Below are 114,741 nucleotides of genomic sequence, written 5' to 3'. Positions count from 1 at the left end.
GATGAACCGATAGAGCACCGCATGATCGTTGTAGATGAGGACTGGGTTGAAGATCCCGATATACAGATCGCAAGCGGCCTGATCGAACCCCCGGATATCCCCCAACAGCGGCGCGACCTGTTTGCCATCTTCGCTGCCGGTATCCGTCCCCTCGTAAAGCGAATGACGGCTGACCGTGTAGTCAACCGATCCCGGCGGACACAAAGGACCAACCCGATCCACTGTATCCGTCGGAATACCCAAGGCTTCCGATCGCGGGATCATCGCCTCGTTCAGCGGTTCCATCCGGTCGAAATCCATATGCGTGGGATGCGCGCGCGCAAATTCCGGATGGGCCGGCGCGCAATGGTAGCATTCGTTGTAATTCTCGACGAGCAGCTTCCAGTTCGCCTTGACCGGATAACTTTCCCGATGCGCGATCCGTGTCTTATCAAGCTGGAAAGGAGCAAGGATATGATCCAGCTCGTTCCGGGCCGCTTCGAAACTGGCAGGATCTTCGGCAAAGGACACAAAGATCAGACCGTGAAAGATCTCGAAGGGAACCGGCTTCAGCCCAAGCGCAGACCGGTCTAGCCCCGCGTCCATCAGCCGGGCAGAGAACAGGCTGCCATCCAGGTTATAAGTCCAGGCGTGATACGGACAGGAGAACCGCCGCGCGTTGCCACGTTGCTCAAGACAGACGCGTGATCCCCGATGACGGCAGACATTCGCCAGCGCGTGGATCTCCCCATCTCCGTCCCTCGCGATGATGACGGACTCCTCCATCATCTCGAAAAGCAGGAAATCCCCCGGCTCGCGCAGCTCGCTGACGTGACCGGCGAAATGCCAGTCTGACATGAAAACCAGTTCCATATCCTTGCGAAAGATTTCGGGAGAGGTATAGAACCCCTGCTCAAGCGCATATCCATCGCGATAACGCGAAAGCATCTCGGGCAGACTTACCTCGGTTTTGCTCTTGGTATGGGCGGTCATGGCCTCACTCAAACAGAACGATGGATTCAGCACCCCATCCCACACGCACCTCGCTCCCGGCCGGAAGAACAGAGCGACCGGCGGTATTGCGCATCGACAGGGTCACCGGCGCCTTCGTCTCGTTCAGCGCCACGCTGTAATAGGTCATATCCCCGTAATACGACGTCGAGGTCACGACCCCCTTGGCCACAGCCTCGGCCGTTTCCCGTTCGTCGAACAGGATGGTAAGCATTTCTGGCCTGACCCCCACGGATTCAACCGAATTCGCATCCAGCCCGTCCGGTACATGGCTTGCAGGTACCGTGACCTTGCCCAGCGCCGGAATATCCAGACTGACGCCCGCATCGCTCTGACCCGTGGTCCGCGCATCAAGGAAATTCATGACCCCGATAAACGACGCCACCCGCTTGCTGACCGGGTGCCGGTAAAGTCCCTCGGGGCTATCGATCTGCGCGATATCGCCTTCGAACATCACCGCGATCCGGTCCGACATGATCAGCGCTTCCTCCTGATCGTGGGTCACGAGGATGAACGTAATTCCGATGGATTGCTGCAACTGGCGCAGTTCGACCTGCATCTGCTCGCGCAGCTTCTTGTCCAGTGCCGACAGCGGTTCGTCCAATAGAACCACCTTGGGCCGCATCACCAGCGCCCGCGCCAGCGCCACCCGCTGGCGCTGCCCGCCGGAAAGCTCATGCGCCGCGCGGCCGCCGTATCCGGACAGATCGACCATCGACAGCGCCTTGTTGACCTCGTCGGTCACCTCAGTTTTCGGCAGTTTTTTCCGCTTCAGCCCATAAGCCACGTTTTCAGCCACGCTCAGATGCGGAAAGATCGCATAGGACTGGAACACCATGTTGGTGGGCCGCCGGTTTGCGGGAATGCCCCGCATCGACTTGCCGTCAATCACGATTTCCCCGCCACTCGGGTCTTCGAACCCGGCGATCATCCGCAGCAGCGTGGTCTTGCCGCACCCCGACGGCCCAAGCAGCGAAAAGAACTCGCCTTCGCGGATATTCGCATTGATGCCGTTCAGCGCTTTGACGGTGCCGAATGACTTGGCCACGTCCCTGAGTTCGATGATCGGCTTTTCTGACATATTATATGAAACCTCCGGCGGCAGCTTCGACGCCCTGTCGTTTGGCCGAACGCTGGCGGAACCACTCGGCAAGAATAAGAAGGATGATGGACAGAACCAGAAGGATTGTACCTAGTGCCATGATCGATGGCAGTTTGCTCGGGAAACGCAGCTGGCTCCAGATATAGACGGGCAGGGTCGCATCGGTGCCCGTCAGGAAGAACGCGATGATGAACTCATCGAGCGAGATCGTGAAGGTGATGAGAAGGCTCGAAATCACCCCCGGCAGGACCAGCGGAAAGATCACGCGCTTGAACGTGCCCCAGTTGGTTTCGCCCAGATCGAAAGACGCTTCTTCAAGGTTTCGGTCCAGACCCTGAAAGGCCGAACTCAGGATCGCGATGGAATAGGGCATGCAGATCAGGATATGGCCCGCGATCACCGTCCAGAGCGACAGACTGAACCCAAGCTGCATCAACACGACCAGCAGCGCGACGGCGACGATGATTTCCGGCAGGACCAGCGGCAACATGATGAAACCGATCACGCCCTTCTGTCCCGGGAACCTGTAGCGCGCGGCCGCCCGCGCCGCACAAGCGCCCAACAATGTAGAGACCACCGCCGTGGTGACGGCGACGAAAAGGCTGTTCTCAACCGAACGTGCCAAGGCATCGTTGTTGACCAGCACAGTGAACCATTCGGTCGTGAACCCGCTCAGCGGAAAAGCGATGATGGTCGATTCATTGAAGGCGAACAGCGGCAGCAGGATCACCGGCGCATAGAGGAACACCATGTAGAGAAAGGCATAAACCGCTAGCCAGTTCCAAAGCTTCTTGGCGCGTCCCGGTCTCATTGCACGCGCCCTCCGAATTTTTTGCCGACAAGGAAGATGACAAGGCTGATCGAGGATACGATCACCATAGAAGACACGGCCAGCGCGGCCCCCAGCGGCGCGTTATTTGCCTTGCCGAACTGGATCTGGATCATGTTCGAAATCATGAGACCGTCCGTTCCCCCGACAAGGCGCGGCGTCACAAAATCGCCGACAGTCGGGATCAGGACAATCAGGGTAGAGGCAATCACACCCGGCATCGCCAGCGGCAGCGTCACGCGAAAGAACCGGCGCACGGCCCCATCGCCTAGATCTTCTGCCGCTTCCAGCAGCGACCGATCGATCTTTTCCAGCGCCACGAAAATCGGAAGGATCGCAAAAGGCGCCCAGGCATGGGCCAGCGTAATCACCACCGCATTGACGTTATAAAGCAGAAAGGTCAGCGGCTCATCAATGATCCCCAGCCCGGTCAGCGCCGAATTCAGCACGCCGTTATAGCCGAGGATTACTTTCCAAAGGAACACCCGCAGCAGATAGCTGGTCCAGAACGGAATGGTGATCAGGAACAGCCACAGCGCCTTGCGCCGCGTGACATGGAAGCTGAGGTAGTAGGCAATGGGAAAGGCAAGAATTACCGTTACCAGCGTGACAATCAGCGACACCCAGAGTGAGCGAAAGATCAGGGTCCGATAGATCGGCTGCGTCCACGCCTCGCGATAGTTGTTCAGCGTGATCGTGGTGTCGATATCCAGATAGTCCTGCGTCCAGAAGCTGAACGTGACCACCGTCAACAGCGGCGCCGCCAGCAGCAACAGTGCGTAGACCAGTGTGGGACTTATAAGCGTCAGCCCCTGTCGCGCTTCCCGGTTCAAAATCATGCGCGAAACCGACGGTCGCGCAGGTCTAAAGTCACAGCCATTCTCAGCTTTCCGCCTCGACCAATGCCGCGTTCTGTTCGGCCAGAGTTCCCGGTGCGGGCTCCTCCTCGTTCAGAACAGGATACAGCTTGCGCAACTGATCGTGATAGCTTTTCACCCCGGCCTCCAGATCCGACAGGATCACGCCATCATAAGCACTCGACTTGGCCGCTTCCCAGCTCCATTCGATCAGCTGCTCGTCTTCCTTGCTGGTAATCCTGTCGATCCGACCGCTGAGGTACCGGGCGATCCGCATGCGCCGGTCCTCGTCAGGTCGACGATAGCAGGCGGCGCGCTGAACCGTCTTGCCGAAATCGACCGGAAATTCATGATAGAAGATCACTGAATCCGGGTAGATTCCAAAGACCAGATTGGGGAACACCCCCACGTAAAGCCATGCGCGCTGATGGTCGGCATCCAGCGTGTTCACCTGCGGCAGGATATTCTTGTAGTGTCGCACGCTCCAAAGCTTGCTGTCCGCCTCGCGAAAGGACGAAAACGATCTGCTTGTGCCATCCTGAAACGGTTCATCGAAATAATTCTTTCCAAACAGGTCATCCAAGCCGGGATGGGCCATCGGCACGTGATAGCCTTCGTTGTCCACGTCACGCACGCATTTCCAGTTTGCGCGCATTTCCTCGTGCGAGACACCGTTCCCGTCGGGCACGAGGCTCACCAGATCATATTGGGCCAGTTCATCGTCGAACCGCGCCATGATCTTGCTCATCGGTTCCTGTGGGCCGGGTTTGAAACGGACAAAGACAAACCCGTTCCAGATGTCCATCTCAAGCGGTTTCAACCCCCATTTCACCGGGTCCAGCTTGGGCAGCGTGTCTGGGCGGGAGGCCCCGCGCAGCGTTCCATCGAGGTTAAAGACCCAGCCGTGAAAAGGACAGATAATTGCGGACCGGCAATGGCCTTTGTCATCCCCGACCACGCGCGAGCCCCTGTGGCGGCAGAGGTTGTGAAAGGCACGGACTTCGCCATCCTTGCCTCGGACGACCAGCGCGCGTTCACCGACGAAATCCATCGCCATGTAGTCGCCGCTTTCCGGGATATCGTTGACGTGACAGACCAGTTGCCAATGCCGCCGGAAAAGAAGCTCCTTTTCCTCCTCCAGCATTTCCTCGCTGAAGTAGCTCCATGCGGGCAAACCGGATCGGTCTCCGATGATTTTTGCGTCTCCCGTCGTCCTCGTGGCCATTTCCGGCTCCTTTTCCCTGAGGTCCCGGCGACCCTAGCAAGGATTATTTGAGCGCTCAATAAAAATTAAGGATTTTGTAGCGACCCCACTGATCCAGCCATTATCTTGTGCAAAATGGCAGTCGAAGGGCGTGCCTTGCACCGCTGCAGGACAGAATTCTTTCTGATCACAAAGAAAAAGCCCCGCCCAAAGGGCAAGGCTCTGCTTTCTCGACATGGACCCGAACCGGTTAAACTGCAGGTTTGGGTTCTTTCTCGTCCGCTTCCTCGAACTCGGTCTCGGGCCCTTCCGGGTCCGGCGCACTTGCCGGTTCCTGCGGGGTGGCGATCAGCTCCGCCTCTGCCATGCCCGATGCGCCGTCCGGTGCCTCGCCCTCGGTGTCACCGACGATCAACGGCAACATATGCGCCCCGGTGGCTCCGACGTATTCGGCACGCGGCGGTGATTTCCAGCTCAACGTGTCTAGCCCTTCGCAATTGCTGCACACCGGCATCCACTCTGTGTGCACCTGATGGCAATTCTCGCAGACCCATTGCGGGCCGCGCGGCGCATTAAGCGCTTTCGCCAGCCAGCCATGAACCACAGCGTTCGAGGCACCTTCGCCCCGCTCGACCGCAGCCATAAGCGTCAGCGCCCGTGCATCCGCTGTATCCGAAGCAGCCAGTTCGCCCAGCGCGCGGCGCGCTTCAGGAAAATCCTCGGCCACGATGTTCAATTCAGCCAGAAGCAGACGGGTTTCCGGATGGTCTGGATGAATCCGCGTCAGAACCGTAAATCGCTTCAGGCGCTCTGTCGGTGTCTCGTCAGGCTCCAGCGCCGCAAACGCCGCTGCGAGATCGGGATGGGGCTGTGCATCCCAAGCCTTTCGCAGGATACGCACCGCTTTCTTAGGCTGGCCCTTGGAAAGATAGGATTTCGCTGCCAGCGCCGCCGCAGGCACAAGATCTGGCGACAGTCGATTGGCCTCGATCACCTGTTCTCGCGCTTCGATGCTGCTGGTATCGTCCAAAAGCTCCTTCGCTTCGGAAAGCGCCAGCACAGCTTCGCGTCGCGTGTAGATGTCACGCGGCAGGGCACCGGATTTCAACTTGGCCGTCAGGGTGCTTCGGGCACCTGCCCAGTCATGCGCCTGCGCCTGAAGCCGCAGCAGAACGTCCTGCGTTTCCTCGTGCTTTGGCTTCAGCTCGAACGCTTTCTCTGCCAGCTTGCGCGCGGTTTCAGTATCGCCCTCAGCCAGCTTCTGTTTCATGATGCCACGTACACCGACAAACCGTGTCGCGTCATGCGTGATCAGCTTCTTGTAGGTCTCGGTCGCCTTGCGCGTATCGCCCGTCATTTCGGCGGCCTGCGCCGTAATAAGGTTGGTCAGCTCCGGCTTCTGCAAATAACGCTCGGCCTTTGCCGCCTTTGACATGGCAAGCCGACCCTCGCCCGAGGCCAGCGCCATCAGCCCGTCGGCCAGAGCCTGATACCCCTTGCGCTCGCGACCCTTGTCGAAATAGCGCGAAATCGCGGTTTCATCGCCGTTCAGGAACCGCAGCGTCGCCACCAAGAGAGACAGAATCTTCAGCAAAACCCACACTGCGACGATAAGCACGAGGGCCGCGATCACCGATTGAAGTGGCCCCAGCGTATATTCCATCCCGGCAACCGTGATCTGAAGACCGCCACTGGTCTCCAACAACATCGCCGCGCCCCAGGCAAGAACGGCAACCAGGGCAACAAAAAACAGGATCTTGATCAATGACCAAATCATAACGGGTCCTTCAATTCGATGTTGCGCTGACAGTAAGCCCGTCTGCGGCGGTCATGGCGTCTGCACGAGCGCGCGCATCGGCGGTCCACTGGGACATGGCGCCTTTGGCCTCTTCGGGCAGCGTTTCAATTTCTTCGATTGCGGTTTGCAGGTTGCCGTCCATCACAGCGGCCTCGGCCCGCGACAGGATCGCATCCGGATCACTGCCCTCACGCGGCTCCACCGACCTTGCACCAAGCTGTCTTTGCAGGAATGCACCCAGCCCCGTTTCCGTACCGACCTGACTTGAACGCACATCGGCAAGCGCGTTGCGGGCAGCGCCCGGGAATGCGGCCTGCAACTCAGAGAGCGTCGGTACACCGGTCTCAGCCGATGAGGTTAGTGCCTCAGGCAGCTCCACACCAGCATCGGAAACCTCCTGCGCCACATCCGCATAAGGCAGCCCGTTGCTCACCGCCGATTGAAGCCGCGCAATCGCTGCCAGCGCATTGGCCTGACGTGCTTGCTCGGCGGATTGAGCATCCATTTCGCGCGCCTCGGCAACGAGAGCCTCGACTTCTTCGCGCTGTGCGGCCATCGCCTGCTGAAGGCGGTTCAGCTCGTCTTCGTAGGCGGCAATCGCGCTTTCAGATACAGCGTCATTGATCGGCGCTTTTTCAATTTCGGTCACACGCGACTGCAACCCGTCAATCGTTGAACTCAACTCGTCGATACGACTAGATATCGCGCCCAGCTCATCGCCAATACCCGCAACCTGCGCGTCCACTGCCGACGTATCCGGCGGCGGCAGATTGTTTACGTTTTGGCGCAAGGCTTCGATGTCGCTCTGCTGCCCATCGACACGGGCGCTAAGATCTTCGACCATCCCGGCGTTACGGCTGTTCTGCAGAGATGGCGGAAGGATCGGGTCAAGCAGGTCGGCACGCGCCGCCAGGAAACCAAGAATGGCCGCCACGATCCCACCAAGCAACGCCGGGAAAAATCCTCCACGCCGTTCCACAACCGTCTGTGTCGGTGCGGGAGCAACAGGATCACGAGTCGGTTCGCTTTGAGTCGGCTCTTCGGTTTCCGGAACGACAGGATCCGGCTCCGCTTCGGTTTCATCCGGCGCGAACTCGGTATCCGCAGCCGGAGCTTCCTCCTGCTCGGTATCCTGTTCGCCGGTATCGATAGGGTCGTCGTCGCCAAGCGGCACAGGTTCCGCATCCGCATCGGACTCTGGATCAAATGCGGTATCAGCCACCGGTGCGTCAGGTTTTCCTGGCTCGGTATCCACCTTTTCCCTGGGTTCAGGCATATCGACCGGAGACCCTTCATCCGAAGTCAGGGCATCAACGTCCTGATCCTTGGCGCCCTGTTTGTCTTCATCCGAAATTTTCTTGTCGACCAACGTGCCCCACCCTTTCGAATCTTACCCAATGTCGCAAAGCGCAGAAAAACCCTACTGCGCAAGCATCTAACCCTCAACCCGCATCAAGCGTTCCACCAAACCCACCACGGACTTGGCAACTTCTTCGGCGTTAGGCCTCTCAACTACGTCCATTGACCCAAAAGCCAAGCCCTTAAAGGGTTCCGCCACGGCCGCGCTCATCGCAACAAGGTGCAGGTTGACCGAAAAACAGGCGGTTTCGACAAATTGTCGCGCAACACGTGGCGAAAAGACAGGTGCGATAACCGGCCGCTCCCCTTTCAACAACCTTATGGCTTCGTCGCCAAGGGGCAACAACTTTTGATTGTATACGGTTACTTCCCGCGTGGGGAGGGAACATTGGCTCAAACGCTCGGCTATGTTGCCCCGGGTATGCCGCCCTCTCAGATGCAACAACGGCGACTCAGGCTGCGAACGGCATAGGTCGGCAACAAGCGAGGCGGCATCCTGCCCGGCCTGGTGCGCGTTCCACCCGGCCATCGCGGCCTTTTTCGTTGTTGCCTCGCCAACGCAGAACGCGGGCAGATCATGTGCCTCGACACTGTCGACCGCATTTGAAGAGGTGAATATCACGCCCTTCACTCCATCAAGATTGAGCGAAATTGGCTGGCTTTCGATCTCAATCAGCGGCGCATGGCAGATATCGATACGGCCACGCACCTCCGACGGCAACATCGCTGCAAAGCGCTCGGCGCCCTCCCTCGGGCGCGTCATCAGCAAGACAGGGTTCGGCATGATGATCCGAGGCCTCGGGATTGTGAGCGGCGTGGTTGAGTGTTACCTCCGGTCAGGCAATCATGCAACGGAACCTGCGGCATGTCTCAAGACCTCACCGTTCTCGGACTGGAAAGCAGCTGTGACGATACGGCCGCCGCCATCGTGCGCCACTCGGCCGATAAAGGAGCCGAAATCCTCGCGTCTGTCGTCTATGGTCAAACCGACCTTCACTCGGCCTTTGGCGGGGTCGTCCCCGAAATCGCCGCCCGCGCGCATACTGAAAAGCTGGATATTTCCGTTAGCGAAGCGATGCGGCAGGCCGGCCTCGGCTTTGATGACCTCGACGCGATAGCCGTAACAGCCGGTCCCGGTCTGATCGGCGGTGTTCTGTCCGGTGTCATGTGCGCCAAAGGCCTCAGCGTCTCAACAGGGCTTCCGCTGATCGGAGTCAACCACCTCGTCGGCCACGCGCTTACCCCCCGGATGACAGATGGAGTCGCTTATCCCTACCTGATGCTGCTGGTCTCCGGCGGCCACTGCCAGTTCCTCATCGCTCATAGCGCGACCGAATTCTCTCGCCTCGGCGGCACGATCGACGATGCACCGGGCGAAGCTTTCGACAAGGTCGCGCGGCTTCTTGGCCTGCCCCAGCCCGGCGGTCCGTCGGTCGAGGCCGAGGCCGAAAAGGGCGACCCCAAGCGTTTCAGAATGCCGCGTCCCCTGCTGGACCGCGACGACTGCAACCTGTCTTTCTCCGGCCTGAAGACAGCTCTCCTGCGCGCCCGCGACCAGATCGTCGCGGAAAAAGGCGGGCTGACAAGACAGGACCGCGCCGATCTCTGCGCCGGCTTCCAGCAGGCGGTGGTCGATGTTCTTTCCGCCAAGCTGGAGCGCGCGCTGGGTGAGTACATTTCCCGCACGGGGACCAAGTCACCGACAGTGGCCGTCGCCGGAGGTGTTGCTGCGAACAAGCAGATCCGGGAAGGATTAGAGACTGTTTGCGCCAGATTAGAGACTGTTTTCCTCGCGCCCCCCCTCAAATATTGCACCGACAATGCCGCGATGATCGCGTATGCTGGTATCGAACTCTTCAACTCCGGACAGCGCGACGACATGACCCTCGCCGCCCGACCCCGCTGGCCATTGGACAATAGCAGCCCCGCCCTTCTGGGAAGCGGCCGCAAAGGAGCCAAGGCATGACTCTTGCCGTGATGGGATCGGGTGCATTCGGTACCGCCCTTGCCATCGCGCAATCGCATGAAGGCCCTGTCCTCCTGTGGTCACGCTCCGCAGAACAGACAGCGGACATGCGCAAGAAGCGTGAAAACGCCGTCCGCTTGCCGGGACACCCGCTGCCCGAGACGATTGCACCGACATCAGAGATTTCCGACCTGTCCTCGGCAGATCCCGTTCTGATCGCCGTTCCCATGCAGAAACTGCGGGACGTTTTGTCCGAACACCGCTCAGTGCTGGACGGAAAGAACCTCGTTATCTGCTGCAAAGGCATCGAACTATCCACCGGACTTGGTCCCATCGCCGTCACGCAGGAGGTCATGGAAAAAGGGTCTCCTGCCCTTCTGACCGGGCCAAGCTTTGCCGCAGATATCGCCCGCGGCCTGCCTACGGCCCTTACACTCGCCTGCGAAGACTCCACGCTCTGCAAAAACCTCCAGACCAGGCTGTCGACCGGAAACCTCAGACTGTATCGCACGACAGACACGATGGGCGCGGAAATTGGCGGCGCCCTCAAGAACGTCATGGCAATCGCCTGCGGCGCCGTCATTGGCGCACAGCTTGGCGACAGCGCCCGCGCCGCCCTGATGACCCGCGGCTATGCCGAGATGGTCCGTTTCGCAGTGGCGCGCGGCGGGCAGGCGGATACCCTGGCCGGTCTCTCGGGCTTTGGCGATCTTGCCCTCACCTGCAGTTCCGATCTGTCGCGGAATTATCGGCTTGGCCTCTCAATCGGTCGCGGTGAAGAGTTCGACCCCTCGATCACGGTCGAAGGCGCGGCTACCGCCCGCGCCATCCTTGCCAACGTGCCCGATATCGACATGCCGATTACGCGCGCAGTGGTGACACTGATCGACCAGAAACAGACCCTAAACCAAGTGATTTCAGAACTTTTGTCCCGCTCGCTCAAGGAAGAATAGACGGAGGTCTCATGGCATACTGGCTTTTCAAATCGGAACCCTCGACATGGAGCTGGCAAAACCAGCAGGACAAGGGCGAGGAAGGCGAGGAGTGGGATGGCGTGCGCAACTACCAGGCCCGCAATTTCATGCGAGAGATGAAACTTGGCGACAGGGGGTTCTTTTACCACTCTCAAACGGAGAAGGCAGTTGTCGGCATTGTCGAAGTCTGCGCCGAAAGCCACCCGGACAGCACGACGGATGACGAGCGCTGGGAATGCGTGGACATCAAGGCTGTCCGATCCTTTAAAGAACCGGTCACGCTGGATCAGATCAAGGCCGAAGAGTCGCTCGCCGAGATGATCCTCGTGAAAAACTCACGCCTCTCGGTTCAGCCGGTGACCGATACGGAATGGAAACGGGTCTGCGAAATGGGCAAAACCGATCCGTGAACCAGAATTGAAAAGAGGGCCCGGACACAGCCGGAACCCTCTGTCACCCACGTGCTCCCTACGCACCACACGTGTAACTTGAAACTGGTTCCGACCGTCCTGGTCTGTAACCGTGGTACCCCAACCGGTTCCACATGGCAAAACAATTGCCCGTAGGATAAGACGCAAATTGTACCGGTTAGGGCGGTAATTCGCTCAGGCGTAGACGGACTCTTTTCCGAAATGCTTGGTCAGCATGTAATAAACCACGGCCCGATACTTGTTGCGTTCGGATTGGCCATAAGTTTCAATCACCGAATTCATGGCTGCATCCAATTCCGGCCCGTCGGAAAGTCCGAGCTTCTTGATCAGGAAATTGTTCTTTACCGTTTCCAATTCGCCCGGCTGGCTTGCTGCAACGGTCGAGGAATCGTCATTGTAAATTGCCGGACCGCAGCCGATCACAACCTTGGTCAAAAGATCCATATCCGGGTCCATGCCACATTTTTCTTTGAGATCAGCGGCGTATTTTTCAATCAGCTCGTCTCTTTTTCCCATCGGTCTTGGCCTTTCCAAATTGTTAATACGCGCGAAATCCGGGAAGAGCTCCCGGTTTCGTTAACAGACTAACCGGCGAATTCCCGCATAAGAAGCTAAAACTTTAACGTCTACTCCGGCGGGTATTAACTTTTTGTAAATATGTCATGACAGACCGGGTATCAGAGTCCATCCTTAACAAATGCGGGTCTAACCGCTGAATTCGTGCTCCGTCATTGAATTCCAACATCGACGGCGTACGCAACCGGAGGGATGAAATGACATCGGAAACCTATGTCGTCGCCTATGAATGCGTCGAAGATGACGATAGCGTGCTGGATTACGCTATCGCCAGCGCCAAGAAAACAGGGGCCGGACTTCACATTGTGCATATCCTTGAATGGTCGCCCTATACTTTCCTGACTCCCCAAGAGATCGAAGAACGTCACGGACGGCGAAAGGAAGAACTGACCCGCGCCAAAGAAGCCCTGCTTGACCCGGCCATGGCGCGCGTCAAGGCGGCGGGTGTGCCCGTTGACGGCGAAATCCGGTACGGGTCGATTGCCGAACTGGTCGTCGCCATCACCAAGGAAGTCAACGGTACCATGATCTACGTGGGCCGCTCGGGTATGCATTCGATCAGTGCCCGCGTGTTCGGCTCTGTCCCGCTGGGGCTGGCCCAGATCGCCCACGTCCCCACCGTCATTGTCCCCTGACCACAGGAGCAGTCTTTCATGCGTTTCAACAAATTATTCCCCGCTCTTGTCGCATCGCTGACGCCCGCGCCGCTGATGGCTCAGAGCCTGGACGAAACCATTAACACGATATTCGCCGATTATACCGGCTGGTACGTATCGTTCATCTTTGCGCCGCTTCCCGGCACCACCTTTTCATGGATCGCCCTCTGGCTCGTCGTCGGCGCATTGATCTTCACAGGCTACTTCGGGTTCATCCAGCTTCGCGGCTTTACTCATTCCATCCAGCTCGTAAAGGGCGACTACTCTGATCCCCATGACGCTGGGGAAGTCAGCCATTTTCAAGCCCTTGCCACTGCTCTCTCTGGGACCGTCGGCCTCGGTAATATCGCCGGCGTGGCGGTCGCCGTTGGTATCGGCGGGCCGGGCGCAACATTCTGGATGGTCATCGCCGGCATCTTCGGCATGGCGACGAAATTCACCGAATGTACGCTGGGCGTGAAATACCGCAACGAATACCCGGACGGACGGGTTTCAGGCGGCCCGATGTACTATATCACCAAAGGTTTCGCGGAACGCGGGCTTCCCGGCGGCAAGATCCTCGCGATCATTTTCTGCATCTTCACCATCCTCGGTGCCCTCGGCGGCGGCAACATGTTCCAGGCCAACCAGGCACACGCGCAGCTATCGGGCGTCCTCGGGGACTACCCCGGCTGGATCACCGGCATCGTCATCGCCATTGTGACTTTCATGGTCATCGTCGGCGGCATCAAATCCATTGCCAGCGTCACCGAAAAAGTCGTGCCTTTCATGGGGATCTTTTATGTTGCCGTGTCGCTCATCATCCTGTTGATGAATTTCGACATGATCGGCTGGGCCTTTGGCCAGATCTTCATGGGTGCCTTCACCGGGCTTGGCGTTGTCGGCGGCTTTACAGGTGCGCTGATCCAGGGCTTCCGCCGTGCGGCATTCTCGAACGAGGCCGGTATCGGTTCGGCGGCCATCGCCCACTCTGCGGTGAAAACCAAGGAACCGATCACCGAAGGTTATGTCGCCCTGCTTGAACCCTTTATCGATACGGTTGTGATCTGCACCATGACCGCGCTGGTTATCGTGATCACCGGTGTCCTTAACGTAGACCCGGAAACCGGCCTCTACGTTTGGAACGCGGAAGCGGGTCGCATCTCAACCCAAGGCGAAGTCGCAGGGGTCGAACTCACCTCGGCCGCCTTTGCATCGGTCTTCTCATGGTTCCCGGCATTGCTGGCCATCGCGGTGGTCCTCTTTGCTTTCTCCACCATGATCTCGTGGAGCTATTACGGCCTCAAGGCATGGACCTACCTGTTCGGCGAAGGCGCGGCGAAAGAGATCGTGTTCAAGGTGATCTTCTGCATCTTCATAGTGATCGGCTCGGCCGCCAATCTAGGGCCGGTGATCGACTTCTCCGATGCGATGCTGTTCTCCATGGCGATCGTGAACATCATCGCTCTCTACCTGCTGATGCCGATCGTGAAACGCGAGCTCAGCAGCTATATCGCCCGACTGCATTCGGGCGAGATCAAGCGCTTCAAGGGCTGATCCAGACCCTGCAAAAGAAAAAGCCCCGCCGAGATTTCGGCGGGGCTTGTCATTTCAGCACTCAGGCCGAAATCAGTAACGATAATGTTCCGGCTTGAACGGACCTTCCGGCGTAACGCCGATATACGCGGCCTGCTCCGAGCTCAGCTCGCTCAAGCGGACACCAATCCGTTCCAGATGCAGACGGGCAACTTTCTCGTCCAGATGCTTGGGCAGGATGTAGACCTCGTTCTTGTATTCCTCACCACGGGTCCACAGCTCGATCTGAGCCAGAACCTGGTTGGTAAAGGATGCAGACATCACGAAGGATGGGTGACCGGTCGCGTTACCAAGGTTCAGCAGACGACCTTCGGACAAGAGGATGATCTTGTTGCCCGAGGGCATTTCGATCATGTCCACCTGTTCCTTGATGTTGGTCCATTTGTGGTTCTTGAGGCTGGCAACCTGGATTTCATTGTCAAAGTGGCCGATGTTGCCGACGATGGCCATGTTCTTCATCTCGCGCATATGCTCGATGCGGATCACGTCCTTGTTGCCGGTCGTGGTGATAAAGATGTCAGCGCTGTCGATAACGTCCTCAAGACGGACAACTTCGAAACCATCCATCGCGGCCTGAAGCGCGCAGATCGGATCGATCTCGGTCACTTTCACGCGGGCACCGGCACCGGCCAGCGACGCCGCCGACCCTTTGCCCACATCGCCGTAACCGCAGACGACGGCAACCTTGCCGGCCATCATCACGTCGGTCGCGCGGCGGATACCGTCAACCAGCGATTCCTTGCAGCCGTACTTGTTGTCGAACTTCGACTTGGTCACGCTATCGTTCACGTTGATCGCCGGGAAAGGCAGCTGGCCTTTCTTGTGCAGATCGTAAAGACGGTGAACGCCGGTGGTGGTTTCCTCGGAAACGCCTTTGATCGCATCGCGCGTCTTGGTGAACCAGCCGGGGCTTTCCTTCATGCGCGTCTTGATCTGCGCAAAGATCGCCTCTTCCTCTTCCGAGGTCGGCACTTCGATCAGGTTGGTTTCACCCGCTTCGACACGTGCGCCAAGCAGAACGTAAAGCGTTGCGTCACCGCCATCGTCGAGGATCATGTTCGCACCTTCCGGGAACTGGAAGGATTTGTCGAGGTAATCCCAGTGCTCGACCAGACTCTGCCCCTTGACCGCAAAGACCGGCGTACCACCGGCAGCGATTGCCGCGGCCGCGTGGTCCTGCGTCGAAAAGATGTTGCACGACGCCCAGCGCACATCGGCGCCCAGCGCGGTCAGGGTTTCGATCAGAACCGCCGTCTGAATGGTCATGTGCAGCGAACCGACGATCCGCGCACCTTTCAGCGGCTTGCTCTCGCCGTATTCTTCACGCAGCGCCATCAGGCCCGGCATTTCGGTTTCGGCGATATCAAGCTCTTTGCGCCCGTAATCGGCGAGGTTGATGTCCTTGACGGCATAATCTTGGGTCACGATGGGAAACTCCTATGATTTTGAGCGCATTTACCATCACCTCCCCAAAGGCGCAACGTGACAGGGTGATCACCTTTAACGAAGACCTAATCAATCCGGGTTTCACGCGCTTCGGGCTGGACGAGCGCATTGGATTTGGGCAGTAAACCGGGACTCCCCTTGTCTGACCGAGAGCCATGATGAAACCTCCCCGCGCCTGGCAACGCATGCTGTCCGGCCGTCGCCTTGATCTGCTTGATCCGACGCCCGTGGACATCGAAATCGAAGACATCGCCCATGGTCTGGCCTTTGTCGCGCGCTGGAACGGACAGACAAATGGCGATTTCGCCTATTCCGTTGCGGAACATTCGCTTCTGGTCGAAGTGCTGTTTCGCCGCATTGCACCCAAGGCGCCTCCGAAATGGCAACTGGCCGCGCTTTTGCACGACGCGCCCGAATACGTGATCGGCGACATGATTTCCCCGGTGAAAGCAGCTGTCGGGCCCGGTTACAAGGATCTCGATATCCGTCTGACCTCGGCCATCCACATCCGTTTCGGCCTGCCCGCCACAATCCCCGCCAGCGTGAAACGCCAGATCAAGAAGGCCGACAACATCAGCGCATGGATGGAAGCGACGAGCATCGCGGGCTTTACCGAGGCCGAGGCGAACAAGTTCTTTGGCAAGCCGGACCAGGCTCTAATAGGGGATTTGACTATCGTCTTGCGCGCCCCCGTTGAAACACGCCGGGATTTTACGCAGAGATACGAGCACCTCTCGCGACAGCTTGGCTAGGTCGCTTTCCTCGCCCGGCGCGCCGCGCGTATCCGGTTACGCTTGTACTTCGGCAATTCCTCAGGCGCGTTCTTCCCGGTCAGCTTCTTGGCGGCGAAAAGCGCCTGCCGCTCCTCGTCGCTCAGCGCCTCCCATGCCGCCGCATCGCGGATAAAACCGCCCTCGGCCAGCATGGCGCCGATCCTCTGCAAATCCAGCTCACCAAAGGACAGCCGATTGGATTTCTTCTTGTCGGTCGCCTTGACCCATTCGCTGCGCAGCGCCTCGATCATCAGCGGTTCGCGCCCGCAAAAATGCGTGACATTCGATTGCAGCAGGTTATTGGCCGAGGATTTGCGCCGCAAGACAATGGCCAAAGACTGATCCGCGCGCCCGACCATCGCAAACAGGTGAATGGCCGAACCATCCGCCGCCACGATCTGCTTTGCCGCCTTGTAGCGCGCGATCTGTGTTGCCATGTCATGCCGTTGCGGATGAAAGATCTCGTAGCCTTCGCTTGCCAAAAGCTCTTCCATACGCTCTTCGCCCAGCAAACCGCCCTTGCCGACGCCCAGCGCCGAGCGTGAAATATAGATCTTTTCCGGCCCCTCCGCCGCGACATCCGCAGCAAACCGGTTATGAACCGCCTGCCTGAAAGACTCCGTCCCCGCCGTGATCCGGCCAAGGCCAAACCCCTGCCCCGGCACCACCAATTCTTCGACGCTGGCCGGGTCAGTCACAACCCGGATTGGCATCTCCGGAGCCATCAACTGGATGAAATCCTTGTGAAATCCCCGGACCGCATCACCCGCCCGTGGGCGTCGTGGCATGAACAGGATGCCGTCAACAGGCTGTTCCAACTGATCGAGTGCCCACAATCGAGCGCTGCTTTCTACGAGGAAATGTCCGAAATGCGCCCAGAGAACTCCGCCCCATAGCCAGCGCCCGGGCAGCGGCTCAGCCCGCTCCGGCATTTCCGGCGCAATGGTCAGGGCGCGAAATTTCCGCCACAGCGCCCCATGGGCGCAATAGGCACCATCCTCGGACAAAACGCCCGCCGGTTGGATAAAGTCGCCCTTGAGCGGCGGCACCACAACGGCACGTTTCAAAGTCACGATCTCTTCGGACCAGCCGCCTGTCGGATCAGGCTGGCTGCCCTGCGCGCCCAAAGGCAGATCGCCCCCGGACACAGGCTCTAACGTGGACTTCTTTTCGCAAGGATGCGTTGCAGGGTCCGGCGGTGCATGTTCAGCCGCCGCGCCGTTTCGCTCACATTGCGATCGCAAAGCTCATAGACGCGCTGGATATGTTCCCAGCGCACCCGGTCAGCGCTCATCGGATTTTCTGGCGGCGGCGGCAGTTCGTCCGTCTTCGCCAGAAGCGCATTGGTGATGTCGGTCGCATCCGCCGGTTTCGACAGGTAGTCTGTCGCTCCGATCTTGACCGCCGCCACGGCAGTGGCAATGGCGCCGTATCCGGTCAGCACCACGACCCGGCTGTCGGGCCGCTTGTCCCGCAGAACCTCAACCACATCCAGCCCGTTGCCATCCTCAAGCCTCAAATCAACGACCGCATAGGCCGGTGGACGGGCTGTCGCGATGGCACGCCCGGCAGCAACAGAACCTGCCATTTCGACTTCAAAGCCACGCTTTTCCATCGCCTTGGCCAGCCTGCGCAGGAAAGGCTCGTCATCGTCGAGCAAAAGCAAAGACCGGTCAGGACCAAGCTCATGCGGATCAACGGTTGCCATGCGGGTTCCTCCGGCATTTGTTCTTTATTTTACATACTATGAAGACCGGCATCGAAAAGGTCAAACCAGCGATTCGCCTAGAGGTTGTCTATGATGCAGGCGGTCTTTTCGGCCATATCCTCGGCGCTCAGATCCCGGCGAAAGAATTCGATGAACCCGTTCTCTGGAGTCATAAGGTAGGTAAAGGTCGAATGATCGACGAGGTAGAATTCGCCCTCGTCCTTGTGCGCGTTGTAATAGGCCTTGTAGGTCTGGCTGACATTCTTGATCTGCTCCGCCGAACCAGTCAGGCCAATCATCCGCTCATGCAGGTTGTCGGCAAAGTCACCAACGACCTCGGGCGTATCCCGATCCGGATCGACGGTGATGAAAACCGGCGTTACGCCATAACCGGCGTCCTGTAGCAGATCGACCGCATCTGCGTTGCGCGCCATATCCATCGGGCAGACATCCGGACAGAAGGTGTAGCCGAAATAGACCAGCGACGGTTCGGTGATCACCTCCGTATCGGTCACCGTCTCACCCGATGCATTCACCAGCTCGAAAGGACCGCCAATCTGGGCCGAGCCGCCCGCGACTTGACCAACCCCGCAAGAGGCCAGCGGATTGTCGTTGCGCGCATATACGGTGTAAAGCCAGGTACCGCCCAAAAGGGCCACCAGAACGGCCGCTCCGAGAAATGCAAAATAGCGGCGCATCGTGATTATCCTCTGGCTCATGATTGTTGATCGTTCCGGCGTGGACACCTATCAACATATTTAGCCGCCGCAACAGACGTAAGGTCACGCATGTTCAATTCTTCCGGCGCCATTCTCCACGGGCAGGAACGCAGCAACTGGATCCGTCTGCGCACGCTGATCTTTCTGCGCTGGGTCGCCATCGTCGGGCAGCTTGCCGCGATCACCGTGTCGCAGCAGATGTACAACCTGCAACTCGAATTCGGTCTTTGCTACCTCGCCATCGGGGTCTCGGTCGTCGGCAACCTGATTGCGATTTTCGTCTTTCCGGAAAACAAGCGTCTGAATGAGACAGAGAACTTCATGATGGTTCTCTTCGACCTGCTCCAGCTTTCCTTCCTGCTTTACCTGACCGGTGGGCTGAACAACCCCTTTGCCATGCTGATGCTGGGCCCGGTCACAATTTCCGCCAGCGTTCTGGGCCTGCGCTCGACGATATTGATCGGCGGTTGCGCGATCATGCTGGTGACGATGCTAGCGGTCAATCACCTCCCCCTCGTCACCGAAAGCGGCGAGGTACTGCGCCTGCCGGACATGTTCGTCTTTGGCAACTGGGCCGCGATCACCATCGCAACACTCTTCATGGGCGCCTATTCCCGTCGCGTCAGTTCAGAGATGCACTCCATGTCCGACGCGCTTGCCGCAACGCAAATGGCCCTCGCCCGTGAACAAAAGCTGACTGACCTTGGCGGTGTGGTTGCGGCCGCGGCGCATGAACTGGGCACACCACTTGCCACGATAAAACTCACCAGTGCCGAACTCTTCGAGGAACTGGACGACCGCCCCGACCTGCGCGAGGATGCCCAGCTTATCCGCGAACAGGCCGACCGGTGTCGCGACATCCTGCGCAACATGGGCCGGGCCGGTAAGGATGACCTGCACCTGCGTCAGGCACCTCTCAGCGCCGTGCTCAATGAAGCCGCCGAACCGCATATGGATCGCGGCAAGGAAATCATCTTCGAAGAACACCCCGGCTCGGGCACCGCTTTTCAGCAGCCTTCGATCCTGCGCAAACCAGAGGTCATCCACGGCTTGCGCAACCTCGTCCAGAACGCCGTCGATTTCGCCCGAACCACCGTCTGGCTGGAATCGAGCTGGAACGAGAACTTCATTTCGATCCGCATCATGGACGACGGCCGTGGTTTTCCACCGCAGACTATCGGCCGCATTGGCGATCCCTTCATGCGCCGCAGACGTCAGGAAACCGACCGGCCCTCCCGCCCAGGGTACGAAGGCATGGGCCTTGGGCTCTTCATCGCAAAGACGCTTCTGGAACGTTCCGGCGCCGAACTTCGCTTTGCAAACGGGCCGGAATGGACGGGCGACGTTCCCGTAATGGCAAACCGCACAGGTGCCATTGTCGAAGTCCGCTGGCCCCGCCGCAGCATCGACGCCCGCGCCGGCGACAATATCGTTCCCCTCGGGAAGAACCGGCCTATCGAAACGTGACGGTGAGATAATCTCCTCCGGTTAAGGTCGTGTTAACCATTTCTCGGAACTGTAGCTAAGGTCCTTGGCTGGAGAAACGGTAATACTTTTCCCATGAGTGAGTGGATAGCCCTTGTAATCGTTTCCTTGCTTTCGGCAATTCTGACGGTAGCAACCCTTTCTCCCGGTTCCCGGTCCTCCCGATCATGGAGAAGCAAGTACGTCGCGGAAACGAACGATGACGCGGTCTGGATATTCGATGGCAACCGTTTGCTCGATGCCTCCTCTGCAGCAAGCGGATATATCGAGGCCAGCGAGGAAAATTTTGACTGGAATACTCTGTGTGAGGCGTTGAAAACGCGCTTTCGCGATCTGCCGTCCTCGCAAAGCGAGCTGCGGCTCGCAGGGCGCGTGCGGCGTCGCGCCATAGGGAAGGAAGACCCCGCAATTCTCACGATGGAATGGCTCGACGGCATTACCCGGGTCCGCATCGGCGAAAACAGTGCTGTTCAGAATGACCCGTCTCTTCTGCTCGGCCCCTCGGCACGGGATGAGCTCTTGCAGCTTCGGCTTGCGGTCAACAAAACCCCGTACCCGATCTGGCAACTCTCTGAATCGGGCGACGTAGTATGGAGCAATGCCGCCTATCAGTCTCTGGCCGAAAAGATCAGTTCGAAACCCGAATCCGAAACCTCCTGCTTGTTCCCGATCCTGCCCAGCGACGTGGAACAGTCCCGCTCCCGCCGGGTGCCAGTCACCATGCTCGGCACTGGTGACCGGATCTGGTACGATGTTTCTGTTATCGCCAATGACGAAGGTCCGCTTTGCTGCGCCGTAAACGTGAACGCAGTGGTCGAAGCGGAAAACGCACAGCGGAAATTCGTGCAGACGCTGGCCAAGACCTTCGCGCAGCTTTCCATCGGGCTGGCGATTTTCGACCGCAACCGGCAGCTCGCGCTTTTCAATCCAGCGCTGATCGACCTGACCGCCCTGCCCGCCGAATTCCTCTCGGCCCGCCCCAACCTGCTCACCTTTTTCGACCGGTTGCGTGACCAGCGCATTATGCCGGAGCCCAAGAATTACAGTGGCTGGCGCCACCAGATGGCCGAGCTTGTCGCCGCCGCCTCCGATGGCCGCTATCAGGAAACATGGTCGCTGCCGTCGGGTTCGGTCTATTCGGTCAACGGACGCCCGCATCCGGATGGCGCTATCGCCTTTCTGTTTGAGGATATCACAGCCGAGATCACCCTTACCCGCCGTTTCCGGTCGGATCTGGAACTGGGTCAGGCTGTGCTTGACGAAATCGGCGATGCCTTTGTCGTCTTTGTTCCCGATGGCACGCTGGCCCTGTGCAACAAGGCCTATCGCGATCTCTGGAATGTCGATCCAGACAGCAGCTTTACCCAAAGCACCGTCATCGACGCGACCCGGATCTGGCAACAGAATTGCAAGGCAACGCCGATCTGGGGAGAAATCCGCGATTTCGTCAGCGCCAGCGAAAATCGTACCAACTGGGAAGCTGAAATCACGCTCCAGAATGGTGAACGCATGCTGTGTCGCGTCCGCCCCATCCTGAACGGCACCAGTCTCATCACCTTTTCGAACCTGTCGCCCGCCAACATGGTTCAGATCAACGGGAAACCGCAGCTCGAAGTGCATAACTGACCGCTTGCGGCTGCCGGTCCGGCTCGCCATTGTGCGGCTCATGACCGCCGAACGCACTTTCACCCTGACCTCGCCCGAAGACAGCGCAGCCTTCGCCACCCGGCTGGGCAAAACGCTCGCGCCGGGCGATACGGTGCTGTTCTTTGGCCCCGTCGGCGCGGGCAAGACCCATATCTGCCGACATCTGGTGCAGTCACTTCAGGATATCCCCGAAGACGTGCCCTCTCCAACATTCACCCTCGTTCAGATCTACGACGGCTCCACAGGCACGATCTGGCACGCCGATCTCTACCGGCTGTCCGGCCCCGACGAGATCGAGGAACTTGGCCTGACGGATGCCTTCACCGACGCCATCTGCCTGATCGAATGGCCTGAACGCCTGGTCGATTTGACCCCGCTCGATGCCCTTACCCTTGAACTCTTGCCCGACAAGGTGAACGAAGACAGCCGCCAACTGAACCTCAGCTGGACCGACCCGAAATGGGAAAAGAAACTGGAAATGCTCACATGACCGACCGCGCCGAACTCGCAAAAGCATTCATCGCCGGAACCGAGTGGAAGAATGCCGACCGCAGCCTCTTGGCCGGTGATGCGTCGAACCGCAGGTATGATCGGCTGACCAAAACGGAGACCGGCGGAACCGCTGTTTTCATGGACGCGCCGCCGGAAAAGGGCGAAGACATCCGCCCCTTCGTCAAGATAGCCCGGCACCTGAAAGAAACCGGACTGAGCGCGCCCGAAATCATCGCCGCGGACGAGGAAAACGGATTTCTCATCCTCGAGGATCTGGGCGACGATCTTTTTTCCCGCGTCATTGCTAATGACCCCGCCCTCGAAGAGGAACTCTACAGCGCGGCGGTCGATGTCCTGATCGAACTGCACAAGGCGCCGCTCCCACCTCTTGGCGCTTACGACGCGGCGCTGATGACCGATCTGGCCGGTCTGGCGTTTTCTGAATATGCCGACCGCGTCAATGGCGCGCCCGATCCGCAGGTGGCCGAGCGTTTCGCGGGGCAGTTCAATACGATCCTGCGCGATATCGAACCCGAAAACCCCGTCCTGGTTCAGCGCGACTACCACGCCGATAACCTGCTCTGGCTACCTGACAGAACCGGCGTCGCGCGTGTCGGCCTGCTGGATTTTCAGGATGCCATGTCGGGTCACCCGGCCTATGATCTCGTCTCCCTGCTTCAGGACATTCGCCGCGATGTCTCTCCTGGGGTCGAAGCGAAGATGATCGCCCATTACATCGACGAAACCGGCGTCCAGGATCACGCTTTCCGCAAGGCCTACGCCGTGCTCGGCGCCCAGCGCAACCTGCGGATTCTCGGTGTATTCGCACGGCTCGGAACGACCTATGGCAAACCCCGCTATGTCGAAATGATCCCGAAGGTCTGGGAGGTTCTCACCCGCGATCTCGAACACCCGGCGCTGGCCCTGGTTGCGGATCTTCTGCTTACCAACCTGCCCCAACCGACGCCTGAAAATCTCGCGCTTCTTCGGGCCGAATAATGAATGCTCCAAAAGCCATCATGCTCTTTGCCGCCGGGTTCGGCACGCGTATGGGCGAACTGACCGCCGACAGGCCCAAACCTCTTGTCAACGTGCTGAACAGGCCACTGATCGACCACACGCTTGAAATCGTGGATAATTTCGGCCCGCTGCGCAAAGTGGTGAACACCCATTACAAGGCCCCAATGCTGGCAGATTACCTCGCCGGTCGCGATATCCTCATCTCGGACGAACAGCCGGATATCCTCGATACCGGCGGCGGGTTGAAAGCTGCCCTGCCCCTGCTGGCGGCCGATCCTGTCTTTACCATGAACACGGATGCGATCTGGGCCGGTCCCAACCCGCTGTCCTGCCTTGCCAAGGCCTGGGATCCCAATCGCATGGACGCGCTGCTGATCTGTGTGCCGGTCGGAAACACCGTCGGTCGCGTGGGCGGCGGTGATTTCTCGCTTGACCCCGATGGCAGGCTCGCGCGCCAGGGCGATTATGTTTATGGCGGCGTTCAGATCCTCAAAACCGGCGCGGTCGAGCACACAGATCAAAAGGTCTTCTCCCTGAACCGCGTCTGGGATGACCTAAGCCAGTCCGGGCGGATCTTTGGATGTGCCTATCCCGGCCGGTGGTGCGACGTCGGCCATCCTCAAGGTATCGGGCTCGCTGAACAGTTGCTAAAGAATGCATGATGTTCGAACCCAGTGACAAACCCCGCCTCTTTGCCTTGCCCCCCGGCGTCGATTTCCCGGCCGAGCTGATCAAGGGGCTGGATGCCCGTCTCGCCGGCCAATCGCCCGAAGCGCTGGCCCGCGTCCAATTGATCGTGAACACCCGCCGAATGGAACGCCGCATACGGGATATTTACGATGCGGGACCCGCCCGGCTGTTGCCCCGGCTCTCGCTTGTCACCGATACGGTGTACAGGGGGTGTACAGATGCTGCACGGCTTGTGACCCCTGTTTTGCGCCGTCGTCTCGAACTCGCGCAGCTCATTTCTGTCCTGCTCAAGGCCCAGCCGGATCTTGCCGCGCAGTCGTCTCTCTACCATCTCGCCGATAGCCTCGCCGCGCTCATGGACGAGATGCAGGGCGAAGGTGTAAGCACCCAGACCATCCGCGATCTGGACGTTTCGGACATGTCCGGTCATTGGGCGCGCGCGCAGCAATTCATTGGAATCGTTGACAGTTATCTGGGTGAAGGTGAGGACAGGATCGATCCGCAGGCACAGCAGCGGGCGCAGGTTGAAGCGCTTGTAAAGGAATGGGCCGTAAACCCACCGTCGCACCCGGTGATCCTTGCCGGGTCGACCGGATCGCGTGGCACCACGCTGATGCTGATCGACGCGGTTGCCCGGCTGCCGCAGGGGGCGGTGATCCTGCCGGGCTTCGATTTCGATCAACCGCAATCGGTCTGGGACGACATGGCCGACGCGCTGGTTTCCGAAGACCATCCGCAGTTCCGTTTCTACCGGATGATGGAAACGCTGGGACTGAACCACGAGGATGTCCAGTCTTGGACCGAGGGCGAACCGCCGTCAAAGGCGCGCAATAGGCTGGTCTCGCTTGCACTAAGACCGGCACCGTACACACACGCCTGGCTTGAGGAAGGCCCGCATCTTCAGGACATAGCGGGCGCGACGGAAAACCTGACACTTGTCGAGGCCCCCGGCCCCCGCGCCGAAGCGCTGGCCATCGCGATGCGGTTGCGGCAGGCCGTCGACGATGGTCAGACGGCGGCATTGATCACGCCCGACCGGATGCTGACCCGGCGGGTCAGCGCGGCAATCGATCAATGGCGTATCCTGCCCGATGACAGCGCGGGCTTGCCTTTGCAACTCTCCCCGCCGGGCCGGTTCCTGCGCCATGTGGCGCAGCTTTTCACGCAGCGGCTGAACAACGAAAAGCTGATGGCCCTGCTGAAGCACCCGCTTTGTCACAGCGGCGCGGAACGTGGGGAACATCTGCTTCTGACGCGGGATCTTGAACTGTTTCTGCGGAAAAACGGTCCGCCGTTTCCCGATGCGGAAAGCCTTGGCGCCTACCAGACACGGGATACCGGCGATGTCCCCCCACACTGGATCGACTGGCTCGTCGAGACGGTCACGGATCGCTGCGTCGAAAATTCCCTGCCGCTTGGCGAATGGATCGAGACACTTGTAACTCTCGCGGAAAAACTGGCCGCAGGCAGCCGGGCCGAGGGTAGCGGCGGGCTTTGGGAGAAGAACGCAGGCCAAAAGGCGCTCTCTGTCATCGCCGCCCTTCGGGACGAAGCGGAATACGGGGGCGAGATGACCGCCCGCGAATTCACCGACCTGCTGGGCGCGGTTCTCAGTGGTGAAGAGGTCCGCGACCGGGACGCCCCGCATCCTCAGGTGCTCATCTGGGGCACGCTGGAGGCGCGGGTTCAGGGGGCGGATCTGCTCATCCTCGGCGGTCTGAACGAAGGCACATGGCCCGAAGCACCGTCCCCCGACCCGTGGCTGAACCGCAAGCTCAGGCATCAGGCCGGATTGTTGCTGCCCGAACGGCGGATCGGGCTTTCTGCTCATGACTTCCAGCTTGCCGTGGCGGCACCGGAAGTCTGGCTGACGCGGTCGGAACGATCCGAGGATTCCGAAACGATCCCCTCGCGCTGGCTGAACCGCATCACCAACCTGTTGCAGGGTTTGCCGGAACAAGGCCGCCCAGCGCTCGAAGCCATGCGAAACAGGGGCCGCAAATGGGTCGACTGGGCCGAAACGATGGAAGAGGCGGAACCGATTGAACCCGCCAAACGGCCCTCTCCGCGGCCGCCGGTCGCCGCGCGTCCCCGCAAGCTGTCAGTGACGGAAATCAAGCGGCTGATCCGGGACCCTTACGCGGTCTATGCCAAGCATGTCCTGCGACTGCGGCCGTTGGATCCGCTGGTACGCGAACCAGATGCACTGCTGCGCGGCATCGTCGTGCACGAGATTCTCGAGCATTTCGTCAAGGAAACACGGGACGACCCCTCCAAGCTCAGCCTCAATGCCTTCTTGGAAAAATGCAGCGCGATCCTCGAAGAAAAAGTGTCATGGCCCGTCGCCAAACGCCTGTGGCAGGCCCGGATGAAAAAGGTGGCCGAGCCATTCGTTGAAAGCGAAGTTCAGCGCCAGTCCCGGGCGATACCTTTGAAGTTCGAGGTCAGCGGCGGCATTTACCTTGCACCGCTCGATTTCCGACTGAGCGGACAGGCGGACAGGATCGACCAGAACGAAGTGGGTGAACTGATCATCTACGACTACAAGACAGGCACGCCGCCCAGCGCGTCGGTTCAGGCCAAGTTCGACAAGCAACTTCTGATCGAAGCCGCGATGGCCGAGCAGGGTGCCTTTGACAACGTGCCGATGGGCAAGGTGATCGCGGCGACCTTTATCGGGCTCGGCAGCAAGTATAACGAAGTCGAAGCCCCCCTTGTCGAGGAGCCGCCGGAAAAGGTGCTGGCCGAATTGCGTGAATTGATCGGCGCCTATTTCGAGCAGGATCAGGGGTTTACCTCGCGACGGGCACAGCAAAAGGACACGGATGCCGGAGATTACGACCAACTGGCGCGGTTTGGCGAATGGGACCGCAGCGCCCCTTCCAGTCCCGAGGATCTCACATGACCCCGCGCGATGAAGCGACGGAACGTCAGGTTCAAGCAGCACGGCCCGATGCCTCCACATGGCTTGCCGCAAATGCGGGTTCTGGTAAGACCCGCGTTCTGACCGACCGCGTGGCGCGGCTCTTGATGGCTGGGGTTCAGCCGCAGAATATTCTTTGCCTGACCTATACCAAGGCCGCCGCCAGCGAGATGCAGAACCGGCTGTTCAAGCGGCTGGGTGAATGGGCGATGCTGGACGACACCCGACTGGCTTCCGCTCTTACGGTTCTGGGCGTCGACGGAGTGATCACCCCGGAGCGGATGCGCCATGCGCGCACCCTGTTTGCACGGGCAATCGAAGCGCCGGGCGGACTCAAGATCCAGACGATCCATTCCTTCTGTTCATCGCTTTTGCGCCGCTTCCCGCTGGAAGCTGGCGTCAGCCCACAATTCACCGAGGTCGAAGACCGCGGAGCGCGGCTCTTGCAGCAGGAAATCGTTGAGGATTTCGCAAACGGAGACCAAGCCGCGCTGTTGGACGGAGTCGCGCAATACATCAGCGACAACGGTTTCGACGGGCTGACCGCGATGGTCCTCGGCAAGCGCGCTGCATTTTCGGGGCAACCGGACCGGGGCGCGATTATGCAACTGTTCGGTTTGCCCGAAGACCTTGACGAAAGCGCCATTCTCGGGCGCGTGTTTCTTGGTGATGAAATGGCTCTGCTGGCGCGCTTGATAGCCGCGCTGCAAGGTGGCGGCAAAACGGATCAATCGAACGCAGACAAGCTGGCCTCGATCAAGGAGTTCGACCTTAAGGCCTTGCCAATACTCGAAAATGTGTTTTTGACGGGGGCAGGGGCCAAAGAACCCTTTACAGCCAAAATCGGTTCTTTCCCCACGAAGTCGGTGCAAAAGGACAACCCTGCACTGATGGATGAGGTCGAGGATTTCATGCGCCGGGTGGAAGATACCCGCACGGCCCGGCTGGGTCTTGTCACGGTTGAGAAGTCGCTCGCGCTGCATCGTTTCGCAGCCGCTTTCCTACCGGAATACGAGCGGCGCAAGCAGGTCAGAGGCTGGCTGGACTTCGACGATCTGATCCTAAAGGCACGCCAATTGCTGAACGATCCCGCCGTCGCGGCCTGGGTTCTTTACAGGTTAGACGGGGGGATCGATCACATCCTTGTCGACGAGGCGCAGGATACCAGCCCAGAACAATGGGACGTGGTGGAAAAGCTGGCGCAGGAATTCACCAGCGGTATCGGTGCGCGCGAGGATGTCGATCGCACCATTTTTGTGGTCGGTGACAAAAAGCAATCGATCTATTCCTTTCAGGGTGCCGACCCGGACGCCTTTGACCGCATGCAGGCAGAGTTCGGCGCCCGGCTAAAGGCCAAGGGGTCGCGGCTTTTCGATCTTGAACTGGAATTCTCGTTCCGTTCGGCCGAGACCATTCTTAGGCTTGTCGATCTTGTCTTTGACGGGCGTGGCGAGGCGGGCTTTTCCCCGGATTCCAAGCACCGTGCGTTCAAATCCGATCTGCCCGGACGTGTCGATCTTTGGCCCTGCGTCGAAAAGGTCTCTGATGACGAGGACCAGCCTTGGACCGATCCGCTGGACCGGCCAAGCCCGCGTCACCACACGGTCATTCTCGCCGAACAGATCGCCGCCGAAATCAAACGGCAAATCGACACCGGCGAGACGATTCCGGACGAGGATGCAGAAGGGCTGCATCGACGGCCGGTGAAAGCAGGCGACTTCCTGATCCTCGTACAACGCCGGTCCGATCTTTTTGCCGAGATCATCCGGGCCTGCAAATCTGCAGGGCTTCCCATTGCCGGGGCCGACCGGCTGAAGGTCGGGGCGGAGCTTGCTGTCAAGGACCTTGGCGCGCTCCTGAGGTTTCTCGCGACACCCGAGGACAATCTGTCGCTTGCCACGGTACTGAAATCGCCCATCTTCGGGTGGACTGAACAACAGCTGTTCGATCTCGCGCATCGCCGGAAAAGCAATTTTCTCTGGCAGAGCCTGCGAGATCGGGCAGGGGAGTTCCCTGAGACACTGTCGGTTCTCTATGACCTTCGCAATCAGGCGGATTTCCTCCGGCCCTTCGATCTGATCGAGCGGATTTTGACACGCCACGACGGCCGTCAAACCCTGCTCGGGCGGTTGGGGGCCGAGGCCGAGGACGGGATAAATGCGCTGCTGTCTCAGGCACTGGCTTATGAGCGGGTCGAGATACCCAATCTCACCGGGTTCCTCGCATGGATGGAAACCGACGATCTCGAGATCAAGCGCCAGATGGGCAACGCCGGCAACATGATCCGGGTAATGACCGTGCATGGCTCAAAAGGGTTGGAATCGCCTATCGTCATCCTTCCGGACACGGCGAAGCGACAGGTCGGCGGGCGCGGAGATCTCTCCATTCTTGAAGGACAGCCCGTTTGGCGTCCGGCCGCTGCCGATCTGCCGCGCGTGTTGCAGCCCTCCATCGACAGAGCGAAGCAGGGGGAGATCAACGAAAGACAGCGCCTACTTTACGTAGCGCTGACCCGAGCGGAAAAACGGCTTATCGTCGCTTCTGCCGGGGATTTGGACAAGAATGGCGACAGCTGGTACCAGATTATCGAGCCCGCAATGCGCCGCGCGGGGGCGACCGAACGCGATTTTCCGGGCGGCACCGGTCTGGAACTTGTGGATGACGCATGGACCGATTTGCCGATCCGCAGTCCGGATACGATCGTATTCGAAAAGCAGCGCGTTCCCGACGTGTTTTCCAAAGCCATCCCGGATGTTGTCGTGGCACCGGAAACCCTGAGCCCGTCCGACCTTGGCGGGGCGAAGGCACTTGCCGGTGCGGAAGGAGAAACCGAAGATATCGCAAAGCTTCGCGGGACACGTATTCATACCTTGCTTGAACACCTGCCTGCCGCGATGCCCGAAGACCATGAGCTTTTCGCCGATCGTCTTGTTTCCGGCCTGACCGCAGAAGAGCGCGCGGATATCCTGAGCGAAGCGCAGGCCGTCATGGCCAACCCGGAATTGACGCACCTGCTTGGTCCGGACGTGCTTGCCGAAGTGCCGATCACCGCAAATATCGGATCGCGTCGCATTCACGGTGTCATTGACCGGCTGGTAGTGACGGAAACGGATGTGCTGGCGGTGGATTTCAAGACAAACGCGACTGTTCCCGCCACGCCGGAACTCTGCCCTGAGGGATTGCTGCGCCAGATGGGCGCGTATCTGTGGGCGTTGAAACAGATCTACCCTGACCGAAGCTGCCGCGTCGCGATCCTCTGGACGCGAACCGGGGCTCTCATGGAACTATCCCACGATCTCGTGACCGATGCGCTTGCGCGAACCCCGGAGCTTGACCTTGGCGCCGGCCGTTCATAGGTTCCCTAACCTGACGCATCTCTTTAGGAGTACCCCCATGTCCACCGTCGCCGTAACAGACGCCACGTTTGACGCCGAAGTGAAAAATTCCGATGTCCCCGTTGTGGTGGATTTCTGGGCCGAATGGTGCGGTCCGTGCAAACAGATCGGGCCCGCGCTTGAAGAACTGTCCGAAGAATACGGTGATCGGATTAAGGTTGCCAAGGTCGACGTAGACAGCAACCCGAATTCTGCCGCCGCCATGGGTGTGCGAGGCATTCCGGCCCTGTTCATCTTCAAGAATGGCGAAGTCGTATCCAACCGTGCCGGCGCCGCGCCCAAAGCCGCGCTTCAGAGCTGGATCGACGACGCGCTCTGATCGCAGCGACATAATCGCGATCCAGAGGCGTTCCCATGGGAGCGCCTTTGTTTTTACTGGGAAAATTCCTGCCCCTTGTCACTCATGGACGCGGGTTACATATAGGGCGCATGAACCAGGAGGCAGTATGAGCAAAGAAGATTTCCCCGGCTGGCATGGCACGACAATCATCGGCGTGAAAAAAGGCGGCGAGGTTGTCATTGCAGGTGATGGTCAGGTTTCGCTTGGTCAGACAGTGATCAAGGGGACCGCCCGCAAGGTGCGCCGTCTATCGCCCGGAGGTTATGATATTGTTGCCGGGTTCGCCGGATCGACAGCCGATGCCTTTGCGCTGCTGGAGCGCCTGGAAGCCAAGCTCGAAGGACTGCCGGGCCAACTTGCGCGAGCTAGCGTGGAACTGGCCAAGGATTGGCGCACGGACAAGTATCTGCAGAAACTCGAAGCCATGCTGATCGTCTCGGACGGGGCGGATATTTTTGTCATCACGGGTGCCGGTGATGTTCTGGAACCCGAGCATGACGTGACTGCAATCGGGTCCGGCGGAAACTATGCGTTGGCCGCGGCCCGCGGCATGATGGACAGCGAACGCGACGCCGAGCAGATCGCGCGCGATGCGATGAAGATCGCTGCCGACATATGTGTCTATACGAATGGCAACCTGACCGTTGAAAAAATCACCAAGTAAGAAAATTGGAATTTTCTTGGCAAATTTCTTTCAGAAATTTGGGTGAAGAAGGAAAAGAGATGACAGACCTCACTCCCCGGGAAATCGTCAGCGAGTTGGATCGCTATATCATTGGCCAGAAGGACGCCAAGCGCGCAGTCGCCGTCGCGCTGCGCAACCGGTGGCGCCGCAAATTGCTGTCGGATGATCTCCGCGACGAAGTCTATCCGAAGAATATCCTGATGATCGGACCCACCGGGGTGGGCAAGACTGAAATCAGCCGCCGTCTGGCCAAGCTTGCCCGCGCGCCTTTCATCAAGGTCGAGGCGACGAAATTCACCGAGGTCGGATATGTCGGACGGGACGTGGAGCAGATCATTCGCGATCTCATCGACAGTTCGATCGCAATGACGCGCGAGTACATGCGCGAAGACGTCAAGGCCAACGCCCAGAAATCTGCCGAAGAGCGCGTGATCACCGCAATTGCTGGCGAAGACGCGCGTGAAGGCACCCGCGAGATGTTCCGCAAAAAACTGAAAGCCGGGGAACTCGACGATACGGAAATCGAGCTGGAACTGGCGGACAATTCAAACCCGATGGCAATGTTCGATGTTCCCGGCCAGCCCGGCGCGAACATGGGGATGATGAATATCGGTGACCTCTTTGGAAAGGCCCTTGGCGGACGTACCCAGAAACGAAAGATGACCGTAGCGGATAGCTACGATGTTCTGATCGGTGAAGAAGCTGACAAGTTGCTGGATGATGAAACCGTCAACCGTGCGGCTGTCGAGGCGGTGGAACAGAACGGCATCGTTTTTTTGGATGAAATCGACAAGGTGTGCGCACGCTCCGACGCACGGGGAGGGGATGTAAGCCGCGAGGGCGTTCAGCGCGATCTCTTGCCCTTGATCGAGGGCACGACCATCAGCACGAAATACGGCCCGGTCAAGACCGATCATATCCTGTTCATCGCCTCAGGGGCGTTCCATATTGCGAAACCTTCGGATCTGCTGCCGGAACTTCAGGGTCGTCTGCCCATCCGGGTCGAGCTGCGCGCACTCACCGAAGAAGATTTCGTGCGGATCCTGACGGAAACCGACAATGCGCTTACCCTGCAATATACCGCGCTCATGGGGACCGAGAGCGTAAAGGTATCCTTTACGCCGGAAGGCATCGCTGCGCTGGCCAAGATCGCAGCCGACGTGAACAAGTCGGTTGAAAACATCGGGGCCCGGCGGCTTTATACGGTGATGGAGCGGGTCTTCGAGGAGCTGTCCTTTACCGCGCCCGACAGGGCGGGTGAGGAAATCACGGTCGACGCTGATTTCGTAGAGAAAAACCTCGGCGAACTTACCCGTTCGGCTGATATAAGTCGCTACGTCCTTTAACAGACAGGGCAGGCGGTGTCCGCCTGTCCAAGAATTCGCTTGCCTGACGGCGACACCTCGGTCACTTCATCCGGATGGTGTTTTCGGCGTTCTTTCGACAAAATTTGCTCTGGCTCGGGGCAGGGGGGCTTCTGACCTTCCTGTCCAGCTTCGGGCAGACCTTTTTCATCTCGGTTTTCTCCGGTGAAATCCGCGGTGAATTCGGGTTGAGCCACGGGCAGTGGGGCGGGATCTATACGCTCGGGACGTCAATTTCCGCGATAGTCATGATCTGGGCAGGCGGACTAACGGACCTGTTCAGAGTTCGCGTTCTTGGTCCGCTCATCCTCTCGGGTCTTGCCTCGGCTTGTCTGCTAATGTCATTCAACCCGTTTGCCGCTTTCCTGCCAATTGTAATTTTCGGCCTGCGTTTTTTCGGGCAAGGCATGACCAGCCATCTGGCCGTCGTCGCCATGAGCCGTTGGTTCCTCGCTCGGCGTGGCCGCGCGCTCTCCATCGCTTCGCTTGGGTTTTCCATTGGCGAAGCCTGTTTGCCGGTGATCTTCGTGAGCTTGATGAGCGTGATGAACTGGCATTATCTCTGGATCATCGCCGCCCTGATCTGTCTGATATCGATCCCGGTGCTGATGGCGGCCCTGCAGAATGAGCGAACGCCGCAAAGTATGCTTCAATCTGAATCCTCGCTCGGCATGGATGGACGTCACTGGACCCGCAATCAGGCGCTCAGGCATTCCCTGTTCTGGTTCATGGTACCGGCCTTGCTGGGTCCGTCCGCCTTCAATACGGCGTTCTTTTTTCATCAGGTCCATTTCGCCGAGATCAATGGATGGGACCACGTGGAGCTTGTTGCTCTCTTTCCGTTCTACACAGCCTTCGGTGTCGGCTCGATGATCATATCGGGCTGGCTGCTGGACCGTTTGGGGACGGCCCGTATCATTCCGTTCTTTCAATTGCCGATGGTGGTTGCATTTGCCGTTTTCGGTGTTTCTGAAAGTCTTCCCGTCGTACTCCTCGGGTTGTTCTTCATGGCGATGACAACAGGCGCGAACACGACAGTTCCAAATGCTTTCTGGGCAGAGTTCTACGGCACGGCCAATATTGGATCGATCAAGGCAATGGCCGCTGCCGTCATGGTGCTTGGATCTGCTATTGGACCCGGCATTACAGGGGTCATGATCGATCAGGGTATCGGGTTAGAGACACAATTCCTCGGCGTATCGGCCTATTTCCTGCTTACGACATTGTGCATGAACATCGGCGTCCGAAGAAACAAAGCCAGGCTAAGCAGCGCTTAGCGTTGCCTGCGCAGATAGACGTACAGTGCGCCGTCGCCGCCGTGGCGAATATGCGCCGGGCTGACCTGTTGCACTGCCTGAGACAGGGGTGACATCTGGAGCCAGTGGGGAACCTGTCGTTTCAGAACGCCTCTCTGCCGGGAAACAAGAAAGTTATCTTCTCCCATCTTGCCCTTGCCGGTGATGACCAGAACAAGACGCTTGCCAGAGGACTGAGCGCCAAGAATGAAACGCGTAAGAGCCGGATGGGCCTGATCGAGCGTCATGCCATGCAGATCGATCCGCGCCTCGGGGACCAGTTTGCCTCGTTTCATGCGCCCGAAAGCCTTTCGGTCCATGTTCATCGGCGCGACAGGGGGCGGGGAAAGTGGTTTTGGCTGGGCTGCTGGACGCGGCGGAGCAGGCCGCGAGGGTGATTGGTTCGATGACGCTTTCGTCACCACAGGCTTCGTTTCGGCGGGTTTGAAAACCGTCTGCTCGGGATGCATTTTTTGAGCCTTTGAAACCACCTTGTTCCATAGCTCGATTTCTTCCTGGCTGAGCCGACGGCGTTTCATCAGACGCCATCCGTAGCCAGCGCATAGGCGCGTTGAATGGGAAGCAAAACGAGCATGCGGCCTGGGTCGCGGAGCCTGCCGGCGGCTTCTCCCGCCGCATCGCCGGTGCCAAAGAAAACATCTGCGCGCTGGGCGCCCTTTATCGCTGAGCCGGTGTCTTGCGCCACCATCAAGCGCCGGATCGGATTTTCCCCATCCTTTTCAAGCCATACCGGCGCGCCGAGCGGCGTGAACTGTGGATCTACCGCGAGACTGCGCATGGCTGTAACCGATCTGTTCATCGCGCCAAGCGGCCCGAGGTGGGCGGCTACCTTGCTGATCTCCCGAAAGAAAACATAAGACGGGTTATGGTAGAGCAGATCTCGTCCAGCCTCGGGATTCCGTTTCACCCAGTTCTTGATGACCTGGGCGCTGACTTGGTGGGCATCATAGATACCGCGACGGACCAATTCGACACCGATGGACCGATATGGGTGACCATTGGCGCCGCCATATCCGACGCGCAGGGATTCTCCGTTCTGGAGGCGGATACGGCCCGACCCCTGAATCTGGAGAAAGAAGAGTTCGACCGGGTCATCGACCCACGCAATCTCAAGCCCACGATTGTCGAGCACGCCGGACGAAAAAATCTCTTCCCGTGACAACCAAGGGTTCGCGTTTTTCGCTTCGGGCGGCATTTTGTAGAGCGGATACCGGAACCGTGGTGTCGGGTGGCGCGACCCTTCGAGTTCGGGTTCGAAGTACCCGGTGAACAGCGAATTGCCGCCGTCTTCGATCAGGACAGGACGAAAGAAGAGTTCGAAGAAAGATTTCGGATTGCCGTCCGTGTTGCTCTGGGCGACGGCGCAAATAGACAGCCAGTCCGGATCTTTTAGATCGGTACAGGTGGTCAGGAAAGCGGCGAACGCATCCCTGTGATTATCCTCAGACCACCCATCAAGTTCTTCGAAGGGAACGACTTTATGGGTGATCTCAGCCTGCGCGCCGGGGGCGGCCATCATCGCGCCCGCCATGCATATCGCGCGCAGGACCGCAATCATGCGTCCGTGGCGACCAGCAACCAGTTCGGATCGTCTTCACCCATGGTGCGGGCGAAGGTCCAACTGTCTTTCTGACGCTTGGCGGTGGTTTCGCTGCCCTCGATGATATCGCCACCCTCGTCGCGCACGACGGAGGTCAGTTCGCCAACAAAACGCATGGTGATTTCTGCCCGATTGGTGGCGCGGTCAAAGTTGACCTCCTGAACCCGGGTTTCGCGGATCCCGATGAATTCAGCGGTGATCTTGAGACCCTTGTCTTCACGGTCGGACACGACACTGACGAAGGTTTCAAACACGTCTTCGGCCAGATAGGGCTGAATTTCATCAAGGTTGCCGCGTTCGAAACCCATCACGATCATTTCATAAGCGCCACGAGCGCCCTGAATGAAATCGGTCAGTGAAAAGGCCGGCTCAACCCGTTTCATCGCCGCCAACTCCTTGGCCGCGTCGCTATCGGGATCCACATGATCGGTAATGTCGTGGTCAGGACCACCTTCGATTACCTCGAAATCCGGCCGCGACGATTTGGCCGACTGGTTGGTTACGGGAGGTTTTTCAAAGCCCTCACGTGTCCCGAGAACGCTTTTGAGGCGCAAAATCAGGAATATGGCAATGCCGGCCAGGACCAGAAGCTGGATCAGGGGCGAATTCATTTGTACCTCGTTTCAGGCGTCGGGCTTTGTAAGCTGCGGTCAAAGCCCTATGTAGGGGTTGGCTAGGTCCAAGTCCACCGCCGAGCATAATAAGGAACGAGCCTATGTATCTGTTTTTGGCCTTCTTGATGGTCCCGATTATTGAAATTGCCCTGTTTATTCAGGTTGGCGGTCTGATCGGGCTGTGGCCAACTCTTGGGATCGTGATCATAACAGCTATTCTGGGTACATGGCTGGTCAAGACCCAGGGACGGATGGCGCTTGCGCAGCTGAGCCGTTCTTTTTCAGAACTGAATGACCCGACTGAGCCCTTAGCGCATGGCGCGATGATCCTGTTTTCGGGCGCGCTGCTACTGACCCCCGGCTTTTTCACCGACGCGGTTGGATTTGCCCTGCTCGTCCCTTCGGTGCGGGTCGCCGTTTTCCGCTTTCTTCGAAAACGCATTAATGTTCAGACGTTTCAGATGGGATCGCAGACTAGGAACGCGCACCAGCGCGAGTATCCCGGCAGGGGCGACGTCATTGACGGGGAATACGAAGAGGTTTCTCCGACCAGCAACAAGCCTAAAGGTAACTCGGGATGGGTCGAGCACGGCAGCGACAGACATTCGGAGCAGCATTGAGATAAGAGTCTCAAGCTGGTAAGCAGCGGCAAAGTTTTGTTTCAGGAGCTCGCAATATGGCCGAGAACGGTGCAGCCGATACCGCGCAACAACCCGCAGTACAGATGAATATTCTTGGGCAGTTCGTCCGCGATCTGTCCTTTGAAAACGTCATGGCCCAGAAAGGCGCAACGGGTCAGGTCAATCCGGACATCAGCGTTCAGGTCAATCTGGATGCGAAAAAGCGTCCGACCGATAATCAGTACGAAGTCATGATCAAGCTGAATATCGAATCCAAGGCCAAGGACGGCGGCGAGCAGCTGTTTCTGCTGGAAATCGATTATGTTGGCGTATTCCGCATTCAGGGCGTTCCGGAGGAACAGCTTCACCCGTTCCTGCTGATCGAATGCCCCCGTATGCTGTTCCCGTTCTTGCGCCGCATCGTCAGTGATGTGACCCGTGACGGTGGCTACCCGCCGCTGAACCTCGAAAATATCGACTTCGTTCAGATCTATCGTTCCGAGCTGGCCCGTCGCCAGGCTGCTCAGGGCGAAGGCGCAGCGCCAGCCGCTGACGCATAAGGTCTTATCCGCGTAACCAAAGCGGGTTTTCGCCCAGTTGGGCAATGAATTCATTATGAGCTGCCTTTTCCGCCTCGGTCAGCCGGGGTGGAAGAGGCTCGGGGCGTGGAACCGGGCGCCAGTTTTCGGACACCTGCGTTGCAGAACCGGTTTGTGCCGTTGAGAGTGCAAAATCAGGCTGCCGGCCACCAATCAGTTCAAGATAAACTTCGGCAAGGATTTCGGAGTCGAGCAAAGCGCCGTGCAGGGTACGGGCGTCGTTGTTGATACCGAAACGGCGACAAAGGGCATCGAGAGAGGCGGGCGAGCCGGGAAACTTCTTGCGCGCTATGGCCAGCGTATCAATAGCCTGATCGAGTGGCAACAAAGGCAAGTTCATCCACTTCAACTCGGCATTCAGAAACTTCATGTCGAAGGAGGCATTGTGGATGATAAGCTTGGCATCGCCGACAAAATCAAGAAATGCCTGACCGATTTCGGCGAATTTCGGTTTGTCCGCAAGGAACTCATTGCCAAGTCCGTGAACCTTGAAGGCGTCTTCGGGCATGTCGCGTTCAGGGTTGATGTACTGGTGATAGGTACGGCCCGTCGCCACGTGGTTATAAAGTTCGACGCCCCCGATTTCGACAATCCGGTCGCCGCCTTCGGGGTCAAATCCCGTGGTTTCGGTATCGAGCACGATTTCACGCATGGCTCACCTTGCTTCTGATGTCGTTTATGATGGCTTGAACCTGCGCAAGAGCATGTTCGGGCGTGTCCGTTTCGATCAAGTAATCTGCAAGCTTTCGCTTCTCCGCATCCGGCATTTGCTTTTCTCGGATCATCAGGAACTGATCGCGCGTCATCGTGCCGCGTTCCAGAACCCGTTTTTCCTGAGTCTCCGCATCTACGGACACACAGGCAACTGCATCTAGCTTGCTTTGCCCTCCGGTTTCGAAAATCAGGGGAATATCGAATACCACAATATCGGACGTCGCCGTTTTCTTGAACTCTTCGCGGTCTTTTGCAACCAGCGGATGGACGATTTTCTCGATCTCTTTGATGGCTGACGGATCCTTTGCAATGATCGCCTTTAGCTGTCCGCGGTCGACAGCACCATCGATTATCGCCGCGGGAAACACGCGGGACATCGGTTCAACAGCCGCACCGTCACGCGCATATAAACGGTGAACAGCCGCATCCGCGTCCCAGACATCGCAGCCCAACTGGCGAAACAGCTTGGCAGTTGATGTTTTGCCCATACCGATAGAGCCAGTCAGACCAAGCAGAAAACTCATGCCAGAATGGCCGCCCTGGTCGTTTCATCTATGACCGGTCTTTGGCCGAACCAGCGTTCAAACCCTGGAAGACCTTGGTAAATCAACATTCCGAGCCCATCGACCGTGGTACAGCCGATCTGTTTCGCCCGCTGGAGCAAGGCTGTTTCCAGAGGATTATAGACGATATCCGTCACGACCGTATCCGCGCTCAACCGATCGAGGGAAATGCGCAGCTCCGGTTTGCCGGTCATCCCAAGCACAGTTGTATTAACCAGCAGGTTCGGCTCATCCATGTAATTGCCGACCTGAACCCAATCGACTACCCTGATCCGCTGGCCGAAATCATCACGCAGCTTTTCGGCACGGACGCGGGTTCGGTTGGCAAGAATGATTTCCGGAACGCCTGCATCGGCCAAAGCCGCAACAATGGCACGCGCTGCGCCACCAGCGCCAAGAACCAGCGTTGGAGCTTCCCTAGGCGCCCAATCAGGTGCGCCATGCTTCAGGTTTTCGATGAACCCATAGCCATCGGTGTTATCTGCGTGGATGATGCCATCCTTGCGGAAGATAAGAGTGTTGGCGGCACCTATTACCGTGGCCCTGTCGGTGATCTGGTCGGCGATGCGCATCACCGTTTCCTTGTGAGGCAGGGTAATGTTCACGCCGACAAACCCCATCTTCGGCAGGGCGCGTACCACGGTTTCGAGATCTGCTTGAGCCACGTCCATAGGGATATAGTGACCCTTGATACCAAGCGACCTGAGCCAGTGGTGGTGGAGCAGCGGAGAACGCGAATGGGCAATCGGCGAACCGATCACGCCCGCCAGCGGTATCTTTTCCTGCGTCATGTTTCCAACATTCCCCTCACTGTCAGAAAATTCAGGAGTTCCAGCAACGGCAACCCAAGCACATTGAAGTAATCTCCCTCAATCGACCTGAACAACCTAACACCTTCTTCTTCCAGCTTATAGGACCCTACAGAAAACCGAATGCTTTCCCAGTTTCGTTCGACATAGCCTGTCATATAATCCGGTGAAAGCTCGCGCATGAAAAGCCGGACCTGTCCCACATGCCGCCAGATCGGTTTGCCGTCTTCAACGATTACGGCTGCAGAAAGAAGGCTATGCCTTTTACCGCTTAGGGATTCGAGCTGGCTATATGCCTGCTCTGGGGTTTCAGGTTTGGACAGGATCCTTCCGTCCAGATCCAGCACCTGATCGCAGCCCAGCACAAAACGTCCAGGCATCTTACCACTGATCTTCCTTGCCTTCAGTTCTGCGAGAGCATCGGCAATGTCTCGCGGTTTGGCCTGCTCCGCCTCTAGCGCCATTTTTACCGATTCTTCATCGATCCGGGCCACCATGACTTCAAATGGGACCCGTGCATTCTGCAGCAGTTCTGAGCGGATTTTTGATCCCGAAGCCAGAACGATGGGGACATACATGTGCATAACCTGCTGGAGAAATTTTGTTTCAGTCGGGACCGTTTTTATGTTTCTCGGCGATTTTCGCAACCTGGGCGTTTTCATCCATTTTCCCCAAGTCTCTCACCCCGAGTCTTACAGGGTGGAGAGGGATAAAATCTAAACGTGGACGAAACTATCCGTCAGAACCCAATACAGTTTTTATCCACATACACCGGGGCATGATTTTCAGTCTAAGTCCATGATTTACAGAGTAAAATTTTCACATTGTCGGTTTGTGTAAGACTCGGATAAATTTTGATCCCCCATGGGATAACCTAGGGCACATCTGAATAATCCACTGGCATGGGCCCTCCCTACCAAACCATAAACCTTTCTTCTTATACTTATTATATTTAAGAGAGACCGAGCATGAACCCGAGGCCGAGATGACTGACTTTCTGATTTCGATCTATCCTTGGACAAAAGCCCTTCATATCATCTCGGTCATTGCCTGGATGGCAGGCTTGTTCTACCTTCCTCGTCTTTTCGTCTATCACGTTGAAAAGAGAGAGTTATCTGGGCTTCCTAAAGTATTCGAAGTGATGGAATACAGGCTGTTGAAGGCCATCATGAACCCGGCAATGGTCGCCACTTGGGTTTTTGGGCTGTGTCTTGTCTTTACACCCGGCATTGTGGACTGGGGTATGGTCTGGCCTTGGACAAAGGCCATTTCAGTGCTCGGGATGACCTGGTTTCATCACTGGCTGGCGCTGCGGCGCAAGGATTTCATGAAGGGTCGCAACTCGGTGACCAGTCGTCAGTACCGGATGATGAACGAGGTACCTACGGTTTTAATGGTCGTCATCGTGATCTCTGTGGTCGTTCGGTTTTGAACTTGTTTGACATAAGCGCAAACCGAACATAGATACGGCTGAACTGTCCCGTCCGGGACACGTGTTTCCCCATGACGAATTCTTGACGTAGGCGGCTTGCGCTCTCGTTTCCAAAGGCTTGAACCATGACATTAGAATCCCTTAACCTCGCTGATCTTAAGGCAAAAAGTCCCAAAGACCTTCTTGCCATGGCCGAAGAGCTGGAGATTGAAAACGCGTCTACGATGCGTAAGGGCGAGATGATGTTCCAGATTCTGCGCGAGCGTGCGGATGAGGGTTGGGAAATCTCTGGTGACGGCGTGCTGGAAGTGCTTCAGGATGGTTTTGGATTCCTGAGGTCGCCGGAGGCGAATTACTTGCCGGGTCCGGACGATATCTATGTATCGCCCGACATGATCCGTCAGTACTCCCTGAGAACGGGCGACACGATTGATGGGGTCATAAAGGCGCCTGACGATAACGAACGTTATTTCGCCCTTACGAACGTGACCCAGATCAACTTTGAAGATCCGGAGCGGGCAAAACACAAGATTGCCTTCGATAACCTGACACCGCTGTATCCGGATGAGCGGCTGAACATGGAACTTGATGACCCGACCGTCAAAGACCGGACGGCGCGGATCATCGATCTCGTGGCGCCGATCGGGAAAGGTCAGCGTTCGCTGATCGTTGCGCCGCCGCGGACTGGTAAAACGGTTATCCTGCAGAACATCGCGAACTCGATCGAAAAGAACCACCCGGAGTGCTACCTAATTGTTCTGCTGATTGATGAACGTCCCGAAGAGGTGACGGACATGCAGCGATCGGTCAAAGGAGAAGTCGTTTCGTCGACCTTCGATGAACCCGCTACTCGTCACGTTGCGGTCAGCGAAATGGTGATCGAAAAGGCTAAGCGTCTCGTAGAACATAAACGAGATGTTGTTATTCTACTCGACTCAATAACAAGACTTGGTAGGGCGTTTAACACGGTTGTCCCATCTTCGGGGAAGGTTCTGACAGGTGGCGTGGACGCAAATGCCCTACAACGTCCTAAGCGGTTTTTTGGCGCGGCTCGGAATATCGAAGAGGGTGGCTCGCTGACGATTATTGCCACCGCCCTGATAGATACGGGTAGCCGCATGGACGAAGTCATCTTTGAAGAATTTAAGGGTACGGGTAACTCTGAACTGGTGCTGGATCGTAAGATTGCAGACAAGCGTGTATTCCCGGCGATCGACATCCTTAAGTCCGGGACCCGTAAAGAAGATCTGCTGGTCGATAAAATTGATCTTCAGAAGACCTTTGTGCTTCGCCGTATTCTCAATCCTATGGGTACGACCGATGCTATCGAATTTCTGATTTCGAAGCTGAAGCAAACAAAGACGAACAGTGATTTCTTTGATTCAATGAATACCTGACGCTGGTCGGGACATTCGGAGATCGTCATGGATACTATTTTTGCCCTGGCCTCTGCGCCGGGTAAAGCAGGCGTGGCTGTTATACGTGTTTCCGGTCCTCTGGCCAGAAATGCCGCGGAAATCCTGTGCGACGGTCAATTGCCCCCCCGTGGAATGACATTCCGGTCTTTGAAGACGGCAGAGGGCGATATTCTTGACCAGGGGCTGATACTTACTTTCGAAGCGCCGAAGAGTTTCACCGGCGAAAATGTTGCGGAATTGCAGGTCCACGGGAGTAACGCAGTCGTTTCCACGGTCTTGGAATCGCTGGGACGACTTGATGGGTTGCGCCTTGCCGAACCCGGGGAATTCACGCGCCGTGCCTTGATGAATGGTCGGATGGACCTTGCGCAGGTAGAGGGGCTTGCTGATCTCATCGACGCGGAAACAGAGGCGCAACGTACACAAGCCGTAAAAGTTATGTCCGGTGTCTTTAGTAAACGGGCTGAAGATTGGCGGAAGGATCTGATCCGTGCGGGTGCCTTGCTTGAAGCGACGATTGATTTTGCTGACGAAGATGTACCGGTGGATGTGACACCGGAGGTCAATGAACTGCTCTGCAAGGTTTACGATGATCTCAAGGTTGTAAGTTCGGGGATTTCGACGGCCGAGCGGATTCGTGAGGGTTTCGAGGTTGCCATCGTGGGGCGCCCGAACGTCGGAAAATCTACGCTTTTAAACGCTCTGGCGGGAAGAGAAGCCGCGATAACCTCTGAGTTTGAGGGCACTACGCGCGATGTTATCGAAGTTCGTATGGATTTCGACGGCTTACCTGTGACTTTAATGGACACCGCAGGCTTGCGAACAACTGATGACGTGGTCGAAAACATCGGGATCTCGAGAGCGAAGGACCGCGCGAGATCGGCAGACGTCAGGGTTTTTCTTGTGGAATCTGACGAAGATATCGACATTGAGATTATGCCTGACGACATTGTGTTGAAGTCGAAGGTTGATTTGTCGTCGTATAAGGAAAACGGAATATCTGGACTATCCGGTGAAGGTGTCGACTCCCTAGTAGTTCGCTTGACAACAACGCTTAAAAGCCGCGCCCTTAAGGCGGAACTTGCGAGTCGGGAGAGACATCGGGTCGCGATATCCAGAGCAATGAACTCGCTGTCATCTGCGTTGAATTTGCTGAATAGCGGTCCGGACGCTTATGATATAGTTGCCGAAGAATTGCGCGATGCTTCCCAGGCCTTGGGTATGCTGGTCGGAAGAATCGGTGTAGAAGACCTGCTTGATGAGATTTTCGCGAGTTTTTGTCTGGGAAAATAGGAGTGTTTCACGTGAAACATTTTAATGCAGATGTGGTTGTGGTAGGCGGCGGTCATGCTGGAACCGAAGCCGCATCGGCCGCTGCCAGGATGGGTGCGAATACGGTTCTGGTCACGCTGAAAATTGATAAAATCGGCGTTATGTCTTGCAACCCTGCAATTGGGGGGCTGGGCAAAGGACATTTAGTTCGAGAAATTGACGCTCTTGATGGCGTCATGGGACGAGCAGCGGATGCGGCGGGAATTCAATTTCGTCTGTTAAATCGCAGAAAAGGTCCCGCCGTTCAGGGACCGCGAGCGCAGGCTGATCGTGAACTGTACCGGCAAGCCGTTCTGGGTAATCTCGAAAATCAAGAAAATCTTTCGATATTCGAAGGAGAAGTTGCGCAATTCTTGTTGAGTGGCAAAAAAGTTGAAGGCGTCAAGTTGGCCGATGGCCGGGAGATATTCGCAAAGTCAGTTATCCTTACCACGGGAACCTTTTTGCGAGGTGTTATCCATATCGGAGAGACTTCAACTCCAGGGGGTCGGATGGGTGATTCCCCATCAGTTAAACTGGCTGAACAAATCGACGGTTTTGATTTACCCATGGGTCGGTTAAAGACTGGCACACCGCCAAGATTGGATGGATCCACTATTGATTGGTCGATACTCGATCAGCAACCCGGTGATGATGAACCGACGATGTTCTCCTTTCTGTCCAAACATCCAGTTGCGCGTCAGATTTCTTGTGGGATCACACATACGAACGTCCGTACCCACGAGATTATTTCCAAAAACCTCAATAAATCAGCAATGTACGGCGGTCGGATTGACGGGGTAGGACCGAGGTATTGCCCGTCGATAGAAGATAAAATAGTGCGGTTTGCAGATAAAGAATCGCACCAAGTGTTTCTGGAACCAGAAAGCCTTTCCAATAACACTGTTTACCCCAACGGTGTTTCTACCTCGCTGCCTGAAGATGTGCAGTGGGCTTACATCCATTCTATGGTGGGGCTTGAAGATGCGGTTATTCTTCAGCCTGGATATGCCATCGAATACGATTACGTGGATCCTAGAGCGCTTAATGCAAACTTAAGTTTGAAGTCTGTGCAGAGCTTGTACTTGGCTGGTCAGATTAACGGAACCACTGGCTATGAAGAGGCCGGTGCTCAGGGTTTGGTTGCTGGTTTGAATGCAGCGTTGGAGGCGAGGGGATCGTCTCCTCTCTATTTCAGCCGAGCTGAAAGTTATATCGGCGTTATGATAGATGATCTTGTTACGAGAGGTGTCAGTGAGCCCTACCGAATGTTCACCTCGAGGGCAGAGTTCAGGCTTTCGCTTCGTGCGGACAACGCAGACCAAAGGCTTACGCCGCTTGGTTTGGAGCTTGGTTGCGTTAGTTCTAATCGGAAAATTGTTTTCTTAGATAAGCGTGAGCGTTTGACCTTTGGTATGAATTTATTGAAGGGTTCAACGTTTACACCTAAAGAAATAGAGAGCTCTGGCATCTCGATAAAGCAGGACGGGAAAAAGCGGTCGGGATTGGACATCCTAGCTTTCCCGGATGTTGAATTTAACCACCTTAGTACTCTAATTCCTGGGTCTGAGAAGTTGGATTACGACGTTAAGCTTCAACTGTCTCGCGATGCGCTATACGCCAACTACATCACTCGCCAGCAGCGTGACATCGATGCAATTCAAAAAGAAGAACGCGTTGAATTCCCAAAGGATTTCAATTTTCGAGACATTGCCGGGTTGTCGAATGAACTTCGAATGAAATTGGAGCGTTTCAAGCCAGACAACATGGCTCAGGCCGCTAAAATCGATGGTATGACACCTTCCGCATTGACGCTTTTGCTTTATCACGTCAAAAAACGAGCATCGGAACTCAGGGCGACTGCAACGTGACTGAACTTAATGTTTCACGTGAAACACTTGAACGGCTAGAGATATATGCAACCTTGCTCCGAAAATGGAACCGAAAGATAAACCTAGTTTCCCCTAGGAGCTTAGATGATCTTTGGACGCGTCATATCGTCGATTCAGTTCAAATTTTTGAACAAGCCGACTGTTTCTCAACATGGTCCGATATCGGGAGTGGGGGAGGTTTCCCGGGTTTGGTTTGCGCTATCCTTGATCACGAGAGCAAAAAGAGTGGCAAATTCATATTAGTAGAAAGCGACACCCGAAAATGTATTTTCATGAAAGAGGTTATCCGTAACACGGGTATTCAATGCGCAGTGATCAATGATAGGATTGAAGGTGTTACACCTTTGGAAACAGATGTTCTTTCAGCGAGGGCCCTTACAGGCTTGAAAGGACTACTGTCTTACGCAGATCTTCATCTTTCGAAGCAAGGTGTTGCTCTTTTCCCGAAAGGAAAAAATTGGAAAGAAGAGGTCCGTGAAGCTCGCGAACAATGGCAGTTCGATATGAATGTGATAAAAAGCGTTACCGACAGCCAAGCTGTCATCTTGCGAGTAGAAGGAATTCAGCGTGTCTGACATATCCAGATCAACCGAACCCAAGATAATAGCAATCGCTAATCAGAAAGGTGGCGTCGGGAAAACGACTACGGCAATCAATCTCGCGGCAGCCTTGGTTGAGCAGGGTCATCGAGTTCTGGTCATCGATCTCGACCCTCAGGGTAACGCGTCTACTGGCTTTGGGATCGAGGCGACGGAGCGGACCTACACAACTTATGATCTCCTGCTCGACGAAGCGCCTCTTTCGGACGTGATTCAAGCAACGAGTATGGATGGTCTTGGCATCGTACCGGCAACAGTGGACTTGAGTTCCGCCGATATCGAGCTGATCTCAAATGAAAAGCGCAGCTTCCTTCTGCACGATGCGCTACGACAGGTTGCGATGGATCAGTATGTCTGGGACTATATATTGATCGACTGTCCCCCGTCTTTGAACATCTTGACGGTAAATGCAATGGTCGCGGCTCATTCCGTTCTCGTGCCGTTGCAGAGTGAGTTCTTTGCACTTGAAGGCCTTTCCCAGCTAATGCTGACGATCCGGGAAATTAGGCAGTCCGCCAATCCCGGCCTTCGCATCGAGGGAATTGTACTGACGATGTATGATCGTCGGAACAATCTGTCGCAGCAGGTCGAGCAGGATGCCCGTGATAATCTCGGCGATCTCGTATTCCAAACAGTCATTCCGCGTAATGTTCGCGTGAGTGAGGCACCTTCATTCGCGATGCCAGTGCTCAGTTACGATCCCAAATCACTGGGTGCCGAGGCTTATCGGGCATTGGCAGCGGAATTGGTCAGAAATAACAGCGCGGTTGCAGCGTAGAGCAGGAGAAGCAAGTGACTGATAAAAAAGCAAAACCAAGGGGTCTTGGTCGCGGGCTTTCTGCTTTGATGGCGGATGTTTCTGCTCCGGAAGGCCAGGATGCTGGAACTGACAGTCCCGTGCGGCACGCGGATCAGATGCTTCCGATTGAAAAGTTGGTCGCGAATCCCGACCAGCCGCGCCGCGTTTTCACCGAAGAAGCGCTTGATGACCTTACGAATTCAATTCGTGAAAAGGGAATTATCCAGCCTCTTATTGTTCGAGAGATAGCTGGCGGCAAATTTGAGATTGTGGCTGGTGAACGTCGGTGGCGAGCCGCGCAGAGGGCGCAGCTCCACGAAGTTCCGGTTCTTGTCCGCGAATTCTCGGATACTGAAGTTCTGGAAGTCGCGATCATCGAAAACGTCCAGCGCTCGGACCTGAATGCCGTAGAAGAAGCTGCGGGTTATCGGCAATTGATGGATCGCTTCGGCCATACTCAAGAGAAGATCGCCGAGGCGCTTGGTAAAAGCCGGAGCCATATTGCCAACCTGCTGCGATTGCTGTCTCTTCCGAAGGATGTTCAGGATCTTTTGCAGGGGGGAGAGCTGTCAGCAGGTCATGCCCGGGCACTTATTCCGGCCGAAAACCCTTCGGATCTGGCGCGTAAGGTCGTAAAAGGCGGCTTGTCAGTGCGAGCGACAGAAGCGCTTGTTAAGAAATCACTGGATGGAAAAAACGACAACAAAAGGTCCAAGGCGGCCAAGGCGGTAACTGAAAAAGATGCAGATACCCGCGCACTGGAAGGGGATCTTGCCGCAAACCTCGGTATGAGGGTGTCCCTTGATCATTCCCCAGATAGCGAAAAAGGCAAGATTACTATCGAATACGATACACTGGATCAGCTGGACTCATTGTGCCGTATGCTAAGCGGTGAATAGGTGATCTAAACAAAGTTCGGGTTTAAAAAAGATCAGTACGCGAGTTCGGAAATTATCGCGTTCAGCACATTAAACCCTTGTTTCGTAACGACTAATCTGGATCCGATCTCTTCAATCATCCCAAGTTCCTTCAGATGATTTCTGGCCGGAACGGATAAAGTTTCACCTCCTAGGGCTTCGATGCGATCAAGATCTATGCCTTCTTTTACGCGTAACCCCATCATGAGGTACTCGTTGGCCTGATCCTTACTTGGAAGACTCTCCCGGGGCTTTTCCCCGGATCCGCCTTTGACTTTCGAAAGCCATTCCGCCGGATTTCGATATGTTTCAGTTGCGTATTTCTGACCGTCGAGCGTTACCCGACCGTGGGCGCCCGGACCTAAACCGATATAGTCGCCGTAGTTCCAATAGATCAGGTTGTGTCGGGACTCCAATCCCGGACGCGCATGGTTGGAAACCTCGTACCGGGGCAGCCCGTGCGCATTACAGACCTCTTGGGTTAGGTCGTACATATCGGCCGAAAGATCGTCCTTGGGCAGACCTTTCAGCTTACCCGCCATGTAACGATCTCCGAATGCTGTGCCGGATTCGATTGTTAGCTGGTAGAGAGAAAGATGATCGGTTCCAAAGGTTAGAGCCAGATTTAGCTCGTCTTCCCAGTCGGACAGGGACTGGTTCTGCCGCGCGTAAATGAGATCAAAACTGACCCTATCAAAGTTCTTCTGTGCAATTGCCAAGGCTGCTTCGGCCTCGGCGACTGTATGAATCCTGCCAAGACGTCGGAGATCGACGTCATTCATAGCCTGCATTCCCATAGAAACGCGGTTCACGCCCGCACTGCGAAAATCTGAAAACTTTTGCGCTTCGATCGAACCGGGGTTTGCTTCAAGCGTGATTTCGATGTCGTTTGCCGGCGTCCAGTAGCCTACTGCTTCTGCGATTATGGCTCCGACAGTGCTTGGCAGCATCAAACTGGGCGTGCCGCCGCCGAAGTAGATTGAATTCAGAATGCGTCCGGGTGTTTCCCGTGCGACACGAGCAAGTTCACGACGATAGCACGCCAGCCAGTCTTGATGAACGATGTTTCGGGAAACATGGCTGTTAAAGTCGCAATAGGGGCATTTCGCCTCGCAAAATGGCCAGTGAATGTAAAGGCCAAAGCCTCCGTTGCGCCAATCCTCAGACAAAACAGCCCTTCACGAGTTTCGAAACAGCATCTGCGCGGTGGCTGATGCTGTTTTTCAGGTCTGTCGGCATTTCAGCAAAGGTCACGTCGTGACCGTCCGGAACGAATATTGGATCGTAACCATGGCCGTTGTTACCACGCATGGGCCACACGACTTGCCCGGGCATGACGCCTTCAAAGATCTCATCATGCCCATCCGGCCACGCCAGAACCAGCGTACAACAAAACCGCGCAGTGCGCGGATGCGGTTCGTTCTTGGCTTCGAGTTCGCGATTAACACGCTCCATTGCCATAACGAAATCTCGGCCATTTCCGGTTTCCGCCCAATCGGCTGTGTAAACACCGGGGGCTCCGCCGAGGCCATCAACTTGAATGCCGGAATCATCCGACAACGCAGGAAGACCGGTCGCTTCAACGGCGGCCCGTGCCTTGATACGTGCGTTTCCAATGAACGTGCTTTCGTTTTCTTCCGGTTCGTCGAGGTTCAGTTCAGCCGCCCCTCGGACGGTGATTCCGAACGGCCCGAGCAGATCCACCATCTCGGCCAGCTTGCCCGAGTTGTGCGTCGCAACGATGAGCTCTTTCTCGACGAACTTGCGGGTCATTTCGCGGCCTGCAGTTGCTTTTCTACAAGCTCGGATACGCCTTTTTCTGCGAGATCCAGCAAGTTGTTCATCTGGTCACGCGAGAAAACAGAGCCTTCCGCAGACATCTGGACCTCGATGAGTTTACCTGAACCTGTCATGATGAAGTTACCGTCAACGCCTGCTTCGCTGTCCTCGGGATAGTCGAGATCGACGACAGGCTGTCCGGCGTAAATCCCGCAGCTGACCGCAGCAACCGGATCCACCAATGGATCGCTGACCACATCTCCAATCTTCATCAGCTTGTTCACCGCTAGGCGCAGGGCCACCCAGCCACCGGTGATGGACGCACAGCGCGTACCGCCATCGGCTTGCAATACGTCGCAATCGACGGTGATCTGTCGTTCGCCAAGGGCGGAACGATCAACACCTGCGCGGAGAGCGCGGCCGATCAACCGTTGAATTTCTACAGTTCTTCCACCTTGTTTGCCCGAAGCTGCTTCGCGACGCATGCGCGTGTTCGTTGCGCGGGGCAGCATGCCATATTCGGCAGTCACCCAGCCCAGTCCAGAACCCTTGATAAACGGCGGCACCCGGTCTTCGATGGTCGCCGTGCAGAGAACATGCGTGTCGCCCATCTTCATTAGACAGGAACCTTCCGCGTGCTTCGTAAATCCCGTTTCGATTGAAACAGGCCGCATTTCGTTCAACTCTCGTCCTGACGGTCGCATTGCAAATCCCTCTCTATCAGGGCTACGGGATAACGCTCGCTCGATACCCGATGCAACCCCGATTGACCTTTCGCGGGAGAGCACTTTTATTACAGTCTGGTAAGGGATCAGCGATGAATAACGCTTCGAAGATACTAGAAGAACTGAACGATCGCTCGCGGGAAGTTTTCCGATCGGTCGTAGAGTCGTATCTGACAACGGGCGAGCCTGTTGGCAGCCGGACGCTTACTCGGACCCTTAGTGAGAAAGTCAGCGCTGCGACAGTTCGTAACGTGATGCAGGACTTGGAATTTCTTGGTTTGCTGGACAGTCCGCATGTATCTGCCGGGCGGATTCCCACCCAGATGGGTCTGCGAATGTTCGTGGATGGTTTGCTGGAAATCGGCGACCTTGATGAATCCGATCGCCAGAAAATCGACGCGACCATGAGCGGCACAAGCCAGGATGTCGAAACGGCGCTGGATCGCATCGGTGCAGCCCTGTCTGGGGTCACACAAGGTGCCTCGCTCGTGCTTACACCGAAACGTGAAGCGGCGATCAAGCATATCGAATTCGTTTCGTTGAACCAGAGCAAAGCGCTGGTTGTGCTGGTTTTCTCGGACGGGCATGTCGAGAACCGATTGTTCACGCCGCCTCCGGGTCAGACGCCAAGCTCGATGAGAGAAGCGACCAATTTTCTGAACTCGCTGATCGAAGGGAAGACGCTGGCCGAAGCACGTAAGTTGATACAGACCGAGATCGTCGGACGTCGGCAGGAAATCGATCAGCTTGCTCGGGATCTGGTCGATAGCGGTCTGGCGATCTGGGAGGGGAATTCCGAGGAAACAACACGATTGATCGTTCGCGGCCGCTCAAACCTATTGGCGGGAGACGACCCCGATCAGGAACTCGAACGGATTCGAACCTTGTTTGACGATCTCGAGCGGAAACGGGACATCGCTGAATTCCTCGAATTAGCCGAAGACGGGGACGGTGTGCGCATTTTTATTGGCTCGGAGAACAAACTTTTCTCACTTTCGGGTTCCTCTCTGGTCGTGTCTCCTTATATGAACGCTGACCGAAAGATCATTGGAGCGGTTGGGGTCATTGGACCGACTCGCCTGAATTATGGCCGAATCGTTCCTATTGTGGACTATACCGCCCAGTTGCTTGGGCGGGTGGTCTCCGATCGCAGTTAGAGGTGAAGAATGGCTGAGCCAAAGAACGAAGATTTCCTTGATAGCCTGGCGAACGCCGAGGCCGAAGAACTTGCGGACGAGATGAACGAGATCAGCAGCGAAGATGCTGAACTGGATTCACTTCGCGCCGAACGTGATATGTTGAAAGACCGTTTCATGCGGGCCTTGGCGGATGCCGAGAACGCCCGGAAACGCTCGGAAAAGGATCGCCGCGAGGCTGAGAATTACGGCGGCTCAAAGCTCGCCCGCGATTTGTTGCCCGTGTTCGACAACATGAAACGTGCGCTTGAGGCCGCGACCGAAGAGCAGAGAACGGTATCTGCCGCGCTGATCGAAGGCGTCGAGCTGACGATGCGCGAGATGCAGAACGTATTTGCCAAGCACGGTATCGAGATCATCGCACCGCAGGTTGGCGACAAGTTTGACCCGCAACTTCATCAGGCGATGTTCGAAGCGCCGGTGCCCGGTACGAAATCGGGCGAAATCATTCAGGTTGCGGCAGAAGGTTTCCTGCTGCATGACCGGCTTTTGCGTCCTGCGCAGGTTGGCGTTTCGTCGATGCCGGCGAGCTGACTGACAGCCGCTTCGATTGAAAGAACGCGGTCAGGTCTTGGCCGCTTCTTTCAATTTATAGAGAACGTCCAACGCCGCTTTTGGCGTGAGCTCGTCCGGGTGAATCTCTTCCAGAAGATCCGTAACCGGCGATTTCGCGGGCTTGGCTTCGTGAGGAGCAGGGACGGCTGCAAACAGTGGCAGGTCGTCGATCAATGTCTTCTGCTTCCCGCCACCTTCACGTTCACCTTTCTCGAGAGCTTCCAGAACGACCCGCGCACGTGCGACGACTGATTTTGGAAGGCCGGCGAGCTGCGCAACCTGCACACCATAAGACCGGTCGGCGGCGCCTTTTCGAACCTCATGAAGGAAGATGACCTCGCCTTCCCATTCCTTGACTGAAACGGTGGCGTTATCAACGCCTTCGAGCTTACCGGCGAGCGCAGTCAGTTCATGGTAATGGGTGGCGAACAGCGCGCGTGACCGGTTGGTCTGGTGCAGGTGTTCCAGCGTAGCCCAAGCGATGGACAAGCCGTCATATGTTGCGGTTCCACGGCCGATTTCGTCAAGAATGACGAGAGCACGATCGTCGGCTTGATTGAGGATCGTCGCGGTTTCGACCATTTCCACCATGAAGGTCGAACGGCCCCGGGCCAGATCATCCGACGCACCAACCCGGCTGAACAACTGGCTGATGATTCCGATATGGGCGGATTCCGCCGGAACGTAGCTTCCCATCTGCGCCAGAAGGCCGATCAGCGCGTTCTGGCGCAGGAAGGTCGACTTACCAGCCATGTTGGGGCCGGTCAGGAGCCATATCGCAGCGCCAGTCTCTGCCGAAAGATCGCAGTCATTCGCGATAAAGTTTCCGCCAGCCTTTCTGAGCGCACGTTCGACCACCGGATGACGTCCACCGGCAATTTCAAACGCGCGGGAATTGTCGACAGCGGGGCGGCACCAGTTCTCGGAAACAGCGAGATCCGACAAGGCGGTCATCAGGTCGATTTCCGAGAGTGCACGCGCCGCAGAACTTATCTGTGCCGCATTGGACAAAACAGACTCTTTCAGACTCTCATAGAGCCGCTTTTCCGTCTCTAACGCATTGTTACCAGCGTTAAGGATCTTGGTTTCCATCTCCGACAGTTCGACGGTCGTAAAGCGCACCTGATTGGCGGTGGTCTGGCGATGAATGAAGGATTCCGAAAGCGGCGCAGAGAGCATTTTCTCTGCATGGGTCGCGGTGGTTTCAATAAAATAGCCAAGCACGTTGTTGTGCTTGATCTTAAGGGAGGAAATCTTTGTCTGCTCTGCGTATCTTTGCTGCATCGCTGCGATGACCGAACGGCCTTCGTCCCTTAAAGCGCGAGATTCATCGAGGGTCTCATCGTAGCCACTGGCGATGAATCCACCATCCCGGACCAAAAGCGGCGGGTCGGCGACCAATGCGTCATCTAGAAGCTGGGTCAGATCATCGAAACCTGACAACTGCTCGACAGTTTCGTTTATCAAGTTCGGCAGACCTGAGACTGACAAAATATCGGAGATGGTTTTTGCCTGTTCGAGCGCGTTCCTTATCGAAGCCAAGTCACGAGGGCCACCCCGGTCTAGCGAAAGCCTCGATAAAGCCCGGTCGAGGTCAGGCGTCTTGCGCAGACAGGCCCGTAGATCACTCGATATTGCAGAATTCTCGATACAGTACTGCACCGCATCCAGCCGATCTTGGATAACGTCGAGCCGTCTGGACGGGTTGGAGACCCGTTGATCCAGCAAACGGGCTCCGCCCGGTGTCACAGTGCGGTCAATGGAACCGAGCAGCGATCCCTCGCGCCCTCCGTTCAAGGATCTAGTCAGCTCAAGGTTTCGCCGGGTTGCAGAGTCGATCTGTACGACATGTGCCTCTGAGTTTTGAACCGGAGGGGACAACAGAGGGAGTTTGCCCTTTTGAGTGATCTCGAGATAGTCGATCAAGGCACCCATCGCCGAGGTCTCGGCCCGGTCGAAATTGCCGAAGGGTTCGAGGGTGGCAACGCCAAACAGATCGCAGAGGCGTTTCTCGGCGGCAGTGCTGTCGAAACTTGATCGTCCCAGCGGGGTCAGAGAAATTCCCATTTCATCGGCCAGATCATAGGGCGCGTCGTCATCTTCCTGAACGACAAGCTCTGAAGGGCTTAGCCGAGCAAGTTCAGGTCCAAGCCGGACGCTGCTCAGCTTCATGACGTGAAACGAACCAGTCGAAATATCGGCCCATGCAAGTGCGGATTCGTCTCTAACGCGAGCGAATGCGGCAAGAAAGTTATGCCTGCGCGCTTCAAGCAACGCGTCCTCGGTGAGGGTGCCCGGGGTCACCAGCCGGACGACCTCACGTTTTACGACTGCCTTGTAGCCGCGTTTCTTGGCTTCGGCGGGGCTTTCCATCTGTTCGCAAACGGCGACGCGGAACCCTTTCCTGATCAAGGTCAGAAGATATCCTTCGGCCGCGTGGATCGGAACGCCGCACATGGGGATTTCTTTCCCGTCATGCTTTCCGCGTTTGGTCAGCGCAATATCCAACGCTTCGGCGGCCGCAACCGCGTCCTCGAAGAACATCTCGTAGAAATCGCCCATTCGATAAAACAGCAAGGCACCGTCATATGCTGCTTTGATCTCGAGATATTGCGCCATCATTGGCGTGACGTTGGACACCTGTTTCCCCTGCGAACCACCCGGATTGAAGCGGACCTTACAAATCGTGTCCGGGCGGTTAAAGGCGAAAACGTAATGCCCGTTGAGACCTCCCTTCAGCTCCTGTAAGACCACTGCGACCTGCGAGGAGGGGCCGTCATGTCCAACACAAAAATAACCGACGAAGAGGCACTGGCCTTTCATCTGGAACCGTCGCCCGGAAAGTTTGAAATTCGCGCAACCGTGCCGATGACCACACAGCGCGATCTCAGCCTAGCGTATTCTCCCGGTGTCGCGGTGCCGTGCGAGGCCATCGCCGAAAATCCGGAGCTCGCCTATGATTATACGAACAAAGGCAATCTCGTCGCAGTGGTGACAAACGGCACGGCCGTTCTTGGGTTGGGCAATCTTGGGGCGCTGGGGTCCAAACCGGTCATGGAAGGTAAGTCGGTCCTGTTCAAACGTTTTGCCGACGTAAACAGCATCGATATCGAACTGGATACAGAAGATCCAGACGCCTTCTGCAACGCGGTAAAACTGATGGCTCCGACTTTTGGCGGCATCAACCTTGAAGATATCAAGGCGCCTGAGTGCTTTATTATCGAGCAAAGGCTCAAGGAAGAGCTGGATATCCCGGTCTTTCACGACGACCAGCATGGCACAGCGGTGATATGCGCGGCTGGCCTGATCAACGCGCTGCATATCTCGGAGAAAAAGATCGAGGACGTGCGTATCGTGCTGAACGGGGCAGGGGCGGCGGGAATTGCCTGCCTTGAATTGCTTAAGTCGATGGGTGCCCGCCAAGAAAACTGCATCATGTGCGATACCAAAGGCGTCATCTATCAGGGCCGAACCGAGGGGATGAACCAGTGGAAGTCCGCTCATGCCGTGAAAACGGATCTTCGGACGCTCGAAGAAGCGATGAAGGGCGCGGATGTGTTCCTTGGAGTGTCGGTCAGGGGCGCGGTGACATCTGCCATGGTCGAAAGTATGGCGGAAAATCCGGTCATCTTCGCAATGGCCAATCCCCATCCAGAAATCACGCCCGAAGAAGCGCGTCAGGTTCGTGCTGATGCAATCGTCGCAACGGGTCGGAGCGACTATCCGAACCAGGTTAATAACGTCCTTGGTTTTCCCTATCTGTTTCGCGGCGCGCTCGACATTCACGCCCGTGCCATCAATGACGAGATGAAGATCGCCTGCGCCCATGCGCTGGCCGAACTGGCACGCGAGGATGTGCCGGATGAGGTTGCTCTAGCCTATGGCAAGAACCTCAGCTTCGGCCGGGACTATATCATTCCGACGCCGTTTGACCCGCGTCTGATCCACCGGATCCCGCCCGCTGTCGCAAAAGCCGGGATGGATACCGGAGCTGCTCGGCGGCCGATCATTGATATGGACGCGTATGAGCTAAACCTGAAATCGCGCATGGATCCGACAGCGAGCATCCTGCGCGGTATGAACGCCCGTGCAAGGGCGGCCCAGTCTCGCATGATCTTTGCTGAGGGCGACGACCCGCGCGTTTTGCGCGCCGCCGTCATGTATCAACGATCCGGTATGGGAAAGGCGCTTGTCGTTGGTCGAAAGGAGGACGTGCGCGAAAAACTTGAGGCAGCGGGTCTTGGCGATGCCGCGCGAGAGCTTGAAGTCGTGAATGCGGCCAATACGCATCACCTTTCGACTTACAAGCAATTCCTCTACGACCGTCTTAATCGCAAAGGTTTCGATGCGCAGGACATTCATCGGCTTGCAGCACGCGACAGGCATGTTTTTTCGGCGCTCATGCTGGCGCATGGGCACGGCGATGGTTTGGTAACGGGGGCAACCCGCAAGTCCGCGCATGTTCTTGAACGGATCGGTCACGTGTTCGATGCCGACGCCCAGCATGGGGCAGTTGGAATTACGGCGGTGCTTTACAAGGGCCGGATCGTCTTGATCGGCGACACTCTGGTTCACGAATGGCCCGATGCCGAAGACCTCGCGACGATTGCGCAAAGGGGTGCAGATGTGGCTCGACACATGGGTTTAGAGCCGCGAGCGGCCTTTGTAAGCTTCTCGACGTTCGGTTATCCCGTTTCGGAACGGGCCGAGAAAATGCACAAAGCGCCGGATGTTCTTGAAGCACGCGGTGTCGATTTCGAATTCGAAGGCGAAATGACCGTGGATGTCGCGATGAACGCCAAGGCGCAAGCCGCTTACCCGTTTTCGCGTCTGACGGGGCCCGCGAATATTTTGATCGTGCCTGCCCGGCATTCAGCCAGTATTTCTGTCAAACTGATGCAGGAAATGGCCGGGGCTACCGTTATCGGGCCTATCCTGACAGGGGTCGATAAGCCAATTCAGATCTGTTCGACCGTTTCGACGGCGAATGACATCCTGAACATGGCAGTGCTGGCGGCCTGCGATCTCGGTTAATTGACGACGAAAGGCGCGGCCTCGCCCCAGAGGTCGCGCACTCGATCATCCCGTCCACAGGCCGCGCGGTAGGCTTTGTAGGCGGATGCCTGGCTCTTTGGTCCAAACCGGGTAAGCACCAGTTTCCGTCCTTTGTAGTAATCCTGATGGTATGAATCCGCAGGATAGAAGGCGTCTTTGTCCAAAACCGGCGTTACGATTTCTTTCCCGAGTTCGTTTTCGGCCGCCTCTATCATTTGTTCCGCAAGAGACCGTTCTTCCTGATTCGAGACGAAGATCGCGGTACGATAGCTATCGCCACGATCGCAGAATTGTCCCCCTGCGTCGGTCGGATCGATTGAGCGCAGAAACATCGACAGCAGCTGAGACCGGGAAACGACAGAAGGGTCGAAGCTGATTTCGACTGCTTCGTAATGACCTGTCCCGCCTTTGGTTACCTGATTATAGGTCGGGTTTTCGACATCCCCGCCCGTAAACCCAGACACTGCTTCGGTTACGCCTTCGACCTTTTCAAAGTCGGCTTCGACGCACCAGAAACATCCGCCAGCCACTGTCAGCGTTTCGAGTGTTTGAGCAGAAGCAGGGTTGCAGCGGATAACAAGCGCAAAGGCGATGAGTAGGGTTAAAGCGAGCGGTTTCAGGTTCTGAAGACGGTTCATGGATTTACCTCCGTTGAGACCATGCTGGGCATAGAGGTGTGGATGTAACAAGGCTGGGACCTAAGACCTCACGGTGAGTTGAGTGATCTTTACCGACAGTCTTGAAAAAAAATCGCTCATCGCGTTTTGCTGGCGTCGAAAGATGGGGACGTACCGTCAGTACTGAAAGGGACAATGAATGCGAATTGCCATGTGGTCGGGGCCGCGCAACTTGAGCACGGCAATGATGTACTCGTTTGGTAACAGGCCCGATTTCGCCGTCGTGGATGAGCCCTTTTATGCAGCTTATTTAACTGAAACCGGTTTGAATCATCCGATGCGAGAGGACATTCTAGCGTCACAATCCACGGATGCAGATGCTGTCGCGCAGTCGATGATCGGACCCGTACCCGAGAATAAGCTGCATTACTACCAGAAGCATATGACACAGCATATGCTGCCCAACGTGCCGTTGGACTGGTTAGGAGAGGTCAAGAATGTTTTTCTGCTGCGGCACCCGGCCAGGGTTGTCGCCAGTTTTGCCGCGAAATACGAAGGTCTGACCCTTAAAGACATCGGATTTGCTCAACAAAGCGAATTATTCGACAGGGTTCTGGCGCAGGGAGGCAATCCTATCGTCATCGATAGTCACGACATTCGCAAAGATCCCGAGAAAATGCTGCGTCTCTTGTGCAGTTCACTTGATCTGGAATGGAACGACGCGATGTTGCACTGGCCAGCGGGCGGGCATGCGTCTGATGGTGTCTGGGCCGCCCACTGGTATGAAAGCGTTCACCGGTCGACCGGCTTTGCCGGACCGGAAGGGGATCTGCCGGATTTGGACGCATTCGAACAGGGTTTGGTAGAACAGGCAATGCCGCATTACGAGCGGTTGCAGTCATTCAAACTTGGCTGAATTACCTCGAATTGAAACTTTTTCCCGAAAAGTTTCGTATCTAGCGAACGAGAGCCCGGAAGAGGCTCTTTTGAGTTTGGTTATGAGTATGACGGCTCCGAACAAAACGGAGCCGTCGTTTTGATTATTTGCTCAGGCGGCGGTTGCGCGCAGCCAGAAGTTTGAGGCGAAGCGCGTTCAGCTGGATGAACCCTGCGGCATCCTTTTGATCGTATGCCCCAGCGTCGTCTTCAAAAGTCACATGCGCTTCGGAATAAAGCGAATGATCCGACCAGCGGCCAACTGTCGTCACCGAACCTTTGTACAGCTTCAGTCGGACCGTCCCTGTAACGTGTTGCTGGCTGGAATCGATAAGCGCCTGAAGCATCTCGCGTTCCGGGCTGAACCAGAACCCGTTATAAATCAATTCCGCATAGCGCGGCATGATCGAATCCTTCAAATGGCCTGATCCTGCATCAAGGGTGATCTGTTCGATGCCGCGATGGGCCTCGAGCAGAACGGTACCGCCGGGGGTTTCGTAGATGCCCCGCGATTTCATTCCGACAAACCGGTTCTCCACGAAATCGAGCCGGCCGATGCCGTGTTTTCCGCCAAGTTCGTTCAATTTGGTCAGGATGGTCGCGGGGCTCATCACATCGCCGTCGATCGCAACCGCGTCGCCCTTTTCAAAGCTGATTTCCACGAACTCGGGCGTATCCGGCGCTTTTTCGGGATCGACGGTACGCTGGTAGACGTAATCTGGCGCCGCTTCGGCAGGATCCTCAAGAACTTTGCCCTCGGAAGAGGTGTGCAACAGGTTGGCATCGACCGAAAAGGGCGCTTCGCCGCGCTTGTCCTTTGCAATCGGGATCTGGTTTTCTTCGGCAAAGGCCAAGAGTTTGGTCCGGCTGGAAAGATCCCATTCGCGCCACGGTGCGATCACTTTGATGTCCGGATTCAGCGCATAGGCGGCAAGTTCAAAGCGAACCTGATCATTGCCCTTGCCCGTCGCGCCGTGGGCAACTGCGTCGGCACCGCTTTCCCCCGCAATCTCAACCAGTCGCTTCGAAATCAGGGGGCGCGCAATAGAGGTACCAAGCAGATACTGGCCCTCGTAAAGCGCGTTTGCCCGGAACATTGGAAAGACAAAGTCGCGGACAAATTCTTCGCGAACATCCTCGATATGGATGTTCTCGGGTTTGATGCCCAGCAGTTCGGCTTTCTTGCGGGCCGGTTCAAGCTCTTCGCCCTGACCAAGGTCGGCAGTGAAAGTGACGACCTCGCAACCATATTCGGTTTGGAGCCATTTCAGGATGATCGACGTATCGAGACCGCCGGAGTAGGCCAGCACGACTTTCTTGGGCGCGGACATTAGAATTCCTCTTGATTGAGACCGGCTGGGGCCTAGCCGTTTTTGTCAAGGGGAGCAAGAGCTGCGCAACTGTCCGGTCAGCCATGAGACTGGCTATGACGTGTTCAATCCCTTTAAAAAGTCGGTTTTGGAGGAAGCAAAGGACGCAAAGACAGAGGGCAGATCGATGCGCGATCCCTGACCCCTTGCAGCCAACTGCTCCCCGTTTTGGCAGACTTGGGCAAAACTCTCGAAACCTAAATTCAAGGCACAACCTTTGAGAGCATGAAGATCCGCCTCATAACTGCTGGTATCGGGTGAAGATTGGATACGTTCGATGATGCCTTTCACTTCTTCAAGGAACATCTCGACGACTTCGTTGAAATCCTCGTGCCCGATTTCGTCCCGTAATTCGTTCACCCGGGTCCAGTCGATCATCATTTGCCTTATGATTTTGCCTCGCGCTAAGCCTACCCGCTCTGTCATGAAAGTGCCGTTAACGACTAATTCAATTTGACCAATTTTACGGTTCACGGCGTGTTAATATGCAGCATCAATAGTCGAGGCCGCGCGAGTCTTTCGACAGCAAAAAGGAATGTCGCAGCGTGTTGTCGAATGAAAACAACCGTATCAGAAACCCTGTTGAACCACAGTCGATCAGGAATGTCCTGATTGTCGATGACAGCCGCTTGCAACGCGAAATTCTTGCCAGATCACTACGGAAATGGGGCTATCGCGCGGTCGAGGCCGAAAGCGCCGAACAGGCGTTGAAGCTATGCGATAGCGCTAATTTTGATCTGGTGCTCAGTGACTGGATGATGCCGGGGATGAACGGCCTCGATTTTTGCCGCGCCTATAGGAACCTTTCCAACGAGGAATACGGGTATTTCATCCTTCTCACATCCAAGAGTGAAAAGGTGGAAATCGCACGTGGTCTGGACGCTGGCGCCGATGATTTCCTGACCAAACCGGTAAATCAGAGCGAGTTGCGGGCCCGCATTACTGCGGGCGACCGGATCATCGCTATGCAGCGGGAGCTATCCGACAAGAACCGGATGATCGGTGAAACGCTGGACAAGCTTCAGGTCGCGTATGATTCGATAGATGCGGATCTGGTTCAGGCTCGCAAGATACAGCAATCGATGATACCTGAACGGACCCGCAGGTTTGGCAACTCTCACGTCAGTCTGCTCTTGAAGCCTTGCGGGCACATCGGCGGTGACATGGTCGGTATGTTTGCACCGAACCCCGATCAGGTCGGTTTCTATTCGCTCGACGTATCCGGTCACGGGATAACCTCAGCTATGATGACAGCTCGACTGGGCGGATATTTTAGCCCGCGCTATTTCGACCAGAACTTGGGCGTCACCCGTTTAGCGGATCAGACCCGCGCACTGCGCAAACCTGAAGATGTCGCAAAGATGCTGAACGAACGCCAGGTGGCCGATACCGGGATCGACGAATACTTTACCCTTGCCTATGGGACGATCGATTTGCCGTCTGGTCGGTTGAAACTGGTACAGGCGGGGCATCCGCATCCGCTTGTTTTGCGTCGCGATGGCAGTGTCGAGTTCGTCGGTCAGGGTGGGATACCCATCGGTCTTATCGAAAATGTCGATTACACGACTTACGAAACTGTCTTTGAACCGGGCGACCGACTGTTGCTTTACTCGGATGGCTTTACTGAATGCCGCCTGAGCAATGGTGAGATGCTCGATGCAGACGGGCTTTTGAAGCTCATCGATGAATGCAGGGCTGGCCATTCCGGCAACGGTGTTTTCGGTCCAGAGTTTCTGGACGATCTGTTCTGGAACCTCGTTCAGGTCATGAACACGTCGAAAGGGATGGAGGATGACGTTTCAGCGGCATTGATCGAATACGATGTTTCCTGTTGTTAACCGTAGCGTTTCGCGAATTCTGCGGCGAAATGCCGGTCTCCATCATTGGCAAGCAGATCGATGGTTTCGTTGAACGGCAACCAAACTGCTTCGTGCGCCGGATCCGAAGGCATACCCATGCGAACGGCCGGGCGCGCAATGAAGATGTGGCAGATCTTTTCCGCCCAGATGTCATATTCGGGCATGAACACAAACCTCCTGAAAATTCCCATTTTCTGCGGAGTTGCGATGTGCCACCCGGTTTCCTCAAGCACTTCGCGGTGTAATGCCGTGATCGCCGATTCACCCGGATCGATGCCGCCACCTGGCAACTGTATTTCCGGGAGCGGCTCGGTCTGATGCGTGACGAGGAATTGACCCGCACGGGGCAACAAGGCATAGGCGCCAGGACGTCTTGTGTACTTTCTGCCCTTCTCTGGCGGTTGTCCGAAACGTCTGATCACTGGCTTGCCCTTTCTAACCCGGCAAGTTGTGCCTATATTCCGGCCGTATGCCAAGACAAGGCGTTTAAGGAAACCCCATGACCATTGGACCAAAACTCGCGTGGGACGATACAGTCCTACCCTTTCAGCTTGATGTTTCGAATATGCGCGGTCGGGTTGCCCGGCTTGACGGCGTGCTCGACGGCATCCTGAAACAGCACGATTATCCAAGGCAGGTTGAAGCACTTGTCGCAGAGATGGCGCTGCTTACAGCCCTGATCGGGCAGACGATCAAACTGCGTTGGAAACTGTCCCTGCAGGTACAGTCCAAGGGAGCGATCCGGATGATCGCAACCGATTACTTTGCGCCTCAAAAAGAGGGTGAGGCCGCCCGAATCCGTGCCTATGCAAGCTTTGACTCTGAACTTATCGATCAGACCGATGCGAAAGATCTTCTTAGTGAAGGGTATTTCGCCATTCTGATCGACCAAGGTAAGGGATCGGCGCCCTATCAGGGGATCACGCCGCTGACTGGGAATAGTCTGCGTGAATGCGCCGAGGCATATTTCGCACAGTCAGAGCAATTGCCGACCCGGTTTTCTCTCAGCTTCGGTCTCTCGTCCGAGCCCGGCGTAGGTGAGCATTGGCGTGCTGGCGGCATCATGCTGCAACATATGCCTAAAGCATCGCCCTTTGTCGCGGATCAGGCTGGGTCTGGCGATGTGCTGAGTGCGGATGATCTTGTCGACGGTGAAGAAGGTGAAAACTGGAACCGTGTGAATATTCTTCTGGATACCGTCGAAGAGCTTGAACTAATCGGCCCGACCATCCCACCCACAGATCTGCTGGTGCGTCTGTTCCACGAAGAAGCGCCGCGTGTTTACGATGCACAGGCCGTACGTTTCGGATGCACCTGTTCGGAGGATCGGGTGCGTCAGAGCCTGTCGATCTATTCGGCGCGCGACATCGAGAAGATGACGACGGTTGAGGGACGGGTAACGGCTGATTGCCAATTCTGTGGTGCTCATTACGATTTGGATCCGGCCACAGTTGGCTTTGAGGCAGGTCAGGACGATGGCAACTGATATCGTTGCGCGGCTGCGCAGTGCTCTTGAGCATGAGGGCGAGTCGTCATCCGATTTTGACCTGAATCCCGGTACAGTTCTTCCCGAAGGACGGAAACTGCGGTCAGCTGGCGTGCTAATTGCAGTTTCCGTGTTCGGTGATCGCCCGGAAATCCTTTTGACGAAACGCTCCTCCGTTCTGAAACACCATCCGGGCCAGATTGCATTTCCCGGCGGTAAACAGGAAGAAAGTGACGCCGATGTCACAGCTGCGGCCCTGCGAGAGGCCTCGGAAGAGGTTGGTTTGCCGGTCGATGTGCCACGGGTCATCGGGCATATGCCGGCGCATGAAACGGTAACCGGGTTCATGGTTACGCCGGTCGTGGCGGTTCTGGAGCAACCCTTTGATGCCATAGCGGAGCCCGGCGAAGTCGAGGAAGTATTTTCTGTACCGTTCGAGCATCTGATGACTCCGGCAAATTACCTTGTTGAGTCTAGACGTTGGCGAGGCAGCCGCCGGCATTATTACACGGTGCCTTACGGACCTTATTACATCTGGGGTGCGACGGCCCGGATGCTGCGTGCCCTCGCCGCGAGGTTCGAGCAGTGATGCGGCTGACCGCCGACTGGCTGACAAGACCGGCCACTCAGGCGGTCTGTAGGGCACTGTCTGCCGGCGGCGCCAAGGCCTATTTTGTCGGCGGCTGCGTCCGGAATACTATCATCAATGCCGGTGTCAGTGACATCGATATCGCCACGGATGCGCGCCCCGAAAAAGTCATCGAATTCGCTCGATCTGCGGGACTGAAAGCAATTCCCACCGGCATCGATCATGGGACGGTAACCCTTGTGTCCGGCGGCATCCCGCACGAAGTCACCACATTTCGGCGCGATGTGAAAACGGACGGCCGGCACGCGGTGGTCTCCTTTTCGACTGATATCGCCGAAGACGCCGCGCGGCGAGATTTTACGATGAATGCGCTTTACGCCACTCCCGAAGGAATGCTGATCGATCCGATGAACGGATTGCCGGATTTGCAGGATCGCCGGGTGCGGTTTATCGGCGATGCCATATCCCGAATCCGTGAAGACTACCTGCGTTCTCTTCGGTACTTCCGGTTCCACGCATGGTACGGCGACCCGGGGAACGGAATGGATCCCGATGCGCTTGCAGCCGTCGCGCAAGAGCTCGATGGTCTTGGACGCATATCACGCGAACGCATAGGGGCTGAGCTTTTGAAATTACTGGCTGCGCCCGACCCCGCTGCGTCGGTCGCTGCAATGCGCGCCACCGCCGTACTGGCACGGGTTCTTCCCGGTGCCGATGACACCGCGCTGGGCCCATTGATCCATTGCGAGGATCAGGCGAACGCTGCACCGGATGCCATCCGCCGACTTTCAGCGTTGGGCGGCAATCACGCCGGGGATGCGCTGCGGCTGAGCAAGACGCATTCGGCCCGATTGGCCACGCTGGCCGACAACATCGGATCCACTTGCGATGCGGCTGAACTTGGATACCGGCTGGGTTATGATTTGGCGAAAGACGTAATGCTGCTTCGTTCTGCGGTCATGGGAAACCCTTGGGCGTCTGCAACCGATGAGCAATTGATCATCGGGAGCAAAGCGGATTTTCCTGTTTCTGCAAAGGACCTTATGCCCGAATTTTCTGGTCCCGCACTTGGGCGGAAACTGGCGGAACTTGAAGGAAAGTGGATCGCCAGCGGATTCGTGGCGACACGGTCGGACCTGCTCGCGTCATGAAAACTTCACCACACGCCGTCAGAAAATGCACCCGGATGGGGTGACAAAACGATTCCGCTCGGCTATCGCTACGTCAATCGATATCGGAGGAATGCAAATGTATTACGGGCTCTGGTTTATTTAAGCTGACCGCCCCGTAACGGGTGCGCAGTTGACGGCACCCCACACTACATTTGCGCCTACTCGCTCGCCAAGGAGCACCTCCGACATGTTTCGTTTCTTTGAAAATCTTATTGATCCCTATGTTTCCTACGAGGAAAAGGATCGACCTCCGACAAGGCTCTGGCCGTTCATGCGGGATCTTTGCGGACCGTTCTGGAGGGTGTTCCTCTGGACCGCGCTCCTGTCCGTAATCGTTGCTGCGATAGAGGTCGGCCTGATCTGGTACATGGGCCGTCTCGTCGACATTCTTGGCGGCGATCCGGCCGACGTACGGCAGCGCTACTGGGTTGAAATCACTCTGGTTGGCTTGTTCCTGCTGACGCTGCGTCCGCTTATTTCCGCGCTGGACGTGGTCTTGCTGAACAATACGATCCTGCCCAATTTCACGACCGTTTTCCGCTGGCGGGCGCATCGGCATGTTCTTCGGCAATCGGTCGGCTGGTTCGAGAACGATTTCGCCGGACGTATAGCTAACCGTATCGTTCAGGCGCCGCCGGCGGCGGGCGAGGTGGTGTTTCAGGTTTTCGATGCGATTTCCTTTTCGCTGGCCTATCTGGTGGGCGCTGCCGTTCTTTTGATCACCGCCGATGTTAGGCTGATCCTGCCGCTGCTGGCATGGTTCGTACTTTACGGATTCCTGATCCGCTGGACTGTTGCAAACGTCGGGCCTGCCTCCCAGGCCGCGGCCGATGCGCGGTCAACCTTCACTGGCCGGGTTGTCGACAGCTACACCAATATCAGCTCGGTGAAGATGTTTGCGCATGATGACCGTGAACTGGATTATGCCAAGGAAGCCATCGAGGGCGCGCGCGCCTCGTTTCAGGTCGAAATGCGTATCTTTACCAAGATGGACCTCGCACTTGTCACGCTCAACGGTCTGCTGATCGTTGGCGTGGTCGGCTGGGCCATCGTGTTGTGGTATCAGGGCTTGGCGAGTGTGGGTGTTGTCGCAGCCGCGACCGCTCTGACTCTGCGTCTGAACGCCATGACTGGATGGATCATGTGGGCGCTGACGTCGTTTTTCCGTGAACTCGGCGTAGTGGCCGAGGGTATGGAAACGATCGCGCAGCCGATTGATCTGGTCGATGCGCCAGGGGCCAAGCCTTTGCAACTGGATCGCGGACGTGTGGAGCTGCAGAACCTGTCGCACCACTATGGCCGCGGGACTGGTGGATTGAACAAGCTGAACCTGACGATTGAGCCGGGTGAAAAGGTCGGGCTGATTGGGCGGTCGGGGGCCGGAAAGTCGACTTTGGTAAAGCTGCTGCTGCGTTTCTATGATCCGGATTCTGGTCGGGTTCTGATGGATGGTCAGGATATCGCGCGCGTTCAGCAGGAAAGTCTGCGCAGTTGTATCGGTATGGTCCAGCAGGACAGTGCCCTTTTGCACCGTTCGGTCCGTGAGAATATTCTCTATGGTCGACCAGAGGCTACTGAGGAAGAGATGATCGCAGCGGCCCGGCAGGCGCAGGCCCATGATTTCATTATGGATCTAGTCGATCCACAAGGTCGTCGTGGCTATGATGCGCAGGTAGGTGAACGGGGTATCAAGCTGTCTGGCGGGCAGCGCCAGCGGGTGACCTTGGCGCGGGTGATTCTAAAGGACGCGCCGATCTTATTGCTTGACGAGGCTACCAGCGCGCTGGACTCCGAGGTCGAAGCCGAAATTCAGAAGACGCTCTATGGCATGATGGAAGGCAAAACGGTCATTGCGATCGCCCACCGCCTGTCCACCATTGCTCAGATGGACCGCATTCTTGTTCTGGATCAGGGACATATAGCCGAGCAAGGCAGCCATGACGTGCTTTTAGCCTCGGGCGGGCTATATGCCGAGTTCTGGGCACGCCAGTCTGGCGGGTTCCTGAATACCGAGGCAGCTGAATGAAAACAGGCTCAAGGCTTGGCGATATGATCGATTCCTTCCGTCCTGCGGAAGGAGCGCCGCCCCAGACCTTGGGCGCGTTCATGCGCTGGTGCCTTTCGGGCGCTTGGCCAGCGCTCTGGCTGGCGGCCGCCCTTTCAGCGGCGGCCGGGGCGGTAGAAGCGGGCACCGCATGGATCCTCGGGCTTGTCATTGATGCCGCCACGGCTTCGGGGCCGGGAAACTTCTTTGATGGGTCCAACCTTGGCATCATCGTCATGGCGGTCGCCTTCTTCCTCGTGGCGAGGCCAATTCTCTTTGGCCTTTCCTCTGCCTCGAATTCGATCATCGTGCAGCCCAATGTGAACCCTCTGGTGCTCTCGCGTCTGCATCGTTGGACGCTTGGGCAGGCGGTCAAGTTCTTCGACGACGATTTCGCGGGTCGCATCGCGCAAAAGCAAATGCAATGCGCGCGTGCTGTGACGGATGTCGCCTCGGAAACGATCAACGTCATCGCATTCGCGCTGGCCTCATTGGCCGGGGCAATGGTGCTTTTGTCGAGTATTGGCGGCTGGATCACCGTCATCTTCACCGTTTGGCTGGTCGGTTATTTTTCTTTGATCATGTGGTTTCTGCCGCGCATCCGGCGCTTGGCGGCTGGTCGGGCCAGCGCGCGTGCGATGGTGTCGGGTCAGGTGGTCGACACGATTACGAACATCAAGACGGTCAAGCTTTTCGCCCATGCAGATCACGAAGACCGCGCCGCGCTGGGCGCGATGAGCACTTTCCGAAGCAGGGCGCTTGAATTCGGATATCTCTCGGCAGCCTTCCGGTTCTGCCTGATGTCCCTTGCCGGGCTGTTACCCGTGCTGCTGATCGGCGGAACCCTCTTGCTTTGGCAAAATGGCGTCGCCAGCGAAGGTGATATCGTTGCTGCCGGAGCGGTGTCGATTCGTATCGCTCAGATGACCGGCTGGGTGAGCTTTACCTTGATGGCCATCTATTCCAACCTTGGCGAAGTCGAAGACGGAATGCGGACCCTTACCCCGCGTATCCGACTGCAGGACCCGGAAGATACGCCACATCTTGCGGTATCGAACGGCGAAATCGTTTTCGACAATGTGAATTTTGCCTACGGCAGGGATCATGGCGGCGTCGAAAATATTAATCTCACCATCCAGCCGGGTGAGAAACTGGGCATCGTCGGTGCCTCGGGGGCTGGCAAATCCACGCTCGTTTCGCTGCTGCTTAAGCTTTACAAAGGCGAATCTGGCGAAATTCGGATCGACGGTCAGAATATCGAAAATATCACTCAGGAAAGTCTGCGCCGCCATATCGGCATGGTTACGCAGGAAACCGCGATGTTCAATCGCTCTGCCAAGGACAACATCCTTTATGGTCGTCCCGAGGCAAGCTGGGAAGACTTGCTCGCCGCGACGGAAAAAGCCGAAGCGCATGATTTTATCCTGGACCTCGAAGATCACAAGGGGCGCAAAGGATATGACGCTCATCTGGGTGAACGGGGCGTAAAGCTTTCCGGCGGCCAGAGGCAGCGCATCGCGCTGGCCCGCGCCATCCTGAAAGACGCGCCGATTCTGGTCTTGGACGAAGCGACAAGCGCGCTAGATTCCGAAGTTGAGGCCGCTATTCAGTCGGCGCTCGAGCGAGTGATGGAGGGGAAGACCGTTCTAGCCATCGCGCACCGTCTTTCAACCCTGTCTGAAATGGACCGGATCATGGTCATGGATAACGGTCGGATCGCGGAAATCGGGACACACGAAAGCTTGTTGGCCAAAGGTGGACTCTATGCTCAGTTCTGGAACAGGCAATCTGGCGGTTTCATCGGTGCCGAGGCCGCTGAATGAGATTGTCTAACCGGTCGACTAGCCGATAAGACAACTCTCATGCAGACAGAAATCACCATTGAACGACTGGGCCATCAGGGCGATGGGATTGCGCCCGGTCCCGTGTTCGCAGCCCGCACGCTGCCCGGCGAAACCGTAACCGGTGAACTGGACGGATCGCATTTGCGCGACATTCGCATTGTCACCCCTTCTGTCGACCGCATTCAGCCTCCCTGTCGCCATTACAAGAGCTGCGGTGGTTGCCAGCTTCAGCACGCGTCCGAAGAGTTCACGGCCAGTTGGAAGCTTGAATTCGCGCGATCAGCTTTGACTGCGCAGGGTCTGGAAACCGAATTCCGCCCGGTCCTGACATCGCCACCTAGCACGCGACGCCGGGCCACGCTTGCGGCACGCCGGACAAAAAAGGGCGCACTTGCCGGGTTTCACGGCAAAGCATCCGGTACGATTACAGAGATTCCCGATTGCCATCTTCTCGATCCCGCGCTCATCGCGGCCCTGCCGATGGTAGAGGCTCTGGCAAGTCAGTTTGGAAGCCGAAAAGGCGAACTTGCCGTGACTTTGACCGTCTCACTGTCAGGGCTCGACGTCTCGGTTTCGGGCGGCAGAGAGCTGGATGGTCCATTGCGCATGGAGCTCGCGCAGTTTGCGGAAACAAGCGGAATTGCTCGTCTGGCTTGGGATCAGGAAATGATCGCCATGCGAGAGCCCCCGGTGCAGAAATTCGGACCGGCTTCGGTCGTGCCGCCGCCCGGCGCTTTCTTGCAAGCAACGCCCGAAGGCGAAGCTGCGCTTTTGACTGCGGTACTCGAGATTGTCGGGTCGGCTGACAAGGTTGTAGATCTCTTCGCCGGCTGCGGCACGTTTGCCTTGCCACTATCGAAAACCACCGAGGTACATGCCGTCGAAGGCGATCCGGAGATGACCGATGCGCTGGTTAAAGGCTGGCGTGCGGTGGGCGGGCTGAAAAAACTGACAAGCGAAGCGCGTGATCTTTTTCGCCGCCCCCTGCAACCCGATGAATTCAAACGGGTAGACGCTGTCGTTATTGATCCGCCAAGGGCTGGGGCCGAAGCACAGATTCGCGAATTGGCCCAAAGTGGCGTGCCGGTCATTGCTCATGTATCCTGCAACCCTGTAACTTTTTCCCGCGATGCGCGTGCCATGGTGGATGCGGGATACGACCTTGAATGGGTGCAGGTCGTCGATCAGTTCCGATGGTCGGTGCATACCGAACTGGTCGGGTCCTTTCGGCTGGGCAAGCGGTAAGGAAAATTTAACCGCGTCTTTCCAATATTTGATTTCTCAAAATCAACCGGTAACGATATGGGTCATAAAAAAACCTATTGGGACAGTACGCATCATGAAACGCAGGTCGTTTGGTCTTGGATTGCTTGCTCTGCTGGCGATTCCGGGCTGCAGCAGCAAATTCAAACGGTATAACGGGCCCGAAGTCACATCCGTCGTGGTGAACAAGTCATCCGGGCAGATGTATCTTCTTCACCATACCGAAATTCTCAAAGCCTATGATATCGATCTGGGCTTTGCACCGGCCGGGCCGAAGCAGTTCGAAGGCGACGGGAAAACGCCCGAGGGCACGTACCTGATCGACAAGCGCAATCCGAACAGCAAATTTCACCTGTCCGTCGGGATCTCATATCCGAATGCCGAGGATATCGCTTATGCGCAGTCGCAGGGGAAAAGCCCGGGGGGCGATATCTTTATTCACGGCGAGCCCAACAAAAACCGCAAGCTTGCGAAGCGCAAGAACTGGACTGCTGGCTGCATTGCGGTAAAAAATCGTGAGATCGAACAGATTTATGCGATGGTCCGGGATGGCACGGTGATCACCATCCGCGCCTGATGAATGGGCAGCTTAGCTGCCCATTAACAATGTCCACCAGATCTTGCCGTTGCTTTCCTGATACCAGGAGAAACCAAGGTTCCGGGCATCCGGCGAAAGGATAACTTCGCGGGTGCCTTCTTCCTCCATCCACGCGGCAAGGGTCTCAAGCTCGGTTTCGTAAGTTTCCGAGATGTTTTCGCCCAGCATCCTTCCTGCATACCCGGTGCGCGCCACGCGTTGGATCGGAGAAGATCCGTCCGAGCCAAAGTGCCAGGGACGGTTCTGAACCGACATATCACGCGAGTGAGTCGCAGCCGCTGCATTAAGCTGCGCGTTCAATTCTACCGGTGAAACGCCGCGGGCCTGTCGCAAAGAATTGATCGAATCGAGCATGCGATATTCGATCTTGGACGAATCCGAAGCACGGATGCGATACAGTTTCGGCAATGGCTGACCATCCGCACCAAGTCTTGTCTCCGGCTGTGAAACGCAACCGGACAGTGCAATTGCAGCAGCTATTACCAAAGAAATTATGCGTATCATTCCGCACTCCGCTCGTGGAATCCAAACTTGCGTCTAGCTCAAGAGCAGATGCAACGATACTGTACATAAGTCAAATCTGACCGATGAACAGCGGATTGATTTGCGACTGCGTCATTCGCGCCATATCATCAAGGTCAGAACTAGTACCTTAGGCGAACGGGATGATCCAATGACCTATTCAAGCAAAAGCAAGCCGACCCGGCGCGGCTTTCTGGCTGGCGCCGCAACTATGCTCGCAACGCCGGCGCTGGCACAGACGGGTTCGGTTACGGACACCGCCGCGACCACCGAAATTGAACGCGATCTTTCGCAGACCGTGCGTCGCAATATCTCGAGCTTCCGGTCGCTCGAGTGGCAGCCTTACTTCAGCAACTTGCGCAAAGGCGCGATCCTTGTCGATGTCACCTCGCGGGCGCTGCATTTCTGGAGCGAGGACGGGCTGACCTACAAGCTATACCCCTCCAGCGTTCCGCTGACCGAGGACCTGACCCGCCGAGGTCGCACTTCGGTCGTCCGCAAAGTCGAAGGGCCCGACTGGCGGCCAACGCCGAACATGCTCAAGCGCAATCCCGAGTGGCCAAAGCACATACCGCCGGGTCCGGATAACCCGCTTGGCACCCATGCGCTGTACCTCGGCTGGCAGTATTATCGTATCCATGGAACGCATGATACACGCAAGATCGGGCGTCGGTCTTCGAACGGTTGTATCGGGCTCTACAACGAACATATCGCCGAGCTCTTTTCGATGACCCAGAACGGCACGCAAGTGTTGCTAATTTGACGACATTCCCGCTTGGCAACACGAACCGATACCAACAACCATTTGCAATCTATCTGTTTTGCTGGTTAGAAAAATGCACGAGGTAAGTCTTGGGCGCACGATTCATTGTTCTGAATTGTGCTTATTCTGGAGGTTAATATGAAGAAACTCGTTCTCGCCGCTGCACTGACCGCAGCAGCTTCGACCGCTTCCGCAGGTACGCTGGAAGAGCCGATCATCGAAGCACCGGTCATCGTAGAAGAAGCTGGTAGCTCCTCGAGCGGCATCATCCTGCCGCTGGTTCTGCTGGTTCTGGTTGCGGCCGCTGTCGCAGCTAACTAAGCGCGATACGGTACCAAAAGAAAAGGCGGTGGTTTTCCACCGCCTTTTTTTTGTGTCTGAAGATTAGTTAGTCGATCCAGCCTTTTAGGTTCTCTTCGATTACCGATGACAGGCAGCTTATGTGCGCCTCGTCGTCGTTCAGGCAGGGGATATAGGTAAAGGTTTCGCCACCCGCATGGATAAAGCTTTCACGGATCTCCTCGTTGATCTCTTCCAGCGTTTCGACACAGTCGGCTGAAAAGGCCGGGGCGATGACTGCGATGTTCTTTTTGCCCTCTTCGCTGGCCATCTTGGCCACTTCCTTCACCGTGTAGGGCTTGAGCCATTCCTCCGGTCCGAAGACCGACTGGAACGTCGTGCGGATGTCCGTATCGGCCCAGCCAAGACGTTCCTTCAAGAGGCGCGTCGCCTTCTGGCACTGGCAATGATAGGGGTCGCCATCCGAGAGATAGCGCAGCGGCATCCCGTGGTAGGAAACCACCAGACAATCCGGCTTTGTTTCCATATTGGCATAGGCGCGCTCTACCGATTGGGCCAGCGCGTCGATGTAATCGGACCTGTCGAAATAGGCCGGGACAGTGCGGCTCGCGGGTTGCCATTTCTCTTTCATCAAGGCGCGAAAGAAAGCGTCGTTTGCCGTGGCAAGTGTTGCGCCCGCGTAATGCGGGTAGAGCGGAAAGAAGAGGATCTTCTGGCAGCCCGCCTCGACCATCTGGCGCACCTTGTCAGGTGTGGACGGGTTCCCGTAGCGCATGCAGAAATCGACCATGACCCGGTCGCCATAGCGCGCCTTCATGGTCTCGGTGATCTTGGCTGACTGCTTTTTCGTTATGGTCAAAAGCGGGCTTTCGTCGTCCTCTTCATTCCAGATCGATTTATAGGCCGCGCCGCTCGAAAAAGGCCGCTTGGTCAGAATGATAAGCTGCAACAGTGGCTGCCACTTCCACTTGGGATAGTCGATGACCCGCTGATCGGACAGGAATTCGTTCAGATACCGCCGTATTGACCAGTAATCGTAATGATCCGGCGTGCCGAGATTTGCCAGCAGCACGCCGATCTTTTCCTCGGGGACTTTCGGATGGTCCTTTGGCGCGTGGGCAGGACAGGCGGCTGTCTTGGTCATCTCTTGCATGTGGATCTGTCCCTTGATGTACTTGTGACGGTGCAGATAACCGCTATCCGCGCTTCGTCAATCTTTGAGTGGCACCTCTGAGGTCTTCAGCGCATCTGCAAGTCTTGCTTGGGCCGAACCGGGGCGAAGCGGTTTTTGCTGGCTCTCATCTGGTGCCCAGCCTGTCAGGCAGGCCAATTCGAACGTGGCTCGCAGCCGTCCTGAATCCGTCGCGAAATGCGTACGATAAAGTTCTTCGGCGCGGTTGAATACTGCCTTGCCGGTGGGCCGTCGAAGCCTGTTCGCCATGGCGTTCGTCTCGCCCATATTTCGCAGATCGAGCAGCAGGTGGTGGAGGTCACGATACTCTGCGGTAAGAGGCACGGTGTCTGCCACTGGCAGTGCCAGCCCGGCCCGTTGCAAGAGCGCGCCAAGATCGCGAATTTCAGACATTGGTGCGATGCGCGGGGACAAGCCGCCGGTTACCTCGGTCTCGGCCTGACCAAGCGATGAGCGCAATTCGTTCAGCGTGCCACCACCCAGCAGGACACCAAGGAAAAGCCCGTCCGGCTGCAACGCCCGGCGCGATTGGATTAGCTGTCCGACCGGATCGTTCGCCCAGTGCAATGCCATGGCATGAACGACGAGGTCATGCGAACCCTGTTCCAGCGCAAGCACGTCGCTGTCGTCCACAATCCGGGCATCGGGAAAGACGGGCCGCCAGATTTCCGGAAACGGCGTGACGATCGCTGGTTTGTTTAGCCTTTTGTTAACCATGGACAGCCGATCCTGAACCTCCTCTTGAGCTGCGAGGTGCAGAAACAGCGCTTCCAGACGGGCCCTTGCCCTGTGCAGGCGCAGGGCGTCGCGGTCAAAGAGTTGGGGTGTGGCGTTCATGAAGCGCTATGTAATCGGAGGCGAAAGATGTTTCAAACGACAGTTCAGCTTTTGTATCCCCCGCGCTGCCTTGGCTGCGGAACAATGGTGAACAGCGATTTCGGTCTTTGCGGCACATGCTGGCGCGATACGCCATTTATTGACGGAACGGTATGCGACTCTTGTGGCATTCCGCTGCAGGGCCAAGAAGACAATCACCGGACGGAATGCGACGATTGCATGAAGAACCCGCGCCCCTGGGTCCAAGGGAGGGCAACGCTTCTCTACAAGGATCAGGCACGTAAGATCATTCTCGGGTTGAAACATGGCGACCGTCCCGAAGTTGTGCGTCCGACGGCTCTCTGGATGGCAAGATCGGCAAGGCCGCTCATTCGCGACAATATGCTGATCGCCCCAGTACCATTACACCGAAGCCGCTTGTTAAAGCGTCGATACAACCAATCCGCGTTGCTGGTGCAGGCATTGGTCCGGGAAACGGGGCTGCCTTACTGTCCGGATCTGCTGGTTCGCACGTCGCAGACTCCATCGCTCGATGGAAAAACCGCGCAGGAAAGGAAGGCGGTGCTGCAAGGTGCGATTACGGTGCATTCAAAGCGGCGGCATCGCCTGACAGGTCGGCCTGTGCTTATCGTCGATGACGTGATGACCTCGGGTGCCACGCTTTCCGCCTGCGCCGAAGCCTGCGCCGAGGCGGGCTCGGGTGACGTTTACGTGCTGGTACTGGCGCGGGTGCCAAAGGATGATTAGGTTCTGCGCTAACAAGTGACACAACGCGGAACCCAAGCGATGAAACAAGTCGAAATCTATACCTCCCCCCTCTGTGGCTTTTGCCATGCCGCGAAACGCCTGCTAACTCAGAAGGGTGTGAATTTCTCCGAAATCGATGTTCTGGCCCAGCCGGATCGCAAGCCCGAGATGATCCAGCGTGCCAACGGCGGGCGCACGGTGCCGCAGATTTTCATCGGTGATACCCATGTCGGTGGATGTGACGATCTCTACGCGCTCGACCGGGCGGGTAAACTCGACTCCCTGTTGGCGGCCTGATGAAAACCGCGCTGATCCAGCTGACCTCGTCAGACGACCCACGGGAAAACCTCGCAACCGTAAGAGAATATATCGATCAGGCGGTCGATGTCGGCGCGAAGTTCCTGCTGACGCCCGAAGTGACAAATTGCGTTTCGTCCAGCCGGGACCACCAGCGGTCCGTTCTGAGGACGGAAGAAGAGGACGAAACGCTTCCGGCTTTGCGGGAGAAGGCGAAGTCCCACGGAATCTGGCTGCTGATCGGCTCGCTCGGGCTCAAGACCACGGATCCGGACGGTCGATTTGCCAACCGGTCCTTCATGATCGGTCCCGATGGCGAAATTCGCGCGCGTTATGACAAGATTCACATGTTCGATGTGAATGTCTCTGCCGAAGAGACCTACCGCGAATCCGCAGGCTACAGGCCCGGCGATAAGGCCGTGGTGGTCGACACCGATTTCATGCCTGTTGGCATGACGGTTTGCTACGATGTCCGGTTTCCGATGCTCTACCAAAAACTGACGCTGGCGGGGGCAAAGGTGCTGACGGTTCCCGCTGCCTTTTCCTATGTTACCGGTGCGGCGCACTGGGAATCGCTTCTGCGCGCGCGGGCAATTGAAACCGGCTGTTTTGTTCTGGCCCCCGCTCAAACCGGCACGCATTCCGCAAGCGTGGGTAACACGCGCAAGACCCACGGCCACAGTCTTGCGGTTTCGCCGTGGGGAGAGGTCTTGCTGGATGCCGGAACGGAACCGGGCATTCACATTTTTGACATGGATGATAAATCAGTGGAACTTGCACGACAGAAAGTGCCGTCGCTGCAGCATATCCGCGCGTTCGACGGCCCTTGAAGACATTAGTCACTGGGAACTGAACGGCCATGTCCGAGGAAACAAATGCGCTCGCCGTGACCCTGTTCAGCGAGATTTTGGCCGCCGATCAGCTTATGCGTAACAGGCTGTCGAAAGTTTTACCCAAAGGCATGGAGATTTCGCATTTCTCGGTTTTGAACCAGCTTGTCTTTGTGGGAGGAGAGCGTTCTCCCGCGCAACTGGCCCAGACCTTTCACGTCACGCGCGGTGCGATGACTAATACCCTTTCGAAACTGGAATGGGCCGGTTACGTGCATATCCGCCCGGATTGGGACGATGCGCGTCGCAAGATGGTGGCAATCAGTCCAGCGGGCAGGCAAGCGCGCGATCACGCGGTCGCGTCGATTGCGCCGCTCATCAACGAAGTCGTCGGGGATATGGGAGCGGAAAAGGTGCGCACTGTTCTCCCCGTTCTGCGCGAATTGCGTGCCCGTCTGGAGCCGCGAGGCTGACCCTCAGAAAGCGAGGACCTGCAGGGCGATCGCGCCGAGGTAAATGCCAAGCAGAGAAAGACTGTCAAATCCTATCCCCGCCGGTCCGCTGCGTTCGCGCACGACGAGCCCGGCCAAGAGGCAGGTGGTCATCAGCGCGGCGGTAACAACCCAGAAGTAATCCTGGTTGGTGGCCGCATGGTAAAGAGACCCTTCTCGATAGGACACGTCGGCTGCGGTCAGGAACAACGTGTCAAACGTATTGCCCCCGATGATCCCGCCGACAGCAAGTTGCAGCGCGCCACGCCGAACGGCTGCCAAGGTCGTCACAAGCTCGGGCAGCGAGGTGACAGTTGCCGTCAAAAGCGCCCCGACCAGCGATGCCGAAATGCCAAGCCTGTCAGTAAGCGCCGAACCGCTCTGTGCGATCAGCCATCCGGAAAGACCCATGACCGCCATGAGACCTCCAAATTCGAGCCCTAGCCGCAGGGTCGTCTTCGACGCGGTCTGCTCGTCTTCATCATCGGGTGTGTCTTCGCGGGTTTCCTTTGTCTTGACCGGACGCCACATCGGCTCTTCTTGAACGGAACGGCAGACGAACAGGCCCGCGATATAGACCACCGGGATAAGGAAGGATGCTGGGTGAATGGCAAGTATCGTGAATTCAGGCGTTACGAGAGCCGCCATGGGGATCAGCAGCAGCAAGACCAGCAGAATCCCTTGGACGATATTCGTGACCTCGGCCGCCGCATGTTCAAGGTTCGCACGCCGAAACATCAAATCGGCGAAAGCCAGAAAAGCGGTCTGTGCCGCGATACCGCCAACGGAATTGGAAAACGCCAGCGACGCCCGCCCATCCAATGCGGCGGTAACCGAAACAACCGTACCGGACAAAGACGTCGCCGCGCCAAGAATGACACCACCGACAATTGCCTCGCCAAGACCGGTTCGGTCGGCAAGCTTGTCGGCCAAGCCCGTCATGAAAACGCCGGATACGCAGATCACGCCACCCGCGCAGGCAAAAACCAGCAGGATAATGGCAATGGGCAAGTCTGCCATCATGCGGGATGGCTCTCGGTCGGGTCGGTCAGGTACGCGCGGCGACGGGTCATGCGTTGCGAACGCCTGTCAGAAGATACGGTTCCGACATCAGGTTTCCTGTTTCAGCGACGCGGTCACGTAGTTAACCGAAAGATCGCGCGGAGAAATGCTCCAGCTCCACAGCACCGGGTTAAAGACGAATCCCTTGCGATCCACCGGTTTAAGCCCGGCTTTCGTCAACAGGTCAAACAACTCGTCCGGGGTGATGAATTTCGACCAATCATGTGTTCCCCGTGGAAGCCAGCGCATGACGACCTCGGCTCCGAAAATCGCCATAGCATAGGATTTCGGGTTCCGATTGATCGTCGAGCAGATATGCAGCCCGCCGGGTTTCAACAGTTCGCGGCAGGCCGTCAGATAGGCCAGCGGATCGGCGACATGTTCGACGACTTCCATGTTGAGCACGACATCGAACTGTTCTCCCGAAGCGGCAAGTGCTTCGGCCGTGGTGTTGCGATAGTCGATATCCAGACCTGATTGTTCGGCGTGCACCTGCGCGACCGGTATGTTGCGCTCGGCCGCGTCTGCGCCAACAACCTCGGCCCCCAGCCGCGCCATCGGTTCCGACAGCAGTCCACCGCCGCAGCCAATGTCCAGGATGCGCAAGCCGTTAAAGGGATTCGGCGTTTTCACGTCACGTTCGAATTCCCCCGCGATCTGAGTCGTGATGTAATCCAGTCGACAGGGATTCATCATGTGGAGAGGCTTGAACTTTCCGTTCGGATCCCACCATTCTGCAGCCATGGCTTCGAATTTTGCGACTTCATTTGGGTCTATTGTCGATTGCGACACTTGCATTCCAATCTCTGAATGACCTTTTGTATTCCGGGCAGTATATAGGTCAGTAATGGACAAAAACCCGGATCAAAAGCGTGCAGTTCAATATCTGCACCCCCCGATCGACCCTTTCGATCAGCGGATGCTCGATGTCGGGCAGGGCCACCGGATCTATGTCGAGCAATGTGGTAATCCCAACGGCCTGCCAGTGGTCGTTCTTCATGGCGGCCCCGGCGGCGGATGCAGCCCCGCGATGCGCCGGTATTTCGACCCCGAGGTCTACCGTATCATCCTTTTCGACCAGCGCGGGTGCGGTCGATCAAGACCGCACGCCTCGGTGACGGATAATACCACATGGCACCTCGTCGCGGATATCGAAGCTATCCGTGAAGTTCTTGGTATCGATAAATGGGTCGCTTTTGGCGGTAGCTGGGGTGCGACCCTCGCGTTGATCTATTCCCAGACGCATCCGTCCCGCGTCTGCAATATCGTGCTTCGCGGCGTGTTCCTGATGACAAAGGCGGAACTCGACTGGTTCTACGGCGGCGGCGCTGGGCGTTTCTGGCCGGAAACATGGGCAAGGTTCGTCGAGAAAATTCCGCCCGCAGAACGCCATGACATGATCGGCGCCTATCACAAGCGCTTGTTCTCCGGCGACGTGAATGAAGAGGTTCGCTTTGGTCGGGCCTGGTCCGCATGGGAAAATGCGCTGGCCTCAATTCAGTCGACAGGCGCGTCGGGGGAAAGCCCCGGTGAATACGCCCGCGCCTTTGCCCGGCTTGAGAATCACTATTTCATCAATGGCGGTTTCCTTGAATATGACGGGCAGATCCTGTCCCAGATGGACAGGATCGCCGAAATTCCGGGCGTTATCGTTCAGGGCCGGTATGACATGATCTGTCCACCTCATTCTGCATGGACCTTGTCGGAACTTTGGCCCAACTGTCAGCTCAAGATGGTGCGCAATGCTGGCCACGCCCTTTCGGAACCGGGCATCAGCGCCGAGCTCGTGCGCATCATGGACGACATCGCAAGGAAAGCCCGCTCCAAATGACCCGTATCGACCGTCGTGCCCTGTTTGCATCCGGTGCCGCAGCAGCGCTGCTGGCAGCGACGGGTCTGTCGCCGGACGCAAAACCGACGCGCGGGGGGCGGCTGCGCGTGGCTGTTTCGCGGGAACACGACCAAGTCACGGAACTGGCGCGCGGCGCGGCTTTCGATACACTTACCGAAGTCGCACCTGATGGCGTTCTGCGCGGTGAGCTCGCCGTTTCATGGCAAAGCGCGAATGACGCGCGTCACTGGGAATTCAAGCTTCGTGACGGAGTCGATTTCCACGATGGATCGCGCTTTGACGCTTCTGATGCAGTTGCGTCTCTCCTGTCGCAGGAATGGTTCGCTGACCGCCATATCGCGGCAGTCGAAGCGACCGGTTCTTCGACGCTCCGGATCGAATTGCACGAGGCAAATCCACAACTGCCCTTCCTACTGGCGAATCAGTCTCTTTCGATCTGCCCCGCCGATTGCGTCGACTCGGCTATGGCGACAGGGATCGGTACTGGGCTCTATGCAGCGCGGCGCATCGACGAGAACCGGCATTTCCTCGGCGAACGTGTCCCGTCGCATTACAAGGACGGGCAGGCTGGGTGGCTGGACGCAATTGATGTGATCGCTATTTCGGACCCGTCGGTCCGTGCCGAGGCGCTGCGTGACGGTTTTGTCGATGTGGCCGAGCTTCCGGCCCCGGACGGTGTCCTGAATCGGGGCGACTTCGCTTATCATCCATCGTCGCAGAACATTGCCATCGCGGCGCGACGAGGCGTCGGAATGCCCCGGGTGATCGGCGCCCGTGGCGCTCTGGATGACGGTCGGCTGGCCGAACGCTGGTGGATCGCCTAGGCGCTTTCCGTTTTCACCCTTGCAGACTCGGGTCATCCTGCGTATATCCCCTCTCAACAGCGGCGCGGCAGGCTCTGGCCTGACGCTCCACCGGAGAAGTGTAACGGGCCGCGCGCCCGTTTTTTTGTTTTTGGACACGTATGACCAACGATCTCATCGCAAAGGCCGCCATCGACCGACGCATGGCGGAAATCATCACACCGGTGATCGAGGACCTTGGCTTCGAACTGGTCCGGGTGCGCCTGATGTCGGGCAAGACGACTGTCTTGCAGATCATGGCGGACAAGCCCGGCGGCGGTATCGAGGTCGATGACTGCGCCGAAATATCGAATTCGGTCAGCGCGATCCTTGATGTCGAAGACCCTATCCTCGACGAATATACGTTGGAAGTTTCCAGCCCCGGAATTGACAGGCCGTTGACGCGTCTTAAGGATTTCGATGCCTATGAAGGCTACGAAGCCAAGATCGAGACGGCAGAATTGATCGATGGCCGCCGCCGCTTCAAAGGTACGCTTGCCGGCGTCGATGGCGATGAGGTGCTGATCAACGTGGAAGAAGGCACCATAGGCCTGAAGTTTGACTGGCTCAGCGACGCAAAGCTGGTGCTCAGCGATGATCTGATCAAGGAAATGCTGCGACAGCGCAAGGCGGCTGGCACGCTTCCCGAAGATCTGGACCAGGACGCATTTGACGAAATCGAGACTGAGAGCTCATCCGAGGAGAACAGATAAATGGCTATCACCTCTGCAAACCAGCTGGAGCTGTTGCAAACCGCCGAGGCCGTCGCCCGCGAAAAGATGATCGACCCCGGTCTGGTGATCGAAGCGATGGAAGAAAGCCTCGCCCGCGCTGCCAAGAGCCGTTACGGCGCAGAGATGGACATTCGGGTTTCGATTGACCGCAAGACCGGTCGTGCGACCTTTACCCGTGTGCGCACCGTGGTCGAGGATGAAGAGTTTGAAAACTACCAGTCCGAATTCACTGTCGCGCAGGCCAAGCAATACATGGCCGATCCGCAGATCGGCGACACTTTCGTAGAAGAAGTTCCCCCGGTCGAAATGGGCCGAATCGCAGCGCAATCCGCAAAGCAGGTGATTCTTCAGAAAGTGCGCGAAGCCGAGCGTGACCGTCAGTACGAAGAATTCAAGGATCGCGCGGGTACCATCATCAACGGTCTCGTCAAGCGCGAGGAATACGGCAACGTCATCGTCGATGTGGGCGCGGGCGAAGGCATACTGCGCCGCAACGAAAAGATCGGTCGCGAAAGCTATCGTCCGAACGACCGCATCCGCTGCTACGTTAAGGATGTGCGCCGCGAACCGCGTGGCCCGCAGATCTTCCTGAGCCGAACCGCTCCGGAATTCATGGCCGAGCTGTTCAAGATGGAAGTGCCGGAAATCTATGACGGTATCATCGAGATCAAGGCAGTGGCCCGTGACCCGGGTTCGCGCGCAAAGATCGCGGTGATCTCTTACGATGGCTCCATCGACCCCGTTGGCGCCTGCGTAGGTATGCGCGGCAGCCGTGTTCAGGCCGTTGTGAACGAACTTCAGGGCGAAAAGATCGACATCATTCCGTGGAATGAGGACCAGCCGACCTTCCTCGTCAACGCGCTCCAGCCCGCCGAGGTCTCCAAGGTGGTTCTCGACGAAGAAGCCGAGCGTATCGAAGTTGTCGTGCCGGAAGAGCAGCTTTCGCTTGCCATCGGTCGTCGCGGTCAGAACGTACGTCTGGCCAGCCAGCTGACCGGTCTCGACATCGACATCATGACCGAGGAAGAAGAATCCGCCCGTCGTCAGGCCGAATTCGAACAGCGTACTAAACTGTTCATGGATACGCTGGATCTCGACGAATTCTTCGCCCAGCTGCTGGTTTCCGAGGGCTTCACCAATCTCGAGGAAGTCGCCTATGTGGAATTGGATGAACTTCTCGTCATCGACGGCGTGGACGAAGATACGGCTGCCGAGCTTCAGGCACGTGCAGCGGAATACCTCGATGCGCAGAACAAAGCGGCGCTTGAAAACGCCCGTACATTGGGAGTTGAGGACAGCCTGGTTGAATTCGAGGGTCTGACACCCCAAATGATCGAGGCACTGGCCAAGGACGGTGTGAAGACGCTTGAAGACTTTGCCACCTGTGCTGACTGGGAACTGGCTGGCGGCTGGACCACGGTCGACGGCGAGCGGACCAAGGACGACGGTATTCTGGAACCCTTCGAGGTTTCGCTCGAAGAAGCGCAGAACATGGTGATGACGGCCCGTATCCAGCTTGGCTGGGTCGATCCGGCGGAACTCAAATCCGAAGAGGAAGAGGTTTCCGACGAATCCGAAGAAGAAGTCACCACGGAGGCCGGGGCCTGATAGGGGCCCGGAGGTCGCTGGATGAGCCGAGGAGGCATCTCTAAAGATCGCGATGGCGATCCCGAACGCAAATGCATTGCGACCGGAGAGGTGCAGCCAAAGAACGGTCTGATCCGGTTCGTTGCTGGTCCCGGAGGCCAGCTTGTGCCGGATATTCTGGGTAAATTGCCAGGTCGCGGAACTTATGTTGCGGCTGACCGGGCGGCTTTGGAAAAGGCCGTGAACAAGAAATTGTTCGCCCGCAGTCTTAAAGGGCCGGTCACGGTTCCCGACGGGCTCGTGGACGAAGTCGAAAGCCAGCTTGCGCGCCGGGTGATCGATTTGATCAGCCTTGCTCGCAAATCCGGCCACGCTGTGGCCGGATATGAAAAGGTCAAGGATTGGCTGGCAAAAGAAGAAGCAGAAATCCTGCTCCAGGCCGTGGATGGCTCGGGTCGGGGAAAGTCGAAACTCAGCACGCCGCATTTCGGCCGATACATCGGCTGGCTTACGTCGAATGAGCTGGGGATGGCTTTTGGACGTGAAACTGTGATACATGCGGCCCTCGCCTCTGGTGGACTCAGCCATCGTGTTGTAGAGGATGCGCAAAGACTGCGCGGAGTGCGCGAAGCGGAGAGCGGCAAGGGCCGCTCGGAAGGAAAAAGAGCTTAATGAGCGATACTGACGGCAAAAAGACATTGGGTCTGCGTGGGGGGTCCCGTCCGGGGAACGTGAAACAGAGTTTCAGCCACGGTCGGACCAAGAATGTCGTTGTGGAAACCAAGCGCAAGCGCGTTGTGGTTCCCAAGCCGGGCGCCGCCAATAAGGCGACTGGCGCGGCGACGTCTCCCTCGGCAGATCCTTCCCGCCGTCCGGCGGGTATCTCTGATGCCGAGATGGAACGCCGGATGAAAGCGTTGCAGGCTGCAAAAGCCCGCGAAGCAGAAGAAGAAGCGCAGCGGATCGCCGAGGAAAAGGCGCGCGAAGAAGAACGCGATCGCCGCCGCGCCGAAGCCGAAGCGAAAGAGCGCGAAGAGCGCGAACGCGAAGAGGCGCTTAAAGCCAAGGCCGAGGAAGAAGAACGTGCCAAGCGCGAGGCCGAAGAGGCTGCGCGCCGTGCCGCCGCACCGCAGGAAGCGCCCGAAGCGCCGGCGGCTGCCGATGCGCCGCGTTCGTCCAAATCCGCGCCCGCAGCTTCGCCGCGCAAGGCAGATGCCGACCGCGACCGCGAACAGCGTTCAAACCGCGGCAAGGGCCGCGACGACAACCGCCGTTCTGGCAAGCTCACGCTGAATCAGGCGCTGACTGGCGGCGAAGGTGGTCGCCAGCGGTCGATGGCTGCGATGAAGCGCAAGCAGGAACGCGCCCGTCAGAAAGCGATGGGTGGCAATGTCGAGCGTGAAAAGGTCGTACGTGACGTTCAGGTGCCCGAGGCGATTGTCGTTTCGGAACTGGCCAACCGTATGGCGGAACGCGTCGGAGAAGTCGTCAAGGCGCTGATGCAGAACGGCATGATGGTCACGCAGAACCAGACCATCGACGCAGACACGGCGGAATTGATCGTCGAGGAATTCGGGCACAAGGTCGTCCGTGTTTCCGACTCCGACGTCGAACAGGTCATCGCACAGGTCGAGGATGATGAAAGCGCGTTCCAGTCGCGTCCGCCAGTCATCACCATCATGGGCCACGTCGACCACGGCAAGACCTCGCTGCTGGACGCAATCCGTAATGCCAAGGTTGTTGCCGGCGAAGCAGGCGGGATCACCCAGCACATCGGCGCCTACCAGGTGAAGACCGACGGCGGTCAGCTGTTGACCTTCCTCGACACGCCCGGCCACGCGGCCTTTACATCGATGCGCTCCCGCGGTGCTCAGGTGACTGATATCGTTGTGCTTGTTGTGGCTGCGGACGACGCTGTGATGCCCCAGACGATCGAAGCGATCAACCACGCCAAGGCGGCCAAGGTGCCGATGATCGTGGCGATCAACAAGATCGACAAACCCTCTGCGGACCCGGACAAGGTACGTACGGACCTGCTCCATCACGAAGTCATAGTAGAAAAGATGTCCGGTGATGTTCAGGACGTCGAAGTCTCGGCGATTTCCGGTCAGGGTCTCGACGATCTGCTCGAAGCCATCGCGCTTCAGGCGGAACTGCTCGAACTCAAGGCGAACCCCGATCGTGCCGCCCAAGGCGCCGTAATCGAGGCGCAGCTTGACGTTGGCCGTGGTCCCGTTGCCACGGTTCTCGTCCAGACCGGTACCCTGCGCCAAGGCGACATTTTCGTCGTCGGCGAGCAATGGGGTAAGGTCCGTGCGATGGAGAACGACAAGGGCGAGCGCGTGAAAGAAGCCGGTCCTTCGGTTCCTGTAGAGGTGCTTGGTCTTAACGGTACTCCCGAAGCGGGCGACGTTCTGAACGTGGTGGAAACCGAAGCGCAGGCGCGTGAAATCGCCGAATATCGCGAAAAAGCCGCCAAGGACAAACGGGCCGCTGCCGGTGCTGCTACGACGCTGGAACAGCTGATGGCGAACGCCAAGGCGAACGAAAACGTGTCCGAGCTGCCCATCCTCGTCAAAGCGGATGTGCAGGGTTCTGCCGAAGCCATCGTTCAGGCGATGGAAAAGATCGGCAACGACGAAGTACGCGTTCGTGTTCTGCACTCCGGTGTAGGAGCGATCACGGAAACCGATGTCGGCCTTGCCGAAGCATCAGGTGCGCCGATCATGGGCTTCAACGTGCGTGCAAACGCCTCTGCGCGTAACACCGCGAACCAAAAGGGCGTCGAGATCCGGTACTATTCGGTGATCTACGACCTCGTGGACGATGTCAAAAAGGCGGCAAGCGGTCTGCTTTCTGCAGAGATCCGCGAAAAGTTCATCGGTTATGCCGAGATCAAGGAAGTCTTCAAGGTTACCGGCGTCGGCAAGGTTGCCGGCTGTCTGGTGACCGAGGGTGTTGCCCGTCGCTCCGCTGGCGTTCGCCTGCTGCGCGACAACGTGGTTATCCATGAAGGTACGCTCAAGACTCTCAAACGCTTCAAGGACGAAGTGTCCGAAGTACAGTCGGGTCAGGAATGCGGTATGGCCTTTGAAAATTACGACGACATCCGGCCCGCGGATGTGATCGAAATTTTCGAGCGCGAGGAAGTCACGCGGGTGCTGGATTAATCCGGCACCTCGCTCAGGCGAAGTACCTAAACATAGAAAAAAGGCACGGTTTTCCCCAAACCGTGCCTTTTTCATCTTTCGTGAGTAGCGAAATTACGCGGCAGTGCTTACCGGTTTACCGGTATAAATCGTCTTCCCGTCGCGAACGACAATTTTGCCGTTCGGAAGTGTACGGACGAACATGCCCTGAATAGATATGGACGTCCCGATCGTGATAGTACGCAACATGTGATGTTCTCCCCAAAAGAAACATGCCCCGAAATGTAACAAAATTGTATTGTCAAACGATTATGTAAGCGAGTGATTTCTTGGGGTGTTTTTGTGGAAATATTAGGCTAATAAGATTAATATTGTCCTAAAATCGTGCACGATGTCTTCTTTTCCAAGGATAATCGTACGCTTCCCTAAAGTAAGTCTCTTAAAACGGGAATCAGTGGCAGGTCCGCTTCGGGCATCGGATAGCTTTTCAGATCCTGAGCCCGTACCCATTTAAGCGCCTGATTTTCCCGCGACCGGGGTATTCCATGCCACTTTCGACACACGAAAAGCGGCATAAGCAGATGAAAATCATCATATTTATGGCTCGCAAAGGTCAGCGGAGCGAGGCAGGAGGCCCAGGTATCAATTCCCAGTTCCTCCTGCATCTCGCGAATCAGGGCTTCTTCGGGGGTTTCTCCGGGTTCGACCTTGCCACCGGGAAATTCCCACAGTCCGGCCATCGCCTTGCCTTCTGGTCTCTGAGCGATAAGAACGCGCCCATCGGGGTCAACAAGAGCGACGGCGGAAACCAGAACAGATTTCATCTGTCAGGACCGATAATCGGCGTTGATGTCGATGTAGCCGTGCGTCAGATCGCAGGTCCAGACTGTCGACGTGCCGTCGCCGATACCCAGATCCACGCGTATTAGCAGTTCCTGCTGTTTCATGTGGGCGGCTGCGTCGGCCTCGACATAGTCGGGATTGACCCAGCCGTTTTCCGCCACCAGCACGTCGCCGAACCAGATGCTCAGCTTGTCACGGTCGGCCGCGGCACCGGATTTGCCTATCGCCATCACGACGCGCCCCCAGTTCGGGTCTTCCCCGGCGATTGCAGTCTTAACCAGTGGCGAATTTGCGATTGCCATAGCATGCGTTTTGGCGTCGGCATCATTTGCCGCGCCTGAGATCCGGATCTCGACGAACTTGGTTGCCCCCTCGCCGTCGCGAACCACCTGATGCGACAGATCCAGCATGACCTCGTGCAACGCTGTTTCGAATTCCCCATTCGCGGTAGCATCGACCCCCGAGGCACCGGTCGCGCAAAGAATCAAGCTGTCCGAGGTCGAAGTATCGCTGTCGACCGTAATGCAGTTGAATGTTCGGTCGGTCAGCTTGGAAAGCATGCCCTGCAAGGCGCCTTGTTCAACCTTTGCATCGGTAAAGATGTATACAAGCATAGTCGCCATATCAGGCGCGATCATGCCCGAACCCTTGGCGATTCCCGCGATACTCACGGTTTTGCCATCAATTTCGACCTGACGACTGCACCCTTTCGGGAAGGTATCCGTTGTCATGATCGCCCGGGCTGCGTCGGAAATGCCTTCGGGGATCAGTGCGGTCTTGAGCGCGTCGAGCTTGGCGATGATCCGGTCATGCGGCAATGGCTCGCCAATCACGCCTGTCGAGGCTGTAAAGACGCGGGCTTCGGGCACACCGGCGATCTCGCCTGTCGCTCTCGTGAGCTCTGCAACAGACACTTGCCCGCGCTGCCCGGTGAAAGCGTTGGAATTGCCCGAGTTCACAAGGATGGCCGCACCCGGCTCCGGATCGCCGCCCAGTTTCGACTGACAGTCAAGAACCGGCGCAGAACGCGTGGCAGACCGGGTAAAAACCCCGGCGACCGACGTGCCGGGATCCAGTACCGCCAGCATGACGTCGGTACGTCCCTGATAGCGGACCCTCGCCGCAACCGATGCAAAACGAACCCCGTCAATGACGGGAAGATCGGGGAAAGCAGCCGGTGCCAGCGGCGATACGGCAAGGGTCTTGGCCATAGGGTCAGTTCCGAATCATCTCGAGGTCAGTAATCATCTGCGGATCGAACCCTTCGACTTCGGGCCTTTCCACGTTGGCTGCATTGGTAATCTCTTCGATGCGTTTCTCAACCGCTTTCTGACGCAGCTCGGTCGCGATTTCGACCTGTACCTCTTCCAGCGGCGGTGCATCGGCCTGACGGGTCTCGTTCAGTTTGATCACGTGCCAGCCGAACTGGGTCTGCACCGGTTCCGATACATCGCCGGCTTCAAGCGCGACCACGGCCGCTTCGAACTCGGGCACCATCGCGCCTTCACCAAACCAGCCCAGCGATCCCCCGTTCGGGCCGGATGGGCCGGTGGATTTTTCTTCGGCAGTCTTGGCAAAGTCCGCGCCGCCCATGATTTCTTCGCGGATCGCGTTCGCTTCTTCCTCGGTTTCCACGAGAATATGCGATGCGTTATATTCAGTGCCGCCAACACCGTCGCTGTAACGGGAATCGTATTCTGCCTGAATATCGGCATCGCTCACCGCGTCGCGCATGATGCTTTCGATCTTGTCTCCCGCCAAAAGCGAGCGACGCTCATTGTCGAGCGACAGGGCGACATGTCTCGGCAGGTCGCCCTCGTGTTCTTGTTCCAGTGCGGATTGCTGGATGAGCTGGTTGATTATCGCCGGGTAAAGCTGCTCGGGCGGCACCTGTTGGTACTGCTGAGGTAGGCTGGCAAAAGCGATGATGACATGACCCAGAGTGATTTCCTGATCGTTCACCCGCGCCACGACTGTATCCGCCGATGGGTTGGCGCTGGATACAGTCGGGAGTGCCAGGCTGACGGCGAAAGCCGCTGCAGGCAGAAATGTGAGACGTTTAAGCATTGAAATCATCCTATTCGCGTTGACGCGACGGGGCGCGCCGTTGACACTGTATGGCCTGCCCCTTACATCGCCTTGTGGCCTTGGCAGGACCTGCGTCCCTTTTACCTATGGGTTGCGCGAAGGGCGGGCAAGCCTGCGAAAATTACGAATATGTCAGATCGGCTGGAGAGCAAATGCTGGGTATCGGAACTATCGCCAAAAAGGTGTTCGGAACACCGAACGACCGAAAGATCAAGGCGACGCGCCCACTGGTCGCGCAGATCAACGCTCTCGAACCCGAATTCGAGAAGCTCACCGATGACGGTCTGAAGGAAAAAACGCAGGAGCTGGCGGAAAAGGCCCGCAACGGCACCTCGCTTGACGACCTGCTGCCCGAAGCATTCGCCAACTGCCGCGAAGCCGCCCGCCGCGCGCTGGGCCTGCGCGCCTTCGACACCCAGCTCATGGGCGCGATCTTTCTGCATCAAGGCAATATCGCTGAACAGAAGACGGGTGAAGGCAAGACGCTGACCGCTACCTTTGCTGCCTATCTCAACGCGCTCGTTGGCAAGGGCGTTCACGTGGTGACGGTCAACGAATATCTCGCCAAGCGTGACTCTGAATGGATGGGCAAGGTCTTTGCGGCGCTGGGCATGACCACGGGCGTGATCTGGTCCGACATGCCGAACGATGCCAAGCTGGCGGCATACCAGTCGGACATCACCTACGGCACCAATAACGAATTCGGCTTCGACTACCTCCGCGACAACATGAAATCCGAATTGTCGCAGGTTTTCCAAAAGCAGCATTATTACGCGATCGTTGACGAGGTCGACAGTATCCTGATCGACGAGGCACGGACTCCGCTGATCATTTCCGGCCCCTCGCAGGACCGGTCCGAGCTTTACAAGACCATCGACGCCTTCATCCCTATGCTGACGGATGAGCATTTCACGCTCGACGAAAAGACGCGGAACGTCACCTTCACCGACGAAGGCAACGAATTCCTCGAAGAACAGCTGACCGCCCGTGGCCTGCTTGAAGAGGGCCATTCGCTCTATGACCCGGAAAGCACGACCATCGTGCACCACGTCAACCAGGGTCTTCGGGCGCACAAGCTGTTCCAGAAAGACAAGGACTACATGGTGCGCGACGGTCAGGTCGTGCTGGTGGATGAATTCACCGGCCGCATGATGGCCGGTCGCCGTCTTTCCGATGGTCTGCACCAGGCCATCGAAGCCAAGGAAGACGTCCAGATCCAGCCGGAAAACGTGACAATGGCATCGGTGACCTTCCAGAACTACTTCCGCCTTTACGACAAGCTTTCCGGCATGACCGGGACGGCAACGACCGAAGCCGAAGAGTTCATGGAAATTTACCGGCTTGGCGTGGTCGAAGTGCCGACCAACTTGCCGATTGCCCGTGTTGACGAAGACGATCAGGTCTATCGCACGGTGCGCGAAAAATACGACGCGATCATTAAAGAAGCCAAGAAGGCCCATGAAAAAGGCCAGCCGGTGCTGATCGGGACGACCTCGATCGAGAAATCCGAGGTGCTGAGCCAGCTTCTCACCAAGGAAGGCATCAAGCACAACGTCCTGAACGCGCGTCAGCACGAACAGGAAGCCCAGATCGTTGGAGACGCGGGCAAGCTTGGCGCGGTGACGATTGCCACGAACATGGCCGGACGCGGCACCGACATTCAGCTTGGCGGTAACATCGACATAAAGGTACTCGAGGCGATGGAGGCCAACCCGGACGCCGACCCGGAAGCGCTGCGCAAGGCCGAGGAAGCCAAGCACGCCGAGGAAAAGAAGAAGGTGCTGGAGGCGGGCGGTCTTTACGTCATGGCCTCGGAACGGCACGAAAGTCGGCGAATCGACAACCAGCTGCGTGGCCGTTCGGGCCGTCAGGGTGACCCGGGCCGTACCTCTTTCTATCTCTCGCTCGAAGATGACCTGATGCGGATTTTTGGTTCGGAGCGGCTTGAGAAAGTGCTGACCACGCTTGGCCTGAAAGAGGGCGAAGCGATCATCCACCCCTGGGTTAACAAATCGCTCGAAAGGGCGCAGGCCAAGGTCGAAGGCCGCAACTTTGATATCCGCAAGCAGCTGCTGAAATTCGATGATGTCATGAACGAGCAGCGCAAGGTCATCTTTGGCCAGCGTCGCGAGATCATGGAGGCCGCCGATCTGTCCGAGATCGCGCAGGATATGCGCCACGAAGTCATCGACGATCTGGTCGATGCGCATATGCCACCAAAGACCTACGCGGATCAGTGGGACATGCAGGGTCTGTATGCGCAGGTCATCGAGAAGCTGGGAATTGACGTTCCGGTCATCGAATGGGCCGAAGAAGATGGTGTCGACGACGAGCAGATACGCGAGCGGCTTCAGAAAGCCTCGGACGAAAACATGGCCAAGAAGGCCGTGGAATTCGGCCCCGAGAACATGCGCAATATCGAAAAGCAGATCCTACTTCAGACCATCGACGCCAAGTGGCGCGAGCACCTGCTGACGCTCGAACACCTGCGGTCGGTTGTCGGTTTCCGTGGCTATGCGCAGCGTGACCCGCTCAACGAATACAAGAACGAGAGCTTCCAGCTGTTCGAGAACATGCTCGACAGTCTCCGCGAAACCGTCACGCAGAACCTGTCGAACCTCAAAATGCCGACCGAGGACGAGCAGCGCCAGATGATGGCTCAGTTCCTCGCCCAGAACCCGGAGATGCGTCAGCGCGCAGAAGCCGAAGGTCAGGTCGCGGCCCAGCCGCAGCAGGCAGAGACCGAGGTCGCCGAGCCCAAGCCGGGTTTCGACGAAAATGACCCCGCAACTTGGGGCAATCCCGGTCGTAACGAAAAATGCCCCTGCGGCAGCGGGCTAAAGTTCAAGCACTGCCACGGCAAGATCACCTGACTTTGCGCCAGAATGACTCCTAAGCGCGGCCACAAGTTGGCCGCGTTTTGCGTTCAGACAGCTCTGTAACCACTGGTTCGGAGACTCGAATGAGCAAGCTACGACTGATCGCAACGACGGCGGGCACCCTCGGCTGCGCCTTTGCCATTGGCCTTTTCATGCAGTCCACCGGACCCGTGAAACAAAAGGCTCTCGGTCTCAAGTCACCGGAAATCAAGCAGGCCGAATTGTCGTCCACCGACCCAAGGCTCACTTGGGATATCTGCACAACTGATGATCCGGTGATCGTGGATGGCATGCCGCTTGAGGTTACCGGGATCGAACTCACGTCGATGAGCATGAATCACGATGAGATGGGAGAAGAACTTCTCTCTCATCCGGAGAATTTCAAGTTTTCAAAGCTTACTTCGCTGGTCGAACTGGCTGAGGCCGACACGCCGTTTCGCGGATGTGAAATTCAGGTCAGTGCGACGCCAGTAGAATCGGCAAGCGTTGCGCTCGACATCGACGCGCCCTGCAATCCCAACGAACGGATCAGCCTGCACCACATGGGTATGATCGTGACCGAAAGCACCTCGGTCGAGGGGCGGCTTCAGGTGACGATCCCCGCGCTTTCGCAAAAGGCGGTTTTCATGATCGTGCCGGCCACCAATGGCGCGGTGGTCGCGACAGCGGATGTGCCGAGTCTCGCGGAATATGACAGGGTCGCGCTGCAATGGGTAGGAAACGGCGGTTTCCAGATCCACGCCCGCGAATTCGGTGCCGATTATGGTTCGGCTGGGCATGTCTGGGCCGAAAGCACCTCTCCGGCTGGCGAGGAAGGTGGTCGGGTCTCGCGTCTTGGCGATCCAACGCTTGCCGATGCCAATCTCGCGGAAATCTATACCTTCCCCAAGTCGCGTTCTAAAAAAGACGGGACCATCGCCTTGACCGTCGAAGCAGAGGTGACCGAGAGAAACTGTGGTCGTGATATTGCTGCCCAGTCCATCGAGTTGAGGGATGCGGATTTGCCACGAACCCAAGATCTTGTGCTTTCCGTACCTGAATGTTCGTCGGTGGGGGATTTTCTGGTGTTGAATAATCTGATTGATGACCTGAAAATCGCGGCCAGATAAGCCGCGCAACAGACAGGTATCAATCGATGGCATTGCTTCGTGCGGCGTTCTGCGCCGCACTTGTCCTTTTGGGAACGACCCTTGCGGCTCAGGACATCACCCTGACGTCGCGCGACGGCGAGATCGAAATCTCGGGCAGGTTTCTTGGCTATGATGGCGAGTTTTATCGAATCGATAGCAAGTTCGGCGAACTGACGCTGGACGGCTCCGGCGTGCTTTGCGAGGGGCCGGCTTGTCCGAACCTGTCCGATTACGTCGCTAGTATTTCGTTCTCCGGTGCGTCTGCGATGGCTTCGGTTTTGGTGCCGTCGCTGGTCGAAGGCTTTGCGCTGCGTAATGGCTATTCGGTGGAACGGCGCGTTGTCGATTCGCACCATCTGGTTGTGGAACTGTCCGAGCAGGGCAAGCTGGCCGCCCGCTTCCTGTTTCGCAGCACCAACACAGACGAAGGCTTTGCCGATCTTCTCGCCAACGAGGCCGATATCGTCATGGCGCTGCGTGAAGTGCGGCCGGATGAAAGCCGTCGTGCGTTTGAGGCGGGCCTGGGGGATCTTGGCGCCCCGGCTCGTAATCGGGTCCTGGCGCTGGATGCCATGGTGCCTGTCGTAGCCGGGGACAACCCGCTTGGCATGATTTCGACGCCAGCACTGGCGCAGGTTTTTGCCGGAGAGATCACCAACTGGACCGAGCTTGGCGGACCTGACGCACCGATTTCCGCACATCTGGTGGTTGCCGGTTCCGGGCTGGCGCAGGCCGCCGAGGACTACCTGCTTGGACCGGCTGGGCTGACGCTTGCGCCCGGTGTGACGCTCCACGACAGCGGAAGCGATATGGTCGATGCAGTGACGGCTGATCCGTTTTCTATCGGGATTGCCAGCCACGCAGAGACCGGCACGGCGCGGGTGTTGACCCTGACCGGTGGTTGTGGGCACCGTCTGACCGCCTCGCGCCAGACGATAAAGACCGAGGATTATCCTCTTACAACACCGATGTTTCTGTACCTTCCGGCACGTCGTCTGCCCAAGATCGGGCGCGAGTTCATGGGATACCTGCGGTCTAACATGGCGCAGAACGTGATCCGTCGAGTGGGGCTTGTGGATCAGGCGCCAGAAACCATCGGGTTGCAGGCGCAGGGTGACCGGTTTGCCAATGCGATACTGGCTGCCGGTGACGAGGTGCCGCTTGCCGAATTGCAGCGGATGGTGGGGTTTTTCATGCCGATGCAACGCCTGACACATTCCTTCCGGTTCGAAACAGGATCGACGCGCCCGGATGCCCAGTCGCGCACGAATATCGATCTGCTGGCACAGGCTATCGAGGCTGGGGAGTTCGACGGACGCAGGCTTGTCTTTGTCGGTTTCAGTGATGGTGACGGCCCGGCCTCGGCCAATCTGCGGATCGCCCGTGCGCGGGCCAAGGCCATTCAGGGCGCTGTCCTACGCAAGGCGCAGGCAGCCGATCCCGGTCGCGTCGAGGTGCATATCGAAGCCTTTGGCGAGGCGCTGCCGATGGCCTGCGACGACAGCGAATGGGGGCGCAAGGTCAATCGCCGCGTCGAGGTCTGGGTGCAATAACCTACTGTCAACGCTCGCAGATACCCTCAGATCAGCGCTTCGCTTCGAAAGCTCAGTTCGCGCGATTTCCCGATGATCAGGTGGTCATGCAGCGTCAGTCCAAGCGCGTCACAGGCCAGCTTGATCTGGTTGGTCATGGCAATATCCGCCTCGGAGGGGGTGGGGTCGCCGGAGGGGTGGTTATGCACAAGGATCAGCGCGGCGGCGTTCAGTTCAAGCGCGCGCTTGGCGACCTCGCGCGGGTAGACCGGCACGTGATCGACCGTGCCCTTTGCCTGTTCCTCATCCGCGATCAGAACGTTCTTGCGGTCGAGAAACAGCACGCGGAACTGTTCGGTTTCGCGGTGGGCCATGGTCGTATGGCAATAGTCCAGAACCGCGTCCCAGCTTGAAATGACGTGCTGTTGCAAGACCTTGGAGCGGGCCATACGTTGGGCGGCGGCTTCGACGACCTTGAGATCGGTGATGACCTGCTCGCCGACACCGTTCACCTGCAAAAGCCGCTCGGGCGGGGCCGCGAGAACTCGGTTGAAGTCGCCGAACGTATCCAGCAGCGCCCGTGCGAGCGGTTTGGTGTCCTTGCGCGGGATCGACCTGAACAGCAACAGTTCGAGCAATTCGTAATCCGGCATCGCGGTTGCGCCGCCGCTACGAAAGCGTTCGCGCAAGCGGGTACGGTGATCGGCAATATAAGAGGGCAGCCTGCCAATTGGCAAAGGCGTCGTTGGCGCCTCATCCGCGTCGAACAATGACGGGGCAACTTCGTTGAAGGAACGTTCTCGGGCCATGCTGCGAGGGTGCGTCTACTTGGTTAAAGAACTATTAAAAGAGAGCTTTACAACCAAAGGTAGATTGCTGCAATGGGGGGTGATATCCGTACACAACCCGTGCACCCCCTGTACACCGCCGCAGCGCAGCATCGGCAGGTCAAAAAAAGGGCCGGTATCGAACCGGCCCCTGTTGTTTCAGCCCTTCATTCCGTCCCAGAAGGATTTCACGGAGGAGAAGAAGGATTTCGATTCCGGGTTGTTGTCCTCACTCAGCTCATCGAATTCGCGCAAGAGGTCCTTTTGCTTGGTCGTGAGGTTGACCGGGGTTTCGACGGCGAGTTCGATGAACATGTCGCCCGAGCTACCGCCGCGCAGGGCCGGCATGCCCTTGCCACGCAGACGCATCTGGCGACCCGACTGGCTACCGGCAGGGATCTGCACCCGGCCACGGCCGCCGTCGATGGTCGGCACTTCGATCGCGCCGCCAAGCGCGGCCTTGGTCATGCTCACAGGCACCCGGCAATGCAGGTTCATGCCGTCGCGTTCGAACAGGTCATGCGCCGCGACCTCGACAAAGATGTAGAGATCGCCCGGAGGACCACCGCGCATCCCGGCCTCACCCTCTCCGGCAAGGCGGATGCGGGTGCCGGTTTCGACACCGGCGGGGATGTTCACATTGAGCGCGCGGTTCTTTTCGACCCGGCCGGCACCGCCGCAGGCTTTACAGGGATTCTTGATGATCTGGCCCAGACCCGAGCAGGTCGGGCAAGTGCGTTCAACGGTGAAAAAGCCCTGCTGTGCGCGAACCTTGCCCATGCCCGAACAGGTGGGGCAGGTGGTCGGTTCGACACCGCCCTCGGCGCCGGAGCCCTCGCAGGAACCGCAGGGAACGGCCGTCGGGACGTTGATCGTCTTTTGCATGCCTGAGTAGGCATCGTCGAGCGAGACACGTAGGTTGTAGCGCAGGTCGGATCCGCGTGCCGCGCGACGTCCGCCGCCTCCGGCGCGTCCACCACCCATGAAGTCACCAAAGAGGTCGTCGAACACGTCGGAGAATGCCGAGGAGAAATCCCCTCCGTGTCCGGGACGTGCGCCGCCCCGTCCGCCACCCATGCCGCCTTCGAAGGCCGCGTGGCCGAAACGGTCATAGGCCGCTTTTTTCTCGGCGTCTTTCAGGATTTCATAAGCTTCGTTCGCTTCTTTGAACTTGGCTTCGGAATCCGGATTGTCGGCGTTGCGGTCCGGGTGAAATTCCTTGGCCTTCTTGCGATAGGCCTTTTTGATCTCGTCCGCGGAAGCGCCTTTGGCAACGCCAAGTACGTCATAGAAATCACGTTTTGACATCGTTTATTACCTCTCTCCCGGAACGTGTTGGGCCGGCCCGGAGACCGGACCGGCCCAATATTGGTTCCGGATTTATGCCTTAGGCACGCTTGTCGTCATCCAGATCTTCAAAGTCCGCATCGACGATGTCGTCGTCGCCACCCATGTCGGCCGCCTTGGGTTCTTCACCCTCGGTTTCCTGGCTGGCCTTGTAGATCGCTTCGCCGAGTTTCATCGCGGCTTCGGTCACGTTCTGGATGCCGGACTTGATCTTGTCGGCATTGTCGGTTTCCAGCTCGTCCTTGAGCGCGGCGATGGCGAGTTCGATCGCCTCGATCGTGGTCGGGTCGACCTTGTCGGAATGCTCTTCCATCGACTTTTCGGTCGAGTGGATAAGGCTTTCCGCCTGGTTCTTGGCATCGACCAGTTCGCGACGGGTCTTGTCCGCCTCGGCGTTTTCCTCGGCGTCCTTGACCATCTTTTCGATGTCGTCCTCGGACAGACCACCGGAAGCCTGGATCGTGATCTTCTGTTCCTTGCCGGTGCCTTTGTCCATGGCGCCGACCGACACGATGCCGTTGGCGTCGATGTCAAAAGTCACTTCGATCTGTGGCATGCCGCGCGGTGCCGGGGGGATGTTTTCAAGGTTGAACTGGCCAAGGATCTTGTTGTCGGCGGCCATTTCACGTTCACCCTGGAAAACCCGGATGGTCACGGCGTTCTGGTTGTCTTCCGCGGTCGAGAAGATCTGGCTCTTCTTCGTCGGGATCGTGGTGTTGCGGTCGATCAGGCGTGTGAACACGCCACCAAGCGTTTCGATACCGAGCGACAGCGGGGTCACGTCGAGCAGGACAACGTCCTTGACGTCACCTTGCAGAACACCGGCCTGAATGGCGGCACCAAGAGCAACGACCTCGTCCGGGTTCACGCCCTTGTGGGGCTCTTTCCCGAAGAACTTGGTCACTTCCTCGATTACCTTCGGCATACGGGTCATACCGCCGACGAGAACGACTTCGTCCACGTCAGAGGTCGAAAGACCGGCATCTTTGAGCGCGGCCTGGCAGGGCTTCATCGACGCCTTGATCAGGTCGGCAACAAGGCTTTCCAGCTTGGCGCGGGTCAGCTTCATGACCATGTGCAGCGGCTGACCGTTGGAACCCATCGAGATGAACGGCTGGTTGATCTCGGTCTGGGAGGAACTGGACAGTTCGATCTTGGCCTTTTCAGCCGCCTCTTTCAAACGCTGAAGCGCCATCTTATCCTTGGTCAGATCGACGTTGTTCTCTTTCTTGAACTCGTCCGCGAGGTAGTTGACGATGCGCATGTCAAAGTCTTCACCGCCGAGGAACGTGTCGCCGTTGGTGGATTTCACTTCGAAAAGGCCGTCGTCGATTTCGAGGATGGTCACGTCGAACGTACCACCACCAAGGTCATAGACCGCGATGGTCTGGGTGTTTTCCTTGTCGAGACCATAGGCCAGTGCGGCAGCCGTCGGTTCGTTGATGATCCGCAGCACTTCGAGACCGGCGATCTTGCCCGCATCCTTGGTGGCCTGACGCTGGGCGTCGTTGAAATAGGCCGGAACGGTGATGACTGCCTGGGTCACTTCCTCGCCGAGATAGGATTCGGCGGTTTCTTTCATCTTGCCGAGGATGAAGGCCGAAATCTGGCTCGGCGAATATTTTTCGCCCTTGGCTTCGACCCATGCGTCGCCATTGCCGCCGTCGATGACGTTGAACGGCATGTTCTTGCGGTCCTTGGCGAGATCGGTGTCGTCGTTACGGCGACCGATCAGGCGCTTGACGCCAAAGATGGTGTTTTCAGGGTTGGTGACGGCCTGACGCTTGGCCGGCTGGCCGACGAGGCGTTCGTCATCCGTGAATGCAACGATAGACGGGGTCGTGCGTGCCCCTTCGGAGTTTTCGATCACACGCGGCTGGCTGCCATCCATGATGGCGACGCAGCTGTTGGTGGTCCCGAGGTCAATCCCGATTACTTTACCCATAGTATTTGATCCCTTCATTCTTCAAGGCGATAACCCGAAGCCCGAACCCGTTTCGGCATCCCGGCCCCGATATGATATGCGCCTTGCAGAGCCTGTCTGTTCGGCGCGTCCCGGCGTATATAGGGACCGCAAAAAGCCCGTGCAACCGGTCATGGCAGGAGGAGTTCGCGAATTTGTGACCTTTTTGGCGCGGCTAATGCGAATGCAAAGGATGTAGGCGATGCGATTGACGATCCGGGGTGTGGAGGTTGTGAAATCCTGTCTCGACGAGGCGCGCCAGGCGCGGCTGGTCGAGGTCGTGCGCGAGGTCTGGCGTCAGGCGCCGCCTTATGCGCCCGAAACGCCCTATGGTAAGGCGATGTCGGTTAGGATGACCTCGGCCGGGGCGTTTGGCTGGTATTCGGACCGGTCCGGCTATCGCTATGTCAGCGAACACCCGAATGGAGCCGCCTGGCCGGGCATTCCCGAGGAAATACTCGACATCTGGCGCGAGGTGACCGGGCATGAGCGGTTGCCGGACTGCTGCCTTGTCAATTTCTACGGCGAGGGCGCACGGATGGGGATGCACCAGGACAAGGATGAGGCGGATTTCTCATGGCCGGTCGTGTCGATCTCGCTTGGCGATGACGGTTTGTTCCGGATCGGCAACCTGACCCGGGGTGGCAAGACGGAGTCCGTCTGGCTGAATTCCGGCGACGTGGTGGTGATGGGGGGCGAGGCGCGGCTGGTCTATCACGGCGTGGACCGGATCAGGTACGGATCGTCCCGGTTGTTGGAAAACGGCGGGCGGATCAACTTGACGCTGCGGGTGGTGACCTGAGCGGGCCTAGCGCCGAGCGCCCCAGCTCGCCGAGACGCGGCGGCGGGTATAGAATTCGCCCATCAGGCCCAGCATCGTCAGCCCGACGCCGACCCAGAGCGCGTAGTGCCAGTTCGAGAAATGCGGATTGTAGTTAATGAAGACGAATCCGCGCGACTGGTCGATCGTGTGGAACAACGGATTCCAGTCGAAGATGGGCAGCATGAAACCGGGCAGCGTGTTGGCAAGAAACATTTTACCCGAAGCGATCATATTGGCCCTTTGATAAAGGCTCGACGCGATTCCCACGGCGGCGGGTGCCCATGGCTTGGCCGAGAGAAAGATCATGCCCACTGCGCAGCCGGTGAACCATGACAGCATCACCATGCCGAACGCCGCGCCGGGCTGGTAGATTTCGATGGGCGTGAAGGCGACGTGATAGATAAAGAGGATGACGAACATCGACAGCAGTTGCGTGTAAAGAGCGCCAAGCGCGGCCGCCGTGATGGTGATCGCTGTGTTCAGCGGTGCGTGCTGCATCATAGAACTGTTCGGGCCTTCGGCCCCGGTCACGGCGGATATCGCTTTGATATGACACATGAACAGAAAGATGCCGGACATCACGTACAGCAGGAAATCGCCGCGTACCGCCGAGCTGCGCATTTTGAGAACGGTGAACATGAAATAGAACACGATCACGAACATCACGACCTGAAGCATGTTCAGGCCAATGGCGATAAAGGCGTTGTTGTGCCGGGCGCGGACGCTGCGGACGACAGAGTGAAAGATCAGCTCAAGTGTCGTCAGGGCACGTGCAAAGCTGGACTGATGCCGCCTGTACCTGAACATGAAAACTGCTGTCCTGTGTCGCTGTGCCGTCGAGAGGCAGGGAATTCTTGCTGTTCCCGTGAGACCGGACCATAAGGGAGCGAAGGTAAATATTCAACAAATCGACGAAGAACGGAGCAGTTTACGTGGATTATGAGACATTGATGCCATTATTGCGCAAACTGGCCATCGAGGCCGGCGCAAAGATCATGGAAATCTACAATGCCGACGATTTCGAGGTGAAGCAGAAATCGGACGAAAGCCCGGTGACCGAAGCGGACGAAGCCGCCGATGCGCTGATTTCCGAAGGGTTGCGTGCCACTTACCCCGATGTGATGCTCGTCACCGAAGAGCAGGCGGAGTCTCATAGTGCCAAGGGCGACACCTTTCTCATCGTCGATCCGCTGGACGGAACCAAGGAGTTCGTCCACCGCCGGGGCGATTTCACGGTGAATATCGCGCTCGTAGAAAACGGTTCTCCGACACGGGGCGTGGTCTATGCACCGGCCAAGAACCGGATGTTCTTTACCATGGCCGATGGCCAGTCGGTTGAGGAAACCGGCGACTTCGCGCCGGATCAGATGGGCGCGACGACCCCGATCAAAGTTGCACAAAGCGACAACTCGGCGCTGATGGTCGTGGCGAGCAAGTCGCACCGGGATCAGGCCACCGACGATTACATCGGCAAATACAGCGTCAAGGACATGAAGAGCGCGGGTTCCTCGCTGAAATTCTGCCTTGTCGCGACGGGCGAGGCTGATCTTTACCCGCGGCTGGGCCGCACGATGGAATGGGATACGGCCGCCGGGCACGCGGTTCTGGCAGGCGCGGGCGGCAGCGTCGTGCGTTTCGATGACCTGACGCCGTTGACCTATGGCAAGGAAGGGTTCGCGAACCCGTTCTTCATCGCCCATGCGCCGGGCGTCACGCTCAAGGCGGGCTGATGTCTGTCCTTATCGTCATTCCGGCCCGGTTCGCGTCCTCGCGTTATCCGGGCAAGCCGCTTGTCGGGCTTAAGGGGGCGAGCGGGCAGACCCAGTCGCTGATCGAACGGTCATGGCGCGCGGCCTCGGCGGTTGGCGGGGTCGACCGGGTTGTGGTCGCGACGGATGACGACCGGATCCGAGAGGCCGCCGAAGGGTTCGGCGCCGAGGTGGTGATGACCTCGGAATCCTGCCGCAACGGGACCGAACGCTGTGCCGAGGCGCATGCGGCGCTCGGCGGTGGGTTCGACATCGTCGTCAACCTGCAGGGCGACGCGCCGCTGACCCCGCACTGGTTTGTCGAAGACCTTGTCGCCGGGCTGAACGCAGCGCCCGAGGCGGAGATTGCGACTCCGGTGCTGCGCTGTGACGGCGAGATGCTGAACGGGTTGCTGTCTGACCGGCGTCAGGGACGGGTTGGCGGTACCACCGCCGTTTTCGCCACGGATCACTCGGCGTTGTATTTCTCAAAAGAGGTGATTCCGTTCACCTCGCGGTCGTACGCGGATGGCGAACCAAGCCCGGTTTTCCACCACGTCGGTGTCTATGCCTATCGCCCGGAGGCGCTTTCCGCCTATCCGGCTTGGCCGACCGGGCCGCTGGAAAAATTGGAAGGCCTTGAACAGCTTCGTTTCATGGAAAACGGACGCAAGGTGCTCTGCGTCGAGGTTTCCGCGCGGGGACGTCAATTCTGGGAACTGAACAACCCGGAGGACGTTCCTAAGCTGGAGGCCATGATGAAAGCCATGAATCTGGATTGATCCCACATCGGGATCAATTTCTCACTGGTCGGCGGGATTGACACGCCTGCTACATAAAGCGACGTTAAATGCTGTGTTTGCGTTGAAAATAATAGCAACGCAGCGCATGGACGCGCCATCTGATGGACTAAGGCAGGAACATCATTACTAATACCGGATGCAACCTGCGGGTATTTTCGAATTAACTGGTTAAACAAAAACTGAGGAAGCGTATGCGTAAGAAAGTCACAAAAGCAATTTTCCCCGTTGCCGGACTGGGTACGCGATTTCTCCCGGCAACCAAATCGGTTCCAAAAGAGATCATGACATTGGTAGACCGCCCGTTGGTGCAATATGCCATCGACGAAGCGCGTGCTGCCGGGATCAAGGAATTCATTTTCGTCACCTCGCGCGGCAAGAGCGCGCTGGAAGATTATTTCGACCACTCGCCCGTGCTGGAGCAGGAACTGCGCCGCAAGGGCAAGAAAGACCTGATGAAGGTGCTTAAGTCCACGAACATGGACAGCGGTGCCATCGCCTATATCCGTCAGCACAAGGCGCTGGGTCTTGGCCACGCGGTCTGGTGTGCACGACGGCTCATCGGTAACGAGCCCTTTGCGGTGATCCTGCCCGATGACGTGATCGCGGCGGAAACGCCCTGCCTTCAGCAGATGGTCGAAGCCTATGCCGAAACCGGCGGCAACATGGTGGCGGCAATGGAAGTCGCGCCTGAGAAAGCCTCGTCTTACGGGGTGCTCGACGTGAAGGAAGACATGGGATCCATCGTCGAGGTCAAAGGCATGGTCGAAAAGCCGCCGGCGGGCCAAGCGCCGTCCAACCTTGCGGTGATCGGGCGTTACGTGCTCGGGCCGTCGGTGCTGCAGAACCTGAACAAGCTGAAAACCGGCGCCGGCGGCGAGATCCAGCTGACCGATGCCATCGCGGCCGATATCGGCACGGAGAACGGCGTTTACGGCTATCGCTTCCGCGGGCAGCGGTTCGATTGCGGGTCAAAGTCGGGTTTCTTGCAGGCCACCGTGGCCTTTGCATTGGCGCGTGACGATCTGCGCGACGATCTGAGCCGTTACCTGCGCGACGTGGTTCAGCTTGAAAACGCCGCCGAGTGATCGGCAGCCAGACAACGTAAACACCGGGGGCAAGACTTGAAGACCATACTCGTGACCGGCGGCGCCGGCTATATTGGCTCGCACGCGTGCAAGGCATTGAAACAGGCGGGATATACGCCGGTCACATACGACAATCTTGTCACCGGATGGCGTGACGCGGTCAAATTTGGCCCCTTTGAACAGGGCGATCTGAGCGACCGCGCGCGTCTGGACGACGTCTTTGCCAAGCACAAGCCCGATGCTGTAATGCATTTCGCCTCGCTCAGTCAGGTTGGCGAGGCGATGTCGCAGCCCGGTCTCTACTGGCGCAACAATGTGGTCGGGGCGCTGACCCTGATGGAAGCGGCGGTGGCGGCGGGCTGTCTTGACTTTGTTTTCTCCTCGACCTGTGCGACCTATGGTGAGCATGACAATGTGGTGCTGGACGAAACCACCACACAGGAACCGCTGAACGCCTATGGCGCGTCAAAGCTGGCGATCGAGGGCATGCTGCGCGATTTTGGGGCGGCGCATGGGCTGCGCCATGTGATCTTCCGGTATTTCAACGTGGCAGGTGCCGACCCCGAGGCCGAGGTGGGCGAGTTCCACCGGCCCGAGACGCACCTTATTCCGCTGATGCTGGACGCGATCGACGGCAAGCGTGATGCGCTGACAGTTTTCGGCACCGATTACGACACGCCCGATGGTACTTGTATCCGCGATTACGTGCATGTCTGCGATCTGGTCGATGCGCATGTGCTGGGTCTGGAATGGCTCAAGGATGGTAAGGAAAACCGGGTGTTCAACCTTGGCACCGGGACGGGTTTTTCGGTGCGCGAGGTGATCGACCAGTCGCGTGCGGTGACGAACCGGGAGGTGCCCTATGAGATCGGGCCGCGCCGTGCCGGGGATTGCACCCGGCTTGTGTCCGGATCGACCCGGGCCGAGACCGATCTTGGCTGGACGCCCGAACGCTCGACCATGGGGCGGATGATCGAGGACGCCTGGCGGTGGCACCAGGCAGGTCACTATGACGGCTGACCGGCCCTTATGACAGAAGCTGCGGATCGAACCGCAGCAAGGATAGGGCTGCTCGCCGCCTATCGAATGCGCTGGAAAAGACGCCGCCTTTTGTGGCGGGCCTTTCGAAGTCGCCATGACCTGAAATCGGTGATGGACAGAACTGGTCGGATCGGTGCCGGCGATATTCTTGTTTTATTGGTTCTTCGCAACGAAGCTGCCCGGTTGCCGCATTTTCTGAAATACTATCGCGGCCTGGGAGTCGGGCATTTCCTGGTTGTCGACAACGACAGCACCGATGATACGGCGGCGCTCTTGCAGGATCAGGAGGATGTTTCCCTCTGGCGGACCAAGGTGAGTTACCGCAAGGCGCGGTTCGGCGTAGACTGGACCAACTGGCTTTTGGCGCGCTACGGGCATGGACGCTGGTGCCTGGTGCTGGATGCGGATGAGCTGCTGGTCTATCCGCGCATGGACGAACTTGACCTTGCGGGGCTGACCAGGGCTTTGGAGGCGAGAGGGCAAAATCTTTTTGGTGCCCTGATGCTGGACATGTATGCCACGGGGCCGCTGGGTAAGAAAGAACCCGGATCAGAGACTGAAACAGACCCTATTAAGGCGCTTCCGTGGTTTGACGCGGGGCCCTATCGCTGCCGGCGCCAGACCCCGATACGCAATCTCTGGGTACAAGGGGGCGTGCGCGAGAGGGTGTTCTTTGCCGATGAACCCCGGCGCGCGCCCACGCTGAACAAACTGCCGCTGGTCCGCTGGAACAGGCGCTGGGCGCTGGTCAATTCCTGCCACGCGCTGCTGCCGCCAGATCTGAACATGGCCTATGACGGTCCGGGGGGAGCGCAGCCTTCGGGCGTGTTGCTGCACAGCAAGTTCCTGCCAGACATCATCGAGCGCGCGCGTGAGGATGCCACGCGTAAACAGCATTTCAACGAACCGCGAAAATTCAGAGACTATTACGCGAAAATCGGGACCGCACCGGAGCTTTGGCATGAGGACTCCGTGCGCTATCAAGGCTGGAAGCAACTGGTCGAACTTGGTCTGATGCGGGATCTGGATAAGAAATAGCCCCGTATTGAGACGGTCCGGGCTTTCCCATCGGGGGCGCAACGGTTACAGAGGTCTTAAATTCGGCGGTTATTCTCCTTGTAATGAATTGTAAATTAATTGACCTTTTACACTAGGGGTATGGGCGCGAACACGCCGTGACGCACACAACCGGGTTGCCGGGCGCGTGTGAATATGGGGTTGGGCAGAAAGATTGGGCCTTTGGGACTCTTATAAGATGAGGGTACGGCGGCGCCGTCGTATTCTCAGGTCGATGCGTAAGTCGCTGGAACTGACACTGTTCCAGGACAATACATCGGCTATCCGGCCGGATGATATCCTGCTGGTGTCCACCATGCGAAATGAATCCGTGCGGCTTCCCTATTTCCTTGAATATTACCGCAACCTTGGCGTCGGGCATTTTCTCTTTATCGATAACGACAGCACGGACGCCACGCTTGAGCTGTTGGGTGGTCAGGCGGATATCTCGGTCTGGACGACATCGGGAAGCTATCTGAAATCCAGTTTCGGCGTCGACTGGGTGAACCGGCTGTGCCGGAAATTTGCCCATGGTCATTGGACGCTGGTCGTCGATCCGGACGAGCTTTTTGTCTATCCGTTCTGCGATACACGCCCCATTCCGGCGCTGACCGACTGGCTCGACAGTTCGTCGATCCGCAGTTTCTCGGCAATGCTGATCGATGTCTATCCAAAAGGTCCTCTGGACGCGCAGCCCTATGTGGCCGGGCAGGACCCGCTTGAGATCGCCTGCTGGTTCGACTCGGGCAATTACACGATCCGGCCCAACCCGACCTATGGCAATCTCTGGATTCAGGGCGGACCACGCAGCCGTATGTTCTTTGCGGAGAAACCATGGGAAGCGCCCGCGCTGAACAAGATCCCGCTGGTGAAATGGGACCGCAAGTTCACCTATGTCAGCTCGACCCACATGCTGCTGCCGCGCGGGCTGAACCATGTCTATGATGAATGGGGCGGAGAGAAAGCATCCGGCGCGCTGCTCCACACCAAGTTTCTTGATACCTTTCGCGGGAAGGCGCGGGAAGAGATGGAGCGGGGCCAGCATTACGCGGATTCCGCCGAATACAGAGCCTATGCAAGGGGATCGAAGGAGAGTCCGGACCTTTGGTGTCCGAGCAGCGAGAAGTACATCAACTGGCGCCAGCTTGAAATCCTGGGGCTGATGTCCAAGGGGAACTGGGCATGAGCATCGGTATCGTCATGCTGGTGCACAACTCGCTTGAGCGCGCGGCGCAGGTCGCGCGGCACTGGACGGCGTCGGGGTGCCCGGTGGTTCTGCATGTGGACAAGAGCGTGTCGCGCAGGGATTTCCGCACGCTGCGTGACCGGCTGCGACCGGATCCGCTGATCCGTTTCAGCAAGCGGCATCGCTGCGAATGGGGGACCTGGGGTATCGTGGCTGCCTCGCAGGCTGCATCCGAGACCATGCTGGCGAGTTTTCCGGACGTGAGCCACGTCTTTCTTGCCTCGGGGTCCTGCCTGCCCCTGCGCCCGGTCGCGGAACTGGTCGATTACCTTGCGGCGCGGCCCCAGACCGACTTCATCGAAAGCGCGACGACCTCGGATGTGCCGTGGATCGTAGGCGGGCTGGGTGAAGAGCGGTTCACGCTCCGCTTTCCGTTTTCATGGAAACGGCAGCGGCGGTTGTTCGACAAATGGGTGGACATGCAGCGTCGGTTCAAGCTCAAACGTCGTATTCCCCGAGGGTTAGTGCCACATATGGGCAGCCAGTGGTGGTGCCTGAGCCGCGAGACCTTGTCGCGTATCCTCATGTCACCAGAACGCGCCATGCATGACAGGTATTTCCGGCGGGTCTGGATCCCGGATGAAAGCTATTACCAGACCTTGGCGCGGCTTTACTCGCGCAATATCGAAAGCCGGTCGCTGACGCTTTCCAAGTTCGACTACCAAGGCAAGCCGCATGTGTTCTACGATGACCACCTGCAATTGCTGCGGCGCTCGGACTGTTTCGTTGCCCGCAAGATCTGGCCGGGCGCAGAGCGGCTTTACCGCGCTTTCCTGACGGACGATGCGGGCGCGATGAAAAAAGCGGAGCCTAATCCGGCGAAAATCGACAGGATATTCGCCAAGGCGGTGGAGCGGCGCACTCGCGGCAGGCCGGGTCTTTACATGCAAAGCCGGATGCCTCGTAGCGGGCACGAAAACGGGATCACTGCCCACCCCTATTCGGTCTTTCAGGGTTTTTCCGAGCTTTTCGTGGATTTCGAAGACTGGCTGGCGAATGCCTCTGGCACGCGGGTACACGGGCATCTTTTTGCACCGAAACGGGTCGAGTTCGCGGGCGGGGAAAACGTCATCGATGGCGCGCTGACCGATAATGCCGCGACGCGGGATCATGCGCCCGAGCGGTTCCTGACCAACCTGATCTGGAACACGCGGGGCGAACGGCAATGTTTCCAGTTCAGCCCGCGCGACAATCAGGACGTCAACTGGATCATGGCGCGGGATCCGAACGCGCAGATCTCGGTTGTCACCGGAGCTTGGGCGGTGCCGCTGTTCCGCTCGAAAAAGAACTTTTCGACCCTGCGCAGCGAAGCGGCGCGGCTTCAGCGCGTGGAAAGCGAACAGCTGGCAATTCTGCGGTCAAACCATGCGAATGCACAGATCCGGATCTGGTCGATGGCGGAATTCATTGAATCTCCGATGGAGCCGTTGCAGACCGTCCTGGACGAAATCGCGCAGAAGAAATCGCGCTGGATCGGCGAGGCACCGCGACTGGAGGATCTTGCCGGCTTTGGACAATTTCTTCAGAAGCTGAAGAACGAAGGCATGCATCCCTATCTCATGGGGGATTTCCCCGTTGAGCAGGAACCGCAGGAGATGCCAGCCATAAAGCAAAGACCGTACCTAGTGCGGTAATAATAACCAGAGGGACTATGTTCGACTATTTTGTGGTGTTTGCAGAGATGCGAACCGGATCGAACCTGCTTGAAACCAACTTGAACGCCTTCGATGGGATGAGTTGTCTGGGCGAGGCGTTCAATCCGCATTTTATCGGGTATCCGAACAAGTCCGAGATTTTTGGGATCGACAAGGAAACAAGGGATGCCGATCCATCCCTCCTGATCGATGCGGTCAAATCGGCGCCGGGGCTTGCAGGGTTCCGGTATTTCCACGATCACGATCCGCGCGTTCTGGATGTCATGCTCGACGACCCACGATGCGCCAAGATCATCCTGACCCGTAATCCGCTGGAAAGTTACGTGTCGTGGAAGATCGCCAAGGCGACGAACCAATGGAAGCTGACCGATGTCAAACGCCGGAAGGAGGCGCTGGCCGATTTCGACGGGGTGGAGTTTGCGGGCTACGTTGGAGAGCTTCAGAATTTTCAGGTCAAGCTGCTGAACCGGATGCAGGTGTCCGGACAGACCGGGTTTTACATCGCTTACGAGGACCTGCGCGATCTCGATGTGATGAATGGGCTGGCGCAATGGCTGGGCTGCGGTGAAAAACTCGAGGCGCTGGATACGAGCCTCAAGATTCAGAACCCCGGGCCCGTAGCCGAGAAAGTCTCTAACCCGAGAGAAATGGAACGCGCGCTGGCCGATCTGGACGCGTTCAACCTGACACGTACACCAAATTTCGAGCCGCGCCGTGGACCTGCGGTGCCAAGTTACATTGCGGGTAACAGCCTGCCGTTGCTCTTTATGCCTATTCCGGGCGGGCCTGCCGAAACGATTGCGAACTGGATGGGTGAGCTGGAAGGCGTGCCGGCGTCCGCGTTGAAGCGGAAGATGACCCAGAAAGACCTGCGCCAGTGGTTGCGCACGCAGGAAGTTCACCGGAGTTTCACGGTTCTGCGGCATCCGGCGGATCGGGTGCACGAGGTCTTTTGCAGGAGAATTCTAAATACGGGCACCGGGAGCTATGCGCAGATTCGCGACACCCTGCGGCGGCAGTTCAAGCTGCCGCTGCCGGAGGGCGCGCCCGACGAGAGCTATTCGGTGGAAGATCACCGGGCCGCGTTCAAGGGATTTCTTGGATTCGTCAGATCCAACCTTGCCGGTCAGACGGGGATTCGCGTGGATGCGTCATGGGCGACGCAGGCGCAGATTGTCGCCGGTTTTGCCGAATTCAAATCGCCGGATATCATGGTTCGGGAGAACGATACCATGTTGCTGAGCATGTTGGCTTCACATGTGGGAATCACCTATCCGCGCGATATTCAACGCGATGAGCCCTGTGGCCCCTACGTGCTGGCGGATGTGTACGACAGCGAGATCGCCGTCATGATCGGGTCAATCTACCAGCGGGATTTCATGATCTTCGCAATGCGGCCTTGGACACCGCCCGGTCTGCCTAGGCGGCCTTGACCGAGGTAGGCGAGGTGAGCAGAGCGTAAAGCTTGCTGGGGTCGTGGTTTGCCCGCAGCTTGGCGCAGAGCGTGGGTTCGCGCAGGGTGCGCGACACCAGCGCAAGCGCCTTGAGATGCTCGACGCCCGATTCCTCGGGCGCCAGCAATGCAAAGGCGATATCCACCGACTGACGGTCTATCGCACTGAAATCCAGCGGCTTTTCCAGCAACACGAAGACTCCGACTACGGAATCGAGCCCGGGTAGTCGCGCATGGGGCAGCGCGACACCGTGTCCGACGCCGGTTGGTCCCAGGCTTTCCCGTTCAAGCAATGCTTCGACAGTATCCGGGGCGTTGATGCCATGGCAGGCATGGGCAACGTCGCCGATTTCCTGAAAAAGGCGTTTCTTGCTTGAAACGGCGGCATAGACGCGAACGGCTTCGGGTTTCAGGATGCTCGAAAGCTCCATATGGTGTCGTGCTCCGTGGGCTGCGCCCCTGTTCTGGGGCTAGTCCTGATTGCGCGGGTCGATCCAGCCGATGTTACCATCGTCGCGGCGATAAACCACGTTCAAACCCTGTTTACCTTCGTTACGGAAGATCAGCACGGGGGCTCCTGCCAATTCCATTTGCATAACGGCCTCGCCTACAGACAATGAAGGTATCTGCATTTCCATCTCAGCAACGATAATTGGTTGAAGCGAATCCGGCTCGGCATCTTCCGATTGCTCTTCTGCGGCGAGGATATAGGAGGATGCGCCCAAGAGTTCAACCGGTTCCGACCGATCACGATGATGGTCCTTGAGACGGCGTTTATAGCGGCGTAACTGCTTGTCCATCTTCTCGCCACAGCTGTCGAATGCCGAGTAGATCTCGGTCGCTTTAGCCTTGGCGGCAGCAGTCAGACCAGTCGAGAGATGGATCGTGGCCTCGCACACATACTCATGTGCGGATTTTGAGAAAATCACGTTCGCATCCGTCGGACGGCCGGCATATTTACTCACGATCTCGTTCAGCTCGGTCTGCACATGGGTTTGAAGAGCCTCGCCGATGTCGATCTGTTTGCCACTGATTTGGTACCGCATTTGTGCTCCTTCAGATTGGCATCCTCAGACGCTCCGCTTGGAAAGCGGGCGTTAACTTTATCGGATGACTGGAAATAGGTAAAAAATGGGTCCAGCGGTCCGGCCCGTATTCCGGGCGGTAACAAGAAGCCGCGTGAGCCATGCATTCACCATATCTCAATTGAGGCACCACGCAGGCTTGCTGTCAACGAAAAGCGGATGAAACGGCTTGCCATTTTGCGCGCAAATTGCCGCAACTTGCCGATTTCCTTAGGAAATACGAAAATTTTCGCCGAGATAGACGCGCCTGACATTTTCGTTCTCGACAACTTCTTCGGGCGTGCCGGACATCAGAACCTGACCATCGTGCAAGATATAAGCGCGATCGACGATTTCGAGCGTCTCGCGAACGTTGTGGTCGGTGATCAGCACGCCGATTCCCCGATTCTTGAGATCGGAGACGAGATGTCGGATTTCGTTGACCGAGATCGGGTCGACTCCGGCAAAGGGTTCGTCGAGCAGCAGGTATTTCGGCTCGGCCGCAAGGCACCGCGCGATTTCGACACGACGCCGTTCACCGCCCGAAAGGGCAAGTGCGGGGGCGCGGCGCAGATGTTCGATGGAGAAATCCGAAAGGAGTTCCTCGAGCCGTTCGCGGCGCTTGCTTTTGTCATCGTAAGTGATGTCGAGCACGGCCGAGATATTGTCTTCGACGCTGAGACCGCGAAAGATCGACATTTCCTGCGGCAGATAACCGATTCCGAGACGTGCGCGGCGGTACATCGGCAGGGTTGTGACGATGGTGCCGTCAATCGTGACCGAACCGGCCTCGGGGAACACCAGCCCGGCAATTGCGTAAAAGGACGTGGTCTTGCCTGACCCGTTGGGGCCGAGCAGCGCGACGACCTCCCCCCGGTGCAGGGACATGGTGACGTCGCGGATCACCATTTTCTTGCGGTAGGATTTCCGCAGATGAGAGATCTGGAGTCCGGTTTTATCCGAACTCGTCACAAGCGTCGGGCGGGCCATATCAGTTGCCGCCGTCGTTCTGAAGGATGGTACGCACACGCCCGTTCATCTGGGCCGTGCCGGTCGTGAGGTTCACCGTCATGTTGTTGGAAGAAAGCGCGTTTGCGCCCTGCGTCAACAGGACGTTGCCGGTCATCACGATCACGCCTGTATCGATGCTGTAATCGGCGCGATCGGCTTCGGCCGCGTCGGGGCCGCTGACCAGAACCACATTGCCCACGGCTTCCATCCGCTGGATGGTGCTTTGATCCTGATTGTAGATGACGAGGACGCGCTGGGCCGAGATCCGCATCTCACCCTGACCGATGCGCACGTTACCTTTGAATTCCGCCGATCCGTCTGCCTGGTTCACGTCCAGCGAATCTGCCGTGACCTCGACAGGGAGGGTTGGGTCGGCCTTGATGCCCCCGAAGGCGACATTCGTCTGGCCTGTCGCGGGCATGGCGGCGAGGGCAAAAAACAGCGGGAAAATGAGGAAACGATAAAGGAACAAGTGAGTTAATCCGATTTTTTCGGCAGGTATATCAGCTTTACACCTTGGTTGAAAAGAACATGCAGAGGCCCGTCGTCATTTTCGGGACCAAAGGTCATCCGGCCGGCCGTGAGATCGCCGAACGGAGAGGTGCCGGAGATGGCGCCGTTAGTCTGGCCCGACAGATATTGAAGAGTGGTTTCCAGCTCTTCGGTTTCGATCTCGATCCCGGTCGAGGTGGTCATGCGCACACCACCCTGAAAGGTCGCGACGTCGCTTTGCATGTCCACGCGCACCATTTCGGAATCGAGCGTCAGTTCGACTCCATCGGTGGCGGTCAGCTTTGCATTGACCTCGGTTGCCTCGGCGGGCGTATTCTCATCGCCGGGGCGGGCAAGGGCTGCGCGTACAACGATTTCTTCGCCCTTCTGGTTGGTGCCGGAAAAGAACGGCGCGGTAATCTGCTGGCCGCGGGTCCGTTCGGCGACCTCGCTGTCAGCAAAGGGAATCGTCGCCTCGAAATTGCTGCCCCGGGACAGCAGGAAAAGCGTCGCGAGGATACCAAGCGCGATGAGGGGCAACAGCACCTTGAAAATGGCAACCAGCCGGGAATAGAGATCCATCGCCCATACCTCCCCTTAGCCGAGACCGGCGCGTAGGCAGTCGTGAATATGCAGCAGGCCGAGGGCCGGGGCAGGCGCGTCATGTTCCGTCACGAAAAGACAGGTGATGCCGCGCTTGTTCATGACGGCGGCACCTTCTTCGGCAAGCGCATCGGGTCGGACTGTTTGCGGGTTTCGGGTCATCACGTCCCCGGCGGTGCGGGTCATCAGCCCGTCGAGCTGACGGCGCAGGTCACCATCGGTGATGATGCCGACAAGATTGCCACCTTCGACGACGCCGACCATGCCAAAGGACTTGCGCCCGATTTCGGCGATTGTGTCCCGCATCGGCGTCTGCGGCGTGACCAGCGGCAGTTCCTCTGCTGCATGCATGAGATCGCGTACCTTGGTAAGCTGCGCCCCCAGTTTGCCCCCTGGGTGAAAGTCGCGGAAATTCTCAGCCTGGAAATCGCGGTATTTCATAAGGGCGATGGCCAGGGCGTCGCCCATTGCAAGCGTCAGCGTAGTCGAGATCGACGGTACGATGCCGAACCCACAGGCCTCGCCCATCGACGGAATCAGCAGGTGTGCATCCGCTTGCATCATGAGCGAACTTTCCGGCTTACTGGAAAGCCCGATCAGCGGAATCCCGAACCGGCGGGTATAGGCGACAAGGTTGGCAAGTTCCGGCGCTTCGCCAGAGTTCGAGATCGCCAGCACGACATCGCCCTTGGAAACCATGCCGAGATCGCCGTGGCTCGCTTCGGCCGGGTGGACGAAATGCGCGGGCGTGCCGGTGCTTGCCAGCGTCGCGGCGATCTTGCGCCCGATATGACCGGATTTCCCGATGCCGCTGACGATGATGCGGCCGGTGGCATCCAGCATCAGGCGCAGTGTGTCGACGAAACCCTGATCAAGCTGTCCGGCCAGCACGTCGAGCGCGCGGGCCTCGTCCGTGATGACCTGGCGCGCCGTGGCGAGGAATGATTCCGACTCAGTCATGAGTGGGCGAAGATGTCGATTTCGGGCCAGCCTTCAAGATCGAGCAGCGACCGCGTGGGCAGGAAATCGAAACAGCTCTGCGCAAGCTCGGTGCGGCCTTCGCGGGCGAGCCGCTCGTCGAGCTTTTCCTTGAGCTGATGCAGGTACAGAACGTCCGAAGCGGCATATTCAAGCTGCGCATCGGTCAGCTTTTCCGCGCCCCAGTCGCTCATCTGTTGCTGCTTGGAGATATCGACGCCGATCAGTTCCTGCGTGAGGTTCTTGAGCCCGTGACGATCCGTATAGGTGCGGATAAGGCGGCTGGCGATCTTTGTGCAATAGACCGGCGCGGCCAAGGCGCCAAAGGCGTGATACATGGCGGCGATATCGAAACGCCCGAAATGAAAGAGTTTCAGCGTGTTCGGGTCGGTGAGCATCTTGCAGAGATTAGGCGCCTCGGTCTGGCCTTTGGCGACCTGCACGATGTGGGAATTGCCGTCTCCGTCGGACATCTGGATCACGCAAAGCCGGTCGCGATGCGGGTTGAGCCCCATGGTTTCGCAGTCGATTGCGACGATGGGGCCAAGGGTCAGCCCGTCGGGCAGGTCGTTCT

At 57.6% G+C, this 114,741-nt stretch carries 110 protein-coding genes (2 of these 110 running past the window's edge); 63 read left to right on the top strand and 47 right to left on the bottom strand.

Annotation, left to right across the window (positions count from 1 at the left end):
• The 8 genes from MF268_RS17670 to MF268_RS17635 form a co-directional block, all read right to left on the bottom strand.
• Positions 1-972, bottom strand: the 5' portion of a protein-coding gene (locus MF268_RS17670; RefSeq protein ID WP_238372183.1) for an aromatic ring-hydroxylating oxygenase subunit alpha. 255 nt of this gene lie to the left of the window's left edge; 972 of the gene's 1,227 nt are visible here — the first part of the coding sequence; the start codon lies at positions 970-972; its stop codon lies off the left edge, out of view.
• Between the two features lie 4 nt (positions 973-976).
• Complete coding sequence (locus tag MF268_RS17665; protein ID WP_238372182.1) at positions 977-2,071, bottom strand: ABC transporter ATP-binding protein; 1,095 nt, start codon at positions 2,069-2,071, stop codon at positions 977-979.
• Between the two features lies 1 nt (position 2,072).
• The gene (locus MF268_RS17660) at positions 2,073-2,903 is read right to left on the bottom strand and encodes an ABC transporter permease (protein WP_238372181.1); all 831 of its coding nucleotides are present in this window, start codon (positions 2,901-2,903) and stop codon (positions 2,073-2,075) included.
• A complete protein-coding gene (locus tag MF268_RS17655; RefSeq protein WP_238372180.1) occupies positions 2,900-3,760 on the bottom strand; it encodes an ABC transporter permease in 861 nt (286 codons plus the stop codon). The genes MF268_RS17660 and MF268_RS17655 overlap by 4 nt, the downstream gene beginning before the upstream one ends.
• 43 nt (positions 3,761-3,803) lie before the next feature.
• Positions 3,804-5,003 (bottom strand): aromatic ring-hydroxylating oxygenase subunit alpha, encoded by a 1,200-nt coding sequence (locus MF268_RS17650; RefSeq protein ID WP_238372179.1) that lies wholly within the window; start codon positions 5,001-5,003, stop codon positions 3,804-3,806.
• Positions 5,004-5,232: 229 nt separating this feature from the next.
• Positions 5,233-6,759, bottom strand: a complete 1,527-nt coding sequence (locus MF268_RS17645; protein WP_238372178.1) for a heme biosynthesis protein HemY — start codon at positions 6,757-6,759, stop codon at positions 5,233-5,235.
• A gap of 10 nt (positions 6,760-6,769) precedes the next feature.
• Positions 6,770-8,149 (bottom strand): hypothetical protein, encoded by a 1,380-nt coding sequence (locus tag MF268_RS17640; RefSeq protein WP_238372177.1) that lies wholly within the window; start codon positions 8,147-8,149, stop codon positions 6,770-6,772.
• 66 nt (positions 8,150-8,215) lie between these two features.
• On the bottom strand, positions 8,216-8,923 hold the full coding sequence (locus tag MF268_RS17635) for a uroporphyrinogen-III synthase (protein WP_238372176.1): 708 nt from the start codon (positions 8,921-8,923) through the stop codon (positions 8,216-8,218).
• 81 nt (positions 8,924-9,004) lie between these two features.
• Here MF268_RS17635 and tsaD point away from each other — a divergent pair, with 81 nt between their 5' ends.
• Genes tsaD through MF268_RS17620 form a run of 3 tightly spaced genes read left to right on the top strand, consistent with a single transcriptional unit; the run spans position 9,005 to position 11,489 of the window.
• Entirely contained in the window at positions 9,005-10,105 is a 1,101-nt protein-coding gene (gene tsaD, locus MF268_RS17630) for a tRNA (adenosine(37)-N6)-threonylcarbamoyltransferase complex transferase subunit TsaD (protein ID WP_238372175.1), read from the top strand.
• Positions 10,102-11,058, top strand: coding sequence for an NAD(P)H-dependent glycerol-3-phosphate dehydrogenase (locus MF268_RS17625; RefSeq protein WP_238372174.1), 957 nt, complete (start codon positions 10,102-10,104; stop codon positions 11,056-11,058). Before tsaD ends, MF268_RS17625 begins: the two co-directional genes overlap by 4 nt.
• An 11-nt stretch (positions 11,059-11,069) precedes the next feature.
• The gene (locus tag MF268_RS17620) at positions 11,070-11,489 is read left to right on the top strand and encodes an EVE domain-containing protein (protein WP_238372173.1); all 420 of its coding nucleotides are present in this window, start codon (positions 11,070-11,072) and stop codon (positions 11,487-11,489) included.
• 195 nt (positions 11,490-11,684) lie between these two features.
• Here the strand turns inward: MF268_RS17620 and MF268_RS17615 are convergent, their stop codons facing one another.
• Positions 11,685-12,026: a DUF2853 family protein gene (locus MF268_RS17615; protein WP_238372172.1), complete on the bottom strand. Its 342-nt coding sequence runs from the start codon at positions 12,024-12,026 to the stop codon at positions 11,685-11,687.
• A gap of 257 nt (positions 12,027-12,283) precedes the next feature.
• On the opposite strand from MF268_RS17615, the gene MF268_RS17610 reads away from it, so the two are divergent.
• Together MF268_RS17610 and MF268_RS17605 are read left to right on the top strand one after the other, a co-directional pair.
• Positions 12,284-12,721: a universal stress protein gene (locus MF268_RS17610; RefSeq protein WP_238372171.1), complete on the top strand. Its 438-nt coding sequence runs from the start codon at positions 12,284-12,286 to the stop codon at positions 12,719-12,721.
• 18 nt (positions 12,722-12,739) lie between these two features.
• Positions 12,740-14,278, top strand: a complete 1,539-nt coding sequence (locus tag MF268_RS17605) for an alanine/glycine:cation symporter family protein (protein WP_238372170.1) — start codon at positions 12,740-12,742, stop codon at positions 14,276-14,278.
• Positions 14,279-14,350: 72 nt separating this feature from the next.
• Here the strand turns inward: MF268_RS17605 and ahcY are convergent, their stop codons facing one another.
• Positions 14,351-15,742, bottom strand: coding sequence for an adenosylhomocysteinase (gene ahcY / locus MF268_RS17600; RefSeq protein WP_238372169.1), 1,392 nt, complete (start codon positions 15,740-15,742; stop codon positions 14,351-14,353).
• Positions 15,743-15,756: 14 nt separating this feature from the next.
• Between ahcY and MF268_RS25250 the strand changes: the two genes are divergently transcribed.
• Positions 15,757-15,888, top strand: coding sequence for a hypothetical protein (locus MF268_RS25250; protein WP_273545065.1), 132 nt, complete (start codon positions 15,757-15,759; stop codon positions 15,886-15,888).
• Between the two features lie 30 nt (positions 15,889-15,918).
• Positions 15,919-16,515 (top strand): HD domain-containing protein, encoded by a 597-nt coding sequence (locus MF268_RS17595; protein WP_420485442.1) that lies wholly within the window; start codon positions 15,919-15,921, stop codon positions 16,513-16,515.
• Here MF268_RS17595 and MF268_RS17590 read toward each other — a convergent pair.
• The 3 genes from MF268_RS17590 to MF268_RS17580 form a co-directional block, all read right to left on the bottom strand.
• Positions 16,512-17,684: a glycosyltransferase 61 family protein gene (locus MF268_RS17590; protein ID WP_238372168.1), complete on the bottom strand. Its 1,173-nt coding sequence runs from the start codon at positions 17,682-17,684 to the stop codon at positions 16,512-16,514. The genes MF268_RS17595 and MF268_RS17590 overlap by 4 nt on opposite strands.
• Positions 17,685-17,689: 5 nt before the next feature.
• Positions 17,690-18,244 (bottom strand): ActR/PrrA/RegA family redox response regulator transcription factor, encoded by a 555-nt coding sequence (locus tag MF268_RS17585; protein WP_238372167.1) that lies wholly within the window; start codon positions 18,242-18,244, stop codon positions 17,690-17,692.
• Between the two features lie 77 nt (positions 18,245-18,321).
• Positions 18,322-18,942 (bottom strand): SCO family protein, encoded by a 621-nt coding sequence (locus MF268_RS17580; protein ID WP_238372254.1) that lies wholly within the window; start codon positions 18,940-18,942, stop codon positions 18,322-18,324.
• 90 nt (positions 18,943-19,032) lie between these two features.
• Between MF268_RS17580 and regB the strand changes: the two genes are divergently transcribed.
• From regB to MF268_RS17525, 11 genes are all read left to right on the top strand, one after another.
• Positions 19,033-20,430, top strand: a complete 1,398-nt coding sequence (gene regB / locus MF268_RS17575) for a sensor histidine kinase RegB (RefSeq protein ID WP_238372166.1) — start codon at positions 19,033-19,035, stop codon at positions 20,428-20,430.
• Positions 20,431-20,523: 93 nt separating this feature from the next.
• Entirely contained in the window at positions 20,524-22,074 is a 1,551-nt protein-coding gene (locus tag MF268_RS17570) for a PAS-domain containing protein (protein WP_238372165.1), read from the top strand.
• A 40-nt stretch (positions 22,075-22,114) separates the two neighbouring features.
• Positions 22,115-22,585 carry a tRNA (adenosine(37)-N6)-threonylcarbamoyltransferase complex ATPase subunit type 1 TsaE gene (gene tsaE, locus MF268_RS17565; protein WP_238372164.1) on the top strand — a complete coding sequence of 157 codons (471 nt, stop codon included), beginning with the start codon at positions 22,115-22,117 and terminating at the stop codon, positions 22,583-22,585.
• Positions 22,582-23,586 carry an aminoglycoside phosphotransferase family protein gene (locus MF268_RS17560; protein WP_238372163.1) on the top strand — a complete coding sequence of 335 codons (1,005 nt, stop codon included), beginning with the start codon at positions 22,582-22,584 and terminating at the stop codon, positions 23,584-23,586. Before tsaE ends, MF268_RS17560 begins: the two co-directional genes overlap by 4 nt.
• Positions 23,586-24,269 (top strand): nucleotidyltransferase family protein, encoded by a 684-nt coding sequence (locus MF268_RS17555; protein ID WP_238372162.1) that lies wholly within the window; start codon positions 23,586-23,588, stop codon positions 24,267-24,269. Before MF268_RS17560 ends, MF268_RS17555 begins: the two co-directional genes overlap by 1 nt.
• The gene (gene addB / locus MF268_RS17550; RefSeq protein WP_238372161.1) at positions 24,269-27,202 is read left to right on the top strand and encodes a double-strand break repair protein AddB; all 2,934 of its coding nucleotides are present in this window, start codon (positions 24,269-24,271) and stop codon (positions 27,200-27,202) included. Before MF268_RS17555 ends, addB begins: the two co-directional genes overlap by 1 nt.
• The gene (gene addA, locus MF268_RS17545) at positions 27,199-30,576 is read left to right on the top strand and encodes a double-strand break repair helicase AddA (protein WP_238372160.1); all 3,378 of its coding nucleotides are present in this window, start codon (positions 27,199-27,201) and stop codon (positions 30,574-30,576) included. The genes addB and addA overlap by 4 nt, the downstream gene beginning before the upstream one ends.
• 37 nt (positions 30,577-30,613) lie before the next feature.
• Positions 30,614-30,934 carry a thioredoxin gene (gene trxA / locus MF268_RS17540; protein ID WP_088631750.1) on the top strand — a complete coding sequence of 107 codons (321 nt, stop codon included), beginning with the start codon at positions 30,614-30,616 and terminating at the stop codon, positions 30,932-30,934.
• A 127-nt stretch (positions 30,935-31,061) separates the two neighbouring features.
• Positions 31,062-31,619, top strand: coding sequence for an ATP-dependent protease subunit HslV (hslV, locus tag MF268_RS17535; RefSeq protein ID WP_238372159.1), 558 nt, complete (start codon positions 31,062-31,064; stop codon positions 31,617-31,619).
• A gap of 59 nt (positions 31,620-31,678) precedes the next feature.
• Positions 31,679-32,986 (top strand): ATP-dependent protease ATPase subunit HslU, encoded by a 1,308-nt coding sequence (hslU, locus tag MF268_RS17530; RefSeq protein WP_238372158.1) that lies wholly within the window; start codon positions 31,679-31,681, stop codon positions 32,984-32,986.
• A gap of 74 nt (positions 32,987-33,060) precedes the next feature.
• The gene (locus MF268_RS17525) at positions 33,061-34,281 is read left to right on the top strand and encodes an MFS transporter (protein WP_238372157.1); all 1,221 of its coding nucleotides are present in this window, start codon (positions 33,061-33,063) and stop codon (positions 34,279-34,281) included.
• Here MF268_RS17525 and MF268_RS25420 read toward each other — a convergent pair.
• From MF268_RS25420 to MF268_RS17510, 3 genes are all read right to left on the bottom strand, one after another.
• The gene (locus tag MF268_RS25420; protein WP_337926817.1) at positions 34,278-34,595 is read right to left on the bottom strand and encodes a Smr/MutS family protein; all 318 of its coding nucleotides are present in this window, start codon (positions 34,593-34,595) and stop codon (positions 34,278-34,280) included. The two genes, MF268_RS17525 and MF268_RS25420, sit on opposite strands and share 4 nt — an antisense overlap.
• Before the next feature lie 242 nt (positions 34,596-34,837).
• Positions 34,838-35,878 carry a murein transglycosylase A gene (gene mltA / locus MF268_RS17515; RefSeq protein WP_238372155.1) on the bottom strand — a complete coding sequence of 347 codons (1,041 nt, stop codon included), beginning with the start codon at positions 35,876-35,878 and terminating at the stop codon, positions 34,838-34,840.
• Positions 35,875-36,531, bottom strand: a complete 657-nt coding sequence (locus MF268_RS17510; protein WP_238372154.1) for a Tim44/TimA family putative adaptor protein — start codon at positions 36,529-36,531, stop codon at positions 35,875-35,877. Before MF268_RS17510 ends, mltA begins: the two co-directional genes overlap by 4 nt.
• A gap of 104 nt (positions 36,532-36,635) precedes the next feature.
• On the opposite strand from MF268_RS17510, the gene MF268_RS17505 reads away from it, so the two are divergent.
• Positions 36,636-37,154: an FxsA family protein gene (locus MF268_RS17505; RefSeq protein WP_238372153.1), complete on the top strand. Its 519-nt coding sequence runs from the start codon at positions 36,636-36,638 to the stop codon at positions 37,152-37,154.
• Between the two features lie 56 nt (positions 37,155-37,210).
• Positions 37,211-37,714 (top strand): protein-export chaperone SecB, encoded by a 504-nt coding sequence (gene secB / locus MF268_RS17500; protein WP_238372152.1) that lies wholly within the window; start codon positions 37,211-37,213, stop codon positions 37,712-37,714.
• A 4-nt stretch (positions 37,715-37,718) separates the two neighbouring features.
• On the opposite strand, the gene dnaQ is transcribed toward secB, so the two are convergent.
• From dnaQ to MF268_RS17480, 4 genes are read right to left on the bottom strand one after another with little or no spacing between them, the layout of a single operon-like run.
• Positions 37,719-38,405: a DNA polymerase III subunit epsilon gene (dnaQ, locus tag MF268_RS17495; protein WP_238372151.1), complete on the bottom strand. Its 687-nt coding sequence runs from the start codon at positions 38,403-38,405 to the stop codon at positions 37,719-37,721.
• The gene (gene coaE / locus MF268_RS17490) at positions 38,398-38,991 is read right to left on the bottom strand and encodes a dephospho-CoA kinase (protein ID WP_238372150.1); all 594 of its coding nucleotides are present in this window, start codon (positions 38,989-38,991) and stop codon (positions 38,398-38,400) included. The genes dnaQ and coaE overlap by 8 nt, the downstream gene beginning before the upstream one ends.
• Positions 38,988-39,821 (bottom strand): shikimate dehydrogenase, encoded by an 834-nt coding sequence (locus MF268_RS17485; protein WP_238372149.1) that lies wholly within the window; start codon positions 39,819-39,821, stop codon positions 38,988-38,990. Before MF268_RS17485 ends, coaE begins: the two co-directional genes overlap by 4 nt.
• Positions 39,818-40,417 carry a Maf family protein gene (locus tag MF268_RS17480; RefSeq protein WP_238372148.1) on the bottom strand — a complete coding sequence of 200 codons (600 nt, stop codon included), beginning with the start codon at positions 40,415-40,417 and terminating at the stop codon, positions 39,818-39,820. The genes MF268_RS17485 and MF268_RS17480 overlap by 4 nt, the downstream gene beginning before the upstream one ends.
• A gap of 407 nt (positions 40,418-40,824) precedes the next feature.
• Here MF268_RS17480 and hemJ point away from each other — a divergent pair, with 407 nt between their 5' ends.
• From hemJ to MF268_RS17445, 7 genes are all read left to right on the top strand, one after another.
• Positions 40,825-41,271, top strand: a complete 447-nt coding sequence (gene hemJ / locus MF268_RS17475) for a protoporphyrinogen oxidase HemJ (protein ID WP_238372147.1) — start codon at positions 40,825-40,827, stop codon at positions 41,269-41,271.
• Positions 41,272-41,396: 125 nt separating this feature from the next.
• On the top strand, positions 41,397-42,668 hold the full coding sequence (gene rho / locus MF268_RS17470; RefSeq protein WP_238372146.1) for a transcription termination factor Rho: 1,272 nt from the start codon (positions 41,397-41,399) through the stop codon (positions 42,666-42,668).
• A gap of 27 nt (positions 42,669-42,695) precedes the next feature.
• Complete coding sequence (mnmE, locus tag MF268_RS17465; protein ID WP_238372145.1) at positions 42,696-43,982, top strand: tRNA uridine-5-carboxymethylaminomethyl(34) synthesis GTPase MnmE; 1,287 nt, start codon at positions 42,696-42,698, stop codon at positions 43,980-43,982.
• Between the two features lie 2 nt (positions 43,983-43,984).
• The gene (gene mnmG / locus MF268_RS17460; protein ID WP_238372144.1) at positions 43,985-45,871 is read left to right on the top strand and encodes a tRNA uridine-5-carboxymethylaminomethyl(34) synthesis enzyme MnmG; all 1,887 of its coding nucleotides are present in this window, start codon (positions 43,985-43,987) and stop codon (positions 45,869-45,871) included.
• Positions 45,868-46,467: a 16S rRNA (guanine(527)-N(7))-methyltransferase RsmG gene (gene rsmG / locus MF268_RS17455; RefSeq protein ID WP_238372143.1), complete on the top strand. Its 600-nt coding sequence runs from the start codon at positions 45,868-45,870 to the stop codon at positions 46,465-46,467. Before mnmG ends, rsmG begins: the two co-directional genes overlap by 4 nt.
• Positions 46,460-47,269, top strand: a complete 810-nt coding sequence (locus tag MF268_RS17450; protein WP_238372142.1) for an AAA family ATPase — start codon at positions 46,460-46,462, stop codon at positions 47,267-47,269. The genes rsmG and MF268_RS17450 overlap by 8 nt, the downstream gene beginning before the upstream one ends.
• A 14-nt stretch (positions 47,270-47,283) precedes the next feature.
• Positions 47,284-48,189 carry a ParB/RepB/Spo0J family partition protein gene (locus MF268_RS17445; RefSeq protein WP_238372141.1) on the top strand — a complete coding sequence of 302 codons (906 nt, stop codon included), beginning with the start codon at positions 47,284-47,286 and terminating at the stop codon, positions 48,187-48,189.
• 32 nt (positions 48,190-48,221) lie between these two features.
• Here MF268_RS17445 and hemW read toward each other — a convergent pair whose 3' ends face one another.
• Genes hemW through rph form a run of 3 tightly spaced genes read right to left on the bottom strand, consistent with a single transcriptional unit; the run spans position 48,222 to position 50,690 of the window.
• Positions 48,222-49,376: a radical SAM family heme chaperone HemW gene (gene hemW, locus MF268_RS17440; protein WP_238372140.1), complete on the bottom strand. Its 1,155-nt coding sequence runs from the start codon at positions 49,374-49,376 to the stop codon at positions 48,222-48,224.
• On the bottom strand, positions 49,369-49,980 hold the full coding sequence (gene rdgB / locus MF268_RS17435; RefSeq protein WP_238372139.1) for an RdgB/HAM1 family non-canonical purine NTP pyrophosphatase: 612 nt from the start codon (positions 49,978-49,980) through the stop codon (positions 49,369-49,371). Before rdgB ends, hemW begins: the two co-directional genes overlap by 8 nt.
• Positions 49,977-50,690, bottom strand: coding sequence for a ribonuclease PH (rph, locus tag MF268_RS17430; protein ID WP_238372253.1), 714 nt, complete (start codon positions 50,688-50,690; stop codon positions 49,977-49,979). Before rph ends, rdgB begins: the two co-directional genes overlap by 4 nt.
• Positions 50,691-50,803: 113 nt before the next feature.
• Here rph and hrcA point away from each other — a divergent pair, with 113 nt between their 5' ends.
• On the top strand, positions 50,804-51,868 hold the full coding sequence (gene hrcA / locus MF268_RS17425; protein WP_238372252.1) for a heat-inducible transcriptional repressor HrcA: 1,065 nt from the start codon (positions 50,804-50,806) through the stop codon (positions 51,866-51,868).
• A 9-nt stretch (positions 51,869-51,877) separates the two neighbouring features.
• Entirely contained in the window at positions 51,878-52,441 is a 564-nt protein-coding gene (locus MF268_RS17420; protein WP_238372138.1) for a nucleotide exchange factor GrpE, read from the top strand.
• Positions 52,442-52,471: 30 nt separating this feature from the next.
• On the opposite strand, the gene mutS is transcribed toward MF268_RS17420, so the two are convergent.
• On the bottom strand, positions 52,472-55,084 hold the full coding sequence (mutS, locus tag MF268_RS17415; protein ID WP_238372251.1) for a DNA mismatch repair protein MutS: 2,613 nt from the start codon (positions 55,082-55,084) through the stop codon (positions 52,472-52,474).
• Positions 55,085-55,240: 156 nt separating this feature from the next.
• Between mutS and MF268_RS17410 the strand changes: the two genes are divergently transcribed.
• The gene (locus MF268_RS17410; RefSeq protein WP_238372137.1) at positions 55,241-57,496 is read left to right on the top strand and encodes an NADP-dependent malic enzyme; all 2,256 of its coding nucleotides are present in this window, start codon (positions 55,241-55,243) and stop codon (positions 57,494-57,496) included.
• Here MF268_RS17410 and msrA read toward each other — a convergent pair.
• Entirely contained in the window at positions 57,493-58,155 is a 663-nt protein-coding gene (gene msrA / locus MF268_RS17405) for a peptide-methionine (S)-S-oxide reductase MsrA (protein WP_238372136.1), read from the bottom strand. The two genes, MF268_RS17410 and msrA, sit on opposite strands and share 4 nt — an antisense overlap.
• 178 nt (positions 58,156-58,333) lie before the next feature.
• Between msrA and MF268_RS17400 the strand changes: the two genes are divergently transcribed.
• Entirely contained in the window at positions 58,334-59,050 is a 717-nt protein-coding gene (locus MF268_RS17400; protein ID WP_238372135.1) for a sulfotransferase-like domain-containing protein, read from the top strand.
• A gap of 124 nt (positions 59,051-59,174) precedes the next feature.
• On the opposite strand, the gene MF268_RS17395 is transcribed toward MF268_RS17400, so the two are convergent.
• Both MF268_RS17395 and MF268_RS17390 read right to left on the bottom strand, forming a co-directional pair.
• Entirely contained in the window at positions 59,175-60,401 is a 1,227-nt protein-coding gene (locus MF268_RS17395) for an argininosuccinate synthase (RefSeq protein WP_238372134.1), read from the bottom strand.
• Positions 60,402-60,494: 93 nt separating this feature from the next.
• A complete protein-coding gene (locus MF268_RS17390) occupies positions 60,495-60,818 on the bottom strand; it encodes an Hpt domain-containing protein (protein ID WP_238372133.1) in 324 nt (107 codons plus the stop codon).
• A 167-nt stretch (positions 60,819-60,985) separates the two neighbouring features.
• Here MF268_RS17390 and MF268_RS17385 point away from each other — a divergent pair, with 167 nt between their 5' ends.
• Positions 60,986-62,278, top strand: coding sequence for a PP2C family protein-serine/threonine phosphatase (locus MF268_RS17385; protein WP_238372132.1), 1,293 nt, complete (start codon positions 60,986-60,988; stop codon positions 62,276-62,278).
• Here the strand turns inward: MF268_RS17385 and MF268_RS17380 are convergent.
• Positions 62,275-62,721 (bottom strand): NUDIX hydrolase, encoded by a 447-nt coding sequence (locus MF268_RS17380; RefSeq protein WP_238372131.1) that lies wholly within the window; start codon positions 62,719-62,721, stop codon positions 62,275-62,277. The genes MF268_RS17385 and MF268_RS17380 overlap by 4 nt on opposite strands.
• 77 nt (positions 62,722-62,798) lie before the next feature.
• Between MF268_RS17380 and hslO the strand changes: the two genes are divergently transcribed.
• The 7 genes from hslO (at position 62,799) to MF268_RS17345 (ending at position 71,274) form a co-directional block, all read left to right on the top strand.
• Positions 62,799-63,785 carry an Hsp33 family molecular chaperone HslO gene (gene hslO / locus MF268_RS17375; protein ID WP_238372130.1) on the top strand — a complete coding sequence of 329 codons (987 nt, stop codon included), beginning with the start codon at positions 62,799-62,801 and terminating at the stop codon, positions 63,783-63,785.
• The gene (locus tag MF268_RS17370) at positions 63,775-64,374 is read left to right on the top strand and encodes a CoA pyrophosphatase (RefSeq protein ID WP_238372129.1); all 600 of its coding nucleotides are present in this window, start codon (positions 63,775-63,777) and stop codon (positions 64,372-64,374) included. The genes hslO and MF268_RS17370 overlap by 11 nt, the downstream gene beginning before the upstream one ends.
• Positions 64,374-65,525 (top strand): CCA tRNA nucleotidyltransferase, encoded by a 1,152-nt coding sequence (locus tag MF268_RS17365; RefSeq protein ID WP_238372250.1) that lies wholly within the window; start codon positions 64,374-64,376, stop codon positions 65,523-65,525. The genes MF268_RS17370 and MF268_RS17365 overlap by 1 nt, the downstream gene beginning before the upstream one ends.
• A gap of 208 nt (positions 65,526-65,733) precedes the next feature.
• Entirely contained in the window at positions 65,734-67,572 is a 1,839-nt protein-coding gene (locus MF268_RS17360) for an ABC transporter ATP-binding protein (protein WP_238372128.1), read from the top strand.
• The gene (locus MF268_RS17355) at positions 67,569-69,413 is read left to right on the top strand and encodes an ABC transporter ATP-binding protein (protein WP_238372127.1); all 1,845 of its coding nucleotides are present in this window, start codon (positions 67,569-67,571) and stop codon (positions 69,411-69,413) included. The genes MF268_RS17360 and MF268_RS17355 overlap by 4 nt, the downstream gene beginning before the upstream one ends.
• A 39-nt stretch (positions 69,414-69,452) precedes the next feature.
• On the top strand, positions 69,453-70,679 hold the full coding sequence (locus MF268_RS17350) for a class I SAM-dependent RNA methyltransferase (protein ID WP_238372126.1): 1,227 nt from the start codon (positions 69,453-69,455) through the stop codon (positions 70,677-70,679).
• 94 nt (positions 70,680-70,773) lie between these two features.
• Positions 70,774-71,274, top strand: a complete 501-nt coding sequence (locus MF268_RS17345) for a L,D-transpeptidase family protein (RefSeq protein WP_238372125.1) — start codon at positions 70,774-70,776, stop codon at positions 71,272-71,274.
• 12 nt (positions 71,275-71,286) lie between these two features.
• On the opposite strand, the gene dalA is transcribed toward MF268_RS17345, so the two are convergent.
• Positions 71,287-71,799: a divisome-associated lipoprotein DalA gene (gene dalA / locus MF268_RS17340; protein ID WP_238372124.1), complete on the bottom strand. Its 513-nt coding sequence runs from the start codon at positions 71,797-71,799 to the stop codon at positions 71,287-71,289.
• Positions 71,800-71,968: 169 nt separating this feature from the next.
• Here dalA and MF268_RS17335 point away from each other — a divergent pair, with 169 nt between their 5' ends.
• Positions 71,969-72,580, top strand: coding sequence for a L,D-transpeptidase (locus MF268_RS17335; RefSeq protein ID WP_238372123.1), 612 nt, complete (start codon positions 71,969-71,971; stop codon positions 72,578-72,580).
• A 138-nt stretch (positions 72,581-72,718) separates the two neighbouring features.
• Positions 72,719-72,901: a hypothetical protein gene (locus tag MF268_RS17330; protein ID WP_088631711.1), complete on the top strand. Its 183-nt coding sequence runs from the start codon at positions 72,719-72,721 to the stop codon at positions 72,899-72,901.
• 67 nt (positions 72,902-72,968) lie between these two features.
• Here MF268_RS17330 and hemH read toward each other — a convergent pair whose 3' ends face one another.
• Both hemH and MF268_RS17320 read right to left on the bottom strand, forming a co-directional pair.
• On the bottom strand, positions 72,969-74,033 hold the full coding sequence (hemH, locus tag MF268_RS17325; protein WP_238372122.1) for a ferrochelatase: 1,065 nt from the start codon (positions 74,031-74,033) through the stop codon (positions 72,969-72,971).
• A 57-nt stretch (positions 74,034-74,090) separates the two neighbouring features.
• Positions 74,091-74,909, bottom strand: a complete 819-nt coding sequence (locus MF268_RS17320; RefSeq protein WP_238372121.1) for a methyltransferase domain-containing protein — start codon at positions 74,907-74,909, stop codon at positions 74,091-74,093.
• Between the two features lie 27 nt (positions 74,910-74,936).
• On the opposite strand from MF268_RS17320, the gene MF268_RS17315 reads away from it, so the two are divergent.
• Genes MF268_RS17315 through MF268_RS17300 form a run of 4 tightly spaced genes read left to right on the top strand, consistent with a single transcriptional unit; the run spans position 74,937 to position 77,256 of the window.
• Positions 74,937-75,656, top strand: a complete 720-nt coding sequence (locus MF268_RS17315; protein ID WP_238372120.1) for a ComF family protein — start codon at positions 74,937-74,939, stop codon at positions 75,654-75,656.
• Between the two features lie 39 nt (positions 75,657-75,695).
• Entirely contained in the window at positions 75,696-75,953 is a 258-nt protein-coding gene (gene grxC, locus MF268_RS17310) for a glutaredoxin 3 (RefSeq protein WP_238372119.1), read from the top strand.
• Positions 75,953-76,783, top strand: coding sequence for a carbon-nitrogen hydrolase family protein (locus tag MF268_RS17305; protein ID WP_238372118.1), 831 nt, complete (start codon positions 75,953-75,955; stop codon positions 76,781-76,783). Before grxC ends, MF268_RS17305 begins: the two co-directional genes overlap by 1 nt.
• Positions 76,784-76,812: 29 nt before the next feature.
• Positions 76,813-77,256 (top strand): MarR family winged helix-turn-helix transcriptional regulator, encoded by a 444-nt coding sequence (locus MF268_RS17300; protein ID WP_088631705.1) that lies wholly within the window; start codon positions 76,813-76,815, stop codon positions 77,254-77,256.
• A gap of 3 nt (positions 77,257-77,259) precedes the next feature.
• Here the strand turns inward: MF268_RS17300 and MF268_RS17295 are convergent, their stop codons facing one another.
• Both MF268_RS17295 and ubiG read right to left on the bottom strand, forming a co-directional pair.
• Entirely contained in the window at positions 77,260-78,297 is a 1,038-nt protein-coding gene (locus MF268_RS17295) for a sodium:calcium antiporter (protein ID WP_238372117.1), read from the bottom strand.
• Positions 78,298-78,384: 87 nt separating this feature from the next.
• Positions 78,385-79,134 carry a bifunctional 2-polyprenyl-6-hydroxyphenol methylase/3-demethylubiquinol 3-O-methyltransferase UbiG gene (gene ubiG / locus MF268_RS17290; RefSeq protein WP_238372116.1) on the bottom strand — a complete coding sequence of 250 codons (750 nt, stop codon included), beginning with the start codon at positions 79,132-79,134 and terminating at the stop codon, positions 78,385-78,387.
• 49 nt (positions 79,135-79,183) lie between these two features.
• Here ubiG and pip point away from each other — a divergent pair, with 49 nt between their 5' ends.
• The 6 genes from pip to infB all read left to right on the top strand — a co-directional run bounded on the left by pip (position 79,184) and on the right by infB (position 86,521).
• Complete coding sequence (gene pip, locus MF268_RS17285) at positions 79,184-80,167, top strand: prolyl aminopeptidase (RefSeq protein ID WP_238372115.1); 984 nt, start codon at positions 79,184-79,186, stop codon at positions 80,165-80,167.
• Positions 80,164-81,012 carry an ABC transporter substrate-binding protein gene (locus MF268_RS17280; protein WP_238372114.1) on the top strand — a complete coding sequence of 283 codons (849 nt, stop codon included), beginning with the start codon at positions 80,164-80,166 and terminating at the stop codon, positions 81,010-81,012. Before pip ends, MF268_RS17280 begins: the two co-directional genes overlap by 4 nt.
• Positions 81,013-81,152: 140 nt before the next feature.
• Positions 81,153-81,743: a ribosome maturation factor RimP gene (gene rimP / locus MF268_RS17275; RefSeq protein ID WP_238372113.1), complete on the top strand. Its 591-nt coding sequence runs from the start codon at positions 81,153-81,155 to the stop codon at positions 81,741-81,743.
• Positions 81,744-83,372, top strand: a complete 1,629-nt coding sequence (gene nusA / locus MF268_RS17270) for a transcription termination factor NusA (RefSeq protein WP_238372112.1) — start codon at positions 81,744-81,746, stop codon at positions 83,370-83,372.
• 21 nt (positions 83,373-83,393) lie between these two features.
• Positions 83,394-84,023: an RNA-binding protein gene (locus MF268_RS17265; protein WP_238372111.1), complete on the top strand. Its 630-nt coding sequence runs from the start codon at positions 83,394-83,396 to the stop codon at positions 84,021-84,023.
• Positions 84,023-86,521, top strand: coding sequence for a translation initiation factor IF-2 (gene infB, locus MF268_RS17260; RefSeq protein WP_238372110.1), 2,499 nt, complete (start codon positions 84,023-84,025; stop codon positions 86,519-86,521). The genes MF268_RS17265 and infB overlap by 1 nt, the downstream gene beginning before the upstream one ends.
• A gap of 404 nt (positions 86,522-86,925) precedes the next feature.
• On the opposite strand, the gene MF268_RS17255 is transcribed toward infB, so the two are convergent.
• From MF268_RS17255 to MF268_RS17245, 3 genes are read right to left on the bottom strand one after another with little or no spacing between them, the layout of a single operon-like run.
• Entirely contained in the window at positions 86,926-87,324 is a 399-nt protein-coding gene (locus MF268_RS17255; protein ID WP_238372109.1) for a (deoxy)nucleoside triphosphate pyrophosphohydrolase, read from the bottom strand.
• Positions 87,325-87,327: 3 nt separating this feature from the next.
• Positions 87,328-88,554, bottom strand: coding sequence for a bifunctional glutamate N-acetyltransferase/amino-acid acetyltransferase ArgJ (gene argJ, locus MF268_RS17250; protein WP_238372108.1), 1,227 nt, complete (start codon positions 88,552-88,554; stop codon positions 87,328-87,330).
• A 4-nt stretch (positions 88,555-88,558) separates the two neighbouring features.
• On the bottom strand, positions 88,559-89,410 hold the full coding sequence (locus MF268_RS17245) for a peptidylprolyl isomerase (protein ID WP_238372107.1): 852 nt from the start codon (positions 89,408-89,410) through the stop codon (positions 88,559-88,561).
• Between the two features lie 173 nt (positions 89,411-89,583).
• Here MF268_RS17245 and secA point away from each other — a divergent pair, with 173 nt between their 5' ends.
• From secA to MF268_RS17230, 3 genes are all read left to right on the top strand, one after another.
• Positions 89,584-92,304, top strand: a complete 2,721-nt coding sequence (gene secA, locus MF268_RS17240) for a preprotein translocase subunit SecA (protein ID WP_238372106.1) — start codon at positions 89,584-89,586, stop codon at positions 92,302-92,304.
• Positions 92,305-92,393: 89 nt separating this feature from the next.
• On the top strand, positions 92,394-93,419 hold the full coding sequence (locus MF268_RS17235; protein WP_238372105.1) for a hypothetical protein: 1,026 nt from the start codon (positions 92,394-92,396) through the stop codon (positions 93,417-93,419).
• A gap of 26 nt (positions 93,420-93,445) precedes the next feature.
• Positions 93,446-94,993, top strand: coding sequence for a phosphate ABC transporter substrate-binding/OmpA family protein (locus MF268_RS17230; protein WP_238372104.1), 1,548 nt, complete (start codon positions 93,446-93,448; stop codon positions 94,991-94,993).
• 26 nt (positions 94,994-95,019) lie between these two features.
• Here the strand turns inward: MF268_RS17230 and radC are convergent, their stop codons facing one another.
• The 3 genes from radC to dnaK form a co-directional block, all read right to left on the bottom strand.
• Positions 95,020-95,781: a RadC family protein gene (gene radC / locus MF268_RS17225; RefSeq protein ID WP_238372103.1), complete on the bottom strand. Its 762-nt coding sequence runs from the start codon at positions 95,779-95,781 to the stop codon at positions 95,020-95,022.
• Between the two features lie 177 nt (positions 95,782-95,958).
• Positions 95,959-97,107, bottom strand: coding sequence for a molecular chaperone DnaJ (gene dnaJ, locus MF268_RS17220; RefSeq protein ID WP_238372102.1), 1,149 nt, complete (start codon positions 97,105-97,107; stop codon positions 95,959-95,961).
• A 79-nt stretch (positions 97,108-97,186) separates the two neighbouring features.
• Positions 97,187-99,091, bottom strand: coding sequence for a molecular chaperone DnaK (gene dnaK / locus MF268_RS17215; protein ID WP_238372101.1), 1,905 nt, complete (start codon positions 99,089-99,091; stop codon positions 97,187-97,189).
• Positions 99,092-99,311: 220 nt separating this feature from the next.
• On the opposite strand from dnaK, the gene MF268_RS17210 reads away from it, so the two are divergent.
• Entirely contained in the window at positions 99,312-99,911 is a 600-nt protein-coding gene (locus tag MF268_RS17210) for an alpha-ketoglutarate-dependent dioxygenase AlkB family protein (protein ID WP_238372100.1), read from the top strand.
• A gap of 6 nt (positions 99,912-99,917) precedes the next feature.
• Here the strand turns inward: MF268_RS17210 and MF268_RS17205 are convergent, their stop codons facing one another.
• Positions 99,918-100,739: an ABC transporter permease gene (locus MF268_RS17205; protein WP_088631686.1), complete on the bottom strand. Its 822-nt coding sequence runs from the start codon at positions 100,737-100,739 to the stop codon at positions 99,918-99,920.
• Between the two features lie 125 nt (positions 100,740-100,864).
• Here MF268_RS17205 and cysQ point away from each other — a divergent pair, with 125 nt between their 5' ends.
• From cysQ to MF268_RS17165, 8 genes are all read left to right on the top strand, one after another.
• Positions 100,865-101,662: a 3'(2'),5'-bisphosphate nucleotidase CysQ gene (cysQ, locus tag MF268_RS17200; protein ID WP_238372099.1), complete on the top strand. Its 798-nt coding sequence runs from the start codon at positions 100,865-100,867 to the stop codon at positions 101,660-101,662.
• Complete coding sequence (locus tag MF268_RS17195) at positions 101,662-102,462, top strand: 3-deoxy-manno-octulosonate cytidylyltransferase family protein (protein ID WP_238372098.1); 801 nt, start codon at positions 101,662-101,664, stop codon at positions 102,460-102,462. The genes cysQ and MF268_RS17195 overlap by 1 nt, the downstream gene beginning before the upstream one ends.
• A gap of 212 nt (positions 102,463-102,674) precedes the next feature.
• Positions 102,675-103,568: a UTP--glucose-1-phosphate uridylyltransferase GalU gene (gene galU, locus MF268_RS17190; RefSeq protein ID WP_238372097.1), complete on the top strand. Its 894-nt coding sequence runs from the start codon at positions 102,675-102,677 to the stop codon at positions 103,566-103,568.
• A gap of 36 nt (positions 103,569-103,604) precedes the next feature.
• The gene (galE, locus tag MF268_RS17185) at positions 103,605-104,588 is read left to right on the top strand and encodes a UDP-glucose 4-epimerase GalE (RefSeq protein WP_238372096.1); all 984 of its coding nucleotides are present in this window, start codon (positions 103,605-103,607) and stop codon (positions 104,586-104,588) included.
• 132 nt (positions 104,589-104,720) lie between these two features.
• Entirely contained in the window at positions 104,721-105,647 is a 927-nt protein-coding gene (locus MF268_RS17180; RefSeq protein WP_337926816.1) for a glycosyltransferase family 2 protein, read from the top strand.
• A gap of 217 nt (positions 105,648-105,864) precedes the next feature.
• Positions 105,865-106,851: a glycosyltransferase family 2 protein gene (locus MF268_RS17175; RefSeq protein ID WP_238372094.1), complete on the top strand. Its 987-nt coding sequence runs from the start codon at positions 105,865-105,867 to the stop codon at positions 106,849-106,851.
• Positions 106,848-108,545, top strand: a complete 1,698-nt coding sequence (locus MF268_RS17170) for a beta-1,6-N-acetylglucosaminyltransferase (RefSeq protein WP_238372093.1) — start codon at positions 106,848-106,850, stop codon at positions 108,543-108,545. Before MF268_RS17175 ends, MF268_RS17170 begins: the two co-directional genes overlap by 4 nt.
• A gap of 17 nt (positions 108,546-108,562) precedes the next feature.
• Positions 108,563-109,999 carry a nodulation protein NodH gene (locus MF268_RS17165; protein WP_238372092.1) on the top strand — a complete coding sequence of 479 codons (1,437 nt, stop codon included), beginning with the start codon at positions 108,563-108,565 and terminating at the stop codon, positions 109,997-109,999.
• Here MF268_RS17165 and MF268_RS17160 read toward each other — a convergent pair.
• The 7 genes from MF268_RS17160 to MF268_RS17130 all read right to left on the bottom strand — a co-directional run.
• A complete protein-coding gene (locus tag MF268_RS17160) occupies positions 109,986-110,450 on the bottom strand; it encodes a PTS sugar transporter subunit IIA (RefSeq protein WP_088631677.1) in 465 nt (154 codons plus the stop codon). The two genes, MF268_RS17165 and MF268_RS17160, sit on opposite strands and share 14 nt — an antisense overlap.
• Before the next feature lie 39 nt (positions 110,451-110,489).
• A complete protein-coding gene (hpf, locus tag MF268_RS17155) occupies positions 110,490-111,065 on the bottom strand; it encodes a ribosome hibernation-promoting factor, HPF/YfiA family (protein WP_088631676.1) in 576 nt (191 codons plus the stop codon).
• A 249-nt stretch (positions 111,066-111,314) separates the two neighbouring features.
• Positions 111,315-112,073, bottom strand: coding sequence for an LPS export ABC transporter ATP-binding protein (gene lptB / locus MF268_RS17150; RefSeq protein WP_238372091.1), 759 nt, complete (start codon positions 112,071-112,073; stop codon positions 111,315-111,317).
• Between the two features lies 1 nt (position 112,074).
• Positions 112,075-112,515 (bottom strand): lipopolysaccharide transport periplasmic protein LptA, encoded by a 441-nt coding sequence (gene lptA / locus MF268_RS17145; RefSeq protein ID WP_238372249.1) that lies wholly within the window; start codon positions 112,513-112,515, stop codon positions 112,075-112,077.
• Positions 112,516-112,571: 56 nt separating this feature from the next.
• Complete coding sequence (locus MF268_RS17140; RefSeq protein ID WP_238372090.1) at positions 112,572-113,168, bottom strand: hypothetical protein; 597 nt, start codon at positions 113,166-113,168, stop codon at positions 112,572-112,574.
• 15 nt (positions 113,169-113,183) lie between these two features.
• Positions 113,184-114,032, bottom strand: coding sequence for a KpsF/GutQ family sugar-phosphate isomerase (locus tag MF268_RS17135; RefSeq protein ID WP_420485444.1), 849 nt, complete (start codon positions 114,030-114,032; stop codon positions 113,184-113,186).
• 113 nt (positions 114,033-114,145) lie between these two features.
• Positions 114,146-114,741: the 3' portion of a ribonuclease D gene (locus tag MF268_RS17130; RefSeq protein WP_238372088.1), read on the bottom strand. Its footprint extends 19 nt past the window's final position; 596 of the gene's 615 nt are visible here — the last part of the coding sequence; its start codon lies off the right edge, out of view; the stop codon is at positions 114,146-114,148.

Source organism: Heliomarina baculiformis (assembly GCF_019966545.1).
Classification (GTDB): Bacteria; Pseudomonadota; Alphaproteobacteria; order Rhodobacterales; family Rhodobacteraceae; genus Heliomarina; species Heliomarina baculiformis.
Note: the sequence above shows the minus strand (reverse complement) of the source record. Positions and strands in the feature narration are given on the sequence as shown.

Bases quoted from the DNA above. Each gene is read 5' to 3' on its own strand.
- MF268_RS17420 (WP_238372138.1), top strand. From the start codon at position 51,878: ATGGCTGAGCCAAAGAACGAAGATTTCCTTGATAGCCTGGCGAACGCC.
- MF268_RS17330 (WP_088631711.1), top strand. From the start codon at position 72,719: ATGAAGAAACTCGTTCTCGCCGCTGCACTGACCGCAGCAGCTTCGACC.
- hslU (WP_238372158.1), top strand. From the start codon at position 31,679: ATGACAGACCTCACTCCCCGGGAAATCGTCAGCGAGTTGGATCGCTAT.
- MF268_RS17655 (WP_238372180.1), bottom strand. From the start codon at position 3,760: ATGATTTTGAACCGGGAAGCGCGACAGGGGCTGACGCTTATAAGTCCC.
- addA (WP_238372160.1), top strand. From the start codon at position 27,199: ATGACCCCGCGCGATGAAGCGACGGAACGTCAGGTTCAAGCAGCACGG.
- tsaD (WP_238372175.1), top strand. From the start codon at position 9,005: ATGTCTCAAGACCTCACCGTTCTCGGACTGGAAAGCAGCTGTGACGAT.
- tsaE (WP_238372164.1), top strand. From the start codon at position 22,115: ATGACCGCCGAACGCACTTTCACCCTGACCTCGCCCGAAGACAGCGCA.
- secB (WP_238372152.1), top strand. From the start codon at position 37,211: ATGGCCGAGAACGGTGCAGCCGATACCGCGCAACAACCCGCAGTACAG.
- MF268_RS17365 (WP_238372250.1), top strand. From the start codon at position 64,374: ATGCGGCTGACCGCCGACTGGCTGACAAGACCGGCCACTCAGGCGGTC.
- hemH (WP_238372122.1), bottom strand. From the start codon at position 74,033: ATGCAAGAGATGACCAAGACAGCCGCCTGTCCTGCCCACGCGCCAAAG.
- galU (WP_238372097.1), top strand. From the start codon at position 102,675: ATGCGTAAGAAAGTCACAAAAGCAATTTTCCCCGTTGCCGGACTGGGT.
- MF268_RS25250 (WP_273545065.1), top strand. From the start codon at position 15,757: ATGATTTTGAGCGCATTTACCATCACCTCCCCAAAGGCGCAACGTGAC.
- rho (WP_238372146.1), top strand. From the start codon at position 41,397: ATGACATTAGAATCCCTTAACCTCGCTGATCTTAAGGCAAAAAGTCCC.
- MF268_RS17665 (WP_238372182.1), bottom strand. From the start codon at position 2,071: ATGTCAGAAAAGCCGATCATCGAACTCAGGGACGTGGCCAAGTCATTC.
- MF268_RS17170 (WP_238372093.1), top strand. From the start codon at position 106,848: ATGAGCATCGGTATCGTCATGCTGGTGCACAACTCGCTTGAGCGCGCG.
- dalA (WP_238372124.1), bottom strand. From the start codon at position 71,799: ATGATACGCATAATTTCTTTGGTAATAGCTGCTGCAATTGCACTGTCC.
- MF268_RS17345 (WP_238372125.1), top strand. From the start codon at position 70,774: ATGAAACGCAGGTCGTTTGGTCTTGGATTGCTTGCTCTGCTGGCGATT.
- MF268_RS17320 (WP_238372121.1), bottom strand. From the start codon at position 74,909: ATGAACGCCACACCCCAACTCTTTGACCGCGACGCCCTGCGCCTGCAC.
- MF268_RS17355 (WP_238372127.1), top strand. From the start codon at position 67,569: ATGAAAACAGGCTCAAGGCTTGGCGATATGATCGATTCCTTCCGTCCT.
- MF268_RS17570 (WP_238372165.1), top strand. From the start codon at position 20,524: ATGAGTGAGTGGATAGCCCTTGTAATCGTTTCCTTGCTTTCGGCAATT.
- rimP (WP_238372113.1), top strand. From the start codon at position 81,153: ATGACCAACGATCTCATCGCAAAGGCCGCCATCGACCGACGCATGGCG.
- MF268_RS17315 (WP_238372120.1), top strand. From the start codon at position 74,937: ATGTTTCAAACGACAGTTCAGCTTTTGTATCCCCCGCGCTGCCTTGGC.
- MF268_RS17390 (WP_238372133.1), bottom strand. From the start codon at position 60,818: ATGATCGACTGGACCCGGGTGAACGAATTACGGGACGAAATCGGGCAC.
- hslV (WP_238372159.1), top strand. From the start codon at position 31,062: ATGAGCAAAGAAGATTTCCCCGGCTGGCATGGCACGACAATCATCGGC.
- radC (WP_238372103.1), bottom strand. From the start codon at position 95,781: ATGGCCCGAGAACGTTCCTTCAACGAAGTTGCCCCGTCATTGTTCGAC.
- mutS (WP_238372251.1), bottom strand. From the start codon at position 55,084: ATGATGGCGCAATATCTCGAGATCAAAGCAGCATATGACGGTGCCTTG.
- MF268_RS17175 (WP_238372094.1), top strand. From the start codon at position 105,865: ATGAGGGTACGGCGGCGCCGTCGTATTCTCAGGTCGATGCGTAAGTCG.
- regB (WP_238372166.1), top strand. From the start codon at position 19,033: ATGTTCAATTCTTCCGGCGCCATTCTCCACGGGCAGGAACGCAGCAAC.
- MF268_RS17350 (WP_238372126.1), top strand. From the start codon at position 69,453: ATGCAGACAGAAATCACCATTGAACGACTGGGCCATCAGGGCGATGGG.
- grxC (WP_238372119.1), top strand. From the start codon at position 75,696: ATGAAACAAGTCGAAATCTATACCTCCCCCCTCTGTGGCTTTTGCCAT.
- infB (WP_238372110.1), top strand. From the start codon at position 84,023: ATGAGCGATACTGACGGCAAAAAGACATTGGGTCTGCGTGGGGGGTCC.
- MF268_RS17280 (WP_238372114.1), top strand. From the start codon at position 80,164: ATGACCCGTATCGACCGTCGTGCCCTGTTTGCATCCGGTGCCGCAGCA.
- addB (WP_238372161.1), top strand. From the start codon at position 24,269: ATGTTCGAACCCAGTGACAAACCCCGCCTCTTTGCCTTGCCCCCCGGC.
- MF268_RS17615 (WP_238372172.1), bottom strand. From the start codon at position 12,026: ATGGGAAAAAGAGACGAGCTGATTGAAAAATACGCCGCTGATCTCAAA.
- MF268_RS17635 (WP_238372176.1), bottom strand. From the start codon at position 8,923: ATGCCGAACCCTGTCTTGCTGATGACGCGCCCGAGGGAGGGCGCCGAG.
- hslO (WP_238372130.1), top strand. From the start codon at position 62,799: ATGACCATTGGACCAAAACTCGCGTGGGACGATACAGTCCTACCCTTT.
- MF268_RS17245 (WP_238372107.1), bottom strand. From the start codon at position 89,410: ATGCTTAAACGTCTCACATTTCTGCCTGCAGCGGCTTTCGCCGTCAGC.
- hemJ (WP_238372147.1), top strand. From the start codon at position 40,825: ATGACTGACTTTCTGATTTCGATCTATCCTTGGACAAAAGCCCTTCAT.
- dnaJ (WP_238372102.1), bottom strand. From the start codon at position 97,107: ATGTCAAAACGTGATTTCTATGACGTACTTGGCGTTGCCAAAGGCGCT.
- MF268_RS17165 (WP_238372092.1), top strand. From the start codon at position 108,563: ATGTTCGACTATTTTGTGGTGTTTGCAGAGATGCGAACCGGATCGAAC.
- lptB (WP_238372091.1), bottom strand. From the start codon at position 112,073: ATGGCCCGCCCGACGCTTGTGACGAGTTCGGATAAAACCGGACTCCAG.
- MF268_RS17660 (WP_238372181.1), bottom strand. From the start codon at position 2,903: ATGAGACCGGGACGCGCCAAGAAGCTTTGGAACTGGCTAGCGGTTTAT.
- MF268_RS17625 (WP_238372174.1), top strand. From the start codon at position 10,102: ATGACTCTTGCCGTGATGGGATCGGGTGCATTCGGTACCGCCCTTGCC.
- MF268_RS17505 (WP_238372153.1), top strand. From the start codon at position 36,636: ATGTATCTGTTTTTGGCCTTCTTGATGGTCCCGATTATTGAAATTGCC.
- MF268_RS17395 (WP_238372134.1), bottom strand. From the start codon at position 60,401: ATGTCCGCGCCCAAGAAAGTCGTGCTGGCCTACTCCGGCGGTCTCGAT.
- MF268_RS17555 (WP_238372162.1), top strand. From the start codon at position 23,586: ATGAATGCTCCAAAAGCCATCATGCTCTTTGCCGCCGGGTTCGGCACG.
- mnmE (WP_238372145.1), top strand. From the start codon at position 42,696: ATGGATACTATTTTTGCCCTGGCCTCTGCGCCGGGTAAAGCAGGCGTG.
- pip (WP_238372115.1), top strand. From the start codon at position 79,184: ATGGACAAAAACCCGGATCAAAAGCGTGCAGTTCAATATCTGCACCCC.
- ubiG (WP_238372116.1), bottom strand. From the start codon at position 79,134: ATGCAAGTGTCGCAATCGACAATAGACCCAAATGAAGTCGCAAAATTC.
- MF268_RS17210 (WP_238372100.1), top strand. From the start codon at position 99,312: ATGCGATTGACGATCCGGGGTGTGGAGGTTGTGAAATCCTGTCTCGAC.
- rdgB (WP_238372139.1), bottom strand. From the start codon at position 49,980: ATGACCCGCAAGTTCGTCGAGAAAGAGCTCATCGTTGCGACGCACAAC.
- MF268_RS17135 (WP_420485444.1), bottom strand. From the start codon at position 114,032: ATGCTGGATGCCACCGGCCGCATCATCGTCAGCGGCATCGGGAAATCC.
- MF268_RS17650 (WP_238372179.1), bottom strand. From the start codon at position 5,003: ATGGCCACGAGGACGACGGGAGACGCAAAAATCATCGGAGACCGATCC.
- MF268_RS17335 (WP_238372123.1), top strand. From the start codon at position 71,969: ATGACCTATTCAAGCAAAAGCAAGCCGACCCGGCGCGGCTTTCTGGCT.
- MF268_RS17180 (WP_337926816.1), top strand. From the start codon at position 104,721: ATGGACAGAACTGGTCGGATCGGTGCCGGCGATATTCTTGTTTTATTG.
- secA (WP_238372106.1), top strand. From the start codon at position 89,584: ATGCTGGGTATCGGAACTATCGCCAAAAAGGTGTTCGGAACACCGAAC.
- dnaK (WP_238372101.1), bottom strand. From the start codon at position 99,091: ATGGGTAAAGTAATCGGGATTGACCTCGGGACCACCAACAGCTGCGTC.
- MF268_RS17360 (WP_238372128.1), top strand. From the start codon at position 65,734: ATGTTTCGTTTCTTTGAAAATCTTATTGATCCCTATGTTTCCTACGAG.
- lptA (WP_238372249.1), bottom strand. From the start codon at position 112,515: ATGCCCGCGACAGGCCAGACGAATGTCGCCTTCGGGGGCATCAAGGCC.
- MF268_RS17300 (WP_088631705.1), top strand. From the start codon at position 76,813: ATGTCCGAGGAAACAAATGCGCTCGCCGTGACCCTGTTCAGCGAGATT.
- dnaQ (WP_238372151.1), bottom strand. From the start codon at position 38,405: ATGCGTGAAATCGTGCTCGATACCGAAACCACGGGATTTGACCCCGAA.
- coaE (WP_238372150.1), bottom strand. From the start codon at position 38,991: ATGAGTTTTCTGCTTGGTCTGACTGGCTCTATCGGTATGGGCAAAACA.
- msrA (WP_238372136.1), bottom strand. From the start codon at position 58,155: ATGAACCGTCTTCAGAACCTGAAACCGCTCGCTTTAACCCTACTCATC.
- MF268_RS17560 (WP_238372163.1), top strand. From the start codon at position 22,582: ATGACCGACCGCGCCGAACTCGCAAAAGCATTCATCGCCGGAACCGAG.
- MF268_RS17370 (WP_238372129.1), top strand. From the start codon at position 63,775: ATGGCAACTGATATCGTTGCGCGGCTGCGCAGTGCTCTTGAGCATGAG.
- MF268_RS17205 (WP_088631686.1), bottom strand. From the start codon at position 100,739: ATGTTCAGGTACAGGCGGCATCAGTCCAGCTTTGCACGTGCCCTGACG.
- MF268_RS17585 (WP_238372167.1), bottom strand. From the start codon at position 18,244: ATGGCAACCGTTGATCCGCATGAGCTTGGTCCTGACCGGTCTTTGCTT.
- rph (WP_238372253.1), bottom strand. From the start codon at position 50,690: ATGCGACCGTCAGGACGAGAGTTGAACGAAATGCGGCCTGTTTCAATC.
- hrcA (WP_238372252.1), top strand. From the start codon at position 50,804: ATGAATAACGCTTCGAAGATACTAGAAGAACTGAACGATCGCTCGCGG.
- MF268_RS17235 (WP_238372105.1), top strand. From the start codon at position 92,394: ATGAGCAAGCTACGACTGATCGCAACGACGGCGGGCACCCTCGGCTGC.
- MF268_RS17580 (WP_238372254.1), bottom strand. From the start codon at position 18,942: ATGCGCCGCTATTTTGCATTTCTCGGAGCGGCCGTTCTGGTGGCCCTT.
- MF268_RS17525 (WP_238372157.1), top strand. From the start codon at position 33,061: ATGGTGTTTTCGGCGTTCTTTCGACAAAATTTGCTCTGGCTCGGGGCA.
- MF268_RS17605 (WP_238372170.1), top strand. From the start codon at position 12,740: ATGCGTTTCAACAAATTATTCCCCGCTCTTGTCGCATCGCTGACGCCC.
- MF268_RS17610 (WP_238372171.1), top strand. From the start codon at position 12,284: ATGACATCGGAAACCTATGTCGTCGCCTATGAATGCGTCGAAGATGAC.
- nusA (WP_238372112.1), top strand. From the start codon at position 81,744: ATGGCTATCACCTCTGCAAACCAGCTGGAGCTGTTGCAAACCGCCGAG.
- MF268_RS17485 (WP_238372149.1), bottom strand. From the start codon at position 39,821: ATGACGCAGGAAAAGATACCGCTGGCGGGCGTGATCGGTTCGCCGATT.
- MF268_RS17160 (WP_088631677.1), bottom strand. From the start codon at position 110,450: ATGGAGCTTTCGAGCATCCTGAAACCCGAAGCCGTTCGCGTCTATGCC.
- MF268_RS17295 (WP_238372117.1), bottom strand. From the start codon at position 78,297: ATGATGGCAGACTTGCCCATTGCCATTATCCTGCTGGTTTTTGCCTGC.
- MF268_RS17255 (WP_238372109.1), bottom strand. From the start codon at position 87,324: ATGAAATCTGTTCTGGTTTCCGCCGTCGCTCTTGTTGACCCCGATGGG.
- mltA (WP_238372155.1), bottom strand. From the start codon at position 35,878: ATGATTGCGGTCCTGCGCGCGATATGCATGGCGGGCGCGATGATGGCC.
- MF268_RS17265 (WP_238372111.1), top strand. From the start codon at position 83,394: ATGAGCCGAGGAGGCATCTCTAAAGATCGCGATGGCGATCCCGAACGC.
- MF268_RS17645 (WP_238372178.1), bottom strand. From the start codon at position 6,759: ATGATTTGGTCATTGATCAAGATCCTGTTTTTTGTTGCCCTGGTTGCC.
- MF268_RS17620 (WP_238372173.1), top strand. From the start codon at position 11,070: ATGGCATACTGGCTTTTCAAATCGGAACCCTCGACATGGAGCTGGCAA.
- argJ (WP_238372108.1), bottom strand. From the start codon at position 88,554: ATGGCCAAGACCCTTGCCGTATCGCCGCTGGCACCGGCTGCTTTCCCC.
- hpf (WP_088631676.1), bottom strand. From the start codon at position 111,065: ATGCGGTACCAAATCAGTGGCAAACAGATCGACATCGGCGAGGCTCTT.
- MF268_RS17480 (WP_238372148.1), bottom strand. From the start codon at position 40,417: ATGTATGTCCCCATCGTTCTGGCTTCGGGATCAAAAATCCGCTCAGAA.
- MF268_RS17195 (WP_238372098.1), top strand. From the start codon at position 101,662: ATGTCTGTCCTTATCGTCATTCCGGCCCGGTTCGCGTCCTCGCGTTAT.
- MF268_RS17230 (WP_238372104.1), top strand. From the start codon at position 93,446: ATGGCATTGCTTCGTGCGGCGTTCTGCGCCGCACTTGTCCTTTTGGGA.
- MF268_RS17140 (WP_238372090.1), bottom strand. From the start codon at position 113,168: ATGGATCTCTATTCCCGGCTGGTTGCCATTTTCAAGGTGCTGTTGCCC.
- MF268_RS25420 (WP_337926817.1), bottom strand. From the start codon at position 34,595: ATGAAACGAGGCAAACTGGTCCCCGAGGCGCGGATCGATCTGCATGGC.
- MF268_RS17595 (WP_420485442.1), top strand. From the start codon at position 15,919: ATGATGAAACCTCCCCGCGCCTGGCAACGCATGCTGTCCGGCCGTCGC.
- trxA (WP_088631750.1), top strand. From the start codon at position 30,614: ATGTCCACCGTCGCCGTAACAGACGCCACGTTTGACGCCGAAGTGAAA.
- MF268_RS17305 (WP_238372118.1), top strand. From the start codon at position 75,953: ATGAAAACCGCGCTGATCCAGCTGACCTCGTCAGACGACCCACGGGAA.
- MF268_RS17510 (WP_238372154.1), bottom strand. From the start codon at position 36,531: ATGAATTCGCCCCTGATCCAGCTTCTGGTCCTGGCCGGCATTGCCATA.
- MF268_RS17410 (WP_238372137.1), top strand. From the start codon at position 55,241: ATGTCCAACACAAAAATAACCGACGAAGAGGCACTGGCCTTTCATCTG.
- MF268_RS17400 (WP_238372135.1), top strand. From the start codon at position 58,334: ATGCGAATTGCCATGTGGTCGGGGCCGCGCAACTTGAGCACGGCAATG.